Here is a 111,432-nt window from a genome sequence, read left to right as displayed (position 1 = left end):
CACGTAGCGGTCGCCGACGGCGGTCTCCACCAGCTCGATGCCCTCGCGCTCCATCGCCAGCTTGAAGCCGAGGTTGGACATCACGGTGGCCACCGCGGTGTTGCCGCGCAGGGTGCCGGCCTCCTTCATGGCGACCGCGAGGATGGCGATGATCTGGTCGCCGTCGACCTCGTCGCCGTCGGCGTCGGCGGCCAGGCAGCGGTCGGCGTCGCCGTCCAGGGCGATGCCGAGGTCGGCCTTGTACTCCTTCATCGCGGTGCGCAGCCGGTCCAGGTGGGTGGAGCCGACGCCGTCGTTGATGTTGAGGCCGGTGGGCTCGGCCCCCAGGGTGTGGACGACCTCGGCGCCGGCCCGGGCGAAGGCCTCGGGGGCGACGTAGGCGGCCGCGCCGTGGGCGCCGTCGATGACGACCTTGACGCCGTCCAGGCGGTTGGGCAGCACGCCGATCAGGTGGGCGACGTACTTGTCGAAGCCCTCGGTGTACTCGCGGACGCGGCCGACGGCGGCGCCGGTCGGGCGCTTCCAGTCCTCCTCGCCGAGCGTGTGCTTGCGGTAGTGGGACTCGATCGCGTCCTCGATGCGGTCGTCCAGCTTGTGGCCGCCGCGGGCGAGGAACTTGATGCCGTTGTCCGGCATGGCGTTGTGGCTGGCGGACAGCATCACGCCGAAGTCGGCGCCGAGCGCGCCGGTGAGGTACGCCACGGCCGGGGTGGGCAGGACGCCGACCCGCAGGACGTCGACTCCGGCACTCGCCAGACCGGCGATGACGGCGGCCTCCAGGAACTCGCCCGAGGCACGCGGGTCGCGGCCGACCACCGCGACCGGCCGGTGGCCCTCGAAGGCGCCGGCCTCGCCGAGCACGTGCGCCGCCGCGACGGACAGCCCGAGCGCGAGCTCCGCCGTCAGTCCTTCGTTGGCCACCCCGCGTACGCCGTCCGTACCGAAGAGTCGTCCCACTGTCCCGTCCTCCATCACACCACTGCTCGGAACCCAACCGAAGAGCCCCGACCGCCGCACAGTAGCCGGGGAACACGTCGCCCCGGAGTACACGTGGTACTCCGGGGCGACGGTTTCGCACAACCAGGGGATGCGCCGCCAGGGCGGACCGCACCCCCTGGGACGCGATTAGCGCTTGCTGTACTGCGGCGCCTTGCGGGCCTTCTTGAGACCGGCCTTCTTGCGCTCGACGGCGCGGGCGTCACGGGTCAGGAAGCCGGCCTTCTTCAGCGCGCCGCGGTTGTTGTCCACGTCGGCCTCGTTCAGGGCACGGGCGACGCCGAGGCGCAGCGCGTAGGCCTGGCCGGACACGCCGCCACCGCTGATGCGGGCGACGACGTCGTAACGACCGTCCAGCTCGAGGAGCTTGAAGGGCTCGTTCACGGTCTGCTGGTGCACCTTGTTGGGGAAGTAACCCTCGAGGGTGCGACCGTTGATCTTCCACTGGCCGGTGCCGGGGACGATGCGCACGCGGGCGATCGCCTCCTTGCGACGGCCCAGGCCGGCGCCCGGGGTGGCCTCGCCGAAGCGGCCGGCCAGGGACTCGGAGGTGTAGCTCTCCTCGGAGGTGTACTCGCCCTCGACGGCCTCAACGGCCTCGTCGAAGTCGACCTCAAGGGTTTCAGTGGTCTCGGCCACGGTGTTCCTCAGCTCTTTTCAGTGTTGGGGGGCTTGGTGGCCGAATTACTGCGCGACCTGGGTGATCTCGAACGGCACCGGCTGCTGGGCAGCGTGGGGGTGCTGGTCGCCCGAGTAGACCTTCAGCTTGGAGAGCATCTGACGGCCCAGGCTGTTCTTGGGGATCATGCCCTTGATGGCCTTCTCGACGGCCTTCTCCGGGTTGTTCGCCAGCAGGTCGTCGTAGCGCACCGAGCGCAGACCGCCCGGGAAGCCCGAGTGGCGGTAGGCCAGCTTCTGGGTCTTCTTGTTACCGGACAGGTGCACCTTGTCGGCGTTGATGATGATGACGAAGTCACCAGTGTCAACGTGCGGCGCGTAGATCGCCTTGTGCTTGCCCCGGAGGAGGTTGGCGGCCTGGGAAGCCAGGCGGCCGAGCACGACGTCGGTCGCGTCGATGACGTGCCACTGACGCTGGACGTCGCCGGGCTTGGGGCTGTACGTACGCACGGTCGTAGCCTTCGCTTTTCAGTGAGTGAGTCCTGACAGGAGCACCGGGACGGAAGAGCAGCCTGATCAGCCTTGGACGCAATTCAAGGATGACCGCTGGTCGACGACCTGATGTCTCCGGCGTACCGACCTCTCACGTGAGATAGAGCGAGCCAATACGCACATCAAGCGTCCAGGTTACCGGCAGGGCCCGGGTCGGTCAAAAATGCCCGGGCGTCCACCATCGGCGGCCCGCCCGCCGCTCACCGTTCGCGGTCCACCCGGGTCACGTCCCAGACCGGCTCGGCGGACTCAAACACCCGGCCGTCCGCCCCGAACACCAGGAAGCGGTCGAAGGTCTTGGCGAACCAGCGGTCGTGGGTGACGCAGAGCACGGTGCCCTCGAAGGCCTCCAGCCCGGCCTGCAGCGCCTCGGCGCTCTCCAGGTCCAGGTTGTCGGTCGGCTCGTCGAGCAACAGGGCCGTCACACCGGAGAGTTCGAGCTTGAGGATCATCAGCCGGGCCTGCTGCCCACCGGACAGCGACTCGAACTTCTGCTCCTCCTGGCGGTCCAGCTCGTACCGGCGCAACGCGCCCATCGCGGCGCCTCGGCTGAGCGCGTGCTCCTCCTCGACGATCGAGCGGACGGTACGGCCGAACAGCTCCGGGTGGGCGTGGGTCTGCCGGAAGTGGCCGGGCACGACCCGGGCGCCCAGCTTCCAGTCGCCGCTGTGCGCGACCGTCTCGTCGCCGGCCAGCAGCCGCAGGAGGTGCGACTTGCCGGCGCCGTTCGCGCCCAGCACACCGACCCGCTCGCCGTAGAAGACCTCCAGGTCGAAGGGCTGCATCAGCCCGGTGAGCTCCAGCCGCTCCATGGTGAAGGCGCGCACGCCGGTGCGCCCGCCCTTGAGCCGCATGGTGATGCTCTGCTCGCGCGGCGGGGCCTCCGGCGGGCCGGCGTCCTCGAACTTCTTCAGCCTGGTCTGGGCGGCGGAGTAGCGGGAGGCCATGTCGTGGCTGACGGAAGCGGCCTGGCGCAGGTTGACGACCAGCTTCTTGAGCTTGGCGTGCTCCTCGTCCCAGCGGCGGCGCAGCTCCTCGAAGCGCTCGAAGCGGGCCTTGCGGGCCTCGTGGAAGGTGTCGAAGCCGCCGCCGTGCACCCAGACGCTGCTGCCGGCCGCGCCGGTCTCCACGCTGATGATCTTGTCGGCGGTACGGGAGAGCAGCTCGCGGTCGTGCGAGATGAACAGGACGGTCTTCGAGGTGGCCTTGATGGCCTCCTCCAGCCAGAGCTTGGCCGGGACGTCCAGGTAGTTGTCGGGCTCGTCGAGGAGCAGCACCTCCTCCGGCCCGCGCAGCAGCGCCTCCAGCACGAGCCGCTTCTGCTCGCCGCCGGAGAGGGTGTTCAGGCCGCGCCACTGGGCCTTGTCGAAGGGCATGCCGAGGGCCGCCATGGTGCAGACGTCCCAGTCGGTCTCGTAGTCGTAGCCGCCGACGTCGGCCCAGTCGGAGAGCGACTGGGCGTAGGCCATCTGCGTCTTCTCGTCGTCCTGGGCGATCATCGCCAGCTCGGCGGCGTCCACCGCGCGGGCGGCCACCGCGATCCGCGCGGGGGCGACCGAGACCAGCAGGTCGCGCACGGAGGCGTCGGCCGGCAGCGCGCCGGGGGTGGACTCCTGGTCCTCCCGGCCGGTGGTGCCGACGAACTGGCGCATCACCCCGAGCCCGCCGCTGATCGTCACCGAGCCGCCGTGCGGCTGGATGTCCCCGGCGATCATCCGCAGCAGGGTGGTCTTGCCGGCGCCGTTCGCGCCGACCAGCGCGACCGCGGCGCCCTCGCCGACCCGGAAGGACGCGTCGTCGAACAGCACCCGTCCGTCGGGCAGGTAGTACTCAAGGTGCGAAATCTCGACGTGTCCCATGGGAGCGATTGTCCCAAGCCGACGCGCAGGGCCAAAACCGATTTAGGATGCGGCCTCCGGCTCCCCCGACCCGGCGCCGGGCTCCCCCCGGGACACGGCCGGTTGGCCCGGAAGGGTGCGCATCCGGCGGGCCGCCCGGTTCCGCTCGGCCAGCTGGTCGTCCGGCGGGTAGCCGACCTCCTCCAGCGTCAGCCCGTACGGCCGGATCACGTTGACGGCGGAGTTGCGCACCCCGCCGGCCAGCACCTCGCCGGGGAACTCCACCGGCCGGTGCCCGTCGCCGACCAGCAGCATCGCGCCGACCAGCGCCCGGACCATGTTGTGGCAGAAGGCGTCGGCCCGGACGGTGGCGACCGCCAGCGAGCCCTCCTGGGCCGCGTAGGAGTCCACCGGGACGCGGTCCCAGTGCAGCTCCAGCAGGGTGCGGATGGTCGTCGCGCCCTCGCGCTTCTTGCAGTACGCGGCGAAGTCGTGCTCGCCGAGCAGCAGCTTCGCCGCCTCGTTCATCCGGTCGACGTCCAGCGGCCGGTCGTGCCAGAGCACGTGGCCGCGCAGCAGCGGGTCCACCCCGCCCGGGTGGTCGGCGACCCGGTACGCGTACCGGCGCCAGACCGCCGAGAAGCGGGCGTCGAACCCGGCCGGCGCCTCGCCGACCCGGTAGATCCGGACGTCCCCGGGGAGCCGGCCGGCCAGCCGGCGCAGCAGCTTCTCCCGGTGCGCCTCCCACAGCTCGGCCGGCAGGTCGACGTGCGCGACCTGGCCGCGGGCGTGCACCCCGGCGTCGGTGCGGCCGGCCACGGTCAGCGGGAACAGCTCGGGGCTGCGGGTGACGATCTGCAGCGCGGTCTCGATCTCCTCCTGGACCGTCCGCCGGCCGCCCTTCTGCCGGGCCCAGCCGGAGAACTCGGCGCCCTGGTAGGCGAGGTCGAGCCGGACCCGGACGTACCCGTCGGCCGGGCCGTCCTTCACCGGCGGCTGCTCGGCGCAATCGTTGACCACTGCTTCTCACATCTCCCGGGGATGAGGAACGGGCCCGCTCCCCCACGAGTGGGGAAACGGGCCCGCGGAACACCTAGAGGCGTCAGGCCTGCTCGGCGGCCTCGGCCTCGTCGGCCTTGGTCTCGACGGCGGCGGCCTCGTCGGCCTCCTTGACGGCGCGCTTGGTGGCGGCCTCGGCCTCGCCGACGGCGTTCTGCGCGACGGTCAGCGCCTCGACCAGCTCGATCACGGCCATCGGGGCGTTGTCGCCACGACGGGGACCGATCTTGGTGATACGGGTGTAACCACCCGGGCGGTTCTCGTAGCGCGGCGCGATCTCGGTGAAGAGGGTGTGCAGCACCGACACGTCGGTGATGGTCTTGCGCACCAGGCGACGGTTGTGGATGTCGCCCTTCTTCGCCTTGGTGATCAGCTTCTCCGCCAGCGGGCGCATCCGACGGGCCTTGGCCTCGGTCGTGGTGATGCGGCCGTACTGGAAGAGCTCGCGGCAGAGGCCGGCGAGCAGCAGCGGCTCGTGGTGGGGGCCACCGCCGAGGCGGGCACCCTTCGCGGGACGGGGCATGGTAGCTCCTTAAATCTCCGACTCCGGCCGTATCAGGTACCGGAGCGGGCGCCTGTGCACTGTGCCCAGGCGGCTTTCTTTCATCGAACAGGGGGCGACCCGAGGGCCGCCCCCGTCCAAACTCAGTACTGCTCGGTCTCCGCGTAACCCGCGTCGTCCAGGTCGTCGGCGCCGAAGGCGTCGGCGGCGGCGGTCGGGTCGAACCCGGGCGGGCTGTCCTTGAGGGCCAGGCCCATGCCGGCCAGCTTCGCCTTGACCTCGTCGATCGACTTCGCACCGAAGTTGCGGATGTCGAGCAGGTCGGCCTCGGAGCGGGCGACGAGCTCACCCACGGTGTGGATGCCCTCGCGCTTGAGGCAGTTGTACGACCGAACGGTGAGCTCCAGCTCCTCGATCGGCAGCGCCAGGTCGGCGGCCAGGGCGGCGTCCGTCGGGGACGGGCCCATGTCGATGCCCTCGGCGTCGATGTTCAGCTCGCGGGCGAGACCGAACAGCTCCACCAGGGTCTTGCCGGCCGAGGCCATGGCGTCACGCGGGCGCATGGCGGGCTTGGTCTCGACGTCGACGATCAGCTTGTCGAAGTCGGTCCGCTGCTCGACACGGGTGGCCTCGACCTTGTAGGTGACCTTCAGCACGGGGCTGTAGATCGAGTCGACCGGGATGCGGCCGATCTCCTGGCCGGAGGCCTTGTTCTGGACGGCGGAGACGTAGCCGCGACCGCGCTCGACGGTCAGCTCCATCTCCAGCTTGCCCTTGCCGTTCAGCGTGGCGAGGACCAGCTCCGGGTTGTGCACCTCGACACCCGCCGGCGGGGCGATGTCGGCGGCGGTGACGACACCCGGGCCCTGCTTGCGCAGGTACATCACGACCGGCTCGTCGTGCTCCGAGGAGACGACCAGCTGCTTGATGTTGAGGATGAGGTCGGTCACGTCCTCCTTGACGCCCGGCACGGTGGTGAACTCGTGCAGGACGCCGTCGACGCGGATGCTGGTGACAGCGGCACCCGGGATCGACGACAGGAGCGTGCGGCGCAGGGAGTTGCCGAGGGTGTAGCCGAAGCCCGGCTCCAGCGGCTCGATCACGAACCGCGAGCGGAACTCGTCGACGACCTCTTCGGTCAGCGAGGGGCGCTGAGCGATAAGCATGGGGGATGTTCCTCCAGTTGTCTTCGGCACCCACTATTTGATGCCGACAGGACCAAGCGTACGGGCTCCCGCAAAAAACGGGAGCCCGTACGAGGTTTAAAGCAAACCCAGCGTGCCCGAAGGCGCTACGTCAGACGCGGCGGCGCTTCGGCGGACGGCAGCCGTTGTGCGGGGTGGGGGTGACGTCCTGGATCGAGCCGACCTCCAGGCCGGTGGCCTGGAGCGAACGGATCGCGGTCTCGCGGCCGGAGCCCGGACCCTTCACGAAGACGTCAACCTTGCGCATGCCGTGCTCCTGCGCGCGACGGGCAGCGGCCTCGGCGGCCATCTGCGCGGCGAACGGGGTGGACTTGCGCGAGCCCTTGAAGCCGACGTGGCCGGCGGAGGCCCAGGAGATCACGTTGCCCGCGGGGTCGGTGATCGAAACGATGGTGTTGTTGAACGTGCTCTTGATGTGCGCGTGGCCGTGAGCGACGTTCTTCTTTTCCTTGCGGCGGATCTTCTTCGCGCCGGCAGCCTGACGACCCTTGGGGGGCATAAGTCTGTTCTCCTACTGAGGTGGTCGGTCCGCTGACCCGCGGGCCGGAGGGATGTCCGGTTACGGGACGGACTACTTCTTGCCCGGCTTCTTCTTGCCGGCGATCGCGCGACGCGGGCCCTTGCGGGTACGCGCGTTGGTGTGGGTGCGCTGGCCGCGGACCGGCAGGCCACGGCGGTGACGCAGACCCTCGTAGCAGCCGATCTCGACCTTGCGGCGGATGTCGGCGGCCACCTCACGGCGGAGGTCACCCTCGACCGTGTAGTTCGAGTCGATGTACTGGCTCAGCTTGACCAGGTCTTCCTCGGTGATGTCGCGAACGCGGACATCCGGGTTGACGCCGGTCTCGGCGAGGGTCTGCTGGGCGCGGGTACGGCCGATGCCGTACACGTACGTAAGGGCGATCTCGATCCGCTTCTCACGGGGGAGATCAACGCCGGCGAGGCGTGCCATTCAAGGCTCCTGTGCTTTTTCAGAGGTCTTGCGTGCTACCTACTCCGACACCTCACGGTGAGGGAGCCCCGGCCTCTGACCGGGGGTGGCAGTCCGTCCCGGAAAGGACGGATCGGGCAGCCCGCTTATGACGTTTTCGCGTCGCGCGAAGTACTACGAGAAATGCTGGGGAGGATCAGCCCTGGCGCTGCTTGTGGCGCAGGTTGTCGCAGATCACCATGACCCGGCCGTGACGGCGGATCACCTTGCACTTGTCGCAGATCTTCTTGACGCTCGGCTTGACCTTCATGTTTCAGGTTCTCCGGGTCTAGATCTGACGTTTTACTTGTAGCGGTAGACGATCCGGCCGCGCGTGAGGTCGTAGGGGCTGAGCTCCACGACGACCCGGTCGTCCGGCAGGATGCGGATGTAGTGCATGCGCATCTTGCCACTGATGTGCGCGAGGACCTTGTGACCGTTCTGCAGCTCGACCTTGAACATCGCGTTCGGAAGAGACTCGATCACGGTGCCCTCGATCTCAATGGCGCCTTGCTTCTTAGCCATGAACTGCGAGATCCACCTTCCGGGACCGGCTACCGTATGCGGAACGCTCGTGCGAACCTGGGTTCACCCCGCCCCCGAGGGGAAGAGGGCGTGCTGAAGCACGCTACGAGTGAGCCGACGGTCCATCCTACGCCAGCGCGTGGGGTGGACCAAAACGGGGGTCCCGGAAAGCGGCACCCGTCACAGCCGTCGGCTCAGACCCCGGTGGTGAGCGTCAGCGGCTCGACGTGGGCGGTGCAGGCCGAGCAGCGGCGGGCCGCCTCGGGGATCTCGGTGAGGCACTCGGGGCAGGGGCGCTTCGGGGCCTTCGGCTTCTTCGGCATGTACCGCGCGGTCGCCTTGGTGATCGGCAGCACCACGCAGAAGTACAGCACCGCGGCCGTCATCACGAACGCGATCAGGACGTTGAGGAACTGGCCGTACGGGAAGGTGACCCCGGCCACCGTCGCCTTGTACGAGCTGAAGTCGCCGGCGGCGCCGACCACCACGCCCACCAGCGGGGTGAGGAAGGCGGACACGAAGCCGGTCACCACCGCGGTGAACGCGGCACCGATGACCACACCGACGGCCATGTCGACGACGTTGCCGCGCATCATGAAGTCGCGGAATCCCTTGAGCACGTGCTCTCCTGCATCGCTCGTTTGCCGGTCAGTTCGCAGTGGACCACGAGTGGACCACTGCCAGCCGATAAAAATAGGACAAAAGCCCTGGAGGTCCAAACCCCCAGGGCCCTGATCCCTCGTCAGCGACGCCGGTCGAGCGCCGCGCGACTACGCGAGCGGGTCCGGAGCTGCGGTGATGCCCAGCTTCGCCAGTTCGGCCTTGCCGCCGTCGAATGCGGTCAGCACCAGCGGGCCCTGCTCGGTCACGGCCACCGAGTGCTCCCAGTGCGAGGCCCAGGTGCCGTCGTTGGTGACGACCGTCCACTCGTCGTCCAGCACGGTGGTGTGCGGGGTGCCCAGCGAGACCATCGGCTCGATCGCCAGCACGGTGCCCGGGACGAGCTTCGGGCCCTTGCCGCGGCCGCGCTCGACGTAGTTCAGCACGTGCGGCTCCATGTGCATCGCGGTGCCGATGCCGTGGCCGCCGTAGCCCTCGGTGATGCCCCACTTGCCCTTCGGGGGCAGCGGCTGGCGGCGGATGAAGCCCTCGATCGCCTTGGAGACGTCGACCAGGCGGTTGTTCTTCTTCATCTGGGCGATGCCGGCCCACATCGAGCCCTCGGTGACCCGGCTCAGCATCTCGACCTCCGGGCGGACCTCGCCGACCGCCACGGTGATCGCGGCGTCGCCGTGCCAGCCGTCCAGGATGGCGCCGCAGTCGATCGAGATGACGTCGCCCTCCTGCAGCACCCGGTCGCCCGGGATGCCGTGCACGACCTCGTTGTTCACCGAGGCGCAGATCACGCCCGGGAACCAGAGGCCGCCGTGGTCGGCGCGGAAGTTCGAGGTGGCACCGTGGTCGGTGATGACCTTGTCCGCGACGTCGTTGAGCTCCTGGGTGGTCACCCCCGGGACGACCGCCTCGCGGCAGGCCTTGAGGGCCTCGGCGACGACCAGCCCGGCCGCTCGCATCTTCGCGATCTGCTCGGGGGTCTTGATCTCCACCATCTGGTCACGCCTTCCAAGTCCGGATTACCACTGCCCTACCACCGTACGACGCCGAAACGGCCGGGCCACCCGCTGGGCGGGCGACCCGGCCGTACCGTCGTACGTTCGCCGAGAGACTCAGCTGTCGTGCTTCAGCGCCTCGATCGCGCGGGCGGTGACCTCGTCCACCTTGCCGAGGGCCGGGATGGTCACCAGGAGACCCTGCTCCTTGTAGTAACCGATGATCGGCTCGGTCTCCGTGTGGTAGACCTCCAGGCGCGTGCGCACCTTGTCCTCGGTGTCGTCCGAGCGCTGGTACAGCTCGCCGCCGCACTCGTCGCAGACGCCCTCGACCTTCGGCGGGTTGTAGTCCACGTGGAAGACGTGGCCACCGTCGTTGCGGCAGAGCCGGCGTCCGGCGATCCGCTTGACGACCTCGTCCTCGGGGACCTCCAGGTCCAGGACGCCGTCCAGCTTGATGCCCTGCTCGGCGAGGAAGTCGTCGAGCGCCTCGGCCTGGCCGAGGTTGCGGGGGAAGCCGTCGAGCAGGAAGCCGTTGACGGCGTCCTCCTGGAGCATGCGGTCCTTGGCCATCCCGATGGTGACCTCATCCGGTACCAGGCGGCCCGCGTCCATGTAGCTCTTGGCCTCGAGCCCCAGCGGGGTGCCCTGGCCGATGTTGGCACGGAAGAGGTCGCCGGTGGAGATGTGGGGGATGGACAGGGTCTTGGCGAGCAGGTGCGCCTGAGTACCCTTCCCGGCCCCGGGAGGACCAACGAGGACGATACGCATCAGCGGAGGAACCCTTCGTAATTGCGCTGCTGGAGCTGGCTCTCGATCTGCTTCACAGTTTCGAGTCCGACGCCGACGACGATGAGAACGCTGGTGCCGCCGAACGGGAAGTTGGTCTGCTGTCCGAAGGCGACCAGGGCGATCATCGGGATCAACGCGATCAGGCCCAGGTAGAGCGAACCCGGCCACGTGATTCGGGTCAGCACGTAGTTCAGGTACTCGGCCGTCGGCCGACCGGCCCGGATACCCGGGATGAACCCACCATACTTCTTCATATTGTCGGCAACTTCTTCGGGGTTGAAGGAGATCGCGACGTAGAAGAAGGCGAAGAAGACGATCAGCAGGAAGTAGGTGGCCATGTAGATCGGGTGGTCACCCTTGACGAAGTTCGTCCGGATCCAGGTCGCCCACCCGGCCTGGCTGTTGGTCAGCTGGACCACCAGGGCGGGGATGTAGAGCAGCGACGAGGCGAAGATGACCGGGATGACACCGGCCTGGTTCACCTTGAGCGGGATGTAGGTCGAGGTGCCGCCGAACGCCCGCCGGCCGATCATCCGCTTCGCGTACTGGACCGGGATCCGGCGCTGGGCCTGCTCGACGAAGATGACGAGCATCACGACGACGATGCCGACCGCGACCACGGAGAGGAACTCGACCCAGCCGCCGCCGATGGTGCCGGACTGCTTGATCGCCCACATCGAGGACGGGAACTGGGCCGCGATCGAGGTGAAGATCAGCAGCGACATGCCGTTGCCGATGCCGCGGTCGGTGATCAGCTCGCCCAGCCACATGATGACCGTGGTGCCGGCCGTCATCGTGAGGACCATGACGGCGATCCGGAACACGCCGGTGTCCGGCACGATCTGGTTGGCCAGCGGGCAGCCGGAGAACAGCGCGCCGCTGGAGGCCGTCGCCACGATGCCGGTGCCCTGGAGCACGGCGAGCGCGATGGTCAGGTAGCGGGTGTACTGGGTGATCTTGGTCTGGCCGGCCTGGCCCTCCTTCTTCAGCATCTCCAGTCGCGGGATCACGACTGTGAGGAGCTGGAGGATGATGCTCGCGGTGATGTACGGCATGATGCCGAGCGCGAAGATCGTCAACTGGAGGAGCGCGCCACCGCTGAACAGATTGACGAGCCCGAAGAGGCCGCTGTTCTTGGTCTCCTTCACGCACTCGTTCACGGCCGTGAAGCTCACGCCAGGAATCGGGATGTGCGAGCCCAGGCGGAACAGCACCATGATGCCCAGCGTGAACAGCAGCTTCTTGCGCAGGTCGGGCGTCTGGAACGCCCGCGCGAACGCACTGAGCACGGTGCCTCCTGCGCCTCCCGCGCGTCGTCGGCGGGAGGGTCGGTCCTGAATGGGGAGTTTGCGGTTCGGGCCCCCGTACAGACGGCACAGGCGAGCCTACGCGCAGCCTACAAGGGAACTCCACGGACTCTAACAGTGCGCGGCCACTCCGAAGAAGCGCGTACGGCCCCTCCCCCACTCACGGGGTACGGGATGCCCGGGTTTGCCACACAAAAGAACGAGCGTCTTCACAGGCCCCGGAGTTCCGGAAAACGACCGTCGGATTCGGGACACCGGACACCGCGGGCCCGGAAAAGGCACGAGCCCCGCACCTCCCGGAGGAGGTGCGGGGCTCGAAAGCGGTTCTCAGCGGGCTCAGACGAGCTCGGTGACCGTACCGCCGGCGGCCTTGATCTTCTCGGCGGCCGAGCCGGAGACGGCGTCGACCGTCACCTGCAGGGCAACCGAGACCTCGCCGGTGCCGAGCACCTTGACGAGGGAGTTCTTGCGAACCGCGCCCTTGGCGACCAGGTCCTCGACCGTGACCTCTCCACCCTGCGGGTAGAGCTCGGCCAGCTTGTCGAGGTTGACGACCTGGAAGGTGATCTTGAACGGGTTCTTGAAGCCCTTCAGCTTCGGCAGGCGCATGTGGAGCGGCATCTGGCCACCCTCGAAGCGCTGCGGAACCTGGTAGCGGGCCTTCGTGCCCTTGGTACCACGACCAGCGGTCTTACCCTTGGAGCCCTCACCACGACCCACACGGATCTTGTCGGTCTTGGCACCCGGGGCGGGACGCAGGTTGTGGATCTTGATCGGGTTCTCGCCCATGATCAGTCCACCTCCTCAACCGTCACCAGGTGACGGACCGTGTGGGCCATCCCGCGGATCTCGGGACGGTCCTCCTTCACCACGACGTCGTGCATGCGCTTGAGACCAAGCGAACGCAGGGTGTCACGGTGGTTCTGCTTGCTGCCGATGTACGACTTGGTCTGCGTGATCTTCAGGCGAGCCATCAGGCGCTCACCCCAGCAGCACGCGCCCGCAGCAGAGCGGCGGGGGCCACGTCCTCCAGCGGCAGACCACGACGGGCGGCGATCTCCTCGGGGCGCACGAGGCCCTTCAGAGCGGCCACGGTGGCGTGCACGATGTTGATCGCATTGTCCGAGCCGAGCGACTTCGACAGGATGTCGTGGATGCCGGCGCACTCCAGGACGGCGCGCACCGGACCACCGGCGATAACACCGGTACCGGGGGCGGCGGGCTTCAGCAGCACGACGCCGGCGGCCTTCTCACCCTGGATCGGGTGCGGGATGGTGCCCTGGATACGGGGGACCTTGAAGAAGTTCTTCTTGGCCTCCTCAACACCCTTGGCGATGGCGGCCGGAACCTCCTTCGCCTTGCCGTAACCGACACCCACGGTGCCGTCACCGTCGCCCACCACGACCAGCGCGGTGAAGCTGAAACGACGACCACCCTTGACAACCTTGGCGACACGGTTGATCGCGACGACGCGCTCGACGTAAGCGGTCTTCTCGACGGCGGGGGCGTTGCCCCGGTCGTCACGCTTACGGTCGCGCCGCTCGCCACCGCCGGTGCCACCGCCGGCGCCGCTACCGCGGCGCTGGGGTCCAGCCATTGGAATTACCTCTCTCGTTTACGTCCGTCGACAGGGTCGACGAGCGGCTTAGAAGTCGAGCCCGGCCTCGCGGGCCGCGTCCGCCAGGGCGGCGATGCGGCCGGCGTACCGGTTGCCCGCGCGGTCGAAGACGACCGACTCGATGCCGGCGGCCTTGGCGCGCTCGGCGACCAGGCTCCCGACCTTCTTGGCCAGCTCGGTCTTGTCGCCCTCGGCGCCCTTGATGGACACGTCGAGGGTGGACGCCGACGCCAGGGTGTGACCCTTGGCGTCGTCGATGACCTGGGCGACCATGTGACGGTTCGAGCGCGTCACGACGAGGCGCGGACGCACCTCGGTGCCGACGACGCGCTTGCGAACGCGGATCGCGCGGCGCTTGCGAGCGGCGCTCTTGTAGGCGTTGCCCTTGCCGATCTTGACAGAGACACTCATCGCTTACTTACCACTCTTTCCGACCTTGCGGCGGATGACCTCGCCCGCGTACTTGACACCCTTGGCCTTGTACGGGTCCGGCTTACGCAGCTTGCGGATCTTCGCGGCGACCTCGCCGACCTTCTGCTTGTCGATGCCGTCCACGTGGAACTTGGTGGCCGACTCGACGACGAAGGAGATGCCCTCGGGGGCCTCGACGACGATCGGGTGGCTGTAGCCCAGCTGGAACTCCATGTCGGAGCCCTTCGCCAGAACTCGGTAGCCGACACCGCTGATCTCCAGCGACTTGCGGTAGCCCGCGGTCACGCCGGTGATCATGTTCGCCACCAGCGTGCGGGTCAGGCCGTGCAGGGCCTTCGACAGACGCTCGTCGTTGGGGCGGGTGACAGCCAGAGTGCCGTCCTCGCCCTTGCCGATCTCGATCGGCGCGGCGACGACGTGGGTGAGGGTGCCCTTCGGGCCCTTCACCGAGACCGTCTGGCCATCGATGGTGACGTCCACGCCAGCGGGGACCTGGATGGGCAGCCGTCCAATGCGCGACATTGCTGTACCTCCGTTTCCCGAATTACCAGACGTAGGCGAGAACTTCTCCGCCTACGCCCTTCTTGGCGGCCTGCTTGTCGGTCAGGAGGCCGGAGGACGTGGAGATGATCGCCACGCCCAGGCCGCCGAGAACCTTCGGCAGGTTGGTGGACTTTGCGTAAACACGCAGACCCGGCTTGCTGATGCGCTTGATGCCGGCGATGGAGCGCTCACGGTTGGGGCCGAACTTGAGCTCGATGGTCAGCTTCTTGCCGACCTCGCCCTCGACGGGCTCCTCAACCTTGTAGGAGGAGATGTACCCCTCCTGCTGCAGGATCTCGGCGACGTGCGCCTTGATCTTGCTGGCCGGCATCGCCACGGAGTCGTGGTACGCCGAGTTCGCGTTACGCAGACGCGTGAGCATGTCTGCGATGGGGTCGGTCATGGTCATGATGGCCTCAGGCCTCTCTCGCCGCGGTTTCTCCGCGCCAGGTCCCCCTTCCGCACTCTTCCGAGTTCGGCAGGGGCACAAGCGCAGGGGACCTGCGACGTCGTAAGACTGGGTGCGAGCCCTCCGTAGAGGGCCACGGACATCCATGGGGAAGCCGTGGCAGGGGGCCCGACCCCACTACCTTACGGGACTCCGTACGGCAGGCCCAAAACGGACCGGTGTGGGATCGGGCACCTCTGCTTCGCTGTGTGCCTAAAGCGCCTGGATTACCAGGAGCTCTTGGTCACGCCCGGCAGCTCGCCACGGTGCGCCATCTCACGGAGGCAGACACGGCAGAGGCCGAACTTGCGGTACACCGAGTGCGGACGGCCGCAGCGCTGGCACCGGGTGTAGGCCCGGACGCCGAACTTCGGCTTCCGCTCGGCCTTCGCGATGAGGGACTTCTTCGCCATGTGTTACGCCTCCTTGAACGGGAAGCCCAGAGCGCGCAGGAGCGCCCGGCCCTCGTCGTCGGTCTGGGCGGTGGTCACGACGGTGATGTCCATACCGCGCTGACGGTCGACCTTGTCCTGGTCGATCTCGTGGAACATGACCTGCTCGGTCAGACCGAAGGTGTAGTTGCCACGGCCGTCGAACTGCTTCGGGGAGAGGCCGCGGAAGTCACGGATTCGCGGCAGGGCCAGCGAAACCAGACGGTCCAGGAACTCCCACATGCGGTCACCGCGGAGGGTGACGTGGGTGCCGATCGGCTGGCCCTCGCGCAGCTTGAACTGCGCGATGGACTTACGAGCCTTGGTCACGGCCGGCTTCTGACCGGTGATCGCGGTCAGGTCGCGGATCGCGCCCTCGATCAGCTTGCTGTCACGGGCGGCCTCGCCGACACCCATGTTGACGACGACCTTGACCAGGCCGGGCGTCAGCATGACGTTCTCGTACGAGAACTGCTCCTGCAGCTGACCCTTGATCTCGGAGTTGTAACGCTCCTTGAGACGGGGGGTCACCTTCTCAACAGTCGTCTCAGACATCAGATGTCCTCACCGGTTCGCTTGGCAACGCGGATCTTGTTGCCCTCGTCATCGAAGCGGTAGCCAACGCGGGTGACGACCTTCTTGCCGTCCTTCTCCACGACCAGCTGGACGTTGGAGACGTGCACCGGGGCCTCGACGGTGACGATGCCACCCTGAGTGCCCGGGCCCGGCTTGGTGTGCTTCTTGACCCGGTTCACACCCTCGACCAGGACCTTGTTCTCGGCGGGCATGGCCTGGATGACCTTGCCCTGCTTGCCGCGGTCCTTGCCGGTGATGACCTGAACCAGGTCACCCTTCTTGATCTTCATGCTGTTCGCCATGAGTTAGAGCACCTCCGGCGCAAGCGAGATGATCTTCATGAACTTCTTGTCACGCAGCTCGCGGCCCACCGGGCCGAAGATGCGGGTACCGCGGGGGTCGCCATCGGTGTTCTTGAGGACGACGGCGGCGTTCTCGTCGAACCGGATGTACGAACCGTCGGGACGACGGCGCGACTTCACGGTACGGACGACGACGCACTTGACGACGTCACCCTTCTTCACCGAACCGCCGGGGATCGCGTCCTTGACGGTGGCGACGATGACGTCCCCGATACCGGCGTAGCGGCGACCGGAACCACCGAGAACGCGGATGCAAAGGATTTCCTTCGCGCCCGTGTTGTCGGCGACACGCAGTCGCGACTCCTGCTGGATCACAGCTTTCTCCTGATCGTCAACGAGAGCTGACGGGCCGGCCGCTGCTCACACCGGCGCCCGCGAGGGACCCGGTGCACATACGGCCGTACCGCATCAACTTCGTTACTTGGCCTTCTCGAGGATCTCGACGACGCGCCAGCGCTTCGTCGCGGACAGCGGGCGGGTCTCCGCGAGGAGGACCCGGTCGCCGATGCCGCAGGCGTTCGCCTCGTCGTGCGCCTTCAGCTTGTTCGTACGGCGGATGACCTTGCCGTACAGCGCGTGCTTGACGCGGTCCTCGACGGCGACGACGACGGTCTTGTCCATCTTGTCGCTGACGACGAGACCCTCACGGGTCTTGCGGAAACCGCGCGTCTCGTTGGTGTTCTCAGTCATCAGGCGCTCTCCACCGTCTCGATGCCCAGCTCGCGCTCGCGCATCAGGGTGTAGATCCGCGCGATGTCCTTACGGACGAGCTTGAGCCGTCCGTGGTTGTCGAGCTGCCCGGTCGCCGCCTGGAAGCGGAGGTTGAACAGCTCCTCCTTGGCCTCACGGAGCTTGGCAACGAGACCCTCGTTGTCCAGCTCGCGGAGGTCAGCAGCCTTGGTGCCGGCCGACATCAGCTCTCACCTGCCTCGCGCCGGATGATCCGGCACTTCATCGGGAGCTTGTGAGCTGCGCGGGTCAGCGCCTCACGAGCCACCTTCTCGTTGGGGTACGACAGCTCGAACATGACCCGACCCGGGTGCACGTTCGCGATCCACCACTCGGGCGAACCCTTACCGGAACCCATGCGGGTCTCGGCCGGCTTCTTGGTGAGCGGACGGTCCGGGTAGATGTTGATCCAGACCTTGCCGCCACGCTTGATGTGACGGGTGACGGCGATACGAGCGGACTCGATCTGCCGGTTCGTCACGTAGGCCGGGGTGACGGCCTGGATGCCGTACTCGCCGAACGCGAGCTCGGTGCCACCCTTGGCGGCGCCGCGGCGCTTGGGGTGGTGCTGCTTGCGGTGCTTGACCCGACGGGGGATCAGCATGACGGTCAGGCCTCCGTTCCGGTGTTCTCGGCAGCCGGAGCCTCGGCGACCGGGGCCGCGGGGGCCTCGGAAGCGGCGGGGCGACGGCCACGGCCACCGCGCTCGCCACCACGGCGCTCGCCACCGCGGGCGGGACGACCACCCTCGGGACGGGCCGGGCGGTTGCCCGAGCGGGCAGCGGCGTTCTCAGCGCGGACCTCGGCGATGTTCTTGACGTCGCCCTTGTAGATCCAGACCTTCACGCCGATGCGGCCGAAGGTGGTCTTGGCCTCGAAGAAGCCGTAGTCGACGTTCGCGCGCAGGGTGTGCAGCGGCACACGGCCCTCGCGGTAGAACTCCGAACGGCTCATCTCGGCGCCGCCGAGACGACCGGAGCACTGGACCTTGATGCCCTTGGCGCCGGACTTCATGGTGCCCTGCATCGACTTGCGCATGGCACGACGGAAGGAGACGCGGGAGGACAGCTGCTCCGCGACGCCCTGAGCCACGAGCTGGGCGTCCAGCTCGGGGTTCTTGACCTCGAGGATGTTCAGCTGGACCTGCTTGCCGGTCAGCTTCTCGAGGTCGCCGCGGATGCGGTCGGCCTCGGTGCCACGGCGACCGATGACGATGCCGGGGCGGGCGGTGTGGATGTCGACGCGGACGCGGTCGCGGGTGCGCTCGATCTCAACCTTCGAGATGCCGGCGCGCTCCATGCCCTTCGTCATCATGCGACGAATGGCAACGTCTTCCTTGACGTAGTCCTTGTACAGCTTGTCGGCGTACCAGCGGGACTTGAAGTCCGTGCTGATGCCGAGGCGGAACCCGTGCGGGTTAACCTTCTGGCCCATTACCGGGTCCCTTCCTTGCTGCTGACGACCACGGTGATGTGGCTGGTCCGCTTGCGGATCCGGTAGGCGCGGCCCTGGGCACGCGGGCGGAACCGCTTCAGGGTCGGACCCTCGTCAACGTACGCCTCGCTGATGACGAGGTCGTCCACGTTGGAGTGGTTGTAGTTGTGCGCGGCGTTGGCAATGGCGCTGTCGAGCACCTTGCCCACCGGCACGGTGGCGGCCTGCGGAGCGAAACGCAGGACGGCCTGGGCCTCCGTGGCCGGCAGGCCACGGATGAGGTCCACCACGCGGCGGGCCTTCATGGGCGTGACGCGGATGTACCGCGCCTGGGCCCTGGCTTCCATGGTTGTCCCCTTAATGGAGTAAGTCATTGAGTCGGTCTGGCGGTGAAGCTCAGGCGACTAGCGACGCTTCGACTTGCGGTCGTCCTTGACGTGGCCGCGGAAGGTGCGGGTCGGAGCGAACTCGCCCAGCTTGTGGCCGACCATCGACTCGGTGACGAACACCGGGACGTGCTTGCGACCATCGTGAACCGCGATCGTGTGGCCAAGCATGGCCGGGAAGATCACGGAGCGACGGGACCAGGTCTTGATGACGTTCTGGGTACCCGCCTCGTTCTGCGCGTCCACCTTCTTGAGAAGGTGGCCGTCGATGAAGGGGCCCTTCTTGAGACTGCGCGGCATCTGACCTGCTCCTAGCGCTTCTTGTTGGTCTTGCGGCGGCGCACGATGAGAGCGTCCGACGCCTTCTTCGGGCGACGGGTACGACCCTCCTTCTGGCCCCACGGCGAGACCGGGTGGCGACCACCGGAGGTCTTACCCTCACCACCACCGTGCGGGTGGTCGATCGGGTTCATGGCCACACCACGCACGGTCGGGCGAACGCCCTTCCAGCGCATACGGCCGGCCTTGCCCCAGTTGATGTTCGACTGCTCGGCGTTGCCGACCTCGCCGACGGTCGCGCGGCAGCGCGCGTCCACCAGGCGGATCTCACCGGAGGGCATGCGCAGGTGCGCCATCTTGCCCTCACGCGCCAGCAGCTGGATGCCGGAGCCGGCGGAGCGGGCCAGCTTGGCACCGCCGCCGGGACGCAGCTCCACCGCGTGGATGGTGGTACCGACCGGGATGTTGCGCAGCGGCAGGTTGTTGCCCGGCTTGATGTCGGCGCCAGCGCCGTTCTCGATCCGGTCGCCCTGCGTGATGCCGCGCGGCGCGATGATGTAGCGCTTCTCGCCGTCCGCGTAGTGCAGGAGCGCGATGCGCGCGGTGCGGTTCGGGTCGTACTCGATGTGTGCGACCTTCGCCGGCACGCCGTCCTTGTCGTGACGACGGAAGTCGATCACGCGGTAGGCGCGCTTGTGACCGCCACCCTGGTGGCGAACGGTGATCCGACCGGCGTTGTTACGGCCGCCCTTGCTGTGCAGGGGGCGAACCAGCGACTTCTCCGGCGTGGACCGCGTGATCTCTACGAAGTCGGCCACGCTGGAGCCACGACGGCCCGGCGTAGTCGGCTTGTACTTGCGGATGCCCATTTGGCTCTCTCGTCCTCGTCCTTATCGACGATCACGATCTCCGTTAGGAGACCGGACCACCGAAGATGTCGATGCGGTTGCCCTCGGCCAGCGTCACGATGGCGCGCTTGGTGTCCTTGCGCTTGCCAAAGCCCGTCTTGGAGCGCTTGCGCTTGCCCTGACGGTTGATCGTGTTGACAGCCTCGACCTTGACCGAGAAGACCGCCTCGACGGCCTGCTTGATCTGGGTCTTGTTGGCGCCCGGCGACACGATGAACGTGTACTTGTTCTCGTCGAGAAGGCTGTAGCTCTTCTCGGAGATGACCGGCTTCACCAGGACGTCACGGGGGTCCGTGAACGTCTTGCTCGTGATCTCTGCAGCCATCAGGCGGCGCTCCCTTCGAGCTCGCCCTCAGCAGCCACGGCCTTGGCGGACGCGGCGGGACCCGCCACGAAACGCTCGAAGGCGGCCTGGGTGAAGACCACATCGTCGGAGACGAGCACGTCGTAGGTGTTCAGCTGACCGGCGTCCAGGATGTGAACGTGCGGCAGGTTGCGGGCGCTCTTCAGACCCAGCTCGTCGGCACGCTCGACGACGAGGAGGATGTTCTTGCGCTCGGTGATCTTGCCGAACAGACCCTTGGCGGCCTTGGTCGACGGCGCCTCGGCCGCGACCACGTCGGTGACGACGTGGATGCGGTTGTGGCGGGCCCGGTCGGTGAGCGCACCGCGCAGGGCGGCGGCGATCATCTTCTTCGGGGTCCGCTGCGAGTAGTCGCGCGGCACGGGACCGTGCACGACGCCACCGCCGGCGAACTGCGGCGCACGGGTCGAGCCCTGACGGGCGCGGCCGGTGCCCTTCTGGCGGTACGGCTTCTTGCCGCCACCGCGGACCTCGCCACGAGTCTTGGTCTTGTGGGTGCCCTGACGGGCCGCAGCGAGCTGCGCCACGACGACCTGGTGCATCAGCGGAACGCTGACCTTCGCGTCGAAGATCTCGGCCGGCAGCTCGAGGCTGCCGGTCTTGTCACCCGAGGGCGACAGGATGTCAATGGTGCTCATATCCTTCACAGCCCCTTCGCCGCGGTGCGGACGAGGACGAGGCCGCCGTTCGGGCCCGGGATCGCACCCTTGATAAGGAGCAGACCCTTCTCCGCGTCGACCGCGTGCACGGTCAGGTTCTGGGTGGTCACACGCTCGTGACCCATCCGGCCGGCCATCTTCAGGCCCTTGAACACGCGGCCCGGGGTGGCGCAGCCACCGATGGAACCGGGCGAACGGTGCTTGCGCTGCACACCGTGACCAGCGCCGAGACCACGGAAGTTGTGGCGCTTCATGACACCGGCGAAGCCCTTGCCCTTGGAGGTGCCGGTCACGTCGACCTTGACACCCGCCTCGAACAGCTCGGCGGTGATCTCCTGGCCCAGGGTGTACTCGGACGCGTCCGAGGTACGGAGCTCGACCAGGTGGCGGCGCGGGGTGACACCGGCCTTGGCGAAGTGGCCCGCGAGGGGCTTGTTCACCTTGCGGGGGTCGATCTCGCCGAAGCCGATCTGGACGGCGTCGTAGCCGGCCGGGCTGTCGGCGGTGTGGACCTGGGTCACGACATTGGGCCCAGCCTTGACGACGGTCACCGGGACGACCCGGTTGTTCTCGTCCCAGACCTGGGTCATGCCGAGCTTCTCGCCCAGGATGCCCTTAATCTGCTTAGCCATCTTCGGTGCGCCTCTCAGAGCTTGATCTCGATGTCGACGCCAGCCGGCAGGTCGAGACGCATCAGCGAGTCAACCGTCTTCGGCGTGGGGTCGAGGATGTCGATCAGACGCTTGTGAGTACGCATCTCGAAGTGCTCGCGCGAGTCCTTGTACTTGTGCGGCGAGCGGATGACGCAGTACACGTTCTTCTCAGTGGGCAGCGGCACCGGGCCCGCGACCTGCGCACCAGTACGGATCACCGTCTCGACGATCTTCTTCGCCGAAGAGTCGATGACCTCGTGGTCGTAGGCCTTGAGCCGGATGCGGATCTTCTGTCCCGCCATGGCTACTCAGTAGTCCTTTGTCCTTAGTCACTGCACGACGACCCTCCGACCCCCGCGCTCGGGCGTGTCGCCGTCGCGCTTGCAAAAAACCAACGAATCACTTCGTCGGTTTCGAGATTTCGGGGTGGGGGTGCCGGGTCGAGACCCCGCTCACGCTTCCCGGAAGATTCCCGTACTTTCGCCCCGCAGCTGCCGTGGCGTAGAACTCACGCTTGACGGCCATCACGGGAACGACGAGTACATGGGACTCGCTTCCGGTCCTCCCGGCGGGAGGCGCGCAGCATCGGCACTCAACCGAGCAACTTGGACATACTGCCACATGGAGCAGCCCGGATGCCAATCGGGGCCGGTGAGGTGCTCCTCACCGGCCCCGACGGGGTGATCCTGCTGGTCTCAGCCCTTGCGCCAGAGCACCCAGCCGTGCTCCCTGCTGAACTTCGCGACGTGCCAGCCCGGCAGCGGCTTGGCCCAGGTCGACTCCGGCGCGACGTCCTTGCCGAGCACCAGCAGCACCGCGGTGGCCTTCTCCGGCGGGGTGTTGCCGGCCTTCACGTTGTCGGTCCAGACCCGGCCCCAGTAGACCTCGAAGGCCAGCGACATCCGGGCGTCCCAGTCGAGGTCCCAGTCGAGCACCACGCTGTCGTTCCTGCCGAGGCCGGCTTCCTTGGCCAGACCCACCGCCTGGTACTGGCGGAACTTGGCGTGCGGCTCGGAGACGTTGTCGGTGATGCTGACCGTGGCGTAGGCGGCGAACAGCGTCACGCAGCCCACCACGGCCGCGACCACCTTCCGCCCGCCGGCGAGCCGCAGCAGCAGACAGGCGGCCAGCACCGCCAGCGCGCCGAAGGTCGTCCGGGCCATGTGCAGGCCGTCCCAGGACGAGGCCAGGAACATCGCGTCCGGCACGGTCCACGGACTGGCCCAGAGCTTGAGCGCGGCACCCGCGTACGCGCTGACCGACACCTGGATGACCACGATCACCACCGCGCCGATCACCGCCAGCCGGAGCAGCCGGCGCTTGCCCGCCCGGAACAGCACGGCCAGGCCGACCACCAGGAACAGCGGCACCAGCACCGCGCAGTACCGGGCGTACACCCAGTTGTCGACCCGGTCGTTGTCCGCCAGGCCGGCCGCGGAGGCCAGCGCGGTGCCGAACAGCATCGCGACCATGGTGAAGGCCACCACCCGCTCGGCCACCGAGAACCGGCGCCGGAACACGACCGCCACGCACAGCACCAGGGCGATCGCCCCGAAGCCGTACGTCGAGGTCGTGAAGTACCAGAGCTGCCCGAAGGTGCGGGCGATTATCGTCCCGAGGTACCGGCTGTCCTCGAGGTTCTCGAAGACCTTGTTGCCGACGGTGCTCGGCGGCACGTCCTTGAACTGGTTCTCGACGAAGCCGGCCAGCAGTTTGGCCCCGAGGACGGACACCCCGAGCCCGCCGATCCCGGCCAGCGAGGAGAGCCGCGGCGCCCAGCCGAAGCCCAGCACCACCACCAGGGCCAGCGCGGTCAGCGCCACCACCACGCCGCCGCGGTCGTGGGTGGCCATCGAGTAGCCGGCCGCCAGGCCCATCCCTGCCGCGTAGAACGATCGACGGCGCAGCGAGCCGGGCGAGAGCCAGCCGTGCATCGCGACCAGCCAGGCCAGCAGGAGCACCGGCAGGACGGTGTCCGACATGACGAACTGGGAGTAGAAGATCACCGGTGGCACCAGTGCCACGGCCGTCGCCGTCAGGTACGCGTGCGTCCGGGACAGGCCCAACCGGCGCGCGGCCACGAAGGCCAGCGGGAAGACCAGCGCGTTGAGCACCGCGTTGATGCCCATGATCAGGTGGTACGCGGTCGCCGGGTTGTCGGCGATCCGGAACGCCGGCGAGATCAGCAGCGGGTACCCGCCCGGGATCACCACCCCGACCGGCATCTCGGTGGTCGGGCGACCGGCCAGCACCCGGGCGATCACGAGGTACGAGTCCTCGTCCGCGTGCACCGACGGGAAGTAGTTGTGGATCGAGAGCGCCAGTCGGAACACCGTCTGCGCGAGGTAGCCGAGCAACAGGACGAGCGGCCAGAACCATCGGTGCGCGGCGAGCGTCCGCAGGCGGTCGACCCCGCGGGACACAGCCGTACGGGAGCCCCCGCCTGACCGTCCCGCTTCGACACCGTCGGGCGCGGTGAGCTGCTGCACGTTACCTACTCCCCTTGTCTGGCAAGCCCTTGTCGCGGCGCAGGACCGGGTCGGCCGCCGGCTTCGCCCGGACGGCGCCGTCGGGGTGTCGCGGGCGCCCGCCCCCGGGCGGAACCATCGTCCACGAACGAGCTGCTTCCGGGCCCTGACCGGGCCACCGGACGTTGCGATGATGCCACGCTCGCGCGCGCGGATGCCAGTGAACCAGGGGCCGCGCCAGGCCGTTTTCGCCCGTGTCGACCCATTGCGGAGCAAGGGCCCGATTAAAGGTTCATCAAATCGAGACCTGCCGAACCCCGAAAGGCAACGGGCCGGAACACCCATTTGCTCAGTGAAATTCGTATGAGACCATGCACACTGCTCTTTACATATGGCTGGATGTTAATAAGGCGCACAGGAGCCGCTCCCGATGGTCACACAGCGCGGCCGCACCGCTCGCCCGTACTCGACGCTCGCTAGCAGCTGGAGCAGCGTGAACGGCATGGGTGCTCTTCGGCTGTTGATGGCGGTAGCCGTCATCTTCTCCCACGCTCCCGGGCTCGCCCACGGCGGCGATTACCCCGGCATTCATTTCAGCCGGGGCCAGACCAGCCTCGGCCCCATGGCCGTCTGCGGCTTCTTCGTGCTGTCGGGCCTGTTGATCACCCGTAGCGCGCGGCGGCTCAGCCTCGGCCGATTCATGTGGCACCGCCTGCTGCGCATCATGCCCGCCTTCTGGTTCTGCCTCCTGGTCACCGCGTTCGTGGTCGCGCCGCTCCTGGCCCGCCGCGAGCACATGAGCATGTCGACGCTCTTCAACCACCCGACGGGGCCGATCGGCTACCTGCTCTCCAACTGGAGCTTGGGCATAGACCAGTGGGGCATCGCGGACCTGCTGAGCAAGAACGTCCACCCGTACGCCCTGGACGGCTCCCTCTGGTCACTCGGGCTGGAGATGCTCTGCTACCTCACGGTGGCCGCGCTCGCCGCGATCGGCGTGCTGAAGCGGGCCCGCTGGTTCGTCCTGGTCCTGGTCCTGGGCGCCTACGTCCATCTGGTGCTGCTCGCCTTCGACTACCCCCACCTCCAGGCGCCGTTCTACGCGCCGGTGCACAAGGTCTGGACGCTCCCGCTGATCGGCTGGGTGAGCGCGGACCAGCTCATTCCGCTGATGTTCATCTTCGGTCTCGGCGCGGCCGCCGAGCTCTACCGGGAGCGGCTGCCGATCAACGCGCCGCTCGCGGTCCTCTCGCTGGTCACGGTGGTGGTCACCGCCCGGTACGGCGCCTTCGTGATCATCGGCGTGCCGGCCTTCGCCTACCTGATCCTCTGGTGCGCGCTGCGTGCGCCCCGGCCGATCACCCGCATCGGTTCCCGGGCCGACCTCTCGTACGGCATCTACATCTACGGCTACATCGCCCAGCAGTGCCTGACGGCCTACGGCTGGAACCGCTGGGGACTGGCCGCGTACAACGCGATCACCGTGGTGCTCACGGTGATCGCGGCGGCCTTCTCCTGGTACGTCGTCGAGAAGCCCGCACTGAAGCTGAAGAACCTGGGGTACGACGACCTGCACAGGCTGCGCCTGCGGCTGTTCCGTCGCCGCGCACCGCAGGCTCCCGCGGCCGAGCCCCTGCCGGCACCTCAGGCGGCCGACGAGCGGATGGACAGCGGCTCACTCCGCTGAGCCGCCGCCCTCCCCGGCCGGGCTACTTGGTGCAGTGCCCGGCCGGCGCGAAGCGGGGGCAGGTACCGCCGGGCGTCTGCTGCGTGTGCGCGTTCCACGCCATCTGACCCCAGGTGTTGCGCGAGGGATCGGCCGGCATGAACTTGTCGATCGTCGCGGACCCCGCCATCGAGAACACCAGCGCGAGGCCGCACAGCACCGCACCGCTGATCCGCACACCCGGGACGGCCGCAGCGCCCGCAACGCCCGCAGCCCCTGCGGCCTCTCCCGCCGACGCCCGCCGTGCCAGCACCCGGCGGCTCAGCAGGTAGCCCGCGAGGCCGCACAACACCAGCAGGCAGTACAGGAGTTCGGCCGAGGTCCGCGGATAGAGCTGCACCGCGTTGTCCCGCTCCATGTGCGAGGCGAACCAGTAGCGCAGGGCGAAGACACCGAGCACCGAGCAGGCCGCCACCTGGACCGCCGGGTGGTCCGAACCGCTCCACAGGGCGATCACCAGACCCACCACCAGGACGATCGCGAACACCCCGACACCCGCGAGTTCACCGGGCGGCGGCCAGAATCCGGCGGTCGCCGGGCCGGGCATGTCGCCCTGCCACATCGCGAAGTAGGCCGGGTCGATCATGGTGTCGAAGTACATGTAGGTGTCCGGCGTGCCGGAGTTCGACAGCAACCGGACCAGGTACGTTCCGGCCAGCAGCAGGAAGGCGCCGGTGGCCCCCCCGAGGACGGCCAGGGCCCGCCACAGCGCGGGTCGGCCCCCGCGGACCGCCTTGACCAAGGTGATGGTCAGCGCCGCGAACACACCCGGCGCCGACCAGACGAACCAGCCCGAATACAGCAGGAAGAGCACGGCCAGCAGCACTCCGTATCCGGCGCCGATCAGCAGCGCGGTCCACGGGGAGCGCCGGGCCGCGGCCAGGAGGCTGGTCATGAGGCGGGCGATCAACGGGATCAGCACCAGCAGCACCACGTCGGCGTACGGCTTCACGGCGTTGATGATCGGATAAGCCGCCACCACGCCGACGCCCAGCGCCCACAGCGGCGGGAGGATCAGCCGCCAGGCCAGATAGACCGCCGGACCGGCCAGGGCCACCAGCAGCAGGGTGAGGATCTTCAGCGCGGCGCCCGGCTGACCGGGGTTGAACGTCTCGGTCCACCAGGCGAGCAGGTGCGGGAAGATCGGCGGGTAGACGTTCGAGATCGGCTTGCCCTCCAGCAGCCCGACCGCCCAGACCTGGACCTGCCCGGCGTCACCGCGGTTGCCGTTCAGCGGCCAGGGCGTCCCGTGCAGAGCGACCGCGATCCCACCCGCGTACAGCCCGGTCGCCAGGCCGGCCAGGGAACCGCAGGCGATCCGCAGGCCCAGCGCCCGAGCACCCAGCCGGACGGCCGTCCACCAGATCACGGCTATCAGCACGAAGGCCAGCAGGAACCTGAACTGCAGCGCGGCGAGCCCGCTCACCTGGCCTATTCGGGTCATCGGGTTGACGTCGACGGCCATCCCGGCCCAGGTGAATCCCAGCGCCGCGACGATTCCCGAGCCTGCCTCGACCCCCGCCTGAGCAACCCGCCGGAGGTCGACCGGCCGGGACTCGATGCTACTGGCAGACATAGTCCTCGATCTTCCGAATTGAGATGTGAAAAACCGGGCGTGCCCGAGAACTCGGCACGCCCGGAAGGCAGATGCGCTAGTCGGTGACGACCGTCACTCCGGAGCCCCGGACGAGCCGACCTTGGCCGGCTCCTCACCGAAGCGCTCGTTGTTGACGCGCTGGCCGTCGTTCACCGCGACGGTGCGGGCCAGGTCGGTGATCTTCTTCTCCAGCGAGCGGAAGCGCATGAAGGTGTTCAGCGTCATGAACGCCATCCCGACCACCAGCAGGTAGAGCACCAGGTCGGTGCCACGGCCGACGCCGAGCAACTCCGCGAGCTTCTGCACGTCCTGCGGACGCAGCACGGCGAAGACGTTGGCCACCACGAAGGCGAAGAACGCCATCCGCTTCCAGGCCCGGGTGTGCGCACGGTCCCAGTTCCGCACGAACATCAGGACGAGGGTGCCCGTCCCGATCAGCAGCACCAGCTGGATCCACATGTACTTCACTTGCGGCCACGCTCCCGGAGCGAGATGTCGAAGAGGATGTTCACACCGTTGATCAGCGACTGGCCCTTGGAACGCGAGTACTCGGTGTAGAGGATGTCCACCGGCACCTCGGTGACCCGCAGGTCGGAGGAGGCCAGGAATCCGACGATCTCCGAGGCGTGGGCCATGCCGTTCATGGTGATGCGGAGCTGCGCGGCCGCCTTGCGGTTGATCACGCGCAGGCCGTTGTGCGAGTCGGTCAGGTTGAGCTTGCGAGCGGTCGGACTGATCGTCGCGGCGGTCCGCAGGACCACGCGCTTGATCCACGGCACCTCACCGGTCTGCTCGATGAAGCGGGAGCCGAGCACGACGTCCGCCTCGTCGGCGCGCAGCAGGGCGACCATCTTCTCGACGTCGTGGGTCTGGTGCTGGCCGTCGGCGTCGAAGGTGGCGAAGTACTGCGCGCCGGGCTGGTTCAGCGCGTACCTCAGACCGGTCTGGAGCGCCGCGCCCTGACCGAGGTTGACCGGGTGCTGCACCAGGTGCGCGCCGGTGGTCCGGATGGTCTCGGCCGAGTTGTCCGTACTGCCGTCGTCGACGACGACGATGTTCGGGAAGACCTTGCGGGCACCCTCGATCACGTCGGCGACGACGGTCCCCTCGTTGTAGGCCGGGATGACCAGCCACACGTCGTCATACTCGGACATCAGGGCTCCATGCCGCGTGGTGCGGCCGCGGGGTGCGCGGCGGGGTGGGTTGGTGGTGCGGGGCCCGCAGCGGATCGGTCACAGCGAATCCACCAGGGAAGAGCGATCGGACTGGGCCGCCTCGTCCGTGGCGACGGACGGCTTCCGCAGGAAGGTGAGCCAGAGTGCGGTGACCATGCAGACGACCGCAGCCAGCGAACCCATAGTGTAGGCGAGGCAGACACGGGTGGCGATCGGCCCAGGTACCAGCGTGGTCACGATCAGCGCAACAGTTCCCACCGCCCAGCCGAGCAGTTGGAGTCGGTGGCGGTGCAGGACCAGCAGTGCCTGCCCGAGGACCATCGCCAGCATGTAGCAGAGCGTGCCCGCCGACATCCAGAGGAAGTCCAGCGAGCCGAGCACATCGTCCGCCTTGAAGAGCACCTGGATCAGCCAAGGGCCCAGGAAGGTGGCGGGAACCCCGCCGGCCAGCCCGAGCACGGTCACCACCACGGAGGTGCGGCCGAGCAGCTTCGAGAAGCCCGCGCGGTCGCCGGCCGCAGCGGTGCTCGACAGGCCGGCCAGCAGCGAGGCCTGCAGCGAGCCGAAGACGAACAGCGGGACACGGGCCAGCACGACCGCGTTCAGCAGGCCGGCCACCAGGGCCGCGTTGTCCGGGGCCAGCAGCTGGGTGCTGACCACCGCCGCGTTCACCACGACCTGGGAGAGCAGGGTCGAGAAGATCAGCGGGGCCAGGCCGGAAGCGACCGTGGACAGCGCGATCGACTCGCCGGCCCGCAGCCCGCGCAGGAGACCGGCGGTGACCACCACCGAGATCAGCGGGGCGATGGTCAGGATCAGCGCGAAGACCAGCGGCGAGTGCACGTGCGCGACGGCGCAGCCGACCGCGATCGCGATCCGCAGTGCGCCGTCCACCGCCAGCTGAGTGCCGTACGCGCCGAAGCGGCCGAGGCCGGCGAGGACACCGCGGCTGACGTTGCCGGCCGCCATCGCGACGAAGGCCGCCGCCAGCGCGACGACCATGTCCTTCCGGCCGTCGAAGAAGGTGTCGGCGATCGGACGGACCGCGACCGCCATGCCGACGGTCAGCACGGCGAGGACCGCGACGGTGATCGCCAGCACCCGGCGCAGTACGGGCAGCACGCCCTGGCCGCCGACCACCCGGGCGGCCACGATCCGGGTGAGCTCCTGCTCGACCGGGAAGAAGAGCCCCAGGCCGACCGACATCAGGATCGTCCAGAGCAGGGAGACGGCCGCCATCTGCGGCTTGTCGAGGGTGTAACCGGCCGCCATCAGGTGGATGTAGGAGGCGGCCCCGAGCAGCACGGTCCCCCCGATCACCAGTTGGGTGCCCGGGGGGAGCGCGCTGAGCAGCTTCGTCAGCGGTGAACGGCGTCCGGTCGCCGTGCTGCCCTGGTCGTCCATTACTGCTGCGCGGCCCTCACCTTGAGCGGCTCCCACCAGGCGCGGTTCTCGCGGTACCAGGCGATGGTCGAGGCGAGGCCCTCCTCGAAGGTGACCTGCGGCTCGTAGCCCAGTTCCTCGCGGATCTTGGTGATGTCCAGCGAGTAGCGCAGGTCGTGGCCCTTGCGGTCCTCGACGTACTCGACCATGTCCCAGCCGACGCCGGCCGCGTCCAGCAGCAGGCCGGTCAGCTCCTTGTTGGTGACCTCGGTACCGCCACCGATGTTGTAGACGTGACCGGCCCGGCCCTTGCGCAGCGCCAGGTCGATGCCGCGGCAGTGGTCCGAGACGTGCAGCCAGTCGCGGATGTTGCCGCCGGTGCCGTACAGCGGCACCTTCTTGCCGTCGATCAGGTTGGTGGTGAAGAGCGGGATGACCTTCTCGGGGAACTGGTACGGCCCGTAGTTGTTGGAGCACCGGGTGACCACGACGTCCATGCCGTGGGTGCGGTGGTAGGCCAGGGCGAGCAGGTCCGAGCCGGCCTTGGAGGAGGAGTACGGGGAGTTCGGCGCGAGCGGCCACTCCTCGGTCCAGGAGCCCTCGGTGATCGAGCCGTAGACCTCGTCCGTGGAGACGTGGACGAAGCGGCCGACGCCGTGCTTGCGAGCGGAGTCCAGCAGGACCTGGGTGCCGACCACGTTGGTCATCACGAACGGTCCGGCACCCGCGATCGAGCGGTCCACGTGGGACTCGGCGGCGAAGTGCACCACCGCGTCGTGGCCGGGCATCACGGCGTCGACGGCGTCGACGTCGCAGATGTCGCCCTGGACGAAGGCGTAGCCGGGGTGATCGGCCACCGGCGCGAGGTTCTCCTCCACGCCCGAGTAGGTCAACTTGTCGAAGACCGTGACGCGGGCCGCGGGATTCCCCGACAGCAGCGCGCGCACGAACTGGGAACCGATGAATCCGGCGCCGCCGGTGACGAGGATGCGCATAATGCGGCCGAGTATAGTGCGCGGGACCCCGAGCCTCGACCGTCGGGCCCTTGCGCGGCAAGGGGCCAACGCCTGATTGCCGCCGCGTTCCCGGGGCCACGTAAGGTGTGCGCCATGCGCGGCATTCTTCTCGCGGGCGGCACCGGCTCCCGCCTCTGGCCCCTGACCCGGGCCGTTTCCAAGCAGCTCCTCCCGGTCTTCGACAAGCCGATGATCTACTACCCGCTCTCCACGCTCATCATGGCGGGGATCCGCGAGATCCTGATCATCACCACTCCGCAGGACCGTGAGCAGTTCGAGCGGCTGCTCGGCGACGGCTCCCAGTTCGGGCTCGACCTCCAGTACGCCGTCCAGGAGCGCCCCGAGGGCATCGCCCAGGCCTTCGTGCTCGGCGCGGACTTCATCGGCGACCAGCCGGTCGCGCTGATCCTCGGCGACAACATCTTCCACGGCAGCGGCCTCGGTACCCGGCTCGCCCAGCGCACCGACCCGCGCGGCGGCATGGTGTTCGCCTACCCCGTGGCGGACCCGAAGGCCTACGGCGTGGTCGAGTTCGACGAGGACGGCCAGGTCATCTCCATCGAGGAGAAGCCGGAGCAGCCCAAGTCCCGCTACGCGGTGCCGGGTCTGTACTTCTACGACAACCGTGTCGTGGAGATCGCCCGGACCATCACCCCGAGCGCCCGCGGCGAGCTGGAGATCACCGCCGTCAACGAGGCGTACCTGAAGAACGGTGAGCTGCAGGTCACCGTGCTGGACCGCGGCACCGCCTGGCTGGACACCGGGACGTTCGTCTCCATGGTGCAGGCCTCCGAGTTCGTCCGGGTCATCGAGGAGCGCCAGGGCTTCAAGATCGGCTGCGTCGAGGAGGCCGCCTGGCGCGCCGGCTTCGTGACCGCCGACCAGCTGCGCGAGCTCGCCGAGCCGCTGCTGAAGAGCGGGTACGGCCAGTACCTGCTGAGCCTTCTCGACGAGGAGGCCGCCCGATGAAGTTCCGCGAACTGTCCATCGAAGGCGCCTGGGAGATCACGCCCCAGCAGCACGGCGACCCGCGCGGCCTCTTCATGGAGTGGTACCGCTTCGACGCGCTCGCCGAGGTGGCCGGGCACCCGCTGCGGATGGCCCAGGCCAACCTCTCGGTGTCCGCCAAGGACGTCGTGCGCGGCATCCACTTCGCCGATGTCCCGCCCGGGCAGGCCAAGTACGTCAGCTGCGTGCGCGGCGCGGTGCTCGACGTGATCGTCGACATCCGCGTGGGCTCCCCCACCTTCGGCCGCTGGGAGTTCGTCCGGCTCGACGACGTGGACCGCCGCTCGGTCTACATCTCGGAGGGCCTGGGCCACGGCTTCTGTGCGCTGACCGACGACGCCACCCTGTCCTACGTCTGCTCGGAGACGTACAACCCGACCGGCGAGCACGCCGTGCACCCGCTGGACCCGGACCTGGCGATCGAGTGGCCGGCCGAGGTCCCGCAGCTGTCGGCCCGCGACGAGGCCGCTCCCTCGCTGGCGCAGGCCCTGGAAACCGGCCTGCTGCCGAAGTACGACGAGTGCCTGAAGTTCCGCCGGTCGCTCAGCGGCCAGTAGCCTTCCGCCGTCCCTGCTACCCGAAGAACCTGGTGCGCCGACCATGACAACTCTTGACATCATGCTGCCCTACTACGGCAACGTCGCGCTGATGCAGGCCGCCGTACGCAGCATCCTGGCCCAGAGCGACCCCAACTGGCGGCTCACCGTGGTGGACGACGGCAAGGAGCCGGACGTCCCCGGCTGGTTCGCCCAGCTCGGGGACGACCGGGTCTCCTACCAGCGCAACGAGCAGAACCTCGGGGTGACCGGCAACTACCGCAAGTGCCTCGGCCTGGTGCGCGAGGACAACTTCGTCATGATGGGCACCGACGACATCATGCTGCCGGACTACGTCGCCACCGTCCGGTCGGTGCTCAAGGACAACCCCGACATCGGCATGATCCAGCCCGGCGTGCAGGTCATCGACGGCGACGGCAAGCCCACCGATGGCCTGGCCGACCAGGCGAAGAAGCGGATCTACGCCCCCAAGGTCAACGGCCGCAGGCTGATGGGCGGTGAGGAGCTGGCCACCAGCCTGCTGCGCGGCAACTGGCTGTTCTTCCCGTCCATCTGCTGGCGCACCGAGGCCGTGCGGGCGGCCGGCTTCCGGGACAACCTGGAGGTCACCCAGGACCTCGCCCTGGTCATCGACCTGCTGCAGACCGGCGAGCAGATGATGATCACCGACACGACCTGCTTCCAGTACCGCCGGCACGCGGTGAGCATCTCCTCGGCGCAGGCGTTCACCGGCGTCCGGTTCGAGGAGGCCAACCGCTTCTTCCGGGACGTCGCCGACCGCCTGGACCGGCACGGCTGGCCGAAGGCCGCCAAGGCCTCGCGGCTGCACCTGTCGTCCCGGATCCACGCGCTGACGATGGTCCCCGGCGCGGTCAAGAACCGGAGCGGCGAGGGCACCAGGACCCTGCTGCGGCACGTCGCCGGCAACGACCGCTACTGAGAACCACCGCACCCCCGAACCAAACGATCCCGGAACCAGAGGCCATGGCCGTGAGCAGCTCAGACCTTCCCCGCATCGCCGTCCTCGGCGGCACCGGCTTCATCGGGCGCACCATCCTCGGCGTCCTGGACGAGCGGGGCCACCACCTGCTCACCATCGCCCGCAAGCAGCCGGCCGAGCCGCTGCCCGGCGAGTTCGCACGGCTCGACCTCACCCACGACGCGCCCGCCGAGCTCGCCGCCCTGCTGGCCGAGCACCGGATCGACGTGGTGATCAACGCGGCCGGCGGCATGTGGGGCCTGACCGACGAGCAGATGGTCGGCGCCAACGTCGGCATGGTCGGCAAGGTGCTGGAGGCGCTGCGGACCATGCCCGCCGCGCCCCGCCTGGTCCACCTCGGCACGGTGCACGAGTACGGCCTCTGCCCGATCGGCGTCAGCCTGGGCGAGGACTCCGAGCCGAAGCCGTCCATGGTCTACGGACAGCTCAAGCTGCGGGCCACCGAGCTGATCGCGGACGCCGTCCGGACCGAGGGCCTGGACGCCGTGGTGCTGCGGCTGGGGAACGTGGTCGGCGCCGGCCAGCCCGGGCACAGCCTGCTCGGCGTGATGGCCGGCAAGCTCGCCGCCGCCCAGGCCGCCGGCACCACCGCCGAGCTGGCGCTCCAGCCGCTCACCGCCCAGCGGGACTTCGTCGACCTGCTGGACACCGTGGACGCCATCGTCGCCGCGATCCCGAGCCACCCCGACTCCCCCGCCGTACTCAACGTCGGTCTGGGCAAGGCCAGTTCTGCCCGCGAACTGGTCGAGATGCTGATCGAGGTCAGCGGTGTCCCGGTGGAGATCACCGAGGTCCCGGCGCCGGACGGCAGCGGCCCGGAGACCGAGTGGCAGCAGCTCGACATCAGCGCCATCGAGCACACGCTCGGCTGGAAGCCCCAGCGCAGCCTGCGCGAGGCCGTCCGCGCCCTGTGGGAGGCCGCCTCGGCCGGCTGACGGCCCCGGGTACGAGTCGGCCCCGGCCCGCACACCGCGGACCGGGGCCGACTCGTACCCGCGCGCTCAGGGGCGCTTGAACACCCAGACCTTCATCAGCAGGAACCGGACCACCGTGGCCAGGCCGTTGGCGACGACCAACCCGCCGACCTCGACCACCTTGGAGGCGTTCGGCGCCGCCATGTCGAGGAGCGCGAGCACGCCCGCGCTCAGCGCCAGGCCGATCACGAAGGCGACGGCGCCCTGGAGCTGGTGCCGCAACGCGCCGTCGGTCCCGGTGATGCCGAAGGTGAACCGACGGTTGGCCGCCGTGTTCGCGACGGCGCTCACCGCGAGCGCGATCAGGTTGGCCGCCTGCGGGTCCACGAAACGGCGGGCCACGATGTAGAGCCCGAGGTAGAAGAGGGTGCTCAGGACCCCGATGGCCAGGAAGGACGGGAGCTGGCGCTTGACCGTCGGCTCGCCGGACCGCTGCGCCGTACGCGGCGGCTCGGTCGGCGGGGACGACTGGGACGGCTGGGTCGACTCGTCGGTGGGAACCATGGGGGCGTCCATTGATCGGCTGGGCGGGTCGGAAAGGATCGGGCCGGTCATGAGAGCTCGAAAACGGCCATCGGACCGTTGTCGTAGACCGGCTTCGCGAGGCTCTTCAGGAGCGGGGACTCCGGTGCGACCTTGCGGTTCACCACCAGGTAGCGCACGTGGTACTGGCTGTGCAAGCGCAAGAGGATCTCCGGCGTCGGCTGGTAGAAGGCGTCCTCGTTGAGGTGGTAGAGCGGAAGGTCCCAGAAGGTGCCGGTCCCCTCGGACAGCAGCCGCGGGGAGTACGCCCACCCCTCCACCAGGACGGATCGTTCCGAGTAGGCGCTCAGCGCGAAGGAGAGCGTGTTGTAGCAGCCTTCGCCGGGAACGGCGAAGTCGTTCTCCGACCGACAGTGCTGGTTGGTCGCCAGTACGTCCGACGGCCGGCTGTGCTCCCGCACCCAACGCGCCGCCTCGACCTGGCTCGCCGGCAGCGGCCAGCCCGCCCAGGCGCCGTGCCTCGACTGCTCGACATCGAGCAGCAGGGTCGGTGCCCCGGCCGTGAGCACGGCGGTGAGCAGCACCACGCCGCCTCGCCGGCGCAGCGCGGGCACCCATCGCCCGGCCTGCCGCCAGAGCAGGCCGCACACCAGGGCCACGGTCGCCAGCGCGGCCGCCGCGACCAGACCGGGCAACAGGTCGCTGTACGATGCGCCACGGTCGGCGTCGCCGAACAGACGGCGGGCGAACGCCGCCCAGCGGCCCGACCAGTGGCGGATGGCGTAGGTGAGGACCGCGACGAAGACGAGCGTGCCGACCGCCAGAACGGCCTTGGCCCGACGCGTCAGCGCCGCACGCTCGAACACCTCGCAGTACCCCGCGGCCGAGAGCAGCACCCCGAAGGGCAGCCCGGCGAGGGTGAAGTAGCTGGCGTTGAAACCGAAGACCACGAGGTAGACGGCGGGTCCCGCGATGGCGCCGCCCAGGACGAACCACTGGACGGCGTCCAGCTTGAGACGGCTGCGCCAGAGCAGCGGGACGAGCCCGGCCGTCTTCAGCTGGTGGTTGAGCAGGAAGGCCGCCATGGTGGCCGCCATGACCGCGGCCTGCGCGGTCGTCGACCTCGTGTGCTGCGGGTCGGCCCAGTACGCCTTGACGTTGCCGAACGGGACGACCTGCAGCCCGTAGCTCTCGAACCGGAACAGAACCGCCGTGGCGAACAGCTGCGCGACCGCGAGGATCGCGCCGAGCCCGACGACGGTCCACGGGATGCGCCGGGTGGTCAGGAGCACCAGCAGCCCAGCGAACGCCGCACCGGCGAGCGTCACCGGGAGGGAGCTCGCCTTCGCCGCGCTGGACGCCACCGCGAACAGGCCGACCAGCACGAAGGCGCCCCCGCCGATGGCCGGGATCCGGCTCTCCGCGGATTCCCCCACCGCCTCTGTCCGGGAGACCCGGGCTGTCCGCAGCACCTCACCGGCGACCCCGATCAGGGCCATCAGCAGTGGCTGGCTGTACGTGAGCGAGAGGCTCGCCCAGGACATCAGCGGAACGGCGGGAGCCCCGAAGGTCCAGTTCCCGATGGTGTTCGGGTAGCCGACGTTGAACTCTCCGATCCCGAACACCAGCAGCGCCGCCACGGGGCCGGCCCAGGCACGACCGGTGAGGCGGTGCGCCACCACTGCGGTGATCACCATCGCGAGCGCCGCCAGGGCGGGCACCATCAGGCGCATCTCGACGACCGGGAGGTCGATGTGCCCGACCATGCCGGTCATCGCCATGTGGACGAAGGTGAACCAGTGGTAGTGCAGCGGCTCGCCCGCGGCCTGCGGGAAGGTCAGCGGGAAGTCGTGCTTCGCGTTGCCCGCGAGCGACAGCAGATAGGGCAGGTCGATGTACTGCCGCGTGGTCTCGCTGGTCGGCAGGATCGGATTGGTCCGCAGGAACACCGCGTACAGGTAGACGCTGGTGATCGCCGCCGTGCCGGCGACCGACCACGCCCAACCCGTGGTGACCGGACGGTACCCGCGCGGGCGCCAGTGTTCGCGCAGCCGCGGAACCACCGCGAACGGGACGACCACGGCCAGCGGCCAGGCCACGGCTGCGGACTGCAGCCCGAGCGCCATCAGGACGGCCCAGGCGGCCAGTTCGAGGGCCAAGCCGGTGACCGCGCCGAACGCCAGGTCCTCCACGAGCGTGTGGGGGCGACGGCGCAACGCACGGAAGACCAGCGTGCCCGGGAGCAGGACGGCCCAGGCCGCGTAGAAGGTGTACCGGGCGATGTCGGCGATCGCGGTGTGCGACGCCAGCAGCACCGCGACCAGGACGGCGTACGCTGTCAGGGCCGGGAGGAAGCGCGACAGCGCCGCCACCCGGCCGTCCGGTGCGCCCTGGCCGCCCGCACCCGGCAGTCTCCCGGACCGCTGCTCGCGGGTCGCGGTGGCCGGTGCGGTGCTGTCAGGGCTCGCCATGGTTCTTCTCTCGTATCGGCTCGGGCGTCGGTGGCCCGGGGTGCTGGTGCGGGTCCGAGCGGCGTCAGCCCCGGACGGGGGCCTCCGTCGCCCGCGCGCGCACCTCGTCCTCGGCGGAGTCGTAGCCGATGAAGTAGGCGGGGCGGGCCTGCGACGCCGAGTAGATCCGGCCCACGTACTCGCCGAGCAGGCCCATGCAGACCAGCTGGACGGCGCCGAGGAAGAGCATGCCGATGAACAGCGAGGACCAGCCGGGCACGGTCTTTCCGAGCGCGTACGCGACCGTCGTGTAGATGCCGAGGGCGAAGCACAGCACGAAGCTCAGCAGGCCGAGCCAGGTGGCGAGCCGCAGCGGGCTGGCGGAGAAGTTGGTGATGCTGTCGATGGCGAGGCGCACCATCTTGGAGAGCGGGTAGTGGGTGCTGCCGGCGACCCGCTCCTCGCGCACGTAGACGACCTCGCCGCTCGGGAAGCCGAGCCACGGCACGAGCAGCCGGTACACGGGCTGGTGCTCGGGCAGCGCCTTCAGCGCGTCGACGGCGGCCCGGCTGAGCAGCCGGTAGTCGCCGGCCTGGTTGGGCATCTTCTTGCCGACGAGCTTGCGCATCAGCCAGTAGTAGGCGCCGGCGGTGCGGCGCTTGAAGAACGTGTCGGTGCCGCGGTCGCCGCGCACGCCGTAGACGATGTCGAGGTTGCGCTCGCGGGCGAGCGACAGCATCTCGGGGATCTTCTCCGGCGGGTCCTGCAGGTCCGCGTCGATCGAGACGACGTAGTCGCCGAGGGCCCGGTGGATCCCGGCGGTGAGCGCGGCCTGGTGTCCGGAGTTTCGGGCGAAGCGGACGATGCGGAACTCCGGCCAGTCCTGGCGGATCTTCTGCATCAGTACGGGGGTGGCGTCGGTGCTGCCGTCATCGATGCCGACGACCTCGTACGTGACGTCGAGCGCGTCCAGGATCGGCCTCAGTCGCTGGACCGTGAGCGGCAGCGCCTCCTGCTCGTTGTAGATCGGGATCACGACCGACAACAGGGGCGCCGGCGAGACGGCCGTCCGGTCCGCCGAAACTGCTGCGTTGTACATCGTTAGTCGCCTGTCCGTAGGTCTCTGACACAACGTGTGACGGTGGCCGGGGTTCGCTGGGACCCGGCCGGCCGGCGTCGGATGGGGAGGGAAATGGGCGACCCGGACCACGTGGGATCAGGTCGTCCCGTCGAGGAAGGAGCCGGCGGACGCCCCGGGCACGGTGCGCACCCGAATGGGGAAGCCGGAACGAAGCGTCAGGCTAGCAGCCGGAAATGAGCCTCGCATGACGCCCGTTCGGTGACCGACCGTCGCCGGAGGGCCACGGTCAGCGTCTGGCCGGCTCGGGTTCGTCGGAGGACCGGCGCAGCGTGGCCATCGACCGGTCGAGGGCGTTCTTGAGGACCTTCGACCCCGGGCGCTCCACGGCCCGGTGGATCAGGTAGGCCGTGATCAGCATCGAGACCAGCGCCACGACCAGCGCGGCGCTCACGCCGAGGCCCTGCGTGAGCAGGAAGTGGATCAGCGTCCACCCGACCTCCTGGTGGATCAGGTAGAGCGGGAAGGTGAGCGCGCCGGCCACGGTCAGCCACTTCCACTGGATCCGGTTGAACGCGCCCAGCGCGGCGCCCAGCACGAGCAGGAAGGCGAGCGTCACCACGGCGGCCATGACGTTCCAGGAGAGTCCGTGGCCGAGCACGCTGACGTACACCTCCTTGATGGCCGTGAGCCGGGTGAGGGCGAGGATCCAGGAGAAGCCGACGATGCCCCAGAGCAGCAGGTTCTGGCCGAAGCGGTACATGAGGTACATGCCGATGCCCGCGATGAAGAACGGCGACTCGTTCGGCATGGCCATCGTGGTCAGCAGCGGGATCTGGGCCTGCGGGGCGAGCACGGCCAGGATCGTCCATATCCCGCAGAAGGCGACGACCTTGCGGTAGGTGAGACCGAGGGCCACCACGATCGCGAACAGCAGGTAGAAGCGCATCTCGACCCAGAGCGTCCAGTAGACGCCATCGATGTGCCGCATGCCCAGCGGCGTCTGGAGCATCGTCAGGTTGCCGAGGACGGTGCTCGCGTCGATGCCGTCACCCGCGGTGTGCCGGGCGTACTGCTTGAGGCCGAGCACGACCGTCGTGGTCAGGGCGATGCCCGCCCAGTACCCGGGGTAGAGGCGCACCACCCGGCTGATGAAGAACTCGCCCGGGCGCTTGCCCCAGCAGCTCATGCAGATCACGAAGCCGCTGATCACGAAGAACAGCTCCACGCCGAGCCAGCCGTAGGCCGCCACCCGGTTCAGCGCCGGCAGGGCCTGCTTGGGCGTGATCCCCTGCCAGATCCCGTCGATGCCCACGTAGGCGGTCCAGTGGAAGGACATCACGCTCAGTGCGGCGAAGAGCCTCATGCCGTCCAGCGCGTAGAGCCGTGGGCGCTTGGCCGGCGCGCCGTCCGTCCCGCTCGCACGTGAACCGAAGCGGCGTCGCAATCTCGACGGCTCCGTCAGAAGCTGGGAAGAAGTCATTCCATGACGCTTTCGGCGAGTGGGACTGTGGCCCCCGGCCGATCGTCGCGCTCCTGGGCGGCGGCCGTGGATGGTTCAGTCTAACGGGCAGGACAGAGACCCTTATCACAGGGGCGATCCCCCGGCCGGGCAAAACGCCGTCGGGCCCCGCACACCCGGAGGTGTGCGGGGCCCGACGGTCTGCCTGTGCGGAGCGGCAGGTCAGATCGTCAATTACTTGATGATCTTGGTGACCTGGCCGGCGCCGACGGTGCGGCCACCCTCACGGATGGCGAACTTCAGGCCCTCCTCCATGGCGATCGGCTGGATCAGCGCGACCGTCATGGCGGTGTTGTCGCCCGGCATGACCATCTCGGTGCCCTCGGGGAGGGTCACGACGCCGGTCACGTCCGTGGTACGGAAGTAGAACTGCGGGCGGTAGTTGTTGAAGAACGGGGTGTGGCGGCCACCCTCGTCCTTCGACAGGATGTAGGACTGGGCCTCGAAGTCGGTGTGCGGCGTGACCGAACCCGGCTTGATGATGACCTGGCCGCGCTCGACGTCCTCGCGCTTGATGCCACGGAGGAGCAGACCGACGTTCTCGCCGGCCTGGCCCTCGTCGAGCAGCTTGCGGAACATCTCGATGCCGGTGACCGTGGTGGTGGTCTTGGTCTCCTTGATGCCGATGATGTCGACAGTCTCGTTGACCTTGAGGATGCCACGCTCGATACGACCGGTGACGACGGTGCCACGACCGGTGATCGTGAAGACGTCCTCGATCGGCATCAGGAACGGCTGGTCCACGGCGCGGGCCGGGGTCGGGATGCTCTCGTCGACCGCGTGCATGAGGCCGAGGAGCTTCTCGCCCCACTCCTTGTCGCCCTCCAGCGCCTTCAGCGCGGAGACGCGGACGACCGGCAGGTCGTCGCCCGGGAACTCGTACTCGGAGAGGAGCTCACGGACCTCGAGCTCGACGAGCTCCAGGATCTCCTCGTCGTCCACCATGTCGGCCTTGTTCAGGGCGACGACGATGTAGGGGACGCCGACCTGGCGGGCCAGGAGGACGTGCTCCTTGGTCTGCGGCATCGGGCCGTCGGTGGCGGCGACGACGAGGATCGCACCGTCCATCTGGGCCGCACCGGTGATCATGTTCTTGATGTAGTCCGCGTGACCCGGGCAGTCGACGTGGGCGTAGTGACGCGCCTCGGTCTGGTACTCGACGTGCGCGATCGAGATGGTGATACCGCGCTGCCGCTCCTCCGGCGCCTTGTCGATCTGGTCGAACGGCGTGAAGGGGTTGATCTCCGGGTACGCGTCGTGCAGCACCTTGGTGATGGCCGCGGTAAGGGTCGTCTTACCGTGGTCGATGTGACCGATGGTGCCGATGTTGACGTGGGGCTTCGTCCGCTCGAACTTCGCCTTCGCCACTGCAGTCCTCCTGAGGACAGATCCTGTACGCCGTGCTGACGTCAGTTGGTCTTGTATCGGGCTTGGTCCGCGGTGCCGGAAGCACCGCGTACCGTCCCGCGGGTGGGGGCCGGAGGCCCCGGGAGGATCCGCCTGGATCCTCCCGAGTCGCTCCTCATAGCCTAAGGGGTCGAAATCAGCCCGAATGTCGGACTGGTCCCGGACCGGCGGAGCCGGACCTACTCGCCCTTGGACTTAGCGATGATCTCCTCGGCCACGGCCTTGGGGACCTCGGCGTACGAGTCGAACTGCATCGAGTAGCTGGCGCGACCAGAGGTCTTGCTGCGCAGGTCACCGACGTAGCCGAACATCTCGGAGAGGGGCACCAGCGCCGTGACGACGCGGGCACCGTGACGCTCGTCCATGGACCGGATCTGGCCACGACGAGAGTTGATGTCGCCGATCACGTCGCCCATGTAGTCCTCGGGCGTGGTGACCTCGACGGCCATCATCGGCTCGAGAAGGACCGGCTTGGCCTTCTTCGCGCCTTCCTTGAAGGCCATCGAACCGGCGATCTTGAACGCGAGCTCGGAGGAGTCGACGTCGTGCGCCTGACCGTCGAGCAGGCTCACCCGGACACCCTGCAGCGGGTAGCCGGCGAGGATGCCGAACTCCATGGCCTCCTGGCAACCGGCGTCGACCGACGGGATGTACTCCCGCGGCACGCGGCCACCGGTGACCTTGTTGACGAACTCGTAGCCCTCGGCCTGCTCGAGCGGCTCGATCGCGATCTGCACCTTGGCGAACTGACCGGAACCACCGGTCTGCTTCTTGTGGGTGTAGTCGATGCGCTCGACGGCCTGACGGATCGTCTCGCGGTACGCGACCTGCGGCTTGCCGACGTTGGCCTCGACCTTGAACTCACGCTTCATACGGTCGACCAGCACCTCGAGGTGCAGCTCGCCCATACCCGCGATGATGGTCTGGCCGGTCTCCTCGTCCGTGTTGACCTGGAAGGACGGGTCCTCCTCGGCGAGACGCTGGATGGCGACACCCAGCTTCTCCTGGTCACCCTTGGACTTGGGCTCGATCGCGACGCGGATGACCGGGGCCGGGAAGTCCATGGACTCCAGGATGACCGCGTTCTTCTCGTCGGACAGCGTCTCACCGGTGGTGGTCTGCTTCAGGCCCATGACGGCGACGATGTCGCCGGCGCCCACCGACTCGATCTCCTCACGCTTGTTCGCGTGCATGCGGTAGATCTTGCCGATGCGCTCCTTCTTGCCCTTCACGGCGTTCAGCACCGAGGTGCCGGACTCCAGGCGACCGGAGTAGATCCGGACGAAGGTGAGCTTGCCCAGGTGCGGGTCGGACATGATCTTGAACGCCAGCGCGGCCAGCGGCTCGTCGTCCGACGCCTTGCGGGAGATCTTGACCTCGGCGTCGTTGGGCTTGGTGCCCTCGACGGAGCCGATGTCCAGCGGCGACGGCAGGTACTTGACGACCGCGTCGAGCAGGGGCTGAACGCCCTTGTTCTTGAAGGCGGTACCGCAGAAGATCGGGGTGAAGTCCGAGTTCAGGGTGCCCTTGCGGATGACGTCCTGCAGCAGCTCGACCGGGATCTCGGCCTCTTCGAGGGCGAGCTCCATGATCTCGTCGCTGATGTTCGACACCGTGTCGATCAGCTGGGTGCGGTACTCCGCAGCCTGCTCCTGCAGCTCGGCCGGGATGTCGACGATGTCGTACATCTCGCCCTTGGCGGCCTCGGCGGACCAGACCAGAGCCTTCATGCGGACCAGGTCGACGACGCCCTGGAAGTCCGCCTCGGCACCGATCGGGAGCTGCATGACCAGCGGGGTGGCGCCGAGGCGCTCCACGATGGTGTCGACGCAGAAGAAGAAGTTCGCGCCCGTGCGGTCCAGCTTGTTGATGAAGCAGATGCGCGGGACGCCGTAGCGGTCAGCCTGCCGCCACACGGTCTCGGACTGGGGCTCGACACCGGCGACACCGTCGAACACGGTCACGGCACCGTCGAGGACGCGCAGCGAACGCTCCACCTCGACGGTGAAGTCGACGTGACCCGGGGTGTCGATGATGTTGATGGTGTTGTCGACGTCGTCGACCGTCCAGTGACAGGTCGTCGCGGCCGACGTGATCGTGATGCCGCGCTCCTGCTCCTGCTCCATCCAGTCCATGGTGGCAGCGCCATCGTGGACCTCACCGATCTTGTACGAGACACCGGTGTAGAACAGGATCCGCTCGGTGGTGGTGGTCTTGCCCGCGTCGATGTGCGCCATGATCCCGATGTTGCGGACCCTGGCGAGGTCAAGGGAGGTTGCAGCCATGGTGGCTCGTTCTCTCTCTGTCTAGTGACGGGGTACGGACTACCAGCGGTAGTGCGCGAAGGCCTTGTTGGACTCGGCCATCTTGTGGGTGTCCTCGCGACGCTTCACGGAAGCGCCCAGGCCGTTGCTGGCGTCGAGGATCTCGTTCATCAGGCGCTCGGTCATGGTCTTCTCGCGACGGGCGCGGGAGTAACCGACCATCCAGCGCAGCGCCAGGGTGCTGGCGCGGCCCGGACGGACCTCGACCGGAACCTGGTAGGTCGCGCCACCGACACGGCGGGACTTGACCTCGAGGGCCGGCTTGACGTTCTCCAGCGCGCGCTTCAGCGTGACGACCGGGTCCGAGCCGGTCTTGTCGCGGACGCCCTCGAGGGCGCCGTAGACGATCCGCTCGGCGGTGGAGCGCTTGCCGTGCAGCAGGATCTTGTTGACCAGCTGGGTGACGACCGGGGAGCCGTAAACCGGGTCGATGATGACCGGGCGCTTCGGGGCGGGGCCCTTACGAGGCATTCTTACTTCTCCTTCTTGGCGCCGTAGCGGCTGCGAGCCTGCTTGCGGTTCTTGACACCCTGGGTGTCAAGCGAACCGCGGATGATCTTGTAGCGGACACCAGGAAGGTCCTTCACACGACCACCGCGCACCAGCACGATGGAGTGCTCCTGCAGGTTGTGGCCCTCGCCCGGGATGTAAGCGGTGACCTCGATCCCGCTGGTGAGGCGCACACGGGCGACCTTGCGAAGCGCCGAGTTCGGCTTCTTCGGGGTGGTCGTGTACACACGCGTGCAGACCCCACGGCGCTGCGGGGAGCCCTTCAGCGCGGGAGTCTTGTTCTTCTCGACCTTGTCCTGCCGGCCCTTTCGGACCAGCTGCTGGATCGTAGGCACCGTTTCTCCGTTTTCTGTGTGCCAAGGCTTGGTGGAACTAACCTGCGGTGTCTCCCTCGCACACGACACCCGTGGTCGACCCACGCGGTCGGGTGTGTTGGGCATTTTCCGGCACGGAATCCCATGGCTGATGTACAGCGACGGCGCTCTACGCGCGGGGCGCTGGAAAGCGCTCCGGCTCGGCGCGGCGACCGGTGTGCATGCACGCACAAGGACCCGGGGACACCCCAGGCACAAGGTCAGAGCGTACCTAGCGCATGGGGCGCGGTCAAAACAAATGCAACGCCGCAGGTCGTCGCCTTCGGCCGGGCGTCACGCGGGTGTCCCGCGCGTGGCCGTCCGGTGTCCGGCCGTCTTCACCCGCTCTACCACACGCCCCGGCCGGACGCCACCGGAACGGACCGGGCGGACCGGGCCTCGCCGGGCGGCGGGCGCTAGGCGGCGATGCCCAGCAGGATCAGCAGGGTCCAGAACGCGGTGCCCATGTAGCCGAGCACCAGCCCCAGCACGGCCGCCCAGTCCCCGTCCATGTTGCGCTCGCGGATCTGCTTGCGGGCGAGGTGTCCGGTGATCACCGCGGGAACCACCGGCAGCGCCAGGAAGCCGATCAGGCCACACACCAGGGAGACCACCGCCAGCGCACTGGTGGGCCGGGCCTGCGGCATCGGGGGCGGCACCAGGAAGGTCGCCGGGACGGGCTGCGCGGCCTGCAACGGCGCCGGCATCGGCCCGGACGGCAGGTCGGCCACCAGCGCGGCCAACTGGCCGTAGGTCTGCGCCGCGGCGACCGCCTCGTGGCGCTGCTCGTACTCCTGGACGGAGAGCCGGCCCTCGGCGAACGCGGCCTTCAGCACGTCGACCGTCCGGTCCCGGTCCGCGTGGCCCGCCCGCATCGCGGACTGCGGGGACGGCGCCGGGGCCGGCTGCCAGCCGGCGACCTGCCGGTGGCCCTGGCCGTAGCCCTGCCCGTAGCCCTGGCCGTGCCCGTGTCCCTGCCCGTGCTTGTGGCCGGGACCGGGTTCGCCCCACGGTTGAACGGACATCCGCCACCTCCCGGTACCGCGGGACCCCCGCGTCCCCTCACTGCTCCTCATAGTGCAGGACGAACAGGCGAACTGAGTAGTTGCCGATTCGGCCCAGTAGCCGTCGGGAAGGGTCTCCGGGGCGGCGCGCCTCACCCGTTCGGCGGACACGCTCAGGGGATCCTCAACTCGGGCGACAGCCCGTTCGGCCGGTGACAGGCTGAACCCGGGGGCTCACTCCACCGCGGACCCACCCCGGACCACCGCGGACCCGCCACGACCCACCACGGCAGAGAAGGCAGCGATGCACGCCTCAGCACCACCGTCCTCCGACCACCCCGAGGCGGGCGTCCCGTCCGCCGTCAGCATCCGGGGGCTGTGGAAGCACTTCGGCACCCAGGCCGCCGTGGCCGGGCTGAGCCTGGAGCTGCCGGCCGGCTCCTTCATCGGGCTGGTCGGCCCGAACGGCGCCGGCAAGACCACCACGCTGTCGATGGCCACCGGGCTGCTGCGGCCCGACCAGGGCACCGTCCTGGTCCACGGCACCGACGTGTGGGCCGACCCGGTCACGGTCAAGGCCCGGATCGGCATCCTGCCCGAGGGCCTGCGGATGTTCGAACGGCTCAGCGGGCGCGAGCTGCTGCAGTACACCGGACGGCTGCGCGGCCTGCCCGGCGCCGAGGTGGACCGCCGGGCCGAGGAGCTGCTGGCCGTCCTGGACCTCGGCCGGGACGCCGACAAGCTGGTCGCCGACTACTCCACCGGCATGCGCAAGAAGATCGGGCTGGCGGCCGCGCTGCTGCACAACCCCGACGTGCTGTTCCTGGACGAGCCCTTCGAGGGCGTCGACCCGGTCTCCGCCCAGACCATCCGCGGCGTACTCAAGCGGTACGCGGCGGCCGGCTCCACGGTCGTCTTCTCCAGCCACGTGATGGAGCTGGTCGAGCAGCTCTGCGACTGGGTCGCGGTGGTCAACGCGGGCCGGGTGATCGCCCACGGCCCGCTCGACACCGTCCGGGGCGGGCGCAGCCTGCACGAGGCGTTCCTGGAGCTGATCGGCGTCCGCGAGGACGACGGGCAGGCGCTCGGCTGGCTCGGCGGCACCCGGGCCGGGGGCGGGCAGCTCGGCGGCGGGCAGCTCGAGGGCGGGCAGCTCGGGGGCGGGCAGTGACTGCGGCCGTGCCCACCACGGTCCCCGACGGGCGGACGGTGGTCCGCGCCCTGGTGGCGCTCAAGCTGCGGCTGCTGCGCAACGGACTGCGGCGCAGCCGGGGCCGGGCGGCGGTGTACATCGTCGGCGGCGTTCTCGGACTGGTCGTCGCGGGCTTCATCGCCCTCGGCATGGCGATGCTCAACGGGCGCTACGAGGGCTCCGGGAACACCGGGGTGATGCTGCTCGGCGTGCTGACCCTGGGCTGGGCCGCGCTGCCGTTGTTCCTGTTCTCCAGCGACGAGAGCGCCGACCCGACCCGGCTCACCATGCTGCCGCTGCGGCCCGGTCCGCTGCTGCGCGGCTCGCTGCTGGCCTCGTTGATCGGGCCCGGCCCGCTGATCAGCCTGGTGCTGGTGACCGCCGCGGTGCTCTCCGGAGCCACGGGCGGCGCCTCCGCCGCCACCGCGGTGATCGCCGTGCCGCTCGCCCTGCTCTGCCTGGTCACGCTCTCCCGGGCGGTCGCGGCCGGGAACGCCCGGATGCTCTCCAGCCGGCGCGGCAAGGACTTCGCGATCTTCGGCGGGCTGGCCTTCGCCCTGCTCGTCCAGGTCGCCAACGTCGGCTCGCAGAGCGTCTTCGGCCGTCAGCAGGGCCAGGACATCGATCTCAGCCCGCTCAAGCCGATCGCCGCGGTGCTGCGCTGGATCCCGCCGATCAGCGCCGCGGACGCCCCCCGCAGCGTCGGCACCGGCGAGTACGGGGCGGCGCTGCTGCAGCTCGCCGCGGCCGCCGTGCTGCTGGCGCTGCTGCTGCGCTGGTGGCGCGGCAGCCTGCAGGAGCTGATGGTCACCGCCGACTCCTCCACCCTGGAGGTGGCCCGCGGGGTGCGGAGCTCGCGCGGCTGGGGCTTCCTGCCCGCCGGCCGGACCGGCGCGGTGATGCAGCGCCACCTGCGGTACGCCTGGCGCGAACCGCGGGCCAAGGCCGCGCTGTTCACCAGCATCGGCATGACGGTGGTGATCTGCGTGCTGTCGATGGTCCAGGGCTGGGCGAGCGTCTACCTGCTGGCGATGACCGGGATGTTCCTCGGGCTGCAGATGCTCAACCTGTTCGGCATGGACGGCTCGGCGTTCTGGATGGTCGCCGCCACCCTGCGCACCCCGGCGGACGCCCGGGACGAGCTGCGCGGCCGGGCGTACGCCGTGCTCCTGTACGCCGTCCCGGTGACGGTGCTGCTCGGGCTGGTGCTGGCGGCCGTCACCGGCCGGTGGGGCGAGCTGCCGTCCGCGCTCGGCCTGGCGTTCGCGCTGCTCGGCTGCGGGGTGGCGCTCGGCTCGGTGTTCAGCGTGCTGGTGCCGTACACCATGCCGGCCGACAGCAACCCGATGCGCAACGCCGCCCCCGGCCAGGGCGGGCTGATCATGCTCAACTCCTTCGGCTCGATGGTCGGCGTCGCCCTGCTCGCCCTGCCCGTCGGCGGCTACCTCGGCTGGGCGCTGCTGTCGGACGGGCCGAGCTGGCCGGTGCTGCTGATCGGCCCGCTCTACGGCGCCCTGGTCGCCGTCCTCGGCGTCCGGACGGCGGCCACCCGGCTGCTGGAGCGCACCCCGGAGATCCTGGCCAAGGCCGTCGAGCGCTGAGCCGGACCGCTCGGCGAGGGGCCGGCACCCGGCGCCCGGTCCCGCCCCGGGGCCGGGCGCCGCCGTCTCTCCCCCGGGTATCGGCGGCGGCTCCGGCATCATGGGCAGGAGGAACCGGGCCGTCGAGGAGAGCAGGGACACACCGTGGGCGAGCACGAGCAGCAGGGCGGGGACGCCGGGCCGCTGCTGGAGCAGGCGGTGCGGTCGGTGGTGACGGCGCCGGAGGAGGGGCTGGACCTCGCGCTGGACACCGGGGCGTCGCTGCTGGCCGCGTCGGCCGGGCAGTGGTCGGCGGTGAGCCGGGCGCTGCTGGCGTACGCGGACACCGCCGTCGGGCGGTGCTGGTCGGCGGGGTGGCGCCCGGCGGACCTGGTGCGGGTGGTGCGGCGCGGGCTGAAGCCCGTCCACCTGGAGCTCGCGGTGGACCTGATCGCCGCGGAGGACCGGCGCCACCCGGCGGCGGCGCTCGACCGGCGCTGGCTGGAGCAGCTGCGCGAGCTGGAGGCCGAGGTCTGGTGGCCCGGCGACGAGCAGTACCTCGGCGCCTTCGCCCAGAAGCACCGGCTGGACCGCTTCGCGCTCGCGACCGTCGCCCTGGAGCTGCTGCGCAGCTGGGGCCGGCTGCCGCCGATCGCCCCGGTCGGCCCGGCCCCCGGGCAGTCGGCGCGTGCGCGGCACTCCGGACCGCGGCACCCCGGGCCGCCGGCGGGCGAGCCGAGGATGCTGGCCCGGATCCGGGCGCTGCTGGCCAAGGCCGAGTCCACCGAGTTCCCCGACGAGGCCGAGGCGCTGACCGCCAAGGCCCAGCAGCTGATGGCCCAGCACAGCATCGACGACGCGCTGCTGGCCGCCACCGGTGCCGACCGCGACGCCCCGGCGGCGCTGCGGATCGGGGTGGACAACCCGTACGAGGGCCCCAAGACGATGCTGCTGGACGCGGTCGCGGCGGCCAACCGGTGCCGGGTGGTGTGGGCGAAGGAGTTCGGCTTCTGCACGGTGGTCGGCTTCGACGGCGACCTGGACGGCGTCGAGCTGCTCTACACCTCGCTGCTGGTGCAGGCCACCCACGCCCTCAACAAGGCGGGCTCCCGCCGGGATTCGCGCAGCAAGGCGTTCCGGCAGTCCTTCCTGGTCGCGTACGCGGCGCGGATCCGCGAGCGGCTGACCGCCGCCACCGAGCGGACCACCAGCGCCGCCGCGGCCGGCCGGCACCTGCGCGAGGACGGCACCGAGGAGCAGCTGCTGCCGGACGAGCGGCTGCTGCCCGCGCTCGCCGCCCGTTCGGAGGCGGTGGACGAGGAGATCGGCCGGCTGTTCCCGAAGCTGGTCTCGCAGCGGGTGCGGGTCAGCGACGGTGTCGGCTGGGCGGCCGGCCGCGCCGCCGCCGACCGGGCCGCCCTGCACGGACGCGCCGGACAGATCCGCGGCTGACGTCCCGCTTGTCGGTCAGGTTCAGTACGATCATGGTGTCTCCGGCGACAGCCAAGCCGGGGCACCTGGCACGACCTTCGTAGTAACGGACGCCGGGCAGGCGTTTGCAGGGCGTGGAGCCTCAGCCGTTGGGCGGGCCGTGAAGCGCCAACCAGGCGACCGGGCAACCGGGAGCCCCCTCCGGTCGCAGGACCGGCGGGAATCGTCTCCTCTCGCGGAGGCGAGGAAGCCGAAGAACGTACTCCGCCACGAACGAAGGGGGATCCGACGTGACGGAGCCGGCGGCCGAGTCGGGGTACCGGGACCGGGTGCGCGGAGCGCTGCTCGGCGGAGCGATCGGCGATGCGCTGGGCTGGCCGGTGGAGTTCCAGCAGCTCCACCAGATCCAGGACCGGTACGGGCCGGAGGGCGTGACCGCGCTGCCGGCCGGGCCCGGGCCGGTGGAGGTCACCGACGACACCCAGATGACGCTGTTCACCGCCGAGGGCCTGATCCGCGGCTTCGTGCGCGGCTGGACGGGCGGCGGCGGCTCGGTGCCGGAGGCCGTCCACGGCGCCTACCGGCGCTGGCTGCTGACGCAGTACCAGCCCGCGCCGGACGCCGGACCGCAGCCCCGCCCGTACGACGGTTGGCTGCTGCGGCAGCCCTTCCTGTACGCGCGGCGGGCGCCGGGCAACGCCTGTCTGAGCGGGGTGTCCGAGCACCCGGTGTTCGAGGCGCCGTCCGCGATCGGGCGGCCGGGGCCGATCAACCCGGGGTCCAAGGGCTGCGGCACGGTGATGCGTTCGGCGCCGTTCGGGCTGGCCCGGCTGGGTGCCGAGCAGTCCTTCGGGCTGGCGGTGCAGTGCGCCCAGCTCACCCACGGGCACCCGACCGGCTACCTCGCGGCGGGCGCCTTCGCGGCGCTGGTCGAGCGGCTCGCGAACGGGACGGAGCCGTGGGCGGCGGTCGGCGAGACGGTCGAGCAGATCCGCGAGCTGCCCGCTTCCAAGGAGACCGTCCAGGCGCTGGCCCGGGCGGTGCGGATCGCCCAGGAGTCCGGGCCCTCGGCGGAGGCGGCGGAGCGGGTCGGGCTCGGCTGGATCGCCGAGGAGTGCCTGGGCATCGCGGTGTACTCGCTGCTGGCGGCCACCCTCGACCCGGACCCGGTGCGCTCCGCGCTGCTGCTGTCGGTGAACCACTCCGGGGACAGCGACTCGACCGGCGCGGTCTGCGGCAACCTGGTCGGGGCCGCGTACGGCGCCTCGGCGCTGCCCGCCGAGTGGGCCGGGGCGGTCGAGGGGCGGGCCGAGCTGAGGCAGGTCGCGGACGACCTGCTGGTGCTGTTCGGCAGCCGCGACCCGCTCCACCCCGGGCTCGGCGGGCGCTACCCGGCCTGGTGAGCCCGGCCGCCGGGCTGCCGTCCGGGCTTCCGTACGGGCTTCCGTACGGGCTTCCGTACGGACGGCCGGCTACTTCGCCTGCGGGTCGGTGACCTGACCGAGGAACAGCGGCCGTCCGCCGTCGGTGTCCCGGATCAGGAACAGGAACGGCCGGTCGATGTGCAGCTGGGCGGTCTGGCCCGGGGCGGGCGCGGCCGCCGCCGCGATCCCGACGCCGCTGCCGGCCGCCGCGACCGTGCCCTCCTCGTCGACCTGGACGGTCGCCTTCTGCACCACCGTGCTGACGGCGAGCGGTTCCTTGGCGATGCCGCTGAGGTCGGCCCGGTCGAAGACCGAGTTCACGCCGAGCGAGCGCAGCGTTGAGGTGAGCTCCTCGGACGTGTCGAAGTGGAAGCGCGGCAGTTGCAGGTCGACCCGCCGCTCGTCGAGGGCGCCGAGGATGCGGTCCAGCTGGGGCTGGTCCAGGCCCTTGCTGAAGGCCGCGAAGCCGCCCTGTGCGGGGACGATCAGGTCCATCACCAACCGGCCCCCCGCGTACGGGAGTTCGACGGCCTGCCAGGGCTCGCCGACGATCCCGCCGGAGCCGTCGGCGTACTTGAACTCGCCGGTCTGGCTCATCGAGGGGACGGCCGGGGCGGCGCCGTCGAGCGTGTGGAACGGGCGGTCGGCGGTCTGCGCGGGCTTGAACGCGGAGGCCCACTCGGCCTTGAGGTAGAGCGCGTCGGTGAGCACCAGCCGGGTGTCCGGGGTGATCGCGTTCGGGGCGAAGAGCTCCTTGATCCGGCCCTCGGTGGCTTTCTCCACGGCCGTGTTGACGGTCTTGCGGGAGCCCTCCGGGTCCTTGGCGAAGTCGGTGGGGTGCACCCCGGCGTCGAAGGCGGCGGCGAGGGTGGCCAGGTAGTCCGGCGCGACGGCGAAGCCCTGCTGGGTCCAGAGGTCGTCGCTCTGGCGCAGGGTGAGCCCTCCGCCGGAGGGCGTCCGGCGGTTCAGCGCGCCGGTGGCGAGGGCGTACTGCTGCGGGGTGAGCTCGGTGTGCAGGGCCTTGGCGAGCTCGTCGGCGGTGGCGCCGCGGGTGCCGGGCAGCAGCATGGCGAGCACGGTGGCCAGGCCCGACGGGGAGACCACGAGGTTGTGGCCGGCCGCGTCGGGCCGTGCGGTGAGGGCGTGCAGGAGGTCGAGGCCGAAGGCGTTGGTGGCGGCCGCGGTCGCGGTCAGCTGGGCCGGGTCGACGGCGGGACGGCTCGCGGGTGCCGAGGCCCGCAGCTCCGCGGGCGCGGCGGCGCCGGTGCTGCCGCAGCCGGCGAGCAGCGGCGCGGCGAGCACGGCGGCGAGGAGCAGCGCCGCCGGACGGCGGGGTGGGCGACGGGTTCCGGTGCTGCGGTTCGTCATGGCCCTTCGACGCGCCACCCCGCCGACCGGTTCCCCGCCCCCGGCGGGCCCCCTCGTCAGTCCCAGAGCGCCCCGAGCTCCAACAGCTCGTCCCGGTGCTCGATCCGCTCCACCCAGTCGGCCGGCCAGACCGCCTCGCCGTGGTGGGCACCCGCGAAGGCGCCGGTCAGGCAGGCCAGGGAGTCGGAGTCGCCGCTGGAGTAGGCGGCCCGGCGGACGGCGGCCACCGGGTCGTCCGGCAGCAGCAGGAAGCAGAGCAGGCCGGTGCCGAAGGCCTCCTCGGCGACCCAGCCCTCGCCGGTGGCCAGGCAGGGGTCGGCCTCGACGTCGGGCGCGGCGAGCGCGGCGTCCAGCTGGTCGAGCACCTTCAGGCAGTCGTCCCAGCCGCGGGCGAGGACGGCCTGCGGCGAGGGGCCGTACCAGTGGGCGGCGAGGTCGCCGAGCCAGAACTCGTCGTACCGCTCCCGGCTCGCCAGCGCGTACGCCCGCAGCACCGCGGGCAGCCCGGCCGGCGGGACGCCCTCGGCGAGCTTGCGGACGGCGTACGCGGTGAGGTCGCTGGCGGCGAGCGCGGTGGGGTGGCCGTGGGTGAGCCCGGACTGCAGCTGGGCGGCGCCGGAGAGCTGCCGGGCGTCCAGCTCGCGGACCAGCCCGATCGGGGCGACCCGCATGTTGGCGCCGCAGCCCTTGGAGCCGACGTCGCTGGCCTGCTGCCAGCGGACGGCGTCGTGGCTGAGCCGCTCGCAGGAGCGCAGGCAGGTCATGCCGGGGGCGCGGTTGTTCTCCGGGGAGCGCCACCAGTCGACGAACTCCTCGCGGACCGGCCGCTCCAGGCGCAGCGGGGTCAACGGCCCGCGCGCCAGGGCGGTGCGCAGGCCGCGGCCGAGGGCGAGCGTCATCTGGGTGTCGTCGGTGACCAGGGCCCGGCCGGGCAGCGGGAGCCGCCGCCAGTCCGGGTGGTCGGCGGCGATCAGCTCGACGGGCTTGAACTCCGTCAGCCGGCCGATCGCGTCCCCGATCGCCAGCCCCAGCAGTGCCCCCGTCGCCTTGCCCACGGCGGTTCCCCCCTCTTCCGGTTACAGCTCGACCCGCAGTTCCTTGAGCCCGCGGATCACGTAGCCCGGGTTCCACTCGGGCTCGCGGACCAGCCGCAGGCCCGGGGCCCGGCGCAGCAGGGTGCCGTAGGACTCGGTGAGCTCCAGTCTGGCGAGCGGGGCGCCCAGACAGAAGTGGATTCCGGCGCCGAAGGTGATGTGCGGGTTGTCGGCGCGGGCGAGGTCGAGCCGGTCGGGGTCGGCGAAGCGCTCGGGGTCGCGGTTGGCGGAGCCGAAGAGCAGGGCGATCTCGGAGCCGCGCGGGATGGTGACGCCGCGGACCTCGATGTCCTCCAGCACCCAGCGCTCGAACATCTGCAGCGGGGTGTCCCAGCGCATCAGTTCCTCGATCGCGGTGGGCAGCAGCTCGTCCACCGAGCCGCGCAGCCGGGCGAGTTCCCCGGGGTTGCGGAACAGCGCCCACCAGCCGTTGCCGGTGGTGTTGACGGTCGCCTCGTGGCCGGCGTTGAGCAGCAGCACGCAGGTGGAGACCATCTCCTGCTCGCTGAGCGCGTCGGAGCCCTCCTGGGCCTGGATGAGCGCGCTGATCAGGTCGTCGCCCGGGTCCGTCCGGCGCTCGCGGATCAGGGCGCGCAGGTAGTCGGAGAACTCGGTGCTCGCGGTGACGGCCCGGCGGGCGGTCTCCTCGCTCGGGTTGAGCTCGAACATCCCGGTGATGTCGGCGGACCAGGGCCGCAGCAGGTGGCGGTCGCTCTCCGGGACCCCGAGCATCTCGGCGATCACGGCGACGGGCAGCGGCTCGGCGACGGTGGCGATCAGGTCGCCGCCGCCGGCCGCGAGCAGCTCGTCGACGAGCTCTCCGGCCAGGCGGCGGACGGTCGGGCGCAGGCCTTCGACCATGCGCGGGGTGAAGGCCTTGGAGACGAGCCGGCGGATCCGGGTGTGGTCGGGCGCCTCCAGGTCGAGCAGCCCGTGGTCGTTCAGGGTGTGGAAGGGCTCGTGCGCCGGGTCGGGCTCGGGGCGGCCGAACTCGGCGTGGCTGAAGCGGTGGGTGTAGGTGCGGCCGAGCCGTCGGTCGCGCAGCAGCGCGCTGACGTCCTCGTGGCGCGAGACGAGCCACTGGTCCGTCGGCTCGAAGTACGTCACCGGCGCGTGTTCGCGCAGCTCGGCGTACGCGTCGTACGGGTGGGCCACGAACTCCGCCGACCAGGGGTCGAACTTCGCCGTCGTCGTCATCGCTCGATCACTCCAGGCCGTGGGGGGACGCCGGGACGATCATCGTATGCGTGCGGTACGTCCGTAAAGGCCCTTACGCCCCTTCCGCGACCAGCCTCCGCACCAGCTCGGGCAGCGCCCGCGAGATCGGCTCCCGGATCACCTCGTCCGCGGCCCCGTCGAACGGCGTCGGCTCGCCGTTCACCACCACCAGCCGGGCCCCGGCCTCCAGCGCGATCTGCGGCAGCGAGGCCACCGGGTAGACCTGGAGACTGGTGCCCACCGCGATGAACAGGTCACAGGCCTTGGCGATCGCGTCGGCCTGCTGGAGCACCACCGGGTCCAGCGCCTCCCCGAACATCACCGTCCGCGGCCGCAGGATCCCCCCGCACTCCCGGCACGCCGGATCCGGCTCCCCGGCCTCGACCCGCGCCAGCGCCTCCGCCATCGGCCCGGTCACCCGGCAGCCCACGCACTGCACCTCCGTGGCGGTGCCGTGCAGTTCGAGCACCTTGCGGGCGGGCAGCCCGGAACGCCGGTGCAGCCCGTCCACGTTCTGGGTCAGCACCCGGACCGGCAGCCCGGAACGCTCCAGGTCGACCAGCGCCCGGTGCCCCGCGTTCGGCTCGGCCGCGAGCGCGCCCGCCTCCCCGCGCATCACCCAGGCCCTGCGGCGCACCTCCGGGTCCGCCAGGTAGGGGCCGATGGTGACCATCCGCTGCGCCGACGGGTCCTGCTGCCAAAGGCCTTTCGGGCCGCGGTAGTCGGGGATGCCGGAGTCGGTGGAGATGCCCGCGCCGGTGAGCACGGCGATCAGGGGACGCTTGGCGTTCATACCCGGGACGGTACGGCCGCCGGCCCGCCCCCGGCCACCGAAAATCCGGGCGCGCCCCACCGCCGGAATCCGGGTGCGCCCCCACCGCCGGAAATCCGGGTGCGCCCCGCCGACTCCCGCCGCACACTGGGCCGGTCGACCGCCGTACCGCGAAGGAGCCCCGTGCAGGGAGCAGTCAGCGTCTCGCCCTCCCAGATCCCCGAGCTGCTGCTCGGACTGGCCACCGTACGCCCGGTGTTCCTCTGGGGCGCGCCCGGGATCGGCAAGTCCTCCCTGGTCAGGGCGTTCGCCGAGTCGCTCGGCCTGGAGTGCGTGAGCCTGGTCGGCACCCAGCTCGCCCCGGAGGACCTGATCGGCGTCCCGCAGCTCACCCCGGACGGCCGCTCCCGGTTCTGCCCGCCCGAGCAGATCGCCCGCGACGAGCCGTACTGCCTCTTCCTGGACGAGCTCAACGCGGCCTCGCCGGACGTCCAGAAGGCCTTCTACTCGCTGATCCTGGACCGCCGGATCGGCTCGTACGAGCTGCCGCCCGGCTCCATCGTGATCGGCGCCGGCAACCGCGCCACCGACGGCGCGCTCGCCCGCCCGATGGCCTCCGCGCTGGTCAACCGCATGATCCACGTCCATCTGCGGGCCAGCGCCGAGGACTGGCTGCGCTGGGCGGCCGGCGCCGGGATCCACCCCTGGGTCCTCGACCACCTCACCGACCGGCCCGACCACCTGTGGTCCGCCCCGCCCAAGACCGAGGAGCCGTTCTCCACCCCGCGCGCCTGGCACATGCTCTCCGACGCGCTGCACTCCTTCGGGCCCACCCTGGACGAGGCGACCCTCAAGGTCCTCTCGTACGGCCTGCTCACCGCGCAGCACGCGGTCGCCTTCTGCGGCTACGCGAAGATCGTCCGCAACTCGTACGGCCTGGAGGCGATCCTCAAGGGCGACGCCCGCTGGCCGCACCGGCCGGAGGACCGCGACCTGCTCTACTACCTGGCCGACTCCTTCCGCGGCCGGCTGGTCAAGGAGCTGCCCGCGAGCAAGGAGCACGCCTCCGGGGCGCAGCGGCAGACCGCCTTCCGGGCCAAGTCGCTGCTGGTGCAGCTGGCCGAGATCTCGGTGGAGGTCGCCCAGACGGTGATCGCCGACGGCTCGGACGGCAACCCGGTGCTGCCCTCCTGGTTCCTGATCGAAGCGGCCCGGGACATGCCCCGGCTGGTCGAGGCCCGCCGGTGAAGCCCGCGGCCGCGAAGAAGCCCGACCCGGGCGCCGAGGTCTTCGCCGAGGGCGTCCGGCTGCTGCGCCGCAACCCGGCCTTCGCCGCCCTGCCCGTCGACGTCTGCCGCACCGAGAAGTGCGAGCTCGCCCCGCCGGGCGGCTGGGCGGTGGTGGACTCCGACGGCACCCTGCACGTCAACCCGCGCCGCCGGGCCGAGCCCGAGGAGTGGGCCTGGGTGCTCGCCCACGGCCTGCTGCACCTCGGCTTCGGCCACGTCCCGGCCGCCCGCGGCACCCGGGAGCAGCCGGACGACCACACGGCCGCCGCCCGCTGCGCGGTGGTCAACCGCTTCCTCGCCACCTTCCCGGTCGGCCGCGCCCCGGTCGTCCTCCCGCAGGAGTACCCCGGCGGCGACGAGGAGGAGCTGGCCGCCCGCTGGCGCCGCGACGGCCTGCCGCCGCCCGACGTCGCGGGGACGGCCGGCACCGCCGACCGCGACCAGCTGCTGGTCGAGTGGCACGGCCGCGGCCGCGACCCCAAGGACTGGGAGACCGCCTTCGCGGCGGCGCTCACCCGCGCCATGTCCACCGCGATGGACCGGGCCGGCGGCCGGTTCGACGAGGAGACCGGCGAACGGCTCCCGGAGCGGCCCTGGACCAGGGCGCTCAACTGGTTCGTCTCCTCGTACCCGCTGCTCGGCGGCATCGCGGCCGGGCTCACCTTGGTGGCCGACGCCGAACTCGCCCGCGCCCACGGCATCTCCGTCGCCGCCGTCAACGCCGAGGCCGGAGAGGTCTACGTCAACCCGCTGCGCCGGTACACCGACGAGGAGTGGCGGTTCATCCTCGGCCACGAGATGCTGCACGCCGCCCTGCGGCACGGCGAGCGCCGCGGCGGGCGGGACCCGTTCCTGTTCAACGTCGCCGCCGACTACGTCATCAACGGCTGGCTGCTGGAGATGGGCGTCGGCGAGATGCCCGAGGGCCTGCTGCACGACCCGCAGCTGAAGGGCCTGTCGGCCGAGGAGGTGTACGACCGGATCGTCCGCGACGAGCGCCGGATCCGCCGCCTCGCCACCCTGGCCGGGAAGAACCGGCCGGACATCCTCGGCGCCCCGCTGGACCGCGGCCCGCGCGACTACGTGGACCTCGACGACTTCTACCGCCGCGGCCTCCAGCAGGGCTTCGAGCTGCACCAGCGCGGGCGCGGCCTGCTCCCGGCCGGGCTGGTCGAGGAGATCCGGGCACTGGCCCACCCGCCGCTGCCGTGGGACGCGCGACTGGCGCGCTGGTTCGACGAGTTCGTGCCGCGGCCGGAGCCGGTGCGCAGCTACTCCCGCCCGGCCCGCCGGCAGGCCGCGACCCCGGACATCCCGCGGGCCGGCCGCCACCACCCCGAGGAGGAGGTGCCCCGCTGCACCTTCGGCGTCGTCCTGGACACCTCCGGCTCGATGAGCCGGCCCCTGCTCGGCAAGGCGCTCGGCGCGATCGCCTCCTACGCCGCCGCCCGGGACGTCCCGGCCGCCCGGGTGGTGTACTGCGACGCCGCCCCGCACGACGCCGGGTACCTCCCGCCCGACGAGATCGCCGGTCGGGTCCGGGTGCGCGGACGCGGCGGCACCGTGCTGCAGCCGGGCGTCGACCTGCTGGAGCGGGCGGAGGACTTCCCGCCCGGGGCGCCCGTCCTGGTGATCACCGACGGCGAGTGCGACGTGCTGCGGGTGCGCCGCGAGCACGCCTTCCTCGTCCCCCGCGGCTCCGGGCTGCCGTTCACCCCGCGGGGGCCGGTCTTCCGGATGAGCTAGGCCAGGAGCTAGGCCAGGAGTTGGGCCAGGAGTTGGGCCATGAGTTGGGCCAGGAGTCAGGCCAGCACCGGCCGGGGCCCGGCGCCGAGCCGGACCAGCGGGCTCAGCGCCACCAGGTAGCAGGCGGCGGCCAGCGGGATCAGGGCCAGATCGGCGGCCGAGGCGACGGTGCCGACCAGCATCAGCACCGGGCTCCACCAGCGCAGGGTCCGGGCGGCGCCCACCGACGCGGCGACCAGCAGCGCCAGCAGACCGACGTAGAACAGCAGCGGGCCGACCTGGTACACCGCCGGCAGCACGCCCGGGACGCCCTGCACCCGGTCGAACAGCCGCGACTGCTCGGCCTTGTCCGCCGCCGCCAGGCCGACCACCAGGTCGATCCCGATCTGCGCCAGCGAGCAGAGCAGCCCCGCGAAGGCCGTGCCCAGCGCCGCCCCGGCCGCGATCCGCCCGGCCGTGCCGCGCGGGGCGAGCCGCCGGCGCAGCGCGAGGAAGACCGGGGCGAAGAGCAGCAGCCCGGCGAACATCGCGGTGTGCCCGGCCGTCCAGCCGAGTCCCGGCTCGCGGGAGCCCGGCACCAGGCGGATGCCGCCGTAGAGGGCCATCAGTGCCGGGGCGCCGACGACGGCGTACGCGGTGAGGCGGCTGGGCTGGCTGGCGTTCATCTGCGGTCTCCTGCGGTGTCCGTGGTCCGTTCCGACACCGCACAGCCTGTCCGTCGGCCCCCTCGTCCCGGATCGCCCGCACCGGTGAACTCCCCGGCTCCCCCGCACGAGGGAGCCCGCGGCGGAGCCCTCGACGGGGCCTCGACAGGGCCCGAGACGGCGCCCGCCGCGGCGGAGCCCGTCAGGACTCCCCCGCCACCACCGCCCCCGCCTCGTACGCGAACACCACCGCGTGCACCCGGTCCCGCAGCCCGAGCTTGCTCAGCACATTGCTGACGTGCGTCTTCACCGTGTGCTCGCTGACCACCAGTTCGGCCGCGATCTCCGCGTTGGACAGCCCGCGGGCGATCAGCCGCAGCGTCTCCTGCTCGCGCAGGGTCAGCTGTTCCAGCAGCTTGGACGGCGGCCGCACCGCCCGATCCGGCGACCCCGGACGGCGGGCGGCGAACTCGCCGATCAGCCGCCTGGTCACCGAGGGCGCGAGCAGCGCCTCCCCCGAGGCGACCATCCGCACCCCGTGCGCCAGGTCGTCCCGCCGGACGTCCTTGAGCAGGAAGCCGCTGGCGCCCGCGTAGAGCGCGTCGAAGACGTAGTCGTCGATGTCGAAGGTGGTCAGCATGATCACCTTGGTGGACGGGAACTCCGCGCACACCCGGCGGGCCGCCTCCAGCCCGTCCATCACCGGCATCCGGACGTCCAGCAGCAGCACGTCCGGGCCGTGCGCGCGCACCGCCTCGACCGCCTCGGCGCCGTCGGCCGCCTCGGCCACCACCTCGATGTCCGGCTGCGCGTCCAGGATCATCCCGAACCCGGCCCGCACCAGCTCCTGGTCGTCCGCGACGACCACCCGAATCGGCGTCATCCGCCCACTCCCTCCACCTTTGCGCCCGCTCCCAGCGGCAGCCGGGCGCTCACCAGGAATCCCCTGCCCGCCGGTCCCGGACCGGCCTCGGCCCGTCCGCCGCAGGCCGCCGCCCGCTCCCGGATGCCGACCAGCCCGCGCCCGCCGGACCAGCCGACCACCGTACGGTCGGCCGCCGGCGGCACCCCGCGGCCGTTGTCGGAGACCACGACCTCCAGCACCTCCCCGGTCCGCCGCACCCGGATCGCCACCCGGTCGGCCCCGGCGTGCTTGATCGTGTTGGTCAGCGCCTCCTGCACGATCCGGTACGCCGCCGCCTGCACGTCGGCGGCCAACCCGCCCCGCTCCTCGGGGAGTTCGAGCTCCACCCGCAGGCCGGCTCCGCGCACCCGCTCGGCCACGTCGGCGAGTTCGGCCAGCCGGGGCTGCGGCGCCAGCTCGCGGCCCGCCTCCGGATCCTTCAACACCCCGAGCACGCGCCGCAGTTGGACCATGGCGTCGCGGCCGGCATCGGCGATGGTGTCGAACGCGCGGATCGCCCGGTCGGGGTCGTTGCGCACCACCACCGGCCCGGCCTCGGCCTGGATCACCATCAGCGAGACCGCGTGCGCCAGGATGTCGTGCATCTCCCGGGCGATCCTGGCCCGCTCCTCCGCCACCGCCCTGGCCGCCTCACTGGCCGCCCGTTCACCGGTCTCCCTGGCCCGTTCCGCCTGCACCCGGGCCAGCTGCCGCTGGGCGCGCACCAGTGAGCCGAACACGAAGGTGCCGACGGAGGTGACCAGGCTGAAGAACGCGCCGTTCGGCGAGTGGGTGCCGAGGACGTTGCCGGCCACCACCACCGCCAGCACGCTCCACCGCGCCCGGTCCGAGGACCGCTCGGCCACCGTGTAGAAGGCGATCACCCCGGACAGCGGCACCTGGGGGTTCGCCGAGTGCGCCACGACCGAGATCACCAGGGACGGCACCGTCGCCAGCACCAGCACCGTCAGCGGCCGGCTACGGCGCCAGGGCAGCGGCAGCGCGGTCGCCACCGCGAGCACGCAGACCCACCACGGCCAGGCCGTCTCGTCGTGGTACACCGACCAGACCGCGACCCCCGCCGCGGCCACCGCCAGCAGCGAGTCCGGCACGTACGGACTCAGCCCGGCCGGCCAGTTCGGCCGGCCCGACGCGTGCTCCACCCCGGTACCTCCCCCGTAACCGGGGACGCCGCCCCCGCGGAGAAGATCATGCCCTACCGGCAGGACCTCCGGAACGGCCCGGTCATCCACCGGTGACCGTCACACCGCCGGACTCCGCCCGGGCGGTGATGCCGCGCGCCGCACCCGGCTGCGAGGGGATGCCGACGTCCACCCCGCCGGACGACGCGTGCGCGTCCACCGTGTACGCCTCCCCGGCCGGCACCCGCACGTGCACGCCGCCGTTGGTCGTCCGCGCCTCCACCTTCGACGGCGCGGCGGCGAAGTCGGCCTTCACCCCGCCGTTCACCGCGCTCAGCCTCACCTGGGCCGAGGTCAGCCCGCCGGCCTCGACGCCGCCGTTCGTCACGGCGGCCTCCGCGTCGCCGGCCAGCCCGTTCAGCTTGATGCCGCCGTTGGTCTCCTTCACCCGCACCTTGGTCCCGGCCGGCACCCGCACGGTGTACCCGATCCCGCAGGAGTCGCAGTCGTACGTCAGCCGGAGCACGCCGTCCTTCACCTCGTGGGTGCTCTTCGGCTCGGCGCCCTTGTAGTTCTGCTTCTCGACCACGTGCACGGTGTCGCCGCCGCCGGTCACCTCGACGCCGCCGTTCTCCCCCTCGACCACCAGCTCGGTGATCCGGTCGGCCACCCCGTAGCTGAGGGTCCGGTGTTCCTGGTCGTCCCCGATCGGCAGGCAGGCCGACATCCCGGCCAGCACCCCCGCCGTGATCGCCATCGCGCCCAGCACCCGCTTCATCCCCGGCCCCCTTCGAAAGCCCGTCATCCGACACCCGGAAGCCTCCCCCGCCCCGGCGCCTCCCCGCCTCCCTCCCCGGAGCGGTTCCGGCCCCTCCCCCGTACGGGTGAGCCACCCGGACGCCCGCCCCCGGGAACGCCTCCAGGAACACCCTGGAACGCCCCCGGGAACGCCGCAGGGCGGCCACCCCGTGAAGGGTGACCGCCCTGCGATCAGTGAAGCGAGACTCAGCCGGTGTACGGGCCGTAGTCGTAGTCGTCCAGCGGGACCGCCTGGCCGGAGCCGGCGCCGAAGGGCGACAGGTCGTAGTCGTCGTAGCCGACGGCCGAGTACATCGCGGCCTTGGCCTCCTCGGTCGGCTCGACCCGGATGTTGCGGTAGCGGGGCAGACCCGTACCGGCCGGGATGAGCTTACCGAGGATGACGTTCTCCTTGAGGCCCAGCAGCGGGTCCGACTTGGCGTGGATCGCCGCGTCGGTGAGGACCCGGGTCGTCTCCTGGAAGGAGGCGGCCGACAGCCAGGACTCGGTGGCCAGCGAGGCCTTGGTGATACCCATCAGCTGCGGACGACCGGAGGCGGGGTGACCGCCCTCGGCGACCACACGACGGTTCTCGGTCTCGAAGCGGCCGCGCTCGACGAGCTCGCCCGGGAGCAGCTCGGCGTCGCCCGACTCGATGATCGTCACGCGGCGGAGCATCTGCCGGATGATGATCTCGATGTGCTTGTCGTGGATCGACACACCCTGCGAGTTGTAGACCTTCTGGACCTCGGCGACCAGGTGGACCTGGACGGCACGCTGGCCCATGATGCGCAGGACGTCGTGCGGGTTGGTGGCACCCATGGTCAGCTTCTGGCCGACCTCGACCGCCTCGCCCTCGCTGACCAGCAGCTTCACACGCTTCGAGACCGGGTAGGCGATCTCGTCGGTGCCGTCGTCCGGGGTGATGACGATCTTGCGGGTCTTCTCGGTGTCCTCGATCCGCGCCCGGCCGGTGGCCTCCGAGATCGGGGCCACACCCTTGGGGGTACGGGCCTCGAAGAGCTCGACGACACGCGGCAGACCCTGGGTGATGTCGTCACCGGCCACACCACCGGTGTGGAAGGTACGCATCGTCAGCTGGGTGCCGGGCTCACCGATGGACTGGGCGGCGATGATGCCGACCGCCTCACCGATGTCGACCAGCTTGCCGGTGGCCAGCGAGCGCCCGTAGCACATGGCGCAGGTGCCGACGGCCGACTCACAGGTCAGGATCGAGCGGGTCTTGACCTCGCCGATGCCGTGGCGGATCAGCTCGTCGATCAGCACGTCACCGAGGTCGGTGTTGGCGGTGGCCAGCAGCTTGCCGTCGACGGTGATGTCCTCGGCGAGCATGCGGGCGTACACGCTGGTCTCGACGTCGTCGGCCTTGCGCAGCACGCCGTCGGCGCCCACGGAACCGATCGACAGCTTCAGGCCGCGCTCGGTGCCGCAGTCCTCCTCGCGAATGATGACGTCCTGGGAGACGTCGACCAGACGACGGGTGAGGTAGCCGGAGTCGGCGGTACGGAGGGCGGTGTCGGCCAGACCCTTACGGGCACCGTGGGTGGAGATGAAGTACTCCAGCACGGTGAGACCCTCACGGAACGACGCCTTGATGGGTCGCGGGATGGTCTCGTTCTTGGCGTTCGACACCAGACCACGCATACCGGCGATCTGGCGCATCTGCATCATGTTTCCGCGAGCGCCCGAGTCGACCATCATGAAGATGGGGTTCGTCTTCGGGAAGTTCACGTTCATGGCCTCGGCGACCTCGTTGGTCGCCTGGGTCCAGATGCCGATGAGCTCCTGCTTGCGCTCGTCGTTGGTGATCAGGCCGCGCTCGTACTGGCGCTGGACCTTCTCCGCCTTCGCCTCGTAGCCCTCGAGGATCTGGGGCTTGTTCGGCGGGACGACGACGTCGGAGATCGAGACGGTGACACCCGAGCGGGTCGACCAGTGGAAGCCGGCCGCCTTCAGGTTGTCCAGGGTCGCCGCGACGACGACCTTGGGGTAGCGCTCCGCCAGGTCGTTGACGATCGCGGAGAGCTGCTTCTTGCCCACCTCGTAGTCGACGAACGGGTAGTCCTCGGGCAGCAGCTCGTTGAAGAGCGCGCGGCCCAGGGTGGTGGTCAGGCGGAACGGCTCGCCCTCGTACCAGGCCTGCTGGCCGTCCTCGTCGATCGGGACGGCCCAGCCGCGCGGCGGGACGGTGCCGGCCGGGAGGCGCAGCTCGATCGGGGCCTGGACGTCCAGCTCGCGGGCGTCGAAGGCCATGACCGCCTCGGCGGTGGAGGAGAAGGAGCGGCCACCGCCCTTGACCTCCTCGCGGTCCGAGGTGAGGAAGAACAGACCGAGCACCATGTCCTGGGTCGGCATGGTGACGGGGCGACCGTCGGCCGGCTTCAGGATGTTGTTCGAGGACAGCATCAGGATGCGGGCCTCGGCCTGCGCCTCCGCGGAGAGCGGCAGGTGGACGGCCATCTGGTCACCGTCGAAGTCCGCGTTGAACGCGGTGCAGACGAGCGGGTGGATCTGGATGGCCTTGCCCTCGACCAGCTGCGGCTCGAAGGCCTGGATGCCGAGGCGGTGCAGGGTGGGCGCACGGTTCAGCAGGACCGGGTGCTCGGCGATGACCTCTTCGAGCACGTCCCACACGACCGGACGGGCACGCTCGACCATGCGCTTGGCCGACTTGATGTTCTGCGCGTGGTTCAGGTCGACCAGGCGCTTCATCACGAACGGCTTGAAGAGCTCCAGCGCCATGGCCTTCGGCAGACCGCACTGGTGCAGCTTGAGCTGCGGGCCGACGACGATGACCGAACGGGCCGAGTAGTCGACTCGCTTGCCGAGCAGGTTCTGACGGAAACGACCCTGCTTGCCCTTCAGCATGTCGCTGAGGGACTTCAGCGGGCGGTTGCCCGGGCCGGTGACCGGACGGCCGCGGCGGCCGTTGTCGAACAGCGCGTCGACGGCCTCCTGGAGCATGCGCTTCTCGTTGTTCACGATGATCTCGGGGGCACCGAGGTCGAGGAGGCGCTTCAGGCGGTTGTTGCGGTTGATCACGCGGCGGTACAGGTCGTTCAGGTCGGAGGTCGCGAAGCGGCCACCGTCCAGCTGCACCATCGGACGCAGGTCCGGCGGGATGACCGGGACGCAGTCCAGCACCATGCCGTTGGGCTTGTTGGTGGTCTGCAGGAACGCGGAGACGACCTTGAGGCGCTTCAGCGCACGGGTCTTCTTCTGGCCCTTGCCGGTGCGGATGATCTCGCGCAGGCGCTCGGACTCCTCCGCCAGGTCGAAGTTCTCGAGGCGGTCCTTGAGGGCCGCCGCGCCCATCGAGCCGGAGAAGTAGGTGCCGAAGCGGTCGCGCAGCTCGCGGTAGAGCAGCTCGTCGCCCTCGAGGTCCTGGACCTTGAGGTTCTTGAAGCGGGCCCACACCTCGTCGAGGCGGTCGAGCTCGCGCTGCGCGCGGTCGCGCAGCTGCTTCATCTCGCGCTCGGCACCCTCGCGCACCTTGCGGCGCACGTCGGCCTTGGCGCCCTCGGCCTCCAGCTCGGCCAGGTCGGTCTCGGCCTTCTTGGCGCGGCCTTCGAGGTCGGAGTCGCGGCGGTTCTCGATCTGCTGGCGCTCGACCGAGACGTGCGCCTCCAGGGACGGCAGGTCGCGCTGGCGGCGCTCGTCGTCGACCCAGGTGATCATGTAGGCGGCGAAGTAGATGACCTTCTCGAGGTCCTTCGGCGCCAGGTCCAGCAGGTAGCCCAGGCGGGACGGGACACCCTTGAAGTACCAGATGTGGGTGACCGGGGCGGCCAGCTCGATGTGGCCCATCCGCTCGCGGCGCACCTTGGCGCGGGTCACCTCGACGCCGCAGCGCTCACAGATGATGCCCTTGAAGCGGACGCGCTTGTACTTGCCGCAGTAGCACTCCCAGTCCCGGGTGGGGCCGAAGATCTTCTCGCAGAAGAGCCCGTCCTTTTCCGGCTTCAGGGTGCGGTAGTTGATGGTCTCCGGCTTCTTGACCTCGCCGTGCGACCACTGGCGGATGTCGTCGGCGGTGGCCAGGCCGATGCGGAGCTCGTCGAAGAAGTTGACGTCAAGCACTGGTCGTCAAGCCCTCTTTCGTAAGTCGAGAGTCGTTCATGTGGTCTGAGGGGGGCCTGGGGGCGGGCCGGCCGCGGTCGTGCGGCCGGCCCGGCCTCCGTCAGACCTCTTCGACGCTGCTGGGCTCGCGCCGGGACAGGTCGATGCCGAGCTCCTCGGCCGCGCGGAACACGTCCTCGTCGGAGTCCCGCATCTCGATGGACTGGCCGTCCGAGGACAGCACCTCCACGTTGAGGCAGAGCGACTGCATTTCCTTGATGAGCACCTTGAAGGACTCGGGAATGCCGGGCTCGGGGATGTTCTCGCCCTTGACGATGGCCTCGTAGACCTTCACACGGCCGAGGACGTCGTCGGACTTGATGGTGAGGAGCTCCTGCAGGGCGTAGGCCGCGCCGTACGCCTCGAGGGCCCACACCTCCATCTCACCGAAGCGCTGACCACCGAACTGCGCCTTACCACCGAGCGGCTGCTGGGTGATCATCGAGTACGGACCGGTCGAACGGGCGTGGAGCTTGTCGTCGACCAGGTGGTGCAGCTTGAGGATGTACATGTAGCCGACCGAGACCGGCATCGGGAACGGCTCGCCGGAGCGGCCGTCGAACAGCCGGGCCTTGCCGGTGGAGTTCACCAGGCGCTCACCGTCACGGGTGAGGGTGGTGTTGTCCAGCAGGCCGGTGATCTCGTCCTCGCGGGCGCCGTCGAAGACCGGGGTGGCGAGGTTGGTGCCACCGTCGACCTGGTCGGCGCCGATCGCCTGCAGGCGCTGGGCCCACTCGTCGGCGAGGCCGGAGACGTCCCAGCCCTGCTTGGCGAGCCACCCGAGGTGGATCTCCAGGACCTGTCCCGGGTTCATTCGGGACGGGACACCCAGCGGGTTGAGGATGATGTCGACCGGGGTGCCGTCCTCGAGGAACGGCATGTCCTCGACCGGGAGGATCTTGGAGATGACACCCTTGTTGCCGTGACGGCCGGCCAGCTTGTCACCGTTGGTGATCTTGCGCTTCTGGGCCACGTAGACGCGGACCAGCTGGTTCACGCCCGGGGGCAGCTCGTCGCCCTCTTCGCGGTCGAAGACGCGGACGCCGATGACCTTGCCGGACTCACCGTGCGGCACCTTCAGCGAGGTGTCGCGGACCTCACGGGCCTTCTCACCGAAGATCGCGCGGAGCAGGCGCTCCTCCGGGGTCAGCTCGGTCTCGCCCTTGGGCGTGACCTTGCCGACCAGGATGTCGCCGGTGACGACGTCGGCGCCGATGCGGATGATGCCGCGCTCGTCGAGGTCGGCGAGGACCTCCTCGGAGACGTTCGGGATGTCCCGGGTGATCTCCTCGGGGCCGAGCTTGGTGTCACGGGCGTCGACCTCGTGCTCCTCGATGTGGATCGAGGAGAGGACGTCGTCCTGCACGAGGCGCTGCGACAGGATGATCGCGTCCTCGTAGTTGTGACCCTCCCAGGACATGAACGCCACGAGGAGGTTCTTGCCGAGGGCCATCTCGCCCTCGTCGGTGCACGGGCCGTCGGCCAGCACCTGGTTGACCTCGACGCGGGCGCCCTCGTCCACGAGCACCTTCTGGTTGAAGGCGGTGCCCTGGTTGGAGCGGGTGAACTTGGCGGCGCGGTACGTGGTGTACGTGCCGTCGTCGTTCGCCACGGTGACGTAGTCGGCCGAGACCTCCTGGACGACACCGGCCTTCTCGGCGGTGATGACGTCGGCGGCGTCGACGGCGCAGCGGTACTCCATGCCGGTACCGACCAGCGGGGCCTCGCTCTTCAGCAGCGGCACCGCCTGGCGCATCATGTTCGAGCCCATGAGCGCGCGGTTGGCGTCGTCGTGCTCGAGGAACGGGATCATGGCGGTCGCGACCGACACCATCTGGCGCGGCGAGACGTCCATGTAGTCGATCTCGGAGCCCGGGATGTAGTCGATCTCGCCACCACGGCGGCGGACCAGGACGCGCGGCTCGGCGAAGTGCAGGTCCGCGGTCAGCGGCGCGTTCGCCTGGGCGATGACGTAGCGGTCCTCCTCGTCGGCGGTCAGGTAGTCGACCTGCTCGGTGACCACACCGTCGACGACCTTGCGGTACGGCGTCTCGATGAAGCCGAACGCGTTGACCCGGCCGTACGAGGCCAGCGACCCGATCAGACCGATGTTCGGGCCTTCGGGGGTCTCGATCGGACACATGCGGCCGTAGTGCGAGGGGTGCACGTCACGGACCTCGAAGCCGGCGCGCTCACGGGAGAGACCGCCGGGGCCGAGCGCGGACAGACGACGCTTGTGGGTCAGGCCCGACAGCGGGTTCGTCTGGTCCATGAACTGCGACAGCTGGCTGGTGCCGAAGAACTCCTTGATGGAGGCGACGACCGGCCGGATGTTGATCAGGGTCTGCGGCGTGATCGCCTCGACGTCCTGGGTGGTCATGCGCTCGCGCACGACGCGCTCCATACGGGCGAGACCCGTACGGACCTGGTTCTGGATGAGCTCGCCGACGTTGCGGAGGCGACGGTTGCCGAAGTGGTCGATGTCGTCGACCTCGACCACGATGTCGCGGCCCTCGCCGTCACGCCACTCGGTCTCGCCGGCGTGCAGCTTCACCAGGTACTTGATCGCACCGATGATGTCGGGCTCGGTGAGCACGCCGGAGTCCAGGGACTCGGCGTTGCCCAGCTTGCGGTTGACCTTGTAACGGCCGACCTTGGCGAGGTCGTAGCGCTTCGGGTTGAAGTACAGGTTCTCCAGAAGCGTCTGCGCGGCCTCGCGCGTGGGCGGCTCGCCCGGACGCAGCTTGCGGTAGATGTCCAGCAGCGCGTCGTCCTGGCCCTGGGTGTGGTCCTTCTCCAGGGTGTTGCGCATGGACTCGTACTCGCCGAACTCCTCGAGAATCATCTCGTTGGTCCAGCCGAGGGCCTTCAGCAGCACGGTGACGGACTGCTTGCGCTTGCGGTCGATGCGGACGCCGACCATGTCGCGCTTGTCGATCTCCATCTCCAGCCAGGCACCACGCGAGGGGATGACCTTGCAGGAGTAGATGTCCTTGTCGGACACCTTGTCCAGGGTGGAGTCGAAGTACACACCCGGGGAGCGGACGAGCTGCGACACGACGACACGCTCGGTGCCGTTGATCACGAACGTGCCCTTGTGGGTCATGAGCGGGAAGTCGCCCATGAAGACCGTCTGAGACTTGATCTCACCGGTCTCGTTGTTGGTGAACTCGGCCGTGACGAAGAGCGGGGCCGCGTACGTGAAGTCGCGGTCCTTGCACTCGTCAATCGAGTTCTTCGGCGGCTCGAAACGGTGGTCGCGGAAGGTCAGGGACATCGACCCGCTGAAGTCCTCGATCGGCGAGATCTCCTCGAAGATCTCCTCCAGACCGGACTTGGTGGGGACATCCTGACCAGACTCCAGCGCCTGCTCGACCCGGGACTTCCAGGCCGCGTTGCCGAGCAGCCAGTCAAAGCTCTCGGTCTGCAGGGCCAGGAGGTTCGGGACCTCGAGGGGCTCCTTGATCTTCGCGAACGAGACGCGGAGCGGGGCGGTGGATGCGGCGGAATTGTTCGAGGCGTTGCGCGGCGCGGCCAAGAGGGGGGTCCTTCCGAGGGCTCGGAGCTCACTACGCGCGTACCGGCCGGGCCTTCTTGGGCTTGGTCCCGCCTCCTCGCAACTGGCCTCCGCCGGGGTTGAAACCCCAGGTCAGAGCCGCTTTGCGGAGGCGATGCCAGACCCCTTCAGGGCAACGCAAACTCCGGGCGACGAGTCACGGAGCAGCTAACAGGCAGCGCAAAGGGACAGTGTAGCCAAAGGCCACACTGCTGTCCAGCTCTGATTCGGAGACCGAATCGGAGACTCCTCCCGGTAGCCGGCGGGCGCGGACGCCCACCGGGTACTGCTCTAACTCACGTGGAGTCATTTCCCGCCGGAGCCACTGGTTATGCATCCAGCAGCGGACCAACCGGGCGGACTCGCGCCTTGAGAATCGCGCGCCGCGCCGGGTTCGTCAAGGGCCCGCCGACGGGGCGGACCTCGCCCCGTTCATCGCTGCCGACCCGCCCCGCGTTACAGAAGCCGTGGTGGGGACCACCCCGGCGACGGTGATCACCATACCCCTCGCCACCGACGGTGCCGAGTGGGCGATCGGCCACTCCGGTGGCTCTCACCGGCTCGAACGGGTGAAACGGCCTGTGGCCGCACCGCCGCCGGAAACGCGAAAAGGCCGGGCCGACCACCCGCAAGGGTGATCGGCCCGGCCGCACGCCCCCTCAGAGGGGGCGCAAGATCACTTGACGGTGACCTTGGCGCCGGCGCCCTCGAGGGCAGCCTTGGCCTTCTCGGCAACGTCCTTGGCAACCTTCTCCAGGACCTTGGCACCAGCGGTGTCAACGAGGTCCTTGGCCTCCTTCAGGCCGAGGGAGGTCAGGGTGCGCACCTCCTTGATGACCTGGATCTTCTTGTCGCCCGCACCGTCGAGGATGACGTCGAACTCGTCCTGCTCCTCAACGGCCTCGGCGGCCGGGCCGGCCGCACCGGCGGCGGCGACGGCGACCGGCGCAGCGGCGGTGACGTCGAACTTCTCCTCGAAGGCCTTCACGAAGGCGGCGAGCTCGATGAGGGTGAGCTCCTCGAACTGCGCGAGCAGCTCGTCCTGGGTCAGCTTCGCCATGATGGCGTCCTTCCACTAAATCGGCAGGTGGTGCCGGATGTACGGGTTGGGCGGGCACGGGCCCGCAGCGAGGCGTGAGCCTGCCGAATTACTCGGCGGCGGCGTCCTCGGCGGCGGGAGCCGGCGTACCGGCACCGCCCTGCTCGACCTTGTCGCGCAGCGCGTCCACAGTGCGGACGAGCTTCGACGGCAGGGCCTGGAAGAGCGCGGCAGCCTGGGACTGCTTGGCCTTCAGGGCACCCGCCAGCTTGGCGAGCAGCACCTCGCGGGACTCGAGGTCCGCGAGCTTCTTGATCTCATCGGCGGACAGCGCCTTACCGTCAAGGACACCGCCCTTGATGATGAGAGCGGGGTTCTCCTTGGCGAAGTCACGCAGAGCCTTCGCCGACTCCACCGGGTCACCGGTGACGAAGGCGACAGCCGTCGGACCGTTGAACAGGTCGTCGAGCTCCGTGATCCCGACCTCATTGGCCGCGATCTTGGTCAGCGTGTTCTTCACCACGGCGTACTCGGCGTTGTCGCCGAGCGAGCGACGCAGGGTCTTGACCTGCTTCACCGAGAGACCGCGGTACTCGGTCAGCAGGGCCGCGGACGAGCCACGGAACTTGTCCGTGATCTCGGCGACGGCAGCAGCCTTGTCGGGCCTGGCCATAGGCTTACGCCTCCTTCCGTGATGTAGAAGTCCGGCCGACCACGAAAGTCGACCAATTCCGCCTCGGACCGCTCGGAGGGAAGGAAAGCTCCTGCGAAAATGCAATGAGCCCCGGTGCGCAGGCGCACGGGGCTCGTGACGACCTCGACGGGCGGCCGCGCGGACGCGGTACCCGGAGGTCGAAGCTCCAGACACACCTACGCGGGCTGCCTGCGACGAAGCGCAGATCCTTCGGCCACCGACTCCCTGACGGGCGCGGCGACAACCAGCGGTCTTTGGCTTCCGCCACATTAGCCGGAGCCGTTCGCAAGGTGCAAATCGCCCTCGGACGGAGCAACCCCGGGCGGGGGGCCGGCCGGGCTCAGCGGGCCAGCGGGGAGACCGTCCGGACACCGGTGTCCACGGTGTCCGCCTCGGCCGGCGCCTGTGCCGAGAGCAGGGCCCCGGCGAGGTCGCTGTAGAGCACCGAGTCGTCCGCCCGGCCGCTGTCCCCACTGCCGGTGCGCTGGAGCCGGACCAGCTGGTCCTTGTCGTTGAGCCAGAGGTCCAGGGTGAGCGAGAGCGAGCCGCCGGGCGCGAGCGCGGCCCGCAGGCCGTCCCGGCGGGCCTGGGTCAGCTGGGTCTGGGCGGCCGCGTACTTCTCGGCGGTGGTGGTGACCCGGTAGTGCTCGACGGTGGAGTCCTCGTACTTCTCCTCGCCGACGAAGGCGGGGTCCGCCCCGTCGGCGGTGGCCGCGGCGAGCGCCTCGACCGGGTTCAGCAGGTCGATCAGCCCCGCGTACGGGATCTCCTTGTGGCCGTCCGGGTCCGGCGGGACGGTGAAGCGCTCCCAGTGCCGGCCGCCCTGCCGGGCCGCGGTGGCGGCGTCGCCGCCCTGGTAGGCGACGGTGTCCACGACGATCAGCTGCTCGGCGTCGGCCGGGGCGACGCGCTTGATCTGCAGCGCCGTCTTGGGCTGCCAGAAGAGCGGGCCGGAGCCGGCCTCCGCGCCGAGGCGGTAGCTGACCTTGGCCCGGCGGGCGGTCTGCATGGCCAGCTGGGCGGAGAGCAGCACCCCGTGCGGGGAGCGGTCGGTCGGCTTGGCCGGCCCGGTCGGGGTGGCGGCGGTCGGCGAGGCGGTGCTCGGGGTGGGGCTGCCGGACGGTGTGGCGGGTGCGTCCGCTCCCCCGCCGCAGCCGCTGAGCCCGCTCGCCAGCAGGGCGACGACGGCCACTGCCGCCAACCGCTGCCGTCCCGCCACGTCCGTTCCCTTCCTCGCCCGGCCCCCGTCCGACGGCCGCCCTTCTGTCGCCACCATGCCACCCGTCACCCGTCGGCCCGGTGGCGGCCCCCTCGTCGGGCCGCGCGGGCCCCCGCGGATCCACCGGTCGGCCGAGCCGGACAGCGGAACGGGGGCCGACCTCGTCGGCCCCCGCCCCGCGCCGCTCGGCCGGTCAGCCGGTGGCGCCCTTGTCGAGTGCCGCCAGCTCGGACAGCTCCACCGTGTCGGACGGGTCCGGCGCGGTCGTGGTGACCGGGGTGCCGTAGTCCGAGTAGGTGACGGTGGCCTTCATCGCCCCGACCTTGGTGTCGGCCTGCTCGGTGCGCTTGACCACCAGCTTGTCGGAGTCGACCCAGACGTCGATCGTCTCGCTGGTGATGCCGGCCGTGGTCAGGTTCTCCTTGACCTGGTCCAGCTGCTCCTGGCTCAGGCCGGTGCCGGTGGCGCCGGCGATGTCGTCCGCGCTGAGCTCACCGGTGTAGTGCGTGGCCGGCTTGCCGTTGACCGTCTCCTGGCCGACCTCGGTCACCTTGCCGGTGGCGATCAGCGTCCGGACGCCCTGCACCGGGTCCGCGCTCTTGAGCTGGTCGGTCGAGCCGCCGGAGGCCTTGGCCATGTCGGCCTTGCTGTAGTGCAGCCAGTGCCGACCGCCGAGGGCCTGGACGGCGTCGCCGCCCAGCCGCATGTACATCGAGTCCTTGGTGTAGCGGTACGGCGCGCTCGTGCCCCCGGTGACCGGCGCCAGGACCTTGCCCAGCGGGGAGTCGGACAGGTCCATGGTGATGTTGCCCTGGAGGCCGTCGGCCCAGGACACCGCGCCCTTGCCCTTCATGGTGATCTGGCCGATCGCGATCACCTCGTCGATCTTCGCCGACTTCGCGGCGCCGGTCTTCTGGGTGACCTGCTCCAGGAAGGACGCCGGGCTCACCTTGGTCGGCGTCGAGGCCGCCGACGAGGTGGCGGACGACGGCGCGGCACTGGTCGGCGCGGCCGCGGCGGTGGTCGGCGCGGCCGGGGCGGCGTTCTTGCCGTCCCCGCCGCTGTCGTTGCAGGCGGTCGCGGTCAGCGCCACGGCGGCGAGGACGACGGCGACGGCGGTCTTGCGGGTTCCAGCCATGATTCCCCCCTTGAGGACCCCCGGGCGCGAGGTGCGCCCGGGGTGGTAGCCGGTCGGTGCGGTGGAGCCGCGCGGGCTCCGGTCCACGGGCCCGGCCGGATCAGCCGAGCAGTTTGAGCAGGTCGGCCTCGCTGCCGAGGTCGGTGGCGGCGGGCGCCGCGATCGGGGCGGCCTTGCCGAGGTCCGAGTACTTGACCGTGACGGCGTCCTTCGCGCCGTTCGTGTCGCCGTACTCCTGGTACTGGACGAGCTCCTGCTTGCCGTTCAGCCAGAAGTCGAAGGTGAGGGTCTTGCCGTCCTGCTCCAGCGTCTTCTGCACGGCCTTGCGCTGGTTCTCGGGGAGCGCCGACATCCCGGCGACCAGGGCGGAGGTGTCCTCGACCGCCCGCAGGTGGGTGGTCTTGGCACCGCCCAGGTCCTCGTCGCCGACCTTGGACAGCTTGCCGCTCTGGGCCGCGACGGTCAGCATGACCACCGGGTTCAGCATCTGGCCCACCACCCGGAAGCCGTCGCCGGCCTCGTTGCCGGAGGGCAGCTTGACCCAGTGCTTGCCGCCCAGGGCCGGGGCCGCCTCGTCGCCGCCGCCGAGGTAGGCGTCCGCGCCGACCACCCGGATCTTGAGCTTCTTGCCGGCCATGTCGCCGGTCAGGTCCACGGAGGGCTTGCCCGGGTCCTTCCAGTCCGCGTCGCCGGTGCCGCCGCCCTTGCTGTCGTCCGGGGCGACCATGCTGACCTTGCCGTTGCCGGCCTTCTGCATGACCAGCGCGGAGGCGGCCAGCGCCGCCTTCGGGTCCCCGGTCAGCGCCGCCGCGATCGGGGCGCCGCCCTTGGCGTCATTGCCGGCCTTGGCGTCGTTGCCGCCCTTGCTGCTGCTGCAGGCGGTGACCGCACCGAGCAGGACGGCCGTCGTGACGACGGCCGAGGCGAGGCGCACAACGCGCATGGAGTCCCCCCGTGAAGATCCGTTTCGACCCATGGAAGAGCCGATTTTCAGCTCTTCTCAGGTCTTTCCCAGCGGACTCTAACGGATCGTCGGAGCCGCCACGCACCGGTTTGTCGGGCCTCCCGTCAGCCTCCGTCGGAGGGGGTCGGATCCCCCGTCCCGATGGAGGGGACATCCGTTGTGGTCACCGTGGTTCCGGCACTCCCCCGGACCGTCTCGCGGAGTCTCAGCAAGCGCTCGCCGGGCCCGACCCAGACGTCGAAACCGATCGCCGTCACCCCGTGCTGCCGGTACCAGTCCACCGTGGCGGACCTCCGCTGCGGGCTCAACTCCTGGTCCGTACCGAAGAATTCGTCCACGGACGCGGTGCCCTGGTAGTGCGCGACGGTCGTCCCGGCCAGTTGCTCGCCGCCGAGCGAGCCGAGCGGGACCTTCTGCGCGATCGCGTACGCCCGGTTGCCCGGGGTGCTGATCAGCGCGGTCGTCCAGCCGCCCGCGTAGCCGTCCGGACCGGCGGCGGCCCCCGCGTCCAGCGACTCGGCGGTGGACCGGTCGGCGTGCTTGGCCGCGCCGCCCTGGTACGCGAGGTCGATCTCGCCGTCCTTCAGCGCCAGTCGCCCGGTGCCCGCCTCGTCGGTGACGGCCAGCTCGCCCTCGTCCCGGGCGCCCCAGACCAGCGTGCCGCTCGCGGTGCGCCGGCCCCCGGGCCCCTCCCGCACCACCTCGATCCGGGCGCCGCCCGCGTCGTCCATCGCCTGGGCGGCCGCCAGCACCACCTGCTTGGGCGGTATCGGCGCGGGATTGCCGGGGGTGCGGGTGTCCGGGGCGGCCAGCAGGCTGCAACCGGTGCCGGTGCCGAGCACCAGCAGGGCCACCGCCAGGGCGGCGGCGCGGGGGGCGGGCGGCACGGCACACTCCGGCGGTCACGGGGTCTCCACACGATCTGACCGGCAGAGCGTACGACGACTCGGTCATCCGTTCCCATCCGCGCTGGTCGCGGGAACGACGACGGGCCCGCACCCCCGGTGAAGGGGGTGCGGGCCCGTCGTACGGACAGCTCTAGAGCACTGGGGCTCAGACCGCGGCCGGGTCCTCCTCGGTGAGGAGGTTGCGGGTGCGGTTCGGGTCCACCTGGATGCCGGGGCCCATGGTGGTCGAGAACGCGGTCTTCTTGATGTAGCGGCCCTTGGCGGCGGACGGCTTGGCGCGGAGCACCTCGTCCAGCGCGGCGGCGTAGTTCTCGACCAGCTGCTCGTCGGTGAAGGAGGCCTTACCGATGATGAAGTGCAGGTTCGAGTGCTTGTCGACGCGGAACTCGATCTTGCCGCCCTTGATCTCGTTCACGGCCTTGGCCGTGTCCGGGGTCACGGTGCCGGTCTTCGGGTTCGGCATCAGACCACGGGGACCGAGCACGCGGCCCAGGCGGCCGACCTTGCCCATGAGGTCCGGGGTGGCGACGACGGCGTCGAAGTCGAGGCGGCCCTTGGCGACCTCGTCGATGAGCTCGTCCGAACCGACGATGTCGGCGCCCGCAGCACGCGCGGCCTCGGCACGCTCGCCGGTCGCGAAGACCAGGACCCGAGCGGTCTTACCGGTGCCGTGCGGGAGGATCACGGTGCTGCGGACCATCTGGTCGGCCTTGCGCGGGTCGACGCCCAGACGCATGGCGACCTCGACGGTGCCGTCGAACTTGGTGGTGCTGGTCGCCTTGGCGAGGCGGACGGCCTCGAGGGGGGCGTAAAGGCGCTCGCGGTCGACCTTGGCGTCCGCGGCCTTCAGAGCCTTGCTGCGCTTCACTGCTGCTCCTGAATGGTGATTGGAGTTGTGGTAGTCAACGGGCCTGCGCAGGCCCTACCACAGGGGACGAGAAGGTGATCAGCCCTCGACGGTGATGCCCATCGACCGGGCGGTGCCGGCGATGATCTTCTCCGCCGCGTCCAGGTCGTTGGCGTTCAGGTCGGGCATCTTGGTGGTGGCGATGTCGCGGACCTGGGCGCTGGTGAGCTTGGCGACCTTGGTCTTGTGCGGCTCGCTGGAGCCCTTCTCGATACCGGCGGCCTTCAGGATGAGGCGCGCGGCCGGCGGCGTCTTCGTGATGAAGGTGAAGGAACGGTCGTCGTAGACCGTGATCTCCACCGGCACGATCATGCCGCGCTGCGACTCGGTCGCAGCGTTGTAGGCCTTGCAGAACTCCATGATGTTGACGCCGTGCTGGCCCAGCGCGGGGCCGACCGGCGGCGCCGGGTTGGCCGCACCGGCGTTGATCTGGAGCTTGATAAGCCCCGTGATCTTCTTCTTCTTGGGAGGCATGTCTCTCCGGGTCCTTCCGAGAGGTGATTGCTGGTGCGTGCGGAACCGGGGCGACACCCAGCCGCCAGCACACACATCGAACCAGGCTAACGCGTCAGCGCCGCTGGATCAAAACGGATCCGGGGCAGGGCCCTCGGCCCCACCCCGGATCCGAAGACCGTATGACTAGTTCTTCTGGATCTGGTCGAAGGAGAGCTCGACCGGGGTCTCCCGGCCGAAGATCTCGACCAGGCCCTTGACCTTCTTCGAGTCGGGGTTGATCTCGTTGATGGTCGCCTGCAGGGTCGCGAACGGACCGTCGGTGACGGTGACCGAGTCGCCGACCTCGAAGTCCAGCACCTGGATCTCGCTCGGCTTGACCGGCGAGGGCTTGCCGGCCTCCTTGGCCGCCTGGCGCTCGACGTCGGGGGCGAGCATCTTGACGACCTCGTCCAGGGTCAGCGGGTACGGGTCGTAGGCGTTGCCGACGAAGCCGGTGACACCCGGGGTGTTGCGCACGACGCCCCAGGACTCCGGGGTGAGGTCCATGCGCACCAGGACGTAGCCGGGGAGCTTGTTCTGGCGGATGGTCTTGCGGTCGCCGTTCTTGATCTGGACGACCTCCTCCTGCGGCACCTCGGCCTGGAAGATGTACTCCTCGACGTTCAGCGAGACGGCGCGCTGCTCCAGGTTCTGCTTCACCCGGTTCTCGTAGCCGGCGTAGGTGTGGATCACGTACCACTCGCCCGGCATGAAGCGCAGGTCCTCGCGGAACTTGGCGACCGGGTCGACCTCGACGGCCTCCTCGGCCTCGGCCTCGTCCTCGTCGACGGTCTCGTCCGCGGCCTCGGTCTCGTCCTCGTCGGCGGCCTCGTCGTCGCTCTCCACGTGCAGCGCGGCCTCCTCGGCCGGCTCGCCGGCCTCGGCCTCGTCGTACGCCTCGACCTCGTCCTCGTCGCTGTCCGCGGCGTCGACGATCTGCTCGGCGTCCTCCGTCAGCTCGACGTCGTCAGCCAGCTCGGCCGCGTCCAGCTCGGCGGCGACATCCGCCTCACGGACGGTCTCGTCGGCGTCGTACAGGGGGGACTCAGACACGGTGGCTGCTTCTTTCCTGGAGATGGTGAAGGTGGCGCGCTCCGAAACCGGACCCGGCACGCTGCCGCTCGCGCGGGCGCCTGGCGAGGTCTCGGAGACTTCAACAGTACCGAGTCAACGGTAACCGCGCGTACGTCCGCCACCGACAGCTCGACCCGGACCGAAGGTCGGCCCGGGTCGGGAAGCTGTTTCGAAGGTGGTCGGCCGCGTCAGCCGAAGATCCAGAGGCTCAGCTTGGAGAAGCCGTAGTCCAGACCGGCGACGAAGGCCATCACGACCACGACGAACACGACGACGACGGTCGTGTAGCTGGTGAGCTCGCCCTTGGAGGGCCAGACCACCTTGCGCAGTTCGGCGATGATCTGCCGGTAGAACAGCCCCATGCGGGCGAACAGGCCCTTCTTGGCCCGCTTGCCGGACTTCTTGTCGCCGGAGCGGTTGGCCCGCTTGCGGTCGCGGCGCGACAGCGCCTTCTCCTCGCCCTCGACGGGCGTGGTCTCGGAAGCGCCGTCGGCACCCTCGGGGTTGCCGCTCTCAGGCGTTGCGGTGGAGCCCGTGGTCTCCGTCACTCGTCCTCACCTGAATCCGGGTCCTGCCGAACTTCGCCGCGCACCCGGTGGGGCACGACCAGCCGGCTAGCGGTGCTGATCGGTGCCATCTCCGCATCAAGCCCGCTCGCTCTGTGGAGCGAACGGGCTGAAACGGATCTGACAGCAGGGCAAGAGGGACTCGAACCCCCAACCGCCGGTTTTGGAGACCGGTGCTCTACCAATTGAGCTATTGCCCTACGGTGCCTCGCGGCTCCGGTGGCGACCAACCTACCGCATCTCCCCCCGCTGTCTGTAACAGCGGTGAAAGCTCCGGTCTTTTCGGCGGGCCGTCGAGCAGCGAGTGTACGTGGTCGAGGGGCGTTTGGTCGAACCTCTTCTTCCGGGACGATCGATCGCCCGGCGGATGTCCGGCCCGGCGCGGTGCCCGCCGACGGATCGCCGGGCACCGCGATGCGGAGGGGGCCGTACCGATCCCGGAAGCGTCATGTCCGGCCCGTCCCGGTTCTGCGACCATGCAGACATGAGCGCTTCCACCCAGCAGCCCAGCCAGTCCATCCGCCCCGCCGACCGCCGGGTCTCCGCCCGGATCGGTGCGATCGCCGAGTCCGCGACCCTCGCCGTGGACGCCAAGGCCAAGGCCCTCAAGGCCGCCGGCCGGCCGGTCATCGGCTTCGGTGCCGGCGAGCCCGACTTCCCGACGCCGGACTACATCGTCGAGGCGGCCGTCGAGGCCTGCCGGGACCCCAGGAACCACCGCTACACCCCGGCGGGTGGCCTGCCCGAGCTGAAGGCCGCGATCGCCGCCAAGACGCTGCGCGACTCGGGCTACCGGGTGGACGCCTCCCAGGTGCTGGTCACCAACGGCGGCAAGCAGGCGATCTACGAGGCCTTCGCGGCGATCCTGGACCCGGGCGACGAGGTCATCGTCCCGGCCCCGTACTGGACCACCTACCCGGAGTCGATCCGGCTGGCCGGCGGTGTCCCGGTGGAGGTCGTGGCCGACGAGACCACCGGCTACAAGGTCTCGGTCGAGCAGCTGGAGGCCGCCCGCACCGAGAACACCAAGGTGGTGCTGTTCGTCTCGCCGTCCAACCCGACCGGCGCGGTGTACACCGAGGCCGAGGCCGAGGCGATCGGCCGCTGGGCGCTGGAGCACGGCCTCTGGGTGCTCACCGACGAGATCTACGAGCACCTGGTGTACGGCGACGCCACCTTCACCTCGCTGCCGGCCCTGCTGCCCGAGCTGGCCGACAAGTGCGTCGTGGTCAACGGCGTCGCCAAGACCTACGCGATGACCGGCTGGCGGGTGGGCTGGGTGATCGGCCCCGCGGACGTCGTCAAGGCCGCGACCAACCTGCAGTCGCACGCCACCTCGAACGTCTCCAACGTCGCCCAGCGCGCCGCCCTGGCCGCCGTCGCCGGCGACCTGGACGCCGTCGCCGAGATGCGCGAGGCCTTCGACCGCCGCCGCAAGACCATCGTGCGGATGCTCAACGAGATCGAGGGCGTCCTCTGCCCCGAGCCCGAGGGCGCCTTCTACGCCTACCCGTCCGTCAAGGGCGTCCTGGGCAAGGAGATCCGCGGCAGGCGCCCGCAGACCTCCGGCGAGCTCGCGGCCCTGATCCTGGACGAGGCCGAGGTCGCGGTCGTCCCGGGCGAGGCCTTCGGCACCCCCGGCTACCTGCGGCTCTCCTACGCGCTCGGCGACGCCGACCTGGTCGAGGGCGTCAGCCGGATGCAGAAGCTGCTCGGCGAGGCCCGCGACTGACGTCGAGCCGACGTGCCGGTGTCACTTCGCCCCGAGCCGAAGGGCCGCGCCGGTGTCGAAAGCGACGAGCGACCAGCGACGAAGGCGCGCCGGAGCGAGGAGCGTCGACGCCGGGCCCGAGCGGCCCGGAGGCGAGCGAGCGGGCGAGCGACCGCCCTTTTTTCACCCCATCGGGGGACGGGAAGAGGGCGGTTCCCGTTTGGGAGCCGGATACGGCAGTATCGGTGAATGGAACGCCTGTTGAACCCGCGAGACGTCAGGGGCCTCCCGAAGGCCCACCTGCACCTGCACTTCACCGGCTCGATGCGCCCCGCCACGCTGCTGGAGCTGGCCGACAAGCACGGCGTCCGGCTGCCGGAGGCGCTCAGCTCCGCCGAGCCCCCGAAACTGCGCGCCACCGACGAGCGCGGCTGGTTCCGCTTCCAGCGCCTGTACGACACCGCCCGCTCGGTGCTGCGGGACGAGTCGGACATCCGCCGGCTGGTCCTGGAGACCGCCCAGGACGAGCGGCGGGACGGCTCCCGCTGGCTGGAGATCCAGGTCGACCCGACCTCCTACGCGCCCCGGCTGGGCGGGCTGATCCCCGCGCTGGAGCTGATCCTGGACGCGGTGCGCGACGCCGCCGACGCCACCGGGGTGGGCATCCGGGTGCTGGTCGCGGCGAACCGGATGAAGTCCCCGATGGACGCCCGGACGCTGGCCCGGCTGGCCGTCCGCTACGCCGACCACGGGGTGGTCGGCTTCGGCCTCTCCAACGACGAGCGCCGCGGCCTCGCCCGGGACTTCGACCGGGCCTTCGCGATCGCCCGCCAGGGCGGGCTGCTGGCCGCCCCGCACGGCGGCGAGCTGGCCGGCCCGGAGTCCGTCCGGGACTGCCTGGACGACCTGGGCGCCGGCCGGATCGGCCACGGCGTGCGGGCCGCCGAGGACCCCCGGCTGATGGAACGGCTGGCGGCCCGGCAGATCACCTGCGAGGTGTGCCCGTCCTCCAACGTCTCGCTCGGCGTCTACGAGAACCCCGAGGAGGTCCCGCTGCGCCGGCTCTTCGACGCCGGGGTGCCGCTGGCACTGGGCGCGGACGACCCGCTGCTGTTCGGCAGCCGGCTGGCCGAGCAGTACGACCTGGCCCGGGACGTCCTGGGCTTCAGCGACGCCGAACTCGCCGAGCTGGCACGGCAGTCGGTGCGCGGCTCGGTGGCGCCGGAGGCCGTCCGCAAGGAGCTGCTGGCGGACATCGACGCCTGGCTGGCGGACGGGCACGCCCCCGCGGACGTGCCCGTCACCGCGGGCGCCAGTGCCGGCGTCACCGCGAGCGCGAGCGCGAGCGCCTAGAGCGCGACGCCCACCATCACCGGCTCGTTGACCAGCTCCACCCCGAAGGCCTCGCGGACCCCGTCCCGGATCTCCCGGGCCAGGGCCAGCAGGTCGTCGGCGGTGGCCGAGCCGCGGTTGGTGAGCGCCAGGGTGTGCTTGGTGGAGAGCGTCGCCGGACCGCTGCCGTAGCCCTTGCCGAAGCCGGCCTTGTCGATCAGCCAGGCCGCCGAGGTCTTGGTGCAGCCCTCCGGGGCCGGGTAGGCGGGGGCGTTCCCGGCGCCCGGCCGGGTGCGGAAGGACTCGTACTGCGCGGCCGTGAGCACCGGGTTGGTGAAGAAGGAGCCCGCCGACCAGGTGTCGTGGTCCGCCGGGTCCAGCACCATGCCCTTGCCGGCCCGCAGCTTCAGCACCGCCTCGTACGCCTCGACCAGCGGCACCCGCTCGTCCTGGGCGACGCCGAAGTGCTTGGCGACCTCGGCGTACCTGACCGGGCCGGAGAGCCCGTCGTGGTCGGCGAGCCCGAAGCGGACCCGCAGCACCACGTAGCGGTCCGGCTCGGCCTTGAAGCGGCTGTGGCGGTAGGAGAACTCGCACTCGGCGTTCGAGAGGGTGACCACCTCGTCGGCGGCGCGGTCGTAGGCGACCACCTCGGTGATCGTCTGGGCGACCTCCTGGCCGTACGCGCCGACGTTCTGCACCGGGGTGGCACCGGCCGAGCCGGGGATGCCGGCCAGGAACTCGACGCCGGCCAGGCCGTGCTCGCGCACCGCGCGGGTGACCGCCTCCGACCACACCTCGCCGGCGGCCAGCTCCAGCACGGTGCCGTCCACGGTGAAGCCGGCGGTGGCGATCCGCAGCACGGTGCCGGGGAAGCCGGCGTCGCCGATCACCAGGTTGGAGCCGCCGCCGAGGACCAGCAGCGGCTCACCGGCCGCGTCGGCCGCGCGGACGGCGGCGATCACCTCGTCGTCGGTGTGGGCGGTCACCAGACGGCGGGCCGGGCCGCCGAGCCGGAGCGTGGTGAGCGGGGCGAGGGGGGCGTCGTTTTCTACCAGCACGCCCACCAGCGTACGGGGGGACGGGCGGCCCCCCGGCCGTCCTTCCCCCCGCACCCGTTCCCGGGCCCGTCCCCGCACCCGTCCCCGCATCCGCCCGGATCCGGGCCGCACCGGCTCAGACCCGGCCCGCTCAGACCCGGCCGGCTCCGGCCCGGTCCGCCACCGGCCGCCCGGCCGCGGCCTCGGCCGCGACGACGGCCCGGCGCCGGCGCGGGATGAGCGCCGCGGCGAGCGCCCCGGCCCCGACGGCCACCGCGCCGACGTACAGCGCGGGCACCAGCCCGTCCGCGAAGGCCTGTGCCGACTCGTAGCCGCCCTGCGCCGAGAACACCGCCGAGAGCGAGGCCACCCCGAGCGCCCCGCCGACCTCACGCAGCGCGTTGTTGGCGCCGGAGGCGATGCCCTGCTCGTGCGGCCGGACGCTCCCCATCACCAGCTGGGCGGTCGGGCCGAAGTAGAGCGACATGCCGATCCCGCAGACCACGATGGCCGGGATCTGGGCGAGGTAGTCGAAGCCGCCGCCGCCCGCGACCAGGCCGAACAGCGCGAGGCCGGCGGCCTGGAGGGCCAGCCCGGCGACCACGATCGGCCGGCCGCCGATCCGGTCGGAGACGATGCCCGCGATCGGCGAGATCAGCAGCGGCATCGCGGTCCACGGCAGCATCCGGATGCCGGCCTCCTGCGGGCTGTAGCCGCCGACGCCCTGGAGGTACTGGCTGATCAGGAAGATCGAGCCGAACATCCCGAGGTACATCAGCAGGCTGGCTGCGTTGACGGCGGAGAACGCGCGGCTGCGGAAGAGCCGCATCGGCAGCATCGGGTGGGCGGCCACGCGCTGCTCGTAGCGGACGAACGCGGCCAGCAGCAGCACGCCGGCGATCAGGGCGCCGAGGACCAGCGGGCTGGTCCAGCCGTCCGGGTTGCCGCGGATCAGGCCGAGGACCACCCCGAACATCCCCAGGCTGACCAGCACGGTGCCGGGGACGTCCAGGGCGCGCTCCGCGCCCCGGCTCTCGCCGAGCCTCAGATAGGCCAGCGGCAGCAGGACGAGCCCGACCGGGACGTTCACCCAGAAGATCCACTGCCAGGAGAAGTGCTCGGTGAGCGAGCCGCCGATCAGCGGCCCGGCGGCGACGGCGAGGCCGCTGACGCCCGACCAGATGCCGAAGGCCAGACCCCGCTTGGCCTCGGGCACGGCGGCGGTGAGCAGGGTGAGGGTGAGCGGCATCATCACCGCGGCTCCGACGCCCTGGACGGCCCGGGCGGCGATCAGCTCGCCGATCTCCGGGGAGAGGGCGGCCGCGGTGGAGCCGAGGGTGAAGACCGTCAGGCCGACCAGGAAGATCCGGCGCCGGCCGAAGCGGTCGCCGAGGGCCGCGCCGAACATCAGCAGCACGGCGAAGCTCAGGGTGTAGGCGCTGACCGTCCATTCGAGGTCGGACAGCCCGCCGCCGAGTTCCTCGCGGATCGACGGCAGTGCGGTGGTGACCACCAGGTTGTCCAGGGCGGCCATGAAGCTCGCCGCGCTGACGATCACCAGGGTCCAGACCGCGGTCCTGCCGAGGGCCGGTTTCTCCGTCATGACTTCCCCCAGTTCCTCCAGGTCCGGGCCTTCCGGATCCTAGGTAGTTATTGATCAATAACTTTCTGGGGCCGAAAAGAGGCCGCACGGAGTCCACCGTGCGGCCCGCCTACTCGGCCGGGTCGTGCGCGTTGAAGCCGCTCCAGATCCGGTGGTCCTCCGGGAAGCCCAGCGCCACCAGCGTGTTGATCAGCATCCCGTGCGCGAAGAAGTGCGTGGCGTCCCCCATGTCCCCGCCGATCCGGATCCTGACCCGCTCGAACAGGGACTCCCAGAGCCGCCGGGCCGAATCCCCGATGCCCTCCTCGCCCGCCGCCCGCGCCGCGAACACCGAGACGTAGAGCTGCATCTGCATCATGAGCTGGTCGCGGTCCCCGACCAGTCCCATGTAGGCCTCGGACATCGCCTCGGCGGCGGCCGAGCCGGTCAGCCCGGCCGAGGCCTCGTCGAACACCCGCCAGGTCTCCTCGACGCAGCGCTCGGCGGCCGCCTCGAAGATGGCCTGCTTGCCCGGGAAGAGCCGGAACAGGTACGGCTGCGAGACGCCCACCCGACGGGCGATCGCCTCGGTGGAGGTGCCCCGGTAGCCGCCGCGGGCGAACTCGATCATCGCGGCACGGACGACGCTCTCGCGCCGCTCCTCCGCGCTCATCCGCATGCTCGACCTCGCCATGGGTTCTAAGTTAGTGGCCAATCACTACCTACGCAAGAGCGCGGCCCCGGCCGACCCCGGCGAACTCGCCGTCCGGGGTCGGCCGGGGCCGGTCCCGCCGCTCTCAGACGAGGCGGACGATCGCCCGGGACATCCCGAGGACCTTCTGCCCGCCGGTGGTGGCCAGCAGGTCGACCTGCACCTTGCGGTCGTCCAGCTTCTTGGCGACCTTGGCCGAGACCTCGATCACCGCGCCCACCCCGTCGTTCGGCACCGGCACCGGACGGGTGAAGCGCACGCCGTACTCGACCACCGCGGCCGGGTCGCCGACCCAGTCGGTGACGACCCGGACGGCCTCGGCCATGGTGAACATGCCGTGCGCGATGACGTCCGGCAGGCCGACCTCCAGGGCGAACTTCTCGTTCCAGTGGATCGGGTTGAAGTCGCCCGAGGCGCCCGCGTAGCGCACCAGTGTGTCGCGGGTCACCGGGAAGGATCCCGCCGGCAGCTCGGTGCCGACCTCGACCTCGTCGTAGCTGATCGCCATCGCGCTCACTCCCCCGCCTCGTCGGCGGCCCGGGCCACCAGGGTCATGACCGACGTCACAACGTGCTCGCCGGTCGCGTCCGTCACCTCGCCACGCACGGTGAGCACGTCGTTGCCCGCCAGCGACTTGATGTTGTCGATGGTCACGGCGACCGACAGCCGGTCACCGGCCCGCACCGGGCGGGTGTAGGCGAACTTCTGGTCGCCGTGCACGACCCGGGTGAAGTCCAGGCCAAGCTCCGGGTCCTCGACGACCTGGCCGGCCGCGCGGTAGGTGATCACGAACGGGAAGGTCGGCGGGGCGATCACGTCCGGGTGGCCCAGCGCCTTCGCCGCCTCCGCGTCGGTGTACGCCGGGTTGGCGTCGCCGATCGCGATCGCGAACTCGCGGATCTTCTCCCGGCCGACCTCGTACGGCTCGGTGGGCGGGTAACTACGCCCGATGAAGGAGGGGTCGAGCGCCATGGCAGCTCCTCGGAACACGGATGGACACGAAGCGGACGGATACGGAAAAGACTCCGGGCCACACCCCTCGTGAGGGATGCGGCCCGGAGTCGAAGACCTGATTCACACAGGCCCGATGCCCTACGACAGGGTCAGCGGGTCTCGCGGTGCGCGGTGTGCGAGTTGCAGCGGGGGCAGTGCTTCTTCATCTCAAGACGGTCCGGGTCGTTACGCCGGTTCTTCTTGGTGATGTAGTTCCGCTCCTTGCACTCCACGCAGGCCAGCGTGATCTTCGGGCGGACATCGGTGGCAGCCACGGGAGTGCCTTCCTTGGACAACGAATAAGAACACAACAAGAGTAGCCGACCGGGAGTGCGATCTCCCGACCGACTACGCGGGGTAGCGGTGACCGGACTTGAACCGGTGACACAGCGATTATGAGCCGCTTGCTCTACCAACTGAGCTACACCGCCACAGTGATCCGTGGCACAGCCGAGGCTGACCACTTCTCACCAGAGCCCCCATGCGGAATCGAACCGCAGACCTTCTCCTTACCATGGAGACGCTCTACCGACTGAGCTATAGGGGCGAACGAGGAAGAGATTACACGTTTCGCGCCCGGAGGTGAAATCCGTATCCCGCGGCGAAGACCGCAGGTGGGCGGGGCGCGCGGACGAGCGATCCAAGGCCGGGCGTTCGATCGGCCCGTGAGCCCGGCGGCCCGACCCGATACGACTATTGCCCGCCTCCCGGCGCCCCGCCCCCGAGCCCCATAGGCTCGACGCTCATTGATCGGGTTGATCGGGATCGACTGGCCGACCGCACGGGCCGGCGCGAGAGGGGGCCGGCGATGGACAGCGCAGCCGCCGACGGGCCGCACCAGGGGCCCGGCCCGGCGGCCAACCCGCTCGGGCACGGTCCGGTCCTGTTGCTCACCGGCGCCCGACTGGCCGACGGGCGGGTGGTGGACGTCCGGATCAGCGGCGACCGGATCCAGGCCGTCGGCACCGTCGGCAGCCTCGGCCCGCTGCCCGCCCTGCCCGGCGCCCCCACCGTCACCACCGGCGCCCGGATCGACCTCACGGGCTACCTGCTGCTCCCGGCCCCCGCCGAGGCGCACGCCCACTACGACGACGCCTTCTCCGCCGCCCTGCCCGCCCCGCCGCCGGACACCCAGGGCGACCTGACCCAGCGGGTCACCGAGGCCGCGCTCACCTCGCTCGGCTACGGCGCCACCGCGCAGCGCACCCACGTCCGGATCGGCGACGTGCACGGGCTGCGCCGGCTGGAGGCGGTGCTCACCGCCCGGCAGGCACTGCGCGGGCTGGCCGAGCTGCAGGCGGTGGCGATGCCCCGGCTGCTCACCGGCCGGGCCGGCGCGGACGGCCGGGCGCAGCTGCGCGAGGCGCTCAAGCTGGGGGCCACGGCGGCCGGCGGCTGTCCGGAGCTGGATCCGGACCCGGCCGGGTACGTGCAGCTGCTGCTGGAGGCCGCCCGGGAGGCGGACTGCCCGGTGGACCTGCACACCACCGCCGCCGACGCGGCCCAACTCGCCCGGCTGGTCGGCGCCTTGGCGCCGCTGCGGCCACGGGTGACGCTCGGGCCGTGCGGCGCGCTGGCCCGGGGTGCCGCGACGGTGCTGGCGACCGGCGGGGTGCGGGTGGTCTGCCTGCCGCAGAACGGCGGCTGCACCGGGCTGGAGGGCCGGTCGACGGGCCTGCGGCCGGGCCTGCTGCGGGAGTTGGCGCAGGCCCGGGTGCCGCTGGCGGCGGGCAGCGGGGCGCTGCGCGACCCGTCCAACCCGGTCGGCCGGGCCGATCCGCTGGAGGCGGCGTACCTGCTGGCGGCGGGCGGGGAGCTGGAGCCGGAGGCGGCGTACGACGCGGTGGCGAACCAGGCCCGGGCGGCGCTCGGGCTGCCGCCGGTCCGGGTGGACGCCGGGTTCCCGGCGGAGCTGCTGGCGGTGCGCGGGGACAGCCTGGCCGGGGCGCTCGCGGGCGGGCACAGCCGGCTGGTGGTGCACAGCGGCCGGGTGGTCAGCCGGACCAGCGCGGTGCGGGAGTTCGCGGACACCGTGGCACTGGCGCTGCCGCGGCAGTCCGGGAGCACCGAGGACTGACCGTGCGGGCCGGGGCCGGCGGGTCGGCCTCCGGAGGCGGCTGGCGGGAACGGAAGCAGCGGGCAAAAAGGGGCGCGCGACGGATGGTCGCGCGCCCCTCCCCCACCTGCTGGCCGCCGTTCTCGACGGCGGCGCGAGCGGGCCCGGGCTTCCCCCACACGGAGCAGGGCCCGCTCGCTTCGGTACCGACGCTACGCCCACGGAGCACCGCCCTCCACCGGCCTTGACGCTCTCCTGGCGCCCTCCCGCCCGCTCTTGACGGCCCGTTGACGACCGGGCGCCCCGGCTCCCGGACCGCCCGCCACCTCCACCGCGCGCCGCCCCGCCGCGCGCTACGGCACGTACCGGTACCCGATCCCCGGCTCGGTGATCAGGTGCCGCGGCCGGGTCGGGTCGCGCTCCAGCTTGCGGCGCAGCCCGGCGAGGTAGACCCGCAGGTAGTTGCCGCGCCCCTCCTGGGCCGGACCCCACACCTCGCGCAGGATCTGCCGGCCGGGCACCAGCCGGCCGGGGTTGGCGAGCAGCAGGGCGAGGATCCGCCACTCGGTCGGGGTGAGCCGTACCGGGCCGTTCGGGCCGGTGACGGTGGTGGCCGCGAGGTCCACGGCGTGGTCGCCGATCACCGGCCGGGTGGGCGGGACCCCGCCCAGCGGGCGGCGCAGCACCGCGCGCAGCCGGGCCAGCAGTTCCTCCATCAGGAACGGTTTGGTGAGGTAGTCGTCGGCGCCGGCGTCCAGGGCGCCGACCTTGTCGGCGGCGTCGCCGCGGCCGGAGAGCACGATGATCGGCATCGCGCTGTGGGTGCGCAGGCCGCGCAGCACGTCCATCCCGTCGAGGTCGGGCAGGCCGAGGTCGAGCAGGACGGCGTCCGGGAGCGAGTGCGCGGCGCGGTCGAGCGCCTCGCCGCCGCTGGCGGCGGTGCGGACGGCGTACTGCCGGGCGCTGAGGTTGATCCGTAAGGTCCGCAGCAGCGCCGGCTCGTCGTCGACGATCAGGATCTCACTCATGCGGTGGCTCCTCCCCGGAGGCTGCGAGGTCGGCGGGCTCGGTCCCGGAGTGCGCGGCGGGCAGGGCGAGCAGCATGGTGGTGCCGCCGCCGGGGGTGTCCTCGACCTCCAGGCTGCCGCCCATGGCCTCGGCGAGGCCCCGGGAGAGGGCGAGGCCGAGGCCGACGCCGGTGGTGTTGTCGGTGTCGCCGAGGCGCTGGAAGGGCAGGAAGACCCGGTCGCGGTCCTCGGGGGCGATGCCGGGGCCGCGGTCGATCACCCGGATCTCGACCTGGTCGGCGTGGTGGCTGGCGGTGACCAGGACGGGCGCGCCGGGGGCGTTGTACCGCAGCGCGTTGGTGATCACGTTGGCGAGCACGCGTTCCAGCAGCGGCGGGTCGGCGAGCACCGGCGGGGCGGTGTCCAGGTCCAGCGGCTGGATCGGCGCGTACGGGTCGGGGAGGCTGTCCAGCGCCCTGGGCAGGATCTCGTCCAGGTGGATCTCGGTGAGGTGCAGGGTGAGCGCGCCGGCCTGGAGGCGGCTCATGTCGAGCAGGTTGTCGACCAGCCGGGTGAGCTTGACCAGTGATTCGTCGGCGGTGGCGAGGAGTTCGTCCTGGTCCTCGGGTGAGAACTCGACGTCGGGGCTGCGCAGCGAGCCGACCGAGGCGAGGGCGGCGGCCAGCGGGGTGCGCAGGTCGTGGCTGACGGCGGCGAGCAGGGCGGTGCGCATCCGGTCGGCGGCCTTGATCGGCTCGACCTCGGCGGCGACCACGGCCAGCCGGTCGCGTTCCAGGGCGGCGGCGACGTGGGCGGCGAAGGCGGTGAGGACGCGCTGGTCGGCGGCGGGCAGCCGGCGGCCGGTGAGCACCAGGACGGCGTCCGCGCCGACCGGGACCTCGGTGGACTCCTGCGGGCCGTCCTCGTCCTGGCGCGCGCTCCGGTGCACGCCCTGGCGCGCGGTCCGGTGCTCGCCCTGGTGCTCGCCCTCGCAGTGGGCGAGCACCTCGCCGTCGGCCCGGGAGAGCAGGGCGACGGCCCGCATGCCGAAGGCCGTCCGGGACTTCTCCAGCAGGGCGGGCAGGGCGTCGGCGCCGCGCAGCACGCTGCCGGCCAGGGTGGAGAGGGTCTCGGCCTCGGCGGTGGCCCGGGCCGCCCTGCTGGTGAGCCGGCCGGCGTGGTCGACCACGGTGGAGACGGTGAGCGCGATGGCGGCGAAGACCACCAGGGCGACGATGTTGTTGGTCTCGCCGATGGTCAGGCTGTGGATCGGCGGGATGAAGTAGTAGTTCAGCAGCACCGAGGCGACGAGCGCGGCCACCAGGGCGGACATCGCGCCGCCGAGCAGGGCGACGATGACCACGCCGAGCTGGAAGATCAGGGCGTCGGTGGTGAGGTTGATCCGCTGGTGCGCCTGGGAGAGCAGGGCGGTGAGCAGCCAGGGCAGGACGAGGCCGGCCGTGTAGCCCACGACGGTGCGCCGCCGGGAGTGGCGGCGGCCGAGCGCGGGCAGCCGGCCGCGGCCGGTGAACTCGTGGGTGACCATGTGGACGTCGATGTCCTCGGAGGCGTCCACCGTGGTCTCGCCGATGCCGGGGCCGGTGAGGAAGCGGTTGATCCGGCCGCGGCGGCTGGTGCCGAGCACCAGCTGGGTGGCGTCGTGGGCGCGGGCGAAGGCGAGCAGCGCGGTCGGGATGTCGTCGCCGACGACCACGTGGTAGCTGCCGCCGAGGGTCTCGACCAGTTGCCGCTGCTGGGCGAGCGCCCCGGAGGAGGCGCCGGCCAGGCCGTCGCTGCGGGTGACGTGGACGGCCAGCAGGTCGCCTCCGGCCGTACGGTCGGCAATGCGGGCGGCGCGGCGGATCAGGGTCTCGCCCTCGGGGCCGCCGGTGAGGGCGACCACGACGCGTTCGCGGGTCTCCCAGACCCGGTCGATGCGGTGGGCGGCCCGGTAGTCGCGCAGGCCCTCGTCGACCCGCCCGGCGACCCAGAGCAGGGCGAGTTCGCGCAGGGCGGTGAGGTTGCCGACCCGGAAGTAGTTGGAGAGCGCGGCGTCCACCTTCTCCGCCTTGTAGACGTTGCCGTGGGCCATCCGGCGCCGCAGTGCCTGCGGGGCCATGTCGACGAGTTCGATCTGGTCGGCCCGGCGGACCACCTCGTCCGGGACGGTCTCGCGCTGCGGGATGCCGGTGATCTTCTGGACGACGTCGTTCAGCGATTCCAGGTGCTGGATGTTGACGGTGGTGATGACGTCGATCCCGGCGGCGAGCAGTTCCTCGACGTCCTGCCAGCGCTTGGGGTGCCGGCCGCCGGGGATGTTGGTGTGCGCCAGTTCGTCGACCAGGACGACGGACGGGCGGCGGGCGAGCACCGTGTCGAGGTCCATCTCCTCGAACTCGGAGTCCCGGTAGGAGCGCCGGACCCGCGGCAGGACCTCCAGGCCAGCCAGCATGCCCTCGGTGTGGCGCCGGCCGTGGCACTCGATGTAGCCGACCACGACGTCCGCCCCGCGCTCCTGTCTGCGCCGGGCCTCGTCCAGCATCCGGTAGGTCTTGCCGACCCCCGGCGCGGAGCCGAGGTACACCCTCAGCCGGCCGCGGCGGATGCCTGAGCCGGGGGTGAGGTCGCGGGCCATGGGCACTGCTCTTTCCATCGGGAGGTGGTGCACGTCTGCGGACACGGGTCGGCCGGCCCGGGCGCGGGAGTCGTCCTCCCGCGCCCGGGCCGGCCCGGTCACTCTCGCTTCTGATGCGGCGTCACTTCTGCTCGCTGAGCGCCTTGTTGAGCAGCACGACGTTGACGGCCTCGTTGCCGAGGAAGCCGAGCGGGCGGCTCTCGGTGTACCGGTCGACCAGCTGGTTCAGCATGTCGGCCGGCAGCCCGCGCTCCTTGGCGACCCGGTTGACCTGCTCCTTGGCGTAGGCCGGCGAGATGTCCGGGTCGAGGCCGGAGCCGGAGGCGGTCAGCGCGTCGGCCGGCACGCTCGCCGGGTCGACGCCGTCGAACGCGGCGACGGCGGCACGGCGGTCGTTGACGGCCTTCAGCAGGTCCTCGCTGTTCGGCCCCTGGTTGGAGGCGCCGGACGAGGAGGCGTCGTAGCCGGTCCCGGCCGCGGAGGGGCGGGGCTGGAACCACTTCGGGTCCGGCTGGGCCTCCTCCTTCGGGTCGTCCGGGTTCTTCTTCGGGAGGTTGAAGTTCTGGCCGATCAGGCTCGACCCGACCTCCTTGCCGTCGGCCTTCACGATCGAGCCGTTGGCCTTCTCGCTGAACGCGACCTGGGATATCCCGGTGACCAGCAGCGGATAGGCGACCCCGAGGATCACGGTCAGGACCAGCAGCGCACGCAGCGCGGTGAAGTGGGTCCGCACGGCGGCGGGCAGGGGCTTGGACATGGTGGTGGACTCCTCTCTCAGCTGAGGCCGGGGATGAACTGGACGATCAGGTCGATCAGCTTGATGCCGACGAACGGCACCACCAGACCGCCGAAGCCGTAGATCCCGATGTTGCGGCGCAGCAGGGAACTTGCGTCGGAGGGACGGTACTTGACGCCGCGCAGGGCGAGCGGGATGAGGCCGACGATGACCAGGGCGTTGAAGACGATCGCCGAGGTGATCGCGGACTGGGGGCTGTGCAGGCCCATGATGTTGAGGTGGCTCAGGCCCGGGTACACGCCGGCGAACATCGCGGGGATGATCGCGAAGTACTTGGCCACGTCGTTGGCGATGGAGAAGGTGGTCAGCGCGCCGCGGGTGATGAGCAGCTGCTTGCCGATCTCGACGATCTCGATCAGCTTGGTGGGGTTGGAGTCCAGGTCGACCATGTTGCCGGCCTCCTTGGCCGCCATGGTCCCGGTGTTCATCGCGACGCCGACGTCGGCCTGGGCGAGGGCGGGGGCGTCGTTGGTGCCGTCGCCGGTCATCGCGACCAGCTTGCCGCCCTCCTGCTCCTTCTTGATCAGGGCCATCTTGTCCTCGGGCGTGGCCTCGGCGAGGAAGTCGTCGACACCGGCCTCCTCCGCGATCGCCTTGGCGGTCAGCGGGTTGTCGCCCGTGATCATGATGGTCTTGATGCCCATCCGGCGCAGCTCGTCGAACCGCTCCCGCATGCCCTCCTTGACCACGTCCTTGAGGTGGATGACACCCAGGACCTTGGCGGGGGCGGAGCCGGTCTTGGTGGCGACGACCAGCGGGGTGCCGCCGGCCGCGGAGATGCCGTCGACCAGGGCGGAGACCTCGTCGCCGACCGAACCGCCGTTCTCGGTCACCCAGTTGGTGACCGCGCCGGCCGCGCCCTTGCGGACCTGGTGCACTCCCCCGGCCTCGTCGAGGTCGACGCCCGACATCCGGGTCTGGGCGGTGAACGGCACCCAGGTGGCGTGGGTCAACTCGCCCTGGGCGCGGGCCCGCAGACCGTACTCGGTCTTGGCGAGGACCACGATCGAGCGGCCCTCCGGCGTCTCGTCCGCGAGGGAGGAGAGCTGCGCGGCACCGGCCAGTTCGTCGGTGGCCACACCCGGGGCGGGCAGGAACTCGGCGGCCTGGCGGTTGCCCAGGGTGATGGTGCCGGTCTTGTCGAGCAGCAGGGTGTTGACGTCACCGGCGGCCTCGACGGCCCGCCCGGACATCGCCAGCACGTTGCGCTGCACCAGCCGGTCCATGCCGGCGATGCCGATCGCGGAGAGCAGCGCGCCGATGGTGGTCGGGATGAGCGCCACGATCAGGGCGACCAGCACGATCATCGACTGCGGGGCGCCCGCGTAGGTGGCCATCGGCTGGAGCGTGACGACCGCGACCAGGAAGACGATGGTCAGCGAGGCCAGCAGGATGTTGAGCGCGATCTCGTTCGGCGTCTTCTGCCGGGCGGCGCCCTCGACCAGGGCGATCATCCGGTCGATGAAGGACTTGCCGGGCTCCGAGGCGATCTTCACCACGATCCGGTCGGACAGCACCTTGGTGCCGCCGGTCACCGCGGACCGGTCGCCGCCGGACTCGCGGATCACCGGCGCGGACTCGCCGGTGATCGCCGACTCGTCCACCGAGGCGACACCCTCGACGACGTCGCCGTCACCGGGGATGACCTGACCGGCCTCCACGACGACGTGGTCGCCGAGTCGCAGGGCCGTGCCCGGCACCTCCTCCTCGTGCTGCGTGGCGGGCCAGTCGGTGAGCCGGCGGGCGACGCTCTCGGTCTTGGTCTTGCGCAGGGTGTCGGCCTGGGCCTTGCCGCGCCCCTCGGCGACGGCCTCGGCCAGGTTGGCGAAGACCGTGGTCAGCCAGAGCCACACCGTGATGCACCAGGCGAACACGGACGGGTCGGCTATCGCGGCGATCGTGGTGACCACCGAGCCCACCTCGACCACGAACATCACCGGGTTCTTGACCATCACCCGGGGATCGAGCTTCTTCACCGCGTCCGGCAGGGACGCGACGATCAGCTTCGGGTCGAGGAGGCCGCTGGCCACTCTGTGCGGCGCGGTGGGCTCGGCCTCGGTGTCGGCCGGCGCGGGGTTGAGCGTGGAGGTGGACATCAGGAGGTGAGACCTTCCGCGATCGGCCCGAGAGCCAGGGCCGGGAAGTAGGTGAGGCCGACGACGATCAGGATCACGCCCGACAGCAGGCCCACGAACAGCGGCTTGTGAGTGGGCAGGGTGCCCGGGGTGGCCGGGACCGGCTGCTGCTGGGCGAGCGAGCCGGCCAGCGCCAGCACGAACACGATCGGCAGCAGGCGACCGAAGATCATCGCCAGGCCCAGCGCCGTGTCGTACCAGTCGGTGTTGACGGTGATGCCGCCGAACGCCGAGCCGTTGTTGTTCGCGGCGGAGGTGAAGGCGTACAGCACCTCGGAGAAGCCGTGGGCACCCGAGTTGAGCATCCCGGCCCGCTCACCCGGCAGCGCCATCGCCACACCCGTGCCGACCAGCACGATCGTCGGGGTGGTGAGGATGTACAGCGAGGCGAACTTCATCTCCCGGCCGCCGAGCTTCTTGCCCAGGTACTCGGGGGTGCGGCCGACCATCAGGCCCGCGACGAACACCGCGACGATCGCCAGCACCAGCATCCCGTACAGACCGGAACCGGTACCGCCCGGCGCGATCTCGCCCAGCATCATGTTGAAGACCGTGATGCCGCCGCCGAACGGCGTGAACGAGTCGTGGAAGGAATTCACCGCGCCCGTCGAGGTCAGCGTCGTCGACGCCGCGAACAGACCGGAGGCGGCGATGCCGAACCGCTGCTCCTTGCCCTCCATCGCCGCACCCGCGGCCTGCAGGGCACTGCCCGAGTGCTGCGACTCGGCGAAGGTGAGCAGGGCGGTCGAGGCGACCCAGAACAGGCCCATCACGGCGACGATCGCGTAGCCCTGGCGGTTGTCGCCGACCATCCGGCCGAAGGTCCGGGGCAGCGCGAACGGGATCACCAGCAGCAGGAAGACCTCGACCAGGTTCGAGAAGCCGTTCGGGTTCTCGAAGGGGTGGGCCGAGTTGGCGTTGAAGAAGCCGCCGCCGTTGGTGCCCAGCAGCTTGATGACCTCCTGCGAGGCCACCGGCCCGCCCGGGATCTTCTGCACGTCACCCGCGAGGCTGGTCACCTCGTGGAAGCCGTGGAAGTTCTGGATCACGCCGGAGGCGGCCAGGACCAGGGCGAAGACGATCGAGATCGGCAGCAGCAGCCGCAGGTTGATCCGGACCAGGTCCACCCAGAAGTTGCCCAGCCGGTCCGTCCGGTTCCGGGTGAAGCCCCGGATCAGCGCCGCCACGACGGCGATGCCGACGGCCGCGGAGACGAAGTTCTGCACCGCCAGGCCCGCCATCTGCACCAGGTGGCCCATCGCGGACTCGCCGCCGTAGGACTGCCAGTTGGTGTTGGCGACGAAGGAGATCGCGGTGTTCCAGGCCTGGTGACCCGCCATCTGCGGGACACCCAGGTTCAGCAGCAGGTAGCCCTGGAGCCGGATCAGGCCGTACAGGAAGAGGACGGAGACCGCCGAGAAGGCCAGCACCGAGCGCAGGTACACCGGCCAGCGCTGATCGGCGTCACCGTCGACGCCGATCACCTTGTAGATGCCGCGCTCGGCTCTGAGGTGCCTCGGGGTGGTGAGGATCCTGGCGATGTAGTCGCCGAGGGGGCGGTAGCACAGGGCCAGCGCGCCGACGAGGGCGAGGGCCTGCATCCAGCCCGCGAGAGTGGAGCTCATGTCAGAACTTCTCCGGGTAGATCAGCGCGACGACGAGGTAGCCGACGAGGGCGACGGCCACGATCAGGCCTGCGATGTTCTCGGCACTCATGCGGCCACCTCGCTGCGCTCGCTGGGCGCTGAGCGCAACACGCGCCCCTTGATGGTTCGTTCGCTGCGCTCACTCACAGCTTCTCCACCCCCCGCGCGATCAGGGCGATGACGGCGAACACGGCGACCGTGACACCGACGTAGATGAGATCGGACATGGGCTCCACCAGCGTGGTTCGGGAGATGCCGCGGGCGGGCCGAAGGGCTCGCGCGGCGCCGGCGGACGACCGGCAGATGCAGCAAACCAGCCGTCAGAGGCGCGTTATCGGGCCCTGACGCCCTCCATACGGGTGACGGCGCCGCGTTGACGCGACCTTGACGCGAACGGGTGGTGGGACGGCGAACGGCCCCGGACGGCAGCTGCCGTCCGGGGCCGTTCACGGGGGTGACCGGGGCCGTTCGCGGGGCTCCTCCGGTGGTCACCTTCGCCGGTCACACCCGCTGGTCACATCCGCTGGTCACATCCGCTGGTCACATCCGCATCCGGAGCCGGCAGACCACCGCGTCGGTGTGCCGGCGCAGGGCGCGGTCGATCACGGCGCCGCGCCGGTTCTGCAGCGCCCGCTGCCACCAGCGCGCGGGCTCCACCTCGGGGATCAGCACGGTCAGCCGGTCGTAGGCGTGCTCCGCCCCGAGCTCGTTGACGAAGGCGGCGATCGGCCGCCCCAGCCGCCGGTGGTCGTCCGGGATCTCCACCAGCGGCACGCCCGGCTGCCAGAGCTCCCAGTCCCGGCGCAGCGCCTCGGCCGCGGTCGGCTCGTGCACCACCGTCACCGCCATGACCTCGTCGCCGAGCGAGAGCGCCGCCGACAGGCCGTCCCGGGTGAGCCGGGTGATCGCCGTCACCGGGACGACGACCAGGCTGCGCTGCCTGGTCACCGGGCCGGGCACCCGGCCCAGCTCCAGCCGCTCGCCGATCCGCCGGTAGCTGCGGTGGACCGCCTCGAACAGCACCACCAGCAGCGGCAGGGCCACCACGATGCCCCAGGCGCCCTCGGTGAACTTGGTACCGGTGACGACCAGCGCCGCGACGCCGGTGAGCAGCGCGCCGAAGCCGTTCAGCGCGGCCTTCCACCGCCAGCCGGCCGGGCGGTGCAGCCGCCAGTGCCGGACCATGCCGACCTGGCAGATCGTGAAGCCGACGAACACGCCGATCGAGAACAGCGGCACCAGGCTGTTGACGTCGCCGCCGGAGCAGGCCAGCAGCACCGCCGACACCGCGGCCAGGAACAGCACGCCGTACCGGTACACCTGGCGGTCGGCGCGCAGCGCGAAGACGTGCGGGAGGTGGTTGTCCCGGGCGAGCAGGTCGAGCAGCACCGGCAGCCCGCCGAAGGAGGTGTTGGCGGCCAGACCGAGCAGCACCACGGTGGCGAACTGGACGACGTAGAAGCCGGCGCCGTGGCCGAGCGAGGCGTCGGCGAGCTGGGCGAGCACGGTGACGCCCTCCACCGGCTGGAGGTGGAAGCGCCCGATCAGCACGGCCAGCCCGATCAGCATCACGCCGAGCAGGGCGCCCAGCGCGACCTCGGTGTGCTGCGCCCGCCTGACCCGCGGGGTGCGGAAGGAGGGGACGGCGTTGGCCACCGCCTCCACGCCGGTCAGCGCGGAGCAGCCGGCCGCGAAAGCCTTGAGCAGCAGCAGCGCCCCGACGGCGGTGGCGTTCTCGGCGAGCACCGAGGCGTGCCCGGCGGCGGCCACGGTGCTGGCCGGGGCGGACCGGAACAGGCCGACCACGATGATCGCCATGACGGCGAGGACGAACACGGCCGTCGGCACCATGAACCAGCGCGCCGACTCGGCTATCCCCCGCAGATTCACCGCGGTGACCAGGGCCAGCACGCCCAGGCAGAGCAAGACCCGCTGGCCGTACAGACCCGGTGCGGCCGAGGTCAGCGCGGCCACGCCGGCGGTGACCGAGACCGCGACGTTCAGGATGTAGTCGATCACCAGGGAGGCGGCCGCGGTCAGCGCCGTCCGGCGGCCCAGGTGCGCCTTGGCGACCGCGTAGGCGCCGCCGCCGTCCGGGAAGGCCGCGATCACCTGCCGGTAGGAGGCGACCAGCACCGCCAGCAGCACCGCGATCGCCGCAGTGACCGGCAGCGTGAAGCCCAGCCCGTACGCCCCGGCGGCGGCCAGCACCAGGACGATCGACTCCGGCCCGTACGCGACCGAGGCCATGGCGTCCAGCGAGAGCGCCGCCAGTCCGCCGAGCGCGCTGAGCCGGTGCCGCTCGTCGCCCGTACCGGTATCCGGCGGCTCGGGTTCGGCCGTGACGGCCGGGGTGGTGATGGCGCTGGACATCGGACGGAACCTCCGCGGTCGGTAGTTGCTCCGATCCTGCGGTCCGCGCTCCTGTCGCTCCCCCGGCCCCTACGCGTTCCTGACGCGGCCACGAGCGGCTTTGACGGGCCCTTGACGCACGTCGCCGCCCCGCGGGGAGGGGCTGTTGGCGGGGGTGGGCGAGCCGGTTGTCCCGGCGGTCGCCGGTTGGGAAGACGATCAGCTCAGTCGAAGGACTCCCACCCCCGGCCACCCACTCTGCTGCCTCTAGAACGTAATTGCAAGCAATGTGCAATAACTACCCCCGGCCGCGCCCCCAGTCGGCCCGGGACGGGACAAAGCAAAACAGCCCCTGATCTGCGTTTCCGCAGATCAGGGGCTGTTCTCTATCCTGTGGCTGGTGCAGGGTTCGAACCTGCGTAGCTTGCGCGACAGATTTACAGTCTGCTCCCTTTGGCCGCTCGGGCAACCAGCCAGGATCTTCGCCGACCGGGGTGTTCGCCCCGTTCGACGTGGTAAACCATACCCGATGCCGGGGGGTGCTTCGCCACTCGATAGATCACGCGATGATCAAGGAGAACGGCGTGGTCGCCGCGGGCGGGGGCGGGGTGGCGCTGGATAGGCTTGGGCGGCGGGCGCCCCGGTGGGGCGGACCGTGCCAGTGAAGCCAGAGCATCAAGGAGACCAACACCCATGGCCGACTCCAGTTTCGACATCGTCTCGAAGGTCGAGTGGCAGGAGGTCGACAACGCGATCAACCAGACCTCCCGCGAGATCGCCACGCGCTTCGACTTCAAGGGCGTCGGCGGCGAGATCAGCCGCTCCGGCGAGAAGATCGAGATGAAGGCCAACGGCGAGGAGCGCGTGCGCGCCATCCTCGACGTGCTGCAGACGAAGTTCGTCAAGCGCGGCCTGTCGCTGAAGGCTCTGGACGCCGCCGAGCCGCAGCTCTCCGGCAAGGAGTACAAGATCTTCGCCGACGTCAAGGAGGGCATCACCACGGAGGACGCGAAGAAGGTCGCGAAGATCATCCGTGACGAGGGCCCCAAGGGCGTCAAGGCCCAGGTCCAGGGCGACGAGCTGCGCGTCAGCTCGAAGAGCCGCGACGACCTCCAGGCCGTGCAGGCCCTGCTCAAGGGCAAGGACCTGGACTTCGCGCTCCAGTTCGTGAACTACCGCTGATCACGGACCTCCCCGGATCGTGCCCCGCCGCCGGCTCCCCGGTCGGCGGGACGAACGGCGCGGCCCCGCTCCCGGTTTCGGGAGCGGGGCCGTTCGCGTCCACGGACCGTCCGTGTCGACGGACCGTCCGTGTCGACGGGCTGTCCGTGTCGACGGGGTCAGCCGGCGGCGGGGTGGGCCCGGGCCGCCGCGGTGAGGACTTGGGCCTGGGCGCGGAGGGAGTCGAGCCGCTCCTGCAGGCTCGCGGCCGGACCGGGCAGCTTGGGCGGGGTCGGCGCCACCGCCGGCGGGGCCGGGAGCTGGCCGATCAGGCCTTGCAGGACGGCCTGCAGGGTGGCGACCAGTTGCTGGACCACGCCGAGGTCGGGAACGGCGGAGGTCACCGTCGACAGCAGGCCGGTGACCAGCTTGACGATGTCGCCGACCGCCCCGAGCGCGGCGCCCGGATCCGGTACGGAGGGCGTGGCCGGCAGCGCCGGCAGGCCGGTCACGGGAGGCAGGGCGGGCACCGCCGGGTCGGCGACGGTCGGATCGGTGACGGCCGGGTCGGTGACGGCCGGGAGGGTCGACGGCGCCGCGGCGGTGGGGTCCGCGGGCCGGGCGGGCAGGGCTGGCAGGGCGGACAGGGCTGCGGGGAGGCCCGGGAGACCGGGGACGGACACGGTGGTACGGGCGGCCGCGGCTCCATGGCCGGCGGCAGTGGCGGACGCCGTGGCGACCGTGGTCAGCGCGAAGGCTGCGGTCAGCACGACGACCATCCGGGTGGCACGCATGGGTACTGCTTCCTCTCACTGTGGATCAGGCGAGATCGCCTGACTCACACCGTCGGCCAGGCGCCCGGACGCAGCCACCGCACGTACGCCGAACGTGCGCGGGCTCAGTCGTCGGCGACCCAGTCCCCGGTGCCGCGGCGGGCGCCCAGGCCGACCGAGTCGAACTCGTCGGCCCGGCCCTCCGCGGTGTGCGCGCCGATCCGGCGCAGGGCGCGGGAGATCGGGGCGCCCTCGGCGGGCGCGGGCTCGAACTCGCCGATGGTGAGCGGCCCAAGGACGATCCGGCCGTCCTCCCAGACCGCGGCCCGCTGGGTGCCGCTGCCGCCGAAGTACTCGGCCTCCACACAGGCGATCGGCCCCGCCTTCGACCAGGCGGCCAGCCGGAGTTCGAAGCCGTCCGAGTGCCAGCCGAACCCGGCCCCGCCCGCCGGTTTTCGCACGCTGCCGTCGCCCTGGAGCGCGGCGAGGACCCCGGAGGTGACCGGGATCAGCGCCAGCCCCTGTGCCAACGGCACCACCCGGGCCGCCGGAACCTCCGCCGCCGCCACCCGCAGCAGCTCCAATGTTCCTATCAGCGCCTGGAGTTCGTAGGACATGCCGGACATGGTGTCCCACCGCACCGACACACGGCCCGAAATTTATGATTCCGTGCCCGGCCGGAGACCGTAGAGCAGGCTGACCACCGTCAAATGCCGCACCGCGGCCGGGAATGCCCGCCAATCGCGGCCGCGAAGGTCCGGCCGCGGGGCCGGTCACCCGCTCGGGCGCGGGCCGAGTGCGGAGGCCCCGGCATCCGGGTGGACTGGCCCGGTACGACCCAGAAGACCCCGGTACAACCCGGAAGACCCCGGTACGACCCGGAAGGCCCCGGTACGACCCGGCCGGGTCACGGCCGGACGGGCGGTACGACGGCCTCGCCGGCCGATTCCGACGTTCTTACCATCCGGTCATACTTCACCCAGAGTCCTCCAAGTTTGACTTGCTATTTTCGGTGCACATGACCAAGACCCTCCCTCCGGCCGCGCCCCCCGTGCGAGCCGGACAACCGCGCCCGGTGCCCCCGCCCCGCCCCCGCGTGACGGGCTGGTCGAGACTCCGGTACCTGGCCTGGCCGTGCTACGCGTCCGGCTTCCTCTGGTTCCTGCGCACCGAGGGCCTCCCCTCGGCCAACGACGTGCTGTTCCTCTGGCTGATCGGCGCGCTGCTCACCGCTGCCGTGCACAGCGGGCACGGCCCCCGCGGCTTCCTCCTGGTGCTGCGCGACTGGGTGCCGGTGATGGCCGTGGTGTGGTCGTACTCGCTGCTGCGCGGCTACGGCGCGCACACCCCGTGGGCCCCGCACTGGCTGCCGCAGCTGCGCTTCGACGAGGCGCTCGGCTTCGGCGAGACGTGGACCGTCCGGCTCCAGCACGCCCTCTACACCCCCGGCTCGCCGCACTGGTACGACTACGCGGCGGTGGGGGTCTACCTGTCGCACTTCTTCGTGGTCTTCCTGCTGCTCGCCGTGCTCTGGCGGCGCACGCACCACCGGTTCCGGCAGCTGCTCGCCTGCTACCTGACGCTCACCTTCGCGGGCTTCGCCACCTACCTGCTCTACCCGGCCGACCCGCCCTGGCTGGTCGCCCAGGAGGGCAACCTGCCGCACCTGTCCCGGGTGGTCTGGGAGGTGATCTCGGCGAGCGGACTGCCGCAGGCCGACTCGCTGCTGGAGAACGGCAGCCAGTTCGCCAACGACGTCGCCGCGATGCCCTCGCTGCACTCCGCCTACCCGGCGATGCTGCTGTTCTTCTTCTGGCCCACCGCCCGGCCCTGGCTGCGCGCGGTGCTGGTCGCCTATCCGCTCGCGATGACGTTCACCCTGGTCTACGGCGCGGAGCACTTCATCATCGACGTCTTCGTCGGCTGGGCGTACGCGGCCGTCGTGGTGTTCGGCCTGCGGTGGCTGCGCGGCCGCCGTACGGCGCCGGCGAGGGGCACGGCAGACTTGGCCCGGTGAAGCCGCAGACACCGATCAAGTCTCAGACAGCGACCGAGTCGCCGACGCCGGTGAAGCCGCCGACGCCTCTGAAGCCCACCGCCGAACAGCTGCTGGCCGCCAAGGACACCACCATCCCGGACGTCACCGGGCCCGGGCTGCGGGTGCTGTTCTGCGGCATCAACCCGGGCCTGTGGTCCGGCGCCACCGGGCACCACTTCGCCCGCCCCGGCAACCGCTTCTGGCCCGCGCTGCACCGCTCCGGCTTCACCGAGCGCCAGTACCGCCCGGACGAGCAGGACCTGCTGCCCGCGCTCGGTCTCGGCATCACCAACGTCGCCCCGCGCACCACCGCCAAGGCGGACGAGCTGACCGCCGAGGAGCTGCGCGAGGGCGGCGCCGCGCTCCGCGACCGGGTGCTGCGGCTGCGTCCGCGGGTCCTGGCCGTGCTCGGCATCGGCGCCTACCGGACGGCCTTCGGGCAGCGGCGGGCCGTGGTCGGGCGCCAGCCGGAGGGCATCGGCGACACCGAGGTGTGGGTGCTGCCCAACCCCAGCGGCCTCAACGCGCACTACACCCTGGACGCGCTCGCCGGGGAGTTCCGCACGCTCCGGGAAGCCGTGGCGGACGGCGAGGGCGCGGGCGCGGGCGACGGCGAGGACGCGGACGAGAGCTGACCCGCCACCGGCCGCGCCGCCGGCCGCGCGGCGGGTGCCAGCCCCGCCGGCAGCCGGACCTCGCGCAGCTCGCGGATCAGCGCCCGCACCGCGGCCGTCCCGGCCAGCTCGGGCGTGGTGACGTACCCGACGAGGCGGCTGGGCGGGCGCGGCCCGAGGTCGGTGACGGCGAGCCCGGTCGGGGCGCCGAGCAGGGCCGTCCGGGGCATGATCGCCATGCCGAGGCCCTGGGCGACCAGCGAGAGGGCCACCGTGTCGTCCTCCACGTCCACGGTCGCGGGCGGGATCCAGTCCTGCCGCTGCCACCAGTCCCGGGTGTACGAGCCGCAGTTCTCGTCCCAGTCGACCAGCGGGAGCTCGCGCGGCGCCGGGTGGCCCTGCGGGTGCGCGAGCGCGTACGACTCCTCGTACAGCCGCACCGCGACCAGGCCCGGGACGGGCGGCGGGCCGTCGGCGTCCAGGGTGGCCAGCCCGAGGTCGGCGCGGCCGTCGGCGACCTCCCCGGCGGTGCCGCGGCCGATCTCCCGGACGATCCGGACGCGGGTGGCGAGCCCGGGGTGGCGCTCGGCGAGCCCGGCCAGGACGGGCGGCAGCAGGTGGGCGGCGGCGCTGCGGAAGGCGGTGATCCGCAGGGTGCCGGTGAGCGGCCCGTCCGTCCCGGCGCCGCGCACCTCGGGGCCCATGGCGTCCAGCAGCCGTAGGATCCGGCGGGCGTACGCCACCGCGCGGGCGCCGGCCTCGGTGGGGCGTGCGCCGTGGCGCCCGCGGGCGAAGAGCACCGCTCCGAGCTTCCCCTCGCAGGCGCGCACGGCGTGCGAGACGGCGGACTGGCTGGTGCCCAGGCGCGTGGCGGCCGCCGTGAAGCTCTGCTCCTCGTCGACGGCGACCAGGATCCGCAGCTCGTGCGGGGCGAGATCGGTCATGCGCCGAATCTAGCCCCTGGCACGTCGATCCATCGATCCTGCTCATGGAAGCCGCCGTTCCATCGACCGCGGCCCCTGCCCGGACGCTCCCCCGCTTCCTACGGTGATCACGTCCCGCCCGTCCTCAACCGTCCGGAGCGCCCGATGTCCCGCCCCACCGCCCGCGCCGTCCACCTGGTCTCCCGCCCCGCCGGCGCGCCGACCTCCGAGAACTTCGCCTTCGTCGAGGAGTCCCTCCCGGCGCTCGCGGCGGGCGAGGTCCTGGTCGAGAACCTCTACCAGTCCGTCGACCCGTACATGCGCGAGGAGATGGACGAGGGCGGCTGGGAGCTGCACGCCCCGCTGGAGGGCCGCACCCTCGGCCGGGTGGTGGAGTCCCGGGCCGACGCCCTGCCGGTCGGAGCGGTCATCCTCCACCGCCAGGCCTGGCGCACCCACTCGGTGGTCACCGCCGAGGGCGCCTTCCTGCTGCCCGAGTTCGCCGGGGTCCCGCTCAGCGCCCACCTGTCGGTGCTCGGCGGCACCGGCCTGTCCGCCTGGGTCGGCCTGACCAGGATCGCCCGGCTCCAGCCCGGCGAGACGCTGTTCGTCTCGGCGGCCGCCGGCGGCGTCGGCACCGCCGCCGGACAGCTCGCCCGGCTGCTCGGCGCCGGACGGATCATCGGCAGCACCGGCACCGCCGCCAAGGCCGCCCGCCTCACCGAGCACCTCGGCTTCGACGCCGCCTTCGACTACCACGACGGCCCGATCGCGGACCGCCTGCGCGAGGCCGCCCCCGACGGGCTGCACGTCTACCTCGACAACGTCGGCGGTGACCACCTGGAGGCGGCCATCGACGTCCTGCGCGACCACGGCCGGATCGCCTGGTGCGGCGCCGTCGCCCAGTACAACCGCCCGCAGGACCCGCCGCCCGCGCCGCGCAACCTCTTCGACGTGGTCGGCAAGAGCGTGCGGCTGGAGGGCTTCCTGGTCCGCAACCACATCGACGCCCGGCCCGAGCTGTACGACTTCCTCGTCCCGCACCTGCGCTCGGGCGCCGTCGTCCCGGACGAGACCGTCGTGGACGGCTTCGACCACGTGGTGGACGCGTTCCTGGGCATGCTGCGCGGCGCCAACACCGGCAAGATGCTGGTCAAGATCGCCGACTGAGCCGTCCGACGACGGGGCCTGGCCGTGCTGCGGGCTCACCCCGGCAGCACGGCCAGGTCGAGGGCAGCGAGCCGCGCCGGATCGGCGACCACCTCGTAGCCGGTCACCCGGCCGTCCGCGACCGCCATCCGCAGCACCAGCCGCAGCCGCCCGCCCGGGGCGATCAGGATGCCGGGCACCCCGTCCACCAGCGCCACCGCGCCGAACCGGGCCCGGCGGCCGAAGACCGTGGTCTCCCGGGCGACCGTCGCCGCGCCCCGGGCCACCGGGGAACGGCCGGGCGGCAGTGCGGCCGGGTCGGCCCGGCGCACCACGTCCGGGGCGAGGACCGCCAGCAGCCCGGCCAGGTCACCGTCCCGGGCTGCGGCCAGGAAGGCCTCCACCACCCGCCGGTGCCCGGCCAGCGGCTCCGGGGGCAGCGCGGCCGTGCCCCGCACCCGCTGCCGGGCGCGGCTGGCCAGCTTCTTGGCGGCCACCCGGGTCCGCCCGACGATCGGCGCGATCTGCTCGAAGGGCACCGCGAAGCCGTCGTGCAGCACGAAGGCGACCCGCTCGGCCGGGCCCAGCCGGTCCAGCACCACGAGCAGCGCCCGGCCCACCGACTCGACCAGCAGCGCCTCCCGCTCCGGGTCCGCACCGCCGCCCGCCGCGTCCGGGAGCGGCTCGTCGGTCGGCTCCTCCCGACGCGCGGCACGGGCCCGCAGCAGGTCCAGGCAGATCCGGGAGACCACCGTGGTCAGCCAGCCGGGCAGGTTGTCGATCTCCGCCGGGTCGGTCCGGACCAGCCGCAGCCAGGCCTCCTGCACCGCGTCCTCGGCCTCGCCCGTCGACCCGAGCATCCGCCGGGCGACGGCGCGCAGCCGCCCGCGCTCGGCCTCGAAGCGCACCGCCGACGCCTCCGCCGACCCCGGCCCGGACGCCGCTCGACCGAACGTCGCGCCACCGGTGATCGCATCACCAGTGGTCGTTCCCGAAATCCCGTCCCGGTCCATCGGTCACCTTTCCTCGGCCCGGCTCGTCACCGCTATGACGATCCGTCCTCCCCCGAGGTGACCAGGAGACCGAAATGACCTCAGCCACGCTGCTCCACCTGGACTCCAGCATCAGCCCGGCCGGCTCGGTCAGCCGCGCGCTGACCGGCCGCTTCGCCGCCGCCTGGCGCGCCCGGCACGGCGCCGCCGCCGAACACCGGTACCGCGACCTCGCCGCCGACCCGGTGCCCGCGATCCGCGCCGGCTACGACGCCCTCGGCCGGCGGAGCGAACGCAAGGGCCCGCTGCCGCCGGCAGACGTCGCCGCCCTGGCCGAGAACCCGGACGAGGCCCGCGAGTGGGCGCTCAGCCGCCCGCTGATCGAGGAGCTGCGGGCCGCCGACACCGTGCTGCTCGGCAGCCCGATGTACAACTTCACCGTCTCGACCGGCCTCAAGGCGTGGATCGACCGGGTCTCCTTCCCCGGCGCCTACCTCGACCCGGACACCGGCGACCGGCTGCTGCGCGACACCCGCGTGGTGGTCGTCGCCGTCCGCGGCGGCGGCTACGGGCCGGGCACCCCGCGCGAGCACTTCGACTTCCAACTTCCCTACCTGCGGGCGTACTTCGGCACCCTCGGGGTCACGGCGGAGCACCTGCACGTGGTCACCGCCGAGCTCACCCGGGCCGCGGACGTCCCGGCGCTGAACGGCCTGGAACCGCTCGCCGCCGAGTCCCTGGCGGCGGCCGAGGCCCGGTTGGACGCCTTGGCCGCGGCGGTGTGACACCCGACGGCGGAACGGACGACAGGCCCTGTGACGCCCGACGGAGACCCGGCGGCCCTACAGCGGGGTGACGGCCTTCAGCACCACCAGCAGCGCCACGGCGGCGTTGAGCGCGCACAGCGCCGACGCCGCCGTGCCGATCGCGGCGACCATCGCCGCCAGGCCCGCCGGTGTCGTGGCCGGCGGCCAGTTGCGGGAGGTCGGCACCGGCCCGAGCAGCGCGGCGACCCGGCGCGGCACCGGCCCAACGGCGGCGGTCGGGGCGGCGAAGGCCGCGAAGCCCGGCGCCGGGGCGGCGTGCGAGACCAGGGCTGCCCGGGCCACCGCCCGCGCGGTGATCCGGCGGTCCCCGACGGCCTGCGCCGAGTCCTCGTCCGCCCACCGCTCCGCGCTGTAGGCCACCGCGTTCTGCAGCGGCCGCAGGAAGGGGTTGACGCAGGCGGCGAGCTGGGTGGTCAGCAGGTACCGGTGGTGGCGGTGGCGCAGGTGCGCCCGCTCGTGCGCGAGCAGCGCCTCCCGTTCGTCCGCCGCCAGGCCGTCCAGCATCCCGGTGGAGACCACCACCCGCCCGGGCGAGCCGGGCAGCGCGTAGGCGTACGGGCTGCTGTCCGGCAGTACCGCGAGGTCGCCGGCCGGCCCCTGCCCCGCGGGCAGTCCGGACAGCGCCCGCCGGGCCCGGGCCCGTACCCGCAGGTGCCGGACGACGGTCCGGGCGCAGGCGGTGCCGACCAGGGCCAGCAGCCACATCGCGGCCGTGCCGACCGTCTCGTGGTACGGCAGCGCGGCCCGCACCTCCGGGTCGGACCAGCTGTCCGGCAGCGGGTTGCCGGGGATCTGCGCGGTGCCGACCACGCCGATCAGCCCGAGGCAGAGCACGCTGCAGACGGCCAGCACCGCGCTGATCACCGTCATCAGCCGGGCGGCGCCGCGCGGGTGCAGGTGCTGCTCGGTCAGGCGCGCGATCGGGACCGCGGTGAGCGGCAGGACGAGCGGGAGGAAGACGAAGAGGCCCACGGGTCAGCTCTCACGGTCGGTCGCTGCCGGATCGGCGGACGCGGCGTCGAGCAGTGTCCGCAGCAGTTCCTCGTCGTGCGGCAGCAGCGCGGTGACGAAGCTGGCCAGGACGGCGTCCCGGTCCGCCTCGCCGTCGAGCATCCGGCGCATCCGCAGCGCCGCCAGCCCGGCGGCGTCGGAGGAGGCCTGCCACAGGTAGGAGCGGCCGGAGCGGCTCCGGGAGACGGCGTTCTTGGCGTGCAGCCGGCTCAGGATGGTCATCACCGTGGTGTACGCCAGGTCGCCCTCCAGGCGTTCCTGGACCCACCCCGCGGTGGCCGGGCCGGGCGCCCGCTGGAGCACCGCCAGCACCTGCGCCTCCAGTTCGCCCTGGCCGCGTCGGCGGGCCGGCGCGTCCCCGGTCGTAGGGGCGTGCCCCTCGTCTGCCATGGCGGCCCACTCCCTCCGGATGCCGCGCCCGGACAACCGGGCGCGCCTTCATCCTAACGAGCGGGGCTCCGCGCCGACCCGCCCGGCGCAAGGGTTCGGGGCGCACCCGGAACCGCCGCCCGGCCGCCTCCGGCGGTGCCCGCGCCCGTCACCCGGACGGGCGCGGACCGGTTGCCCGGCCGCACCGCCCGACGGACGGTCGGAGACGTACGACCGTTCGAGTGCGGCCGACCTCCGGAGGAGCCCATGAGCAGGCCTACCAGCCCCGCCAACTCCGGGTGGGTGACCGGCGGCGTGATGTTCGCCGGCGTGGTGATGATGCTCAACGGCGTCCTCGACGTCTTCCGGGGCATCATGGCCATCGCCCAGGACGACGTCTTCGTCAGCACCCCGCAGTACGTCTTCCGGTTCAGCCTCACCGGCTGGGGCTGGATCCACCTGATCATCGGTCTGCTGCTCGCCGTGACCGGCTGGTTCGTGGCCTCGGGCGCGGCCTGGGCCCGGGGCGTGGGCGTCGGCCTCGCCGTGCTGAGCGCGGTGGAGAGCTTCCTGGCGCTCCCGTACTACCCGCTGTGGGGCATCGTCGTGATCGCGCTGGACGTCTTCGTCATCTGGGCGCTCTGCGTCTACCGGCCCGAGCCGGCCTGACCCGGCCTTACCCGGCCTGACCCAGACCGCCCTGACCCGCCCCAGCGTTACCCGGCCCGCCCCGCCCTGACCGCCCTGACCCGCCCCAGCGTTACCCGGCCCGCCCCGTCCTGACCCGCCCGCGCCGGGATTCAGGTCCGGGCCCGCTGGGTCACCGCGATGCAGACCAGCACCACCACCGCGGTGACCGGCGCGGCGGCCGGCAGCTCCTCACCGAGCAGCAGCACCGACCACACCAGTGTCAGCAGCGGCTGCCCGAGCTGCAGCTGACTCGCCCTCGGCACGCCGATCGCGGCCATCCCCCGGTACCAGAGCACGAAGCCGCCGAACTGCGAGACCGCCGCGATGTACGCCAGTCCGGCCAGCGCCTTCGGCCCGATCCGCACCGGCTCGGCCGCCAGCCCGCACCCGGCGGTCACCAGCATCACCGGCAGCGCGACCACCACCGCCCAGGCGATCACCTGGGCGCCCGGGAGGTCCCGGGAGAGCCGGCCGCCCTCCGCGTACCCGGCCGCGCAGACCACCACCCCGACGAAGAGGAAGAGGTCGGCGGCGCTCGGCCGGCCGTGGCTCTGCAGCAGGGTGAAGGCGAGGACGGCCGCCGCCCCCGCCAGCGCCGCCGTCCAGAACGCCCGGGACGGCCGGCGGCCCGTACGCACCGCCGAGAACACCGCGGTGGCCAGCGGCAGCATGCCGATCACCACCGCCGAGTGCGCGGTCGAGGAGGTCCGCAGGGCGAGCGTGGTCAGCAGCGGGAAGCCGAGCACGCAGCCGCCGGAGACCATCAGCAGGGCGGGCCAGTGCCGCCGCGTCGGCGGCGTGGCGCCGGAGGCCAGCAGGTAGAGCGCGGCCAGCACCCCGGCCAGGACGCCGCGCAGCCCGGTCGAGGACCACGGGCCGAAGCCCTCCAGGGACCACGCGGTGGCCGGGAAGCTGAGCGAGAAGGACGCCACCCCGAGGGCCGCGAGGACGGTACCGGAGGCCGTACCGCGCCCGGAGGCCGTACCACGCTGCAGTGCTATCGCCGAGGGGAGGGTAGCGCTATCTTGTGTCGTCATGAACGAGCGTAGCAGTGTGACCGAACTCGCCGATACCCTGCGGCGGGAGGTCGAGCGCTACCCCGAAGGACGAAAGCTGCCCGCCAGCCGGGTCCTGATGGAACGCCACCAGGTCAGCCCGGTCACGGTCTCCCGGGCCATCGCGGTGCTCGTCGCCGAAGGACTGGTGGTCTCCCGGCCCGGCGCCGGGGTCTTCCGGGCGGCCGCCTTCGCCGCGGCCCCGGCCGCCCCCGCCGCACCGTCCGGCCGCAGCGGCGACCTCTCCTGGCAGGAGGTCGCGCTCAGCGCCGACACCGGCCCCCGCGACCTGTTCGCCGCCCCGGTCCTCGCCACCCTCCGGGTGCCGCCGCCCGACGTCATCGACCTCAACAGCGGCTACCCGCACGCCTCACTGCTGCCCGAACGCCTGCTCGCCACCTCCCTCGCCCGGGCCGGCCGACGCCCCGGCGCCTGGGACCGCCCGCCCGTCGACGGCCTCACCGAACTGCGCGGCTGGTTCGCCCGCGACATCGGCGGCCACGGCGGGCCGATCGGGGTCGGGGACGTCCTGATCACCTCCGGCGGGCAGGGCGGTCTCACCGTCGCCATGCGCTCGCTGGCCTCCCCCGGCTCGCCGGTCCTGGTCGAGTCGCCGACGTACTCCGGCATCCTGGCCGTCGTCCGGGCCGCCGGGCTGCGGCCCGTCCCCGTCCCGGTCGACGCCGACGGCGTCCGCACC

Annotated in this window: 112 protein-coding genes and 4 tRNA genes (2 of these 116 cut by a window edge); 21 read left to right on the top strand and 95 right to left on the bottom strand. The window is 71.0% G+C overall.

Annotated elements, in window-relative coordinates; translation table 11 throughout:
* The 37 genes from glmM to ACYP53_RS11650 form a co-directional block, all read right to left on the bottom strand.
* Nucleotides 1-957, bottom strand: partial view of a phosphoglucosamine mutase gene (gene glmM / locus ACYP53_RS11830; protein WP_189916075.1) — the 5' portion only. 408 nt of this gene lie to the left of the window's left edge; 957 of the gene's 1,365 nt are visible here — the first part of the coding sequence; it begins with the start codon at nt 955-957; the stop codon falls past the left edge of the window.
* A 168-nt stretch (nt 958-1,125) separates the two neighbouring features.
* A complete protein-coding gene (rpsI, locus tag ACYP53_RS11825; protein ID WP_229928575.1) occupies nt 1,126-1,635 on the bottom strand; it encodes a 30S ribosomal protein S9 in 510 nt (169 codons plus the stop codon).
* 45 nt (nt 1,636-1,680) lie between these two features.
* A complete protein-coding gene (gene rplM / locus ACYP53_RS11820; RefSeq protein ID WP_030055846.1) occupies nt 1,681-2,124 on the bottom strand; it encodes a 50S ribosomal protein L13 in 444 nt (147 codons plus the stop codon).
* 242 nt (nt 2,125-2,366) lie between these two features.
* Nucleotides 2,367-4,025: an ABC-F family ATP-binding cassette domain-containing protein gene (locus ACYP53_RS11815; RefSeq protein WP_189916074.1), complete on the bottom strand. Its 1,659-nt coding sequence runs from the start codon at nt 4,023-4,025 to the stop codon at nt 2,367-2,369.
* A gap of 42 nt (nt 4,026-4,067) precedes the next feature.
* A complete protein-coding gene (truA, locus tag ACYP53_RS11810) occupies nt 4,068-5,024 on the bottom strand; it encodes a tRNA pseudouridine(38-40) synthase TruA (protein ID WP_229928574.1) in 957 nt (318 codons plus the stop codon).
* An 82-nt stretch (nt 5,025-5,106) separates the two neighbouring features.
* On the bottom strand, nt 5,107-5,586 hold the full coding sequence (gene rplQ / locus ACYP53_RS11805; RefSeq protein WP_189916073.1) for a 50S ribosomal protein L17: 480 nt from the start codon (nt 5,584-5,586) through the stop codon (nt 5,107-5,109).
* A gap of 122 nt (nt 5,587-5,708) precedes the next feature.
* Nucleotides 5,709-6,731: a DNA-directed RNA polymerase subunit alpha gene (locus tag ACYP53_RS11800; RefSeq protein ID WP_030232516.1), complete on the bottom strand. Its 1,023-nt coding sequence runs from the start codon at nt 6,729-6,731 to the stop codon at nt 5,709-5,711.
* Nucleotides 6,732-6,861: 130 nt separating this feature from the next.
* A complete protein-coding gene (gene rpsK, locus ACYP53_RS11795) occupies nt 6,862-7,269 on the bottom strand; it encodes a 30S ribosomal protein S11 (protein WP_030232513.1) in 408 nt (135 codons plus the stop codon).
* 72 nt (nt 7,270-7,341) lie between these two features.
* A complete protein-coding gene (gene rpsM, locus ACYP53_RS11790) occupies nt 7,342-7,722 on the bottom strand; it encodes a 30S ribosomal protein S13 (protein ID WP_189916072.1) in 381 nt (126 codons plus the stop codon).
* Nucleotides 7,723-7,897: 175 nt separating this feature from the next.
* Nucleotides 7,898-8,011: a 50S ribosomal protein L36 gene (gene rpmJ / locus ACYP53_RS11785; RefSeq protein ID WP_003956441.1), complete on the bottom strand. Its 114-nt coding sequence runs from the start codon at nt 8,009-8,011 to the stop codon at nt 7,898-7,900.
* A gap of 32 nt (nt 8,012-8,043) precedes the next feature.
* Nucleotides 8,044-8,265: a translation initiation factor IF-1 gene (gene infA, locus ACYP53_RS11780; protein ID WP_003956442.1), complete on the bottom strand. Its 222-nt coding sequence runs from the start codon at nt 8,263-8,265 to the stop codon at nt 8,044-8,046.
* A gap of 194 nt (nt 8,266-8,459) precedes the next feature.
* Nucleotides 8,460-8,885 (bottom strand): large conductance mechanosensitive channel protein MscL, encoded by a 426-nt coding sequence (mscL, locus tag ACYP53_RS11775; RefSeq protein WP_189916071.1) that lies wholly within the window; start codon nt 8,883-8,885, stop codon nt 8,460-8,462.
* A gap of 150 nt (nt 8,886-9,035) precedes the next feature.
* A complete protein-coding gene (gene map / locus ACYP53_RS11770; protein WP_189916070.1) occupies nt 9,036-9,875 on the bottom strand; it encodes a type I methionyl aminopeptidase in 840 nt (279 codons plus the stop codon).
* A 117-nt stretch (nt 9,876-9,992) separates the two neighbouring features.
* On the bottom strand, nt 9,993-10,646 hold the full coding sequence (locus ACYP53_RS11765) for an adenylate kinase (protein ID WP_189916069.1): 654 nt from the start codon (nt 10,644-10,646) through the stop codon (nt 9,993-9,995).
* Nucleotides 10,646-11,956, bottom strand: a complete 1,311-nt coding sequence (gene secY, locus ACYP53_RS11760; RefSeq protein WP_189916068.1) for a preprotein translocase subunit SecY — start codon at nt 11,954-11,956, stop codon at nt 10,646-10,648. The genes ACYP53_RS11765 and secY overlap by 1 nt, the downstream gene beginning before the upstream one ends.
* A 354-nt stretch (nt 11,957-12,310) precedes the next feature.
* Nucleotides 12,311-12,763, bottom strand: coding sequence for a 50S ribosomal protein L15 (gene rplO / locus ACYP53_RS11755; RefSeq protein WP_189916067.1), 453 nt, complete (start codon nt 12,761-12,763; stop codon nt 12,311-12,313).
* Nucleotides 12,764-12,765: 2 nt separating this feature from the next.
* Nucleotides 12,766-12,948: a 50S ribosomal protein L30 gene (gene rpmD, locus ACYP53_RS11750; RefSeq protein WP_030055835.1), complete on the bottom strand. Its 183-nt coding sequence runs from the start codon at nt 12,946-12,948 to the stop codon at nt 12,766-12,768.
* Entirely contained in the window at nt 12,948-13,571 is a 624-nt protein-coding gene (gene rpsE, locus ACYP53_RS11745) for a 30S ribosomal protein S5 (protein WP_030055834.1), read from the bottom strand. The genes rpmD and rpsE overlap by 1 nt, the downstream gene beginning before the upstream one ends.
* Before the next feature lie 48 nt (nt 13,572-13,619).
* Nucleotides 13,620-14,003, bottom strand: coding sequence for a 50S ribosomal protein L18 (rplR, locus tag ACYP53_RS11740; protein WP_030280785.1), 384 nt, complete (start codon nt 14,001-14,003; stop codon nt 13,620-13,622).
* A gap of 3 nt (nt 14,004-14,006) precedes the next feature.
* Complete coding sequence (gene rplF / locus ACYP53_RS11735; protein ID WP_189916066.1) at nt 14,007-14,546, bottom strand: 50S ribosomal protein L6; 540 nt, start codon at nt 14,544-14,546, stop codon at nt 14,007-14,009.
* 22 nt (nt 14,547-14,568) lie between these two features.
* Complete coding sequence (rpsH, locus tag ACYP53_RS11730; protein ID WP_030055831.1) at nt 14,569-14,976, bottom strand: 30S ribosomal protein S8; 408 nt, start codon at nt 14,974-14,976, stop codon at nt 14,569-14,571.
* A gap of 266 nt (nt 14,977-15,242) precedes the next feature.
* A complete protein-coding gene (locus ACYP53_RS11725) occupies nt 15,243-15,428 on the bottom strand; it encodes a type Z 30S ribosomal protein S14 (protein ID WP_030393303.1) in 186 nt (61 codons plus the stop codon).
* Between the two features lie 3 nt (nt 15,429-15,431).
* Entirely contained in the window at nt 15,432-16,001 is a 570-nt protein-coding gene (gene rplE / locus ACYP53_RS11720) for a 50S ribosomal protein L5 (protein ID WP_030393302.1), read from the bottom strand.
* Nucleotides 16,001-16,312 carry a 50S ribosomal protein L24 gene (gene rplX / locus ACYP53_RS11715; RefSeq protein ID WP_030055828.1) on the bottom strand — a complete coding sequence of 104 codons (312 nt, stop codon included), beginning with the start codon at nt 16,310-16,312 and terminating at the stop codon, nt 16,001-16,003. The genes rplE and rplX overlap by 1 nt, the downstream gene beginning before the upstream one ends.
* 15 nt (nt 16,313-16,327) lie before the next feature.
* On the bottom strand, nt 16,328-16,699 hold the full coding sequence (gene rplN, locus ACYP53_RS11710; protein ID WP_030393301.1) for a 50S ribosomal protein L14: 372 nt from the start codon (nt 16,697-16,699) through the stop codon (nt 16,328-16,330).
* Between the two features lie 102 nt (nt 16,700-16,801).
* Nucleotides 16,802-17,074, bottom strand: a complete 273-nt coding sequence (gene rpsQ / locus ACYP53_RS11705; RefSeq protein WP_030055826.1) for a 30S ribosomal protein S17 — start codon at nt 17,072-17,074, stop codon at nt 16,802-16,804.
* Nucleotides 17,074-17,298 (bottom strand): 50S ribosomal protein L29, encoded by a 225-nt coding sequence (gene rpmC, locus ACYP53_RS11700; RefSeq protein ID WP_049649042.1) that lies wholly within the window; start codon nt 17,296-17,298, stop codon nt 17,074-17,076. The genes rpsQ and rpmC overlap by 1 nt, the downstream gene beginning before the upstream one ends.
* Nucleotides 17,298-17,717: a 50S ribosomal protein L16 gene (gene rplP, locus ACYP53_RS11695; protein WP_030055824.1), complete on the bottom strand. Its 420-nt coding sequence runs from the start codon at nt 17,715-17,717 to the stop codon at nt 17,298-17,300. The genes rpmC and rplP overlap by 1 nt, the downstream gene beginning before the upstream one ends.
* A 5-nt stretch (nt 17,718-17,722) precedes the next feature.
* On the bottom strand, nt 17,723-18,547 hold the full coding sequence (gene rpsC, locus ACYP53_RS11690; protein ID WP_030393298.1) for a 30S ribosomal protein S3: 825 nt from the start codon (nt 18,545-18,547) through the stop codon (nt 17,723-17,725).
* Nucleotides 18,547-18,894: a 50S ribosomal protein L22 gene (gene rplV / locus ACYP53_RS11685; RefSeq protein ID WP_030055822.1), complete on the bottom strand. Its 348-nt coding sequence runs from the start codon at nt 18,892-18,894 to the stop codon at nt 18,547-18,549. The genes rpsC and rplV overlap by 1 nt, the downstream gene beginning before the upstream one ends.
* 57 nt (nt 18,895-18,951) lie before the next feature.
* Nucleotides 18,952-19,233, bottom strand: a complete 282-nt coding sequence (rpsS, locus tag ACYP53_RS11680) for a 30S ribosomal protein S19 (RefSeq protein ID WP_030055821.1) — start codon at nt 19,231-19,233, stop codon at nt 18,952-18,954.
* Nucleotides 19,234-19,244: 11 nt separating this feature from the next.
* On the bottom strand, nt 19,245-20,081 hold the full coding sequence (gene rplB, locus ACYP53_RS11675; RefSeq protein ID WP_030393297.1) for a 50S ribosomal protein L2: 837 nt from the start codon (nt 20,079-20,081) through the stop codon (nt 19,245-19,247).
* A gap of 43 nt (nt 20,082-20,124) precedes the next feature.
* On the bottom strand, nt 20,125-20,445 hold the full coding sequence (gene rplW, locus ACYP53_RS11670; RefSeq protein ID WP_030055819.1) for a 50S ribosomal protein L23: 321 nt from the start codon (nt 20,443-20,445) through the stop codon (nt 20,125-20,127).
* The gene (gene rplD / locus ACYP53_RS11665; RefSeq protein WP_189916065.1) at nt 20,445-21,122 is read right to left on the bottom strand and encodes a 50S ribosomal protein L4; all 678 of its coding nucleotides are present in this window, start codon (nt 21,120-21,122) and stop codon (nt 20,445-20,447) included. Before rplD ends, rplW begins: the two co-directional genes overlap by 1 nt.
* A 5-nt stretch (nt 21,123-21,127) precedes the next feature.
* Nucleotides 21,128-21,775 carry a 50S ribosomal protein L3 gene (gene rplC / locus ACYP53_RS11660; protein WP_189916064.1) on the bottom strand — a complete coding sequence of 216 codons (648 nt, stop codon included), beginning with the start codon at nt 21,773-21,775 and terminating at the stop codon, nt 21,128-21,130.
* 14 nt (nt 21,776-21,789) lie between these two features.
* Entirely contained in the window at nt 21,790-22,098 is a 309-nt protein-coding gene (gene rpsJ, locus ACYP53_RS11655) for a 30S ribosomal protein S10 (RefSeq protein ID WP_012785157.1), read from the bottom strand.
* Nucleotides 22,099-22,491: 393 nt separating this feature from the next.
* A complete protein-coding gene (locus ACYP53_RS11650; RefSeq protein WP_459647355.1) occupies nt 22,492-24,219 on the bottom strand; it encodes a hypothetical protein in 1,728 nt (575 codons plus the stop codon).
* A 475-nt stretch (nt 24,220-24,694) separates the two neighbouring features.
* Here ACYP53_RS11650 and ACYP53_RS11645 point away from each other — a divergent pair, with 475 nt between their 5' ends.
* Nucleotides 24,695-25,951 carry an acyltransferase family protein gene (locus ACYP53_RS11645; protein WP_459647354.1) on the top strand — a complete coding sequence of 419 codons (1,257 nt, stop codon included), beginning with the start codon at nt 24,695-24,697 and terminating at the stop codon, nt 25,949-25,951.
* A 22-nt stretch (nt 25,952-25,973) separates the two neighbouring features.
* Here the strand turns inward: ACYP53_RS11645 and ACYP53_RS11640 are convergent, their stop codons facing one another.
* The 5 genes from ACYP53_RS11640 to rfbB form a co-directional block, all read right to left on the bottom strand.
* Nucleotides 25,974-27,566 carry a hypothetical protein gene (locus ACYP53_RS11640; protein ID WP_459647353.1) on the bottom strand — a complete coding sequence of 531 codons (1,593 nt, stop codon included), beginning with the start codon at nt 27,564-27,566 and terminating at the stop codon, nt 25,974-25,976.
* Nucleotides 27,567-27,659: 93 nt separating this feature from the next.
* Nucleotides 27,660-28,046 carry a DUF2304 family protein gene (locus ACYP53_RS11635; RefSeq protein WP_459647969.1) on the bottom strand — a complete coding sequence of 129 codons (387 nt, stop codon included), beginning with the start codon at nt 28,044-28,046 and terminating at the stop codon, nt 27,660-27,662.
* Between the two features lie 5 nt (nt 28,047-28,051).
* The gene (locus tag ACYP53_RS11630) at nt 28,052-28,741 is read right to left on the bottom strand and encodes a glycosyltransferase family 2 protein (RefSeq protein WP_459647352.1); all 690 of its coding nucleotides are present in this window, start codon (nt 28,739-28,741) and stop codon (nt 28,052-28,054) included.
* Between the two features lie 78 nt (nt 28,742-28,819).
* Nucleotides 28,820-30,166: a lipopolysaccharide biosynthesis protein gene (locus tag ACYP53_RS11625; protein WP_459647351.1), complete on the bottom strand. Its 1,347-nt coding sequence runs from the start codon at nt 30,164-30,166 to the stop codon at nt 28,820-28,822.
* Entirely contained in the window at nt 30,166-31,140 is a 975-nt protein-coding gene (rfbB, locus tag ACYP53_RS11620; RefSeq protein ID WP_459647350.1) for a dTDP-glucose 4,6-dehydratase, read from the bottom strand. The genes ACYP53_RS11625 and rfbB overlap by 1 nt, the downstream gene beginning before the upstream one ends.
* Nucleotides 31,141-31,254: 114 nt before the next feature.
* Between rfbB and rfbA the strand changes: the two genes are divergently transcribed.
* Genes rfbA through ACYP53_RS11600 form a run of 4 tightly spaced genes read left to right on the top strand, consistent with a single transcriptional unit; the run spans nt 31,255 to nt 34,661 of the window.
* Complete coding sequence (gene rfbA, locus ACYP53_RS11615; protein WP_459647349.1) at nt 31,255-32,130, top strand: glucose-1-phosphate thymidylyltransferase RfbA; 876 nt, start codon at nt 31,255-31,257, stop codon at nt 32,128-32,130.
* On the top strand, nt 32,127-32,726 hold the full coding sequence (locus ACYP53_RS11610; protein ID WP_459647348.1) for a dTDP-4-dehydrorhamnose 3,5-epimerase family protein: 600 nt from the start codon (nt 32,127-32,129) through the stop codon (nt 32,724-32,726). Before rfbA ends, ACYP53_RS11610 begins: the two co-directional genes overlap by 4 nt.
* A 43-nt stretch (nt 32,727-32,769) precedes the next feature.
* Nucleotides 32,770-33,666, top strand: a complete 897-nt coding sequence (locus tag ACYP53_RS11605) for a glycosyltransferase family 2 protein (protein ID WP_459647347.1) — start codon at nt 32,770-32,772, stop codon at nt 33,664-33,666.
* A 50-nt stretch (nt 33,667-33,716) separates the two neighbouring features.
* Complete coding sequence (locus ACYP53_RS11600; RefSeq protein ID WP_459647346.1) at nt 33,717-34,661, top strand: NAD-dependent epimerase/dehydratase family protein; 945 nt, start codon at nt 33,717-33,719, stop codon at nt 34,659-34,661.
* A gap of 66 nt (nt 34,662-34,727) precedes the next feature.
* On the opposite strand, the gene ACYP53_RS11595 is transcribed toward ACYP53_RS11600, so the two are convergent.
* The 9 genes from ACYP53_RS11595 to ACYP53_RS11555 form a co-directional block, all read right to left on the bottom strand.
* The gene (locus ACYP53_RS11595; protein WP_459647345.1) at nt 34,728-35,204 is read right to left on the bottom strand and encodes a GtrA family protein; all 477 of its coding nucleotides are present in this window, start codon (nt 35,202-35,204) and stop codon (nt 34,728-34,730) included.
* 47 nt (nt 35,205-35,251) lie between these two features.
* The gene (locus tag ACYP53_RS11590) at nt 35,252-37,654 is read right to left on the bottom strand and encodes a hypothetical protein (RefSeq protein ID WP_459647344.1); all 2,403 of its coding nucleotides are present in this window, start codon (nt 37,652-37,654) and stop codon (nt 35,252-35,254) included.
* 64 nt (nt 37,655-37,718) lie between these two features.
* On the bottom strand, nt 37,719-38,732 hold the full coding sequence (locus ACYP53_RS11585; protein ID WP_459647343.1) for a glycosyltransferase family 2 protein: 1,014 nt from the start codon (nt 38,730-38,732) through the stop codon (nt 37,719-37,721).
* A gap of 268 nt (nt 38,733-39,000) precedes the next feature.
* Nucleotides 39,001-40,194, bottom strand: a complete 1,194-nt coding sequence (locus ACYP53_RS11580; RefSeq protein WP_459647342.1) for an acyltransferase family protein — start codon at nt 40,192-40,194, stop codon at nt 39,001-39,003.
* A 213-nt stretch (nt 40,195-40,407) separates the two neighbouring features.
* Nucleotides 40,408-41,601, bottom strand: a complete 1,194-nt coding sequence (gene tuf / locus ACYP53_RS11575) for an elongation factor Tu (RefSeq protein ID WP_031063092.1) — start codon at nt 41,599-41,601, stop codon at nt 40,408-40,410.
* 218 nt (nt 41,602-41,819) lie between these two features.
* Nucleotides 41,820-43,925: an elongation factor G gene (fusA, locus tag ACYP53_RS11570; RefSeq protein ID WP_189916050.1), complete on the bottom strand. Its 2,106-nt coding sequence runs from the start codon at nt 43,923-43,925 to the stop codon at nt 41,820-41,822.
* Between the two features lie 39 nt (nt 43,926-43,964).
* Nucleotides 43,965-44,435 carry a 30S ribosomal protein S7 gene (gene rpsG, locus ACYP53_RS11565; RefSeq protein ID WP_030232420.1) on the bottom strand — a complete coding sequence of 157 codons (471 nt, stop codon included), beginning with the start codon at nt 44,433-44,435 and terminating at the stop codon, nt 43,965-43,967.
* Nucleotides 44,436-44,437: 2 nt separating this feature from the next.
* Nucleotides 44,438-44,809: a 30S ribosomal protein S12 gene (gene rpsL, locus ACYP53_RS11560; RefSeq protein ID WP_014144289.1), complete on the bottom strand. Its 372-nt coding sequence runs from the start codon at nt 44,807-44,809 to the stop codon at nt 44,438-44,440.
* A gap of 434 nt (nt 44,810-45,243) precedes the next feature.
* Nucleotides 45,244-45,852 carry a DUF1707 and DUF4190 domain-containing protein gene (locus ACYP53_RS11555; RefSeq protein WP_459647341.1) on the bottom strand — a complete coding sequence of 203 codons (609 nt, stop codon included), beginning with the start codon at nt 45,850-45,852 and terminating at the stop codon, nt 45,244-45,246.
* Nucleotides 45,853-46,135: 283 nt separating this feature from the next.
* Here ACYP53_RS11555 and ACYP53_RS11550 point away from each other — a divergent pair, with 283 nt between their 5' ends.
* From ACYP53_RS11550 to ACYP53_RS11535, 4 genes are all read left to right on the top strand, one after another.
* Nucleotides 46,136-47,002: an ABC transporter ATP-binding protein gene (locus ACYP53_RS11550; protein ID WP_459647340.1), complete on the top strand. Its 867-nt coding sequence runs from the start codon at nt 46,136-46,138 to the stop codon at nt 47,000-47,002.
* Nucleotides 47,003-47,010: 8 nt separating this feature from the next.
* Nucleotides 47,011-48,624: a transporter gene (locus tag ACYP53_RS11545; RefSeq protein ID WP_459647339.1), complete on the top strand. Its 1,614-nt coding sequence runs from the start codon at nt 47,011-47,013 to the stop codon at nt 48,622-48,624.
* A 144-nt stretch (nt 48,625-48,768) separates the two neighbouring features.
* A complete protein-coding gene (locus ACYP53_RS11540) occupies nt 48,769-50,055 on the top strand; it encodes a DUF2786 domain-containing protein (protein WP_229928572.1) in 1,287 nt (428 codons plus the stop codon).
* A gap of 269 nt (nt 50,056-50,324) precedes the next feature.
* The gene (locus ACYP53_RS11535) at nt 50,325-51,437 is read left to right on the top strand and encodes an ADP-ribosylglycohydrolase family protein (RefSeq protein WP_459647338.1); all 1,113 of its coding nucleotides are present in this window, start codon (nt 50,325-50,327) and stop codon (nt 51,435-51,437) included.
* Between the two features lie 69 nt (nt 51,438-51,506).
* Here ACYP53_RS11535 and ACYP53_RS11530 read toward each other — a convergent pair whose 3' ends face one another.
* From ACYP53_RS11530 to ACYP53_RS11515, 4 genes are all read right to left on the bottom strand, one after another.
* Nucleotides 51,507-52,826, bottom strand: a complete 1,320-nt coding sequence (locus ACYP53_RS11530; protein WP_459647337.1) for a serpin family protein — start codon at nt 52,824-52,826, stop codon at nt 51,507-51,509.
* Nucleotides 52,827-52,882: 56 nt separating this feature from the next.
* The gene (locus tag ACYP53_RS11525; RefSeq protein ID WP_459647336.1) at nt 52,883-53,881 is read right to left on the bottom strand and encodes an ADP-ribosylglycohydrolase family protein; all 999 of its coding nucleotides are present in this window, start codon (nt 53,879-53,881) and stop codon (nt 52,883-52,885) included.
* A gap of 21 nt (nt 53,882-53,902) precedes the next feature.
* On the bottom strand, nt 53,903-55,117 hold the full coding sequence (locus ACYP53_RS11520) for a cytochrome P450 (protein ID WP_459647335.1): 1,215 nt from the start codon (nt 55,115-55,117) through the stop codon (nt 53,903-53,905).
* Between the two features lie 73 nt (nt 55,118-55,190).
* Nucleotides 55,191-55,931, bottom strand: a complete 741-nt coding sequence (locus tag ACYP53_RS11515; protein ID WP_189916044.1) for an SIR2 family NAD-dependent protein deacylase — start codon at nt 55,929-55,931, stop codon at nt 55,191-55,193.
* A 162-nt stretch (nt 55,932-56,093) separates the two neighbouring features.
* On the opposite strand from ACYP53_RS11515, the gene ACYP53_RS11510 reads away from it, so the two are divergent.
* Nucleotides 56,094-57,158 (top strand): ATP-binding protein, encoded by a 1,065-nt coding sequence (locus ACYP53_RS11510; RefSeq protein ID WP_189916043.1) that lies wholly within the window; start codon nt 56,094-56,096, stop codon nt 57,156-57,158.
* Nucleotides 57,155-58,945 carry a vWA domain-containing protein gene (locus ACYP53_RS11505; protein WP_459647334.1) on the top strand — a complete coding sequence of 597 codons (1,791 nt, stop codon included), beginning with the start codon at nt 57,155-57,157 and terminating at the stop codon, nt 58,943-58,945. The genes ACYP53_RS11510 and ACYP53_RS11505 overlap by 4 nt, the downstream gene beginning before the upstream one ends.
* A gap of 56 nt (nt 58,946-59,001) precedes the next feature.
* On the opposite strand, the gene ACYP53_RS11500 is transcribed toward ACYP53_RS11505, so the two are convergent.
* From ACYP53_RS11500 to ACYP53_RS11420, 17 genes are all read right to left on the bottom strand, one after another.
* Nucleotides 59,002-59,610 (bottom strand): hypothetical protein, encoded by a 609-nt coding sequence (locus tag ACYP53_RS11500; RefSeq protein ID WP_459647333.1) that lies wholly within the window; start codon nt 59,608-59,610, stop codon nt 59,002-59,004.
* 181 nt (nt 59,611-59,791) lie between these two features.
* Entirely contained in the window at nt 59,792-60,472 is a 681-nt protein-coding gene (locus ACYP53_RS11495) for a response regulator (protein WP_189916040.1), read from the bottom strand.
* Nucleotides 60,469-61,656: a sensor histidine kinase gene (locus ACYP53_RS11490; RefSeq protein WP_229928570.1), complete on the bottom strand. Its 1,188-nt coding sequence runs from the start codon at nt 61,654-61,656 to the stop codon at nt 60,469-60,471. The genes ACYP53_RS11495 and ACYP53_RS11490 overlap by 4 nt, the downstream gene beginning before the upstream one ends.
* Before the next feature lie 82 nt (nt 61,657-61,738).
* Nucleotides 61,739-62,413, bottom strand: a complete 675-nt coding sequence (locus ACYP53_RS11485) for a DUF4097 family beta strand repeat-containing protein (protein WP_459647332.1) — start codon at nt 62,411-62,413, stop codon at nt 61,739-61,741.
* Between the two features lie 227 nt (nt 62,414-62,640).
* Complete coding sequence (locus tag ACYP53_RS11480) at nt 62,641-66,534, bottom strand: DNA-directed RNA polymerase subunit beta' (protein WP_189916038.1); 3,894 nt, start codon at nt 66,532-66,534, stop codon at nt 62,641-62,643.
* A gap of 100 nt (nt 66,535-66,634) precedes the next feature.
* Complete coding sequence (gene rpoB / locus ACYP53_RS11475) at nt 66,635-70,111, bottom strand: DNA-directed RNA polymerase subunit beta (RefSeq protein ID WP_189916037.1); 3,477 nt, start codon at nt 70,109-70,111, stop codon at nt 66,635-66,637.
* A 694-nt stretch (nt 70,112-70,805) separates the two neighbouring features.
* Nucleotides 70,806-71,189: a 50S ribosomal protein L7/L12 gene (rplL, locus tag ACYP53_RS11470; protein WP_189916036.1), complete on the bottom strand. Its 384-nt coding sequence runs from the start codon at nt 71,187-71,189 to the stop codon at nt 70,806-70,808.
* Nucleotides 71,190-71,277: 88 nt separating this feature from the next.
* Nucleotides 71,278-71,841: a 50S ribosomal protein L10 gene (rplJ, locus tag ACYP53_RS11465; protein WP_045693068.1), complete on the bottom strand. Its 564-nt coding sequence runs from the start codon at nt 71,839-71,841 to the stop codon at nt 71,278-71,280.
* Between the two features lie 361 nt (nt 71,842-72,202).
* Nucleotides 72,203-73,081, bottom strand: coding sequence for a hypothetical protein (locus tag ACYP53_RS11460; protein ID WP_459647331.1), 879 nt, complete (start codon nt 73,079-73,081; stop codon nt 72,203-72,205).
* A 193-nt stretch (nt 73,082-73,274) separates the two neighbouring features.
* The gene (locus tag ACYP53_RS11455; protein WP_189916034.1) at nt 73,275-74,219 is read right to left on the bottom strand and encodes a LolA-like protein; all 945 of its coding nucleotides are present in this window, start codon (nt 74,217-74,219) and stop codon (nt 73,275-73,277) included.
* 100 nt (nt 74,220-74,319) lie between these two features.
* Complete coding sequence (locus ACYP53_RS11450) at nt 74,320-75,162, bottom strand: hypothetical protein (RefSeq protein ID WP_459647330.1); 843 nt, start codon at nt 75,160-75,162, stop codon at nt 74,320-74,322.
* 125 nt (nt 75,163-75,287) lie between these two features.
* Nucleotides 75,288-76,070, bottom strand: a complete 783-nt coding sequence (locus ACYP53_RS11445; protein ID WP_459647329.1) for a hypothetical protein — start codon at nt 76,068-76,070, stop codon at nt 75,288-75,290.
* Nucleotides 76,071-76,236: 166 nt separating this feature from the next.
* Nucleotides 76,237-76,959, bottom strand: a complete 723-nt coding sequence (gene rplA, locus ACYP53_RS11440; RefSeq protein ID WP_189916031.1) for a 50S ribosomal protein L1 — start codon at nt 76,957-76,959, stop codon at nt 76,237-76,239.
* 78 nt (nt 76,960-77,037) lie between these two features.
* A complete protein-coding gene (rplK, locus tag ACYP53_RS11435; protein ID WP_030055774.1) occupies nt 77,038-77,472 on the bottom strand; it encodes a 50S ribosomal protein L11 in 435 nt (144 codons plus the stop codon).
* Between the two features lie 165 nt (nt 77,473-77,637).
* Complete coding sequence (nusG, locus tag ACYP53_RS11430) at nt 77,638-78,546, bottom strand: transcription termination/antitermination protein NusG (RefSeq protein WP_189916030.1); 909 nt, start codon at nt 78,544-78,546, stop codon at nt 77,638-77,640.
* Nucleotides 78,547-78,755: 209 nt separating this feature from the next.
* Nucleotides 78,756-79,115: a preprotein translocase subunit SecE gene (gene secE, locus ACYP53_RS11425; protein WP_189916029.1), complete on the bottom strand. Its 360-nt coding sequence runs from the start codon at nt 79,113-79,115 to the stop codon at nt 78,756-78,758.
* 145 nt (nt 79,116-79,260) lie between these two features.
* Nucleotides 79,261-79,333 (bottom strand) — tRNA-Trp (locus ACYP53_RS11420).
* Nucleotides 79,334-79,617: 284 nt separating this feature from the next.
* Here ACYP53_RS11420 and ACYP53_RS11415 point away from each other — a divergent pair.
* Nucleotides 79,618-80,865, top strand: a complete 1,248-nt coding sequence (locus ACYP53_RS11415) for a pyridoxal phosphate-dependent aminotransferase (RefSeq protein ID WP_189916028.1) — start codon at nt 79,618-79,620, stop codon at nt 80,863-80,865.
* Between the two features lie 228 nt (nt 80,866-81,093).
* Nucleotides 81,094-82,197 carry an adenosine deaminase gene (locus tag ACYP53_RS11410; RefSeq protein WP_459647328.1) on the top strand — a complete coding sequence of 368 codons (1,104 nt, stop codon included), beginning with the start codon at nt 81,094-81,096 and terminating at the stop codon, nt 82,195-82,197.
* Here ACYP53_RS11410 and ACYP53_RS11405 read toward each other — a convergent pair.
* The 8 genes from ACYP53_RS11405 to ACYP53_RS11370 form a co-directional block, all read right to left on the bottom strand.
* Nucleotides 82,194-83,327 carry a UDP-N-acetylmuramate dehydrogenase gene (locus tag ACYP53_RS11405; RefSeq protein ID WP_459647327.1) on the bottom strand — a complete coding sequence of 378 codons (1,134 nt, stop codon included), beginning with the start codon at nt 83,325-83,327 and terminating at the stop codon, nt 82,194-82,196. The two genes, ACYP53_RS11410 and ACYP53_RS11405, sit on opposite strands and share 4 nt — an antisense overlap.
* Nucleotides 83,328-83,367: 40 nt before the next feature.
* The gene (locus ACYP53_RS11400; RefSeq protein WP_459647326.1) at nt 83,368-84,819 is read right to left on the bottom strand and encodes a DHA2 family efflux MFS transporter permease subunit; all 1,452 of its coding nucleotides are present in this window, start codon (nt 84,817-84,819) and stop codon (nt 83,368-83,370) included.
* 109 nt (nt 84,820-84,928) lie between these two features.
* Nucleotides 84,929-85,492: a TetR/AcrR family transcriptional regulator gene (locus ACYP53_RS11395; RefSeq protein ID WP_229928568.1), complete on the bottom strand. Its 564-nt coding sequence runs from the start codon at nt 85,490-85,492 to the stop codon at nt 84,929-84,931.
* Nucleotides 85,493-85,595: 103 nt separating this feature from the next.
* Nucleotides 85,596-86,018, bottom strand: a complete 423-nt coding sequence (locus ACYP53_RS11390; RefSeq protein WP_189916024.1) for a MaoC family dehydratase — start codon at nt 86,016-86,018, stop codon at nt 85,596-85,598.
* 5 nt (nt 86,019-86,023) lie between these two features.
* Nucleotides 86,024-86,482 (bottom strand): MaoC family dehydratase N-terminal domain-containing protein, encoded by a 459-nt coding sequence (locus ACYP53_RS11385; RefSeq protein WP_189916023.1) that lies wholly within the window; start codon nt 86,480-86,482, stop codon nt 86,024-86,026.
* A 131-nt stretch (nt 86,483-86,613) separates the two neighbouring features.
* Complete coding sequence (gene rpmG, locus ACYP53_RS11380) at nt 86,614-86,778, bottom strand: 50S ribosomal protein L33 (protein WP_006604855.1); 165 nt, start codon at nt 86,776-86,778, stop codon at nt 86,614-86,616.
* 83 nt (nt 86,779-86,861) lie between these two features.
* Nucleotides 86,862-86,934, bottom strand: a tRNA-Met gene (locus tag ACYP53_RS11375).
* Between the two features lie 43 nt (nt 86,935-86,977).
* A tRNA-Thr gene (locus tag ACYP53_RS11370) sits at nt 86,978-87,050 on the bottom strand.
* A 261-nt stretch (nt 87,051-87,311) separates the two neighbouring features.
* On the opposite strand from ACYP53_RS11370, the gene ACYP53_RS11365 reads away from it, so the two are divergent.
* Nucleotides 87,312-88,580 carry an amidohydrolase family protein gene (locus tag ACYP53_RS11365; protein ID WP_189916022.1) on the top strand — a complete coding sequence of 423 codons (1,269 nt, stop codon included), beginning with the start codon at nt 87,312-87,314 and terminating at the stop codon, nt 88,578-88,580.
* 332 nt (nt 88,581-88,912) lie between these two features.
* Here the strand turns inward: ACYP53_RS11365 and ACYP53_RS11360 are convergent, their stop codons facing one another.
* The 8 genes from ACYP53_RS11360 to ACYP53_RS11325 form a co-directional block, all read right to left on the bottom strand.
* On the bottom strand, nt 88,913-89,587 hold the full coding sequence (locus tag ACYP53_RS11360; protein WP_189916021.1) for a response regulator: 675 nt from the start codon (nt 89,585-89,587) through the stop codon (nt 88,913-88,915).
* A complete protein-coding gene (locus ACYP53_RS11355) occupies nt 89,580-92,201 on the bottom strand; it encodes an ATP-binding protein (protein ID WP_459647325.1) in 2,622 nt (873 codons plus the stop codon). Before ACYP53_RS11355 ends, ACYP53_RS11360 begins: the two co-directional genes overlap by 8 nt.
* Nucleotides 92,202-92,322: 121 nt before the next feature.
* A complete protein-coding gene (kdpC, locus tag ACYP53_RS11350) occupies nt 92,323-92,958 on the bottom strand; it encodes a potassium-transporting ATPase subunit KdpC (RefSeq protein WP_189916019.1) in 636 nt (211 codons plus the stop codon).
* Between the two features lie 17 nt (nt 92,959-92,975).
* Nucleotides 92,976-95,093 carry a potassium-transporting ATPase subunit KdpB gene (kdpB, locus tag ACYP53_RS11345; RefSeq protein ID WP_189916018.1) on the bottom strand — a complete coding sequence of 706 codons (2,118 nt, stop codon included), beginning with the start codon at nt 95,091-95,093 and terminating at the stop codon, nt 92,976-92,978.
* A complete protein-coding gene (gene kdpA, locus ACYP53_RS11340; RefSeq protein WP_459647324.1) occupies nt 95,093-96,757 on the bottom strand; it encodes a potassium-transporting ATPase subunit KdpA in 1,665 nt (554 codons plus the stop codon). Before kdpA ends, kdpB begins: the two co-directional genes overlap by 1 nt.
* A gap of 1 nt (nt 96,758) precedes the next feature.
* Nucleotides 96,759-96,848, bottom strand: coding sequence for a K(+)-transporting ATPase subunit F (gene kdpF, locus ACYP53_RS11335; RefSeq protein ID WP_097237446.1), 90 nt, complete (start codon nt 96,846-96,848; stop codon nt 96,759-96,761).
* A 470-nt stretch (nt 96,849-97,318) separates the two neighbouring features.
* On the bottom strand, nt 97,319-99,151 hold the full coding sequence (locus ACYP53_RS11330; protein ID WP_459647323.1) for an APC family permease: 1,833 nt from the start codon (nt 99,149-99,151) through the stop codon (nt 97,319-97,321).
* Between the two features lie 373 nt (nt 99,152-99,524).
* Nucleotides 99,525-99,605, bottom strand: a tRNA-Tyr gene (locus ACYP53_RS11325).
* 218 nt (nt 99,606-99,823) lie between these two features.
* On the opposite strand from ACYP53_RS11325, the gene ACYP53_RS11320 reads away from it, so the two are divergent.
* Nucleotides 99,824-100,312, top strand: a complete 489-nt coding sequence (locus ACYP53_RS11320) for a YajQ family cyclic di-GMP-binding protein (RefSeq protein WP_189916015.1) — start codon at nt 99,824-99,826, stop codon at nt 100,310-100,312.
* Nucleotides 100,313-100,470: 158 nt separating this feature from the next.
* Here the strand turns inward: ACYP53_RS11320 and ACYP53_RS11315 are convergent, their stop codons facing one another.
* Together ACYP53_RS11315 and ACYP53_RS11310 are read right to left on the bottom strand one after the other, a co-directional pair.
* Nucleotides 100,471-101,085, bottom strand: a complete 615-nt coding sequence (locus tag ACYP53_RS11315; protein WP_459647322.1) for a hypothetical protein — start codon at nt 101,083-101,085, stop codon at nt 100,471-100,473.
* A 104-nt stretch (nt 101,086-101,189) separates the two neighbouring features.
* Nucleotides 101,190-101,681, bottom strand: coding sequence for a hypothetical protein (locus tag ACYP53_RS11310; protein WP_459647321.1), 492 nt, complete (start codon nt 101,679-101,681; stop codon nt 101,190-101,192).
* Nucleotides 101,682-102,082: 401 nt separating this feature from the next.
* Between ACYP53_RS11310 and ACYP53_RS11305 the strand changes: the two genes are divergently transcribed.
* Together ACYP53_RS11305 and mug are read left to right on the top strand one after the other, a co-directional pair.
* On the top strand, nt 102,083-103,081 hold the full coding sequence (locus ACYP53_RS11305) for a phosphatase PAP2 family protein (protein WP_459647320.1): 999 nt from the start codon (nt 102,083-102,085) through the stop codon (nt 103,079-103,081).
* Nucleotides 103,082-103,149: 68 nt separating this feature from the next.
* Nucleotides 103,150-103,737, top strand: a complete 588-nt coding sequence (mug, locus tag ACYP53_RS11300; protein WP_459647968.1) for a G/U mismatch-specific DNA glycosylase — start codon at nt 103,150-103,152, stop codon at nt 103,735-103,737.
* On the opposite strand, the gene ACYP53_RS11295 is transcribed toward mug, so the two are convergent.
* A complete protein-coding gene (locus tag ACYP53_RS11295; RefSeq protein WP_459647319.1) occupies nt 103,632-104,660 on the bottom strand; it encodes a LysR family transcriptional regulator in 1,029 nt (342 codons plus the stop codon). The two genes, mug and ACYP53_RS11295, sit on opposite strands and share 106 nt — an antisense overlap.
* A 144-nt stretch (nt 104,661-104,804) precedes the next feature.
* On the opposite strand from ACYP53_RS11295, the gene ACYP53_RS11290 reads away from it, so the two are divergent.
* Complete coding sequence (locus tag ACYP53_RS11290; protein WP_459647318.1) at nt 104,805-105,809, top strand: NADP-dependent oxidoreductase; 1,005 nt, start codon at nt 104,805-104,807, stop codon at nt 105,807-105,809.
* Between the two features lie 35 nt (nt 105,810-105,844).
* Here ACYP53_RS11290 and ACYP53_RS11285 read toward each other — a convergent pair whose 3' ends face one another.
* Nucleotides 105,845-106,696: a sigma-70 family RNA polymerase sigma factor gene (locus ACYP53_RS11285; RefSeq protein WP_459647317.1), complete on the bottom strand. Its 852-nt coding sequence runs from the start codon at nt 106,694-106,696 to the stop codon at nt 105,845-105,847.
* 179 nt (nt 106,697-106,875) lie between these two features.
* Here ACYP53_RS11285 and ACYP53_RS11280 point away from each other — a divergent pair, with 179 nt between their 5' ends.
* Entirely contained in the window at nt 106,876-107,565 is a 690-nt protein-coding gene (locus tag ACYP53_RS11280; RefSeq protein ID WP_189916007.1) for an FMN-dependent NADH-azoreductase, read from the top strand.
* A 57-nt stretch (nt 107,566-107,622) separates the two neighbouring features.
* On the opposite strand, the gene ACYP53_RS11275 is transcribed toward ACYP53_RS11280, so the two are convergent.
* Together ACYP53_RS11275 and ACYP53_RS11270 are read right to left on the bottom strand one after the other, a co-directional pair.
* Nucleotides 107,623-108,579, bottom strand: a complete 957-nt coding sequence (locus tag ACYP53_RS11275; protein WP_459647316.1) for a M48 family metalloprotease — start codon at nt 108,577-108,579, stop codon at nt 107,623-107,625.
* Between the two features lie 3 nt (nt 108,580-108,582).
* Nucleotides 108,583-109,008, bottom strand: a complete 426-nt coding sequence (locus ACYP53_RS11270) for a BlaI/MecI/CopY family transcriptional regulator (RefSeq protein ID WP_189916005.1) — start codon at nt 109,006-109,008, stop codon at nt 108,583-108,585.
* Between the two features lie 246 nt (nt 109,009-109,254).
* Between ACYP53_RS11270 and ACYP53_RS11265 the strand changes: the two genes are divergently transcribed.
* The gene (locus tag ACYP53_RS11265) at nt 109,255-109,656 is read left to right on the top strand and encodes a DUF7144 family membrane protein (protein WP_459647315.1); all 402 of its coding nucleotides are present in this window, start codon (nt 109,255-109,257) and stop codon (nt 109,654-109,656) included.
* A gap of 131 nt (nt 109,657-109,787) precedes the next feature.
* Here ACYP53_RS11265 and ACYP53_RS11260 read toward each other — a convergent pair whose 3' ends face one another.
* Complete coding sequence (locus ACYP53_RS11260; protein ID WP_459647314.1) at nt 109,788-110,714, bottom strand: DMT family transporter; 927 nt, start codon at nt 110,712-110,714, stop codon at nt 109,788-109,790.
* On the opposite strand from ACYP53_RS11260, the gene ACYP53_RS11255 reads away from it, so the two are divergent.
* A protein-coding gene (locus ACYP53_RS11255; RefSeq protein ID WP_189916002.1) for an aminotransferase-like domain-containing protein crosses the window boundary here: on the top strand, nt 110,713-111,432 show its start. The gene runs 735 nt beyond the window's last position; the window shows 720 of its 1,455 coding nt (coding positions 1-720); it begins with the start codon at nt 110,713-110,715; its stop codon lies off the right edge, out of view. The genes ACYP53_RS11260 and ACYP53_RS11255 overlap by 2 nt on opposite strands.

This window comes from Kitasatospora sp. Ki12, assembly GCF_054601375.1.
The sequence above is the reverse complement of the archived record's forward strand: the minus strand, read 5'-3'. Positions and strand labels throughout refer to the sequence as shown.

Excerpts from the sequence above, each read along its gene's own strand:
- ACYP53_RS11815 (WP_189916074.1), bottom strand. The coding sequence starts at position 4,025 with ATGGGACACGTCGAGATTTCGCACCTTGAGTACTACCTGCCCGACGGA.
- rplQ (WP_189916073.1), bottom strand. The coding sequence starts at position 5,586 with ATGCCCCGTCCCGCGAAGGGTGCCCGCCTCGGCGGTGGCCCCCACCAC.
- ACYP53_RS11800 (WP_030232516.1), bottom strand. The coding sequence starts at position 6,731 with ATGCTTATCGCTCAGCGCCCCTCGCTGACCGAAGAGGTCGTCGACGAG.
- rpsK (WP_030232513.1), bottom strand. The coding sequence starts at position 7,269 with ATGCCCCCCAAGGGTCGTCAGGCTGCCGGCGCGAAGAAGATCCGCCGC.
- rpsM (WP_189916072.1), bottom strand. The coding sequence starts at position 7,722 with ATGGCACGCCTCGCCGGCGTTGATCTCCCCCGTGAGAAGCGGATCGAG.
- rpmJ (WP_003956441.1), bottom strand. The coding sequence starts at position 8,011 with ATGAAGGTCAAGCCGAGCGTCAAGAAGATCTGCGACAAGTGCAAGGTG.
- infA (WP_003956442.1), bottom strand. The coding sequence starts at position 8,265 with ATGGCTAAGAAGCAAGGCGCCATTGAGATCGAGGGCACCGTGATCGAG.
- map (WP_189916070.1), bottom strand. The coding sequence starts at position 9,875 with ATGGTGGAGATCAAGACCCCCGAGCAGATCGCGAAGATGCGAGCGGCC.
- ACYP53_RS11765 (WP_189916069.1), bottom strand. The coding sequence starts at position 10,646 with ATGCGTATCGTCCTCGTTGGTCCTCCCGGGGCCGGGAAGGGTACTCAG.
- rplO (WP_189916067.1), bottom strand. The coding sequence starts at position 12,763 with ATGGGCGAGAACCCGATCAAGATCCACAACCTGCGTCCCGCCCCGGGT.
- rpmD (WP_030055835.1), bottom strand. The coding sequence starts at position 12,948 with ATGGCTCGCCTGAAGATCACGCAGACCAAGTCGTACATCGGCAGCAAG.
- rpsE (WP_030055834.1), bottom strand. The coding sequence starts at position 13,571 with ATGGCTGGACCCCAGCGCCGCGGTAGCGGCGCCGGCGGTGGCACCGGC.
- rplR (WP_030280785.1), bottom strand. The coding sequence starts at position 14,003 with ATGAGTGTCTCTGTCAAGATCGGCAAGGGCAACGCCTACAAGAGCGCC.
- rplF (WP_189916066.1), bottom strand. The coding sequence starts at position 14,546 with ATGTCGCGCATTGGACGGCTGCCCATCCAGGTCCCCGCTGGCGTGGAC.
- rpsH (WP_030055831.1), bottom strand. The coding sequence starts at position 14,976 with ATGACCATGACCGACCCCATCGCAGACATGCTCACGCGTCTGCGTAAC.
- ACYP53_RS11725 (WP_030393303.1), bottom strand. The coding sequence starts at position 15,428 with ATGGCGAAGAAGTCCCTCATCGCGAAGGCCGAGCGGAAGCCGAAGTTC.
- rplE (WP_030393302.1), bottom strand. The coding sequence starts at position 16,001 with ATGTCTGAGACGACTGTTGAGAAGGTGACCCCCCGTCTCAAGGAGCGT.
- rplX (WP_030055828.1), bottom strand. The coding sequence starts at position 16,312 with ATGAAGATCAAGAAGGGTGACCTGGTTCAGGTCATCACCGGCAAGGAC.
- rpsQ (WP_030055826.1), bottom strand. The coding sequence starts at position 17,074 with ATGACTGAGAACACCAACGAGACGCGCGGTTTCCGCAAGACCCGTGAG.
- rpmC (WP_049649042.1), bottom strand. The coding sequence starts at position 17,298 with ATGTCGGCCGGCACCAAGGCTGCTGACCTCCGCGAGCTGGACAACGAG.
- rplP (WP_030055824.1), bottom strand. The coding sequence starts at position 17,717 with ATGCTGATCCCCCGTCGGGTCAAGCACCGCAAGCAGCACCACCCCAAG.
- rpsC (WP_030393298.1), bottom strand. The coding sequence starts at position 18,547 with ATGGGCCAGAAGGTTAACCCGCACGGGTTCCGCCTCGGCATCAGCACG.
- rplV (WP_030055822.1), bottom strand. The coding sequence starts at position 18,894 with ATGGAAGCCAGGGCCCAGGCGCGGTACATCCGCGTCACGCCCATGAAG.
- rpsS (WP_030055821.1), bottom strand. The coding sequence starts at position 19,233 with ATGCCGCGCAGTCTCAAGAAGGGCCCCTTCATCGACGGCCACCTTCTC.
- rplB (WP_030393297.1), bottom strand. The coding sequence starts at position 20,081 with ATGGGCATCCGCAAGTACAAGCCGACTACGCCGGGCCGTCGTGGCTCC.
- rplW (WP_030055819.1), bottom strand. The coding sequence starts at position 20,445 with ATGGCTGCAGAGATCACGAGCAAGACGTTCACGGACCCCCGTGACGTC.
- rplD (WP_189916065.1), bottom strand. The coding sequence starts at position 21,122 with ATGAGCACCATTGACATCCTGTCGCCCTCGGGTGACAAGACCGGCAGC.
- rplC (WP_189916064.1), bottom strand. The coding sequence starts at position 21,775 with ATGGCTAAGCAGATTAAGGGCATCCTGGGCGAGAAGCTCGGCATGACC.
- rpsJ (WP_012785157.1), bottom strand. The coding sequence starts at position 22,098 with ATGGCGGGACAGAAGATCCGCATCCGGCTCAAGGCCTACGACCACGAG.
- ACYP53_RS11645 (WP_459647354.1), top strand. The coding sequence starts at position 24,695 with ATGGTCACACAGCGCGGCCGCACCGCTCGCCCGTACTCGACGCTCGCT.
- ACYP53_RS11640 (WP_459647353.1), bottom strand. The coding sequence starts at position 27,566 with ATGTCTGCCAGTAGCATCGAGTCCCGGCCGGTCGACCTCCGGCGGGTT.
- ACYP53_RS11635 (WP_459647969.1), bottom strand. The coding sequence starts at position 28,046 with ATGTGGATCCAGCTGGTGCTGCTGATCGGGACGGGCACCCTCGTCCTG.
- ACYP53_RS11630 (WP_459647352.1), bottom strand. The coding sequence starts at position 28,741 with ATGTCCGAGTATGACGACGTGTGGCTGGTCATCCCGGCCTACAACGAG.
- ACYP53_RS11625 (WP_459647351.1), bottom strand. The coding sequence starts at position 30,166 with ATGGACGACCAGGGCAGCACGGCGACCGGACGCCGTTCACCGCTGACG.
- rfbB (WP_459647350.1), bottom strand. The coding sequence starts at position 31,140 with ATGCGCATCCTCGTCACCGGCGGCGCCGGATTCATCGGTTCCCAGTTC.
- rfbA (WP_459647349.1), top strand. The coding sequence starts at position 31,255 with ATGCGCGGCATTCTTCTCGCGGGCGGCACCGGCTCCCGCCTCTGGCCC.
- ACYP53_RS11610 (WP_459647348.1), top strand. The coding sequence starts at position 32,127 with ATGAAGTTCCGCGAACTGTCCATCGAAGGCGCCTGGGAGATCACGCCC.
- ACYP53_RS11605 (WP_459647347.1), top strand. The coding sequence starts at position 32,770 with ATGACAACTCTTGACATCATGCTGCCCTACTACGGCAACGTCGCGCTG.
- ACYP53_RS11595 (WP_459647345.1), bottom strand. The coding sequence starts at position 35,204 with ATGGTTCCCACCGACGAGTCGACCCAGCCGTCCCAGTCGTCCCCGCCG.
- ACYP53_RS11590 (WP_459647344.1), bottom strand. The coding sequence starts at position 37,654 with ATGGCGAGCCCTGACAGCACCGCACCGGCCACCGCGACCCGCGAGCAG.
- ACYP53_RS11585 (WP_459647343.1), bottom strand. The coding sequence starts at position 38,732 with ATGTACAACGCAGCAGTTTCGGCGGACCGGACGGCCGTCTCGCCGGCG.
- ACYP53_RS11580 (WP_459647342.1), bottom strand. The coding sequence starts at position 40,194 with ATGACTTCTTCCCAGCTTCTGACGGAGCCGTCGAGATTGCGACGCCGC.
- fusA (WP_189916050.1), bottom strand. The coding sequence starts at position 43,925 with ATGGCTGCAACCTCCCTTGACCTCGCCAGGGTCCGCAACATCGGGATC.
- rpsG (WP_030232420.1), bottom strand. The coding sequence starts at position 44,435 with ATGCCTCGTAAGGGCCCCGCCCCGAAGCGCCCGGTCATCATCGACCCG.
- ACYP53_RS11555 (WP_459647341.1), bottom strand. The coding sequence starts at position 45,852 with ATGTCCGTTCAACCGTGGGGCGAACCCGGTCCCGGCCACAAGCACGGG.
- ACYP53_RS11550 (WP_459647340.1), top strand. The coding sequence starts at position 46,136 with ATGCACGCCTCAGCACCACCGTCCTCCGACCACCCCGAGGCGGGCGTC.
- ACYP53_RS11530 (WP_459647337.1), bottom strand. The coding sequence starts at position 52,826 with ATGACGAACCGCAGCACCGGAACCCGTCGCCCACCCCGCCGTCCGGCG.
- ACYP53_RS11520 (WP_459647335.1), bottom strand. The coding sequence starts at position 55,117 with ATGACGACGACGGCGAAGTTCGACCCCTGGTCGGCGGAGTTCGTGGCC.
- ACYP53_RS11515 (WP_189916044.1), bottom strand. The coding sequence starts at position 55,931 with ATGAACGCCAAGCGTCCCCTGATCGCCGTGCTCACCGGCGCGGGCATC.
- ACYP53_RS11500 (WP_459647333.1), bottom strand. The coding sequence starts at position 59,610 with ATGAACGCCAGCCAGCCCAGCCGCCTCACCGCGTACGCCGTCGTCGGC.
- ACYP53_RS11495 (WP_189916040.1), bottom strand. The coding sequence starts at position 60,472 with ATGACGCCGATTCGGGTGGTCGTCGCGGACGACCAGGAGCTGGTGCGG.
- ACYP53_RS11485 (WP_459647332.1), bottom strand. The coding sequence starts at position 62,413 with ATGAAGCGGGTGCTGGGCGCGATGGCGATCACGGCGGGGGTGCTGGCC.
- rplL (WP_189916036.1), bottom strand. The coding sequence starts at position 71,189 with ATGGCGAAGCTGACCCAGGACGAGCTGCTCGCGCAGTTCGAGGAGCTC.
- rplJ (WP_045693068.1), bottom strand. The coding sequence starts at position 71,841 with ATGGCCAGGCCCGACAAGGCTGCTGCCGTCGCCGAGATCACGGACAAG.
- ACYP53_RS11455 (WP_189916034.1), bottom strand. The coding sequence starts at position 74,219 with ATGGCTGGAACCCGCAAGACCGCCGTCGCCGTCGTCCTCGCCGCCGTG.
- ACYP53_RS11450 (WP_459647330.1), bottom strand. The coding sequence starts at position 75,162 with ATGCGCGTTGTGCGCCTCGCCTCGGCCGTCGTCACGACGGCCGTCCTG.
- rplK (WP_030055774.1), bottom strand. The coding sequence starts at position 77,472 with ATGCCTCCCAAGAAGAAGAAGATCACGGGGCTTATCAAGCTCCAGATC.
- ACYP53_RS11415 (WP_189916028.1), top strand. The coding sequence starts at position 79,618 with ATGAGCGCTTCCACCCAGCAGCCCAGCCAGTCCATCCGCCCCGCCGAC.
- ACYP53_RS11410 (WP_459647328.1), top strand. The coding sequence starts at position 81,094 with ATGGAACGCCTGTTGAACCCGCGAGACGTCAGGGGCCTCCCGAAGGCC.
- ACYP53_RS11405 (WP_459647327.1), bottom strand. The coding sequence starts at position 83,327 with ATGCGGGGACGGGTGCGGGGACGGGCCCGGGAACGGGTGCGGGGGGAA.
- ACYP53_RS11400 (WP_459647326.1), bottom strand. The coding sequence starts at position 84,819 with ATGACGGAGAAACCGGCCCTCGGCAGGACCGCGGTCTGGACCCTGGTG.
- ACYP53_RS11395 (WP_229928568.1), bottom strand. The coding sequence starts at position 85,492 with ATGGCGAGGTCGAGCATGCGGATGAGCGCGGAGGAGCGGCGCGAGAGC.
- ACYP53_RS11390 (WP_189916024.1), bottom strand. The coding sequence starts at position 86,018 with ATGGCGATCAGCTACGACGAGGTCGAGGTCGGCACCGAGCTGCCGGCG.
- ACYP53_RS11385 (WP_189916023.1), bottom strand. The coding sequence starts at position 86,482 with ATGGCGCTCGACCCCTCCTTCATCGGGCGTAGTTACCCGCCCACCGAG.
- ACYP53_RS11365 (WP_189916022.1), top strand. The coding sequence starts at position 87,312 with ATGGACAGCGCAGCCGCCGACGGGCCGCACCAGGGGCCCGGCCCGGCG.
- ACYP53_RS11360 (WP_189916021.1), bottom strand. The coding sequence starts at position 89,587 with ATGAGTGAGATCCTGATCGTCGACGACGAGCCGGCGCTGCTGCGGACC.
- ACYP53_RS11355 (WP_459647325.1), bottom strand. The coding sequence starts at position 92,201 with ATGGCCCGCGACCTCACCCCCGGCTCAGGCATCCGCCGCGGCCGGCTG.
- kdpC (WP_189916019.1), bottom strand. The coding sequence starts at position 92,958 with ATGTCCAAGCCCCTGCCCGCCGCCGTGCGGACCCACTTCACCGCGCTG.
- kdpB (WP_189916018.1), bottom strand. The coding sequence starts at position 95,093 with ATGTCCACCTCCACGCTCAACCCCGCGCCGGCCGACACCGAGGCCGAG.
- kdpA (WP_459647324.1), bottom strand. The coding sequence starts at position 96,757 with ATGAGCTCCACTCTCGCGGGCTGGATGCAGGCCCTCGCCCTCGTCGGC.
- kdpF (WP_097237446.1), bottom strand. The coding sequence starts at position 96,848 with ATGAGTGCCGAGAACATCGCAGGCCTGATCGTGGCCGTCGCCCTCGTC.
- ACYP53_RS11330 (WP_459647323.1), bottom strand. The coding sequence starts at position 99,151 with ATGTCCAGCGCCATCACCACCCCGGCCGTCACGGCCGAACCCGAGCCG.
- ACYP53_RS11320 (WP_189916015.1), top strand. The coding sequence starts at position 99,824 with ATGGCCGACTCCAGTTTCGACATCGTCTCGAAGGTCGAGTGGCAGGAG.
- ACYP53_RS11315 (WP_459647322.1), bottom strand. The coding sequence starts at position 101,085 with ATGCGTGCCACCCGGATGGTCGTCGTGCTGACCGCAGCCTTCGCGCTG.
- ACYP53_RS11310 (WP_459647321.1), bottom strand. The coding sequence starts at position 101,681 with ATGTCCTACGAACTCCAGGCGCTGATAGGAACATTGGAGCTGCTGCGG.
- ACYP53_RS11305 (WP_459647320.1), top strand. The coding sequence starts at position 102,083 with ATGACCAAGACCCTCCCTCCGGCCGCGCCCCCCGTGCGAGCCGGACAA.
- ACYP53_RS11295 (WP_459647319.1), bottom strand. The coding sequence starts at position 104,660 with ATGACCGATCTCGCCCCGCACGAGCTGCGGATCCTGGTCGCCGTCGAC.
- ACYP53_RS11290 (WP_459647318.1), top strand. The coding sequence starts at position 104,805 with ATGTCCCGCCCCACCGCCCGCGCCGTCCACCTGGTCTCCCGCCCCGCC.
- ACYP53_RS11280 (WP_189916007.1), top strand. The coding sequence starts at position 106,876 with ATGACCTCAGCCACGCTGCTCCACCTGGACTCCAGCATCAGCCCGGCC.
- ACYP53_RS11270 (WP_189916005.1), bottom strand. The coding sequence starts at position 109,008 with ATGGCAGACGAGGGGCACGCCCCTACGACCGGGGACGCGCCGGCCCGC.
- ACYP53_RS11265 (WP_459647315.1), top strand. The coding sequence starts at position 109,255 with ATGAGCAGGCCTACCAGCCCCGCCAACTCCGGGTGGGTGACCGGCGGC.
- ACYP53_RS11260 (WP_459647314.1), bottom strand. The coding sequence starts at position 110,714 with ATGACGACACAAGATAGCGCTACCCTCCCCTCGGCGATAGCACTGCAG.